The following is a 109,955-nucleotide window of genomic DNA, read 5'->3' as shown; positions in this document are numbered from 1 at the left end:
GAGCTGCTGCACGACGTCCACTCCCGGCTGACGCCGAAGGAGGCCGTCGTGCTGGCACGGGCGCTGGAGCCGTACCGGCTGTTCTTCCTGGAGGACGTGATCGCGCCGGAGCACTGGGACCGCCTCCCGGAGGTGCGCTCGCAGTCCCCGGTGCCGATCGCGGTGGGGGAGCTGGCGACCTCGCTGACCGACGCCGCACGGCTGATCACCGGGGGAGGCGTCGACTTCATCCGCGCCCACATCTCGGCCATCGGCGGCCTGACCCCGGCGAAGAAGCTGGCGACGCTGGCGGAGTTCTCCGGTGTGCGCACCGCTTGGCACGCGCCGGGCGACACCTCCCCGATCGGCGCGGCGGCGAACGTCGCGGTCGACGTGACCACGAGCGCGTTCGGCATCCAGGAAGGGCACGTGTACTCGGAGGCGGCGCGGGAAGTGTTCCCCGGGACGCTGGAGATCGTCGACGGCTGGCTGACGCCGAACGAGGCGCCGGGCTGGGGGATCGAGGTGGACGAGCGGGCGGCCGCGCGCTTCCCGGCGGGGCTGTCGGGGCACGACGAGTGGGCAGCGGGGGTGCGCGGGCTGGATGGCGGGCTCCACGCTCCGTGACCGGCGATCTCACCGAAGCGGCCCGCGCCTGGCTGGGCTCGGCGCCCGCGCTGCCGCCGCTGCCGGGCCGGTCCGAGGACATCGTGGGGACGTTCGCGCGGTTGCTCTACGGTCGCACCCCGGCGGGCGCGCGGCTGACCGGGGTCACCGAGCCGCAGCCTCCCGAGACCGTGCTCGACGGCGCCGCGGTGCGCCGGCGTCTGGTGGCGTCGATCGCGTGCCCGGAGGGGGTGCTCGCGCTCGACGTGCTCGTGCACGTCCCGACGGGCTCCCCGGGCCGGGCGCCCGTCGTCGTCGCGCTCAACTTCACGGGCAACCAGGACAGCATCGACGGCGACCAGTCCGACCGCTGGCCCTACGCCCGGATCGTGGCAGCCGGCTTTGCGGTGCTGACCGCCGATTACCGGCAGATCGAGCCGGACGAGCCCGCGCCGGCGACCCCGGGAGTCCGCGCCCTTTTCCCCACAGGCGACGCGCCGGCCTGGGGCGCGGTCGGCGCCTGGGCGTGGGGCCTGTCCCGCCTCCTCGACCTGGCCGGATGGGTCGGCGGCGTCGACTCCTCCCGCGCGATCGCGCTGGGCCACTCGCGACTCGGCAAAGCCGCACTGTGGGCCGCCGCCCAGGACCACCGATTCGCCGTCGCGGTCTCCAACGACTCCGGCTGTGCCGGGGCCTCGCTGTTCCGGCATCCCGGCGGGGAGGACATCGCCGCGATCACGACGGCGTTCCCGCACTGGTTCGTGCCCTCCTTCGCCGCGTACGCGCACCGCGAGGGCGACCTCCCGCTCGACCAGCACCAGCTCCTGGCGGCCATCGCCCCGCGTCGCGTGCTCGTCCTCAGCGCGCGCGACGACCACTGGGCCGACCCGGTCGGGGAGGCGGCGGCGGCGCTCGCCGCGGCCCCGGCGTTCCCCGCGGGCGGGCTCGCCCACCACGTGCGCGACGGCGGCCACGACCTCACACCGGAGGACTGGCTGCGCGCCCTCGACTTCTCGACCTTCCGGAAGGACACATGAACGCCCACCCGCCCATCGACTACCCCTTCGGCCCCTTCACGCCGTCGCCGGCGAACCCGGTGCTCCGCCCCGGCCCCGGGGCCTGGGAGTCCACCAATGTCTACAACCCCGCTGCGATCGTCCACGACGGCCGCGTGGTCATGCTGTACCGCGCGCACGCCGCCGACATCGTGTCGTCGGTCGGGTACGCCGTGAGCGACGACGGCCTCCGCTTCGAGCGCGACGCCGAGCCTGTGCTGTTCCCCGAGCACGACTACGAGCGCTACGGCTGCGAGGACCCGCGCGTCGTGAAGATCGGCGACACCTTCTACCTGACCTACACGGGCTGGGACCGCACCACCGCACGGCTCTGCCTGGCGACCTCCACCGACCTGCGGACGTGGACCAAGCACGGCCCGATGCTCCCGGGCGTCGACACCTTCCGCGGCACGCGGCAGCCGCCGGTGGAGGAGTGGAGCAAGGGCGGCGTCATCCTGGAGACCCCGGTCGACGGCCGCTACCTGATGTACGTCGGCGAGGGCAACGTGTACCTCGCGGAGTCGGCGGACCTCCTGCACTGGCGGCTGGCCGACCCGGAGCCGGTGCTGACCCCGCGGCCCGGCACCTTCATGAGCGGCCTGGTGGAGACGGGGCCGCAGCCGCTGCTGACCCGCACCGGCCACATCCTGCTGATGCACAACAGCGCGGTCCACCCGCCGGAGGGCGGCTTCTACTACTCCAGCGGCCAGGTGCTGTTCGAGCCGTCCCGCCCGACGGTGCCGGTCGCCGCGCTGCTGGAGCCGTGGCTGCGGCCGACCACCGACGAGGACAAGCACGGGATGTCCGAGAACGTGACCTTCGTGGAGGGCCTGGTGTGGTTCCGCGGGACCTGGTTCGCCTACTACGGGCAGAGCGACACGACCGTGGGGGTCGCGACATTCACGCCGGCAGGGTGATCAGCCGCCGTACGGGTACGACACGTACGCGAACCGGGTGGAGTCGGGCGACCAGCTGTTGACGTTGATCGTGCCCTGCCCGCCGGGGAGCGGGAGGCGCTCCAGCGGTGCAGTCCAGTCCGCGGTGTCGACCACGACGAGGGCGACATCGAGGTCTGCCGGGTGGCCTTCCGTGCCGGGAGGGAACTCGATGTAGACGGCCCGGCGCCCGTCGGGCGACAGGTGCGGGAACCAGTCGACGGTGTCGCTGACGACCAGCCGCTCCGGCTCGCCGCCGGCCTCGCGGATGCGCGCGAGCTGCGCGTGGCCGGGGCGGGAGGCCCAGTGCTCGCTGTTGAAGTAGATCCAGTCGCCGTCCGGCGACCACTCCGGTCCGTCGATGTGGCCGGCGCCGGTGTCCACGATGGTGGACGCTCCGCCGGTCGCGGGCAGCACGGCGAGCGTCCCCGGCTGGTCGAAGCTCGTGATCCGCACGTAGGCGAGGCGCCGGCCGTCCGGCGAGACCCCGTGCAGGAAGTGCCAGACGTCGTCGTCGGAGGTCACCCTCTCGACCGCGCCGCCGGCGAGCGGCGCCCGGTAGATGTGCCGGTCCATCGCGGAGACGTAGATCGCCTCGCCGCCGGGGTCGAGGACGTGGTCGTTGTTGAGGGCGGGGAGACCGTCGTGGACGATCTCCGCGGGCTGTGCGCCGGCCTCCGGGGCGAGCGACCAGAGCACTCCCGTGCCGTTCAGCAGCAGCCGGCTTCCGTCGAGCGACCAGTTGGGCGCCTCGAAGAGCACGTCGTCGCTCTCGTGGATGACGACGTCCTCCCCGGTGCGGGCGTCGTGGATGTGGATCCGCGCGGTCTGGCCGGGTTCGAGGGTGCGGTAGCTCATGGCGGTCTCCTTCGAGGGTTCGGGCGACGGCGTCACTGCTGCGTGCTTCCGGCTTGCACGGCGGCGAAGCCGTCGCGGACCGCGGCGACGAGGTGGCGCACGGCGGGGGAGGGCCGGCGGCGCGCGTCCTCCGCCGGCGTCGCGACGAGGATCGAGCGCACGAACGAGGGGTCGTCGACCGGGAGCAGGACGATGCCGGGGTGCGCGGCGGCCGTCGCGAGGCCCGGGATGATCCCGACCACCATCCGCGCCGCGGTCATGCCCAGGAGGACCTGGAAATCGTCGGTGCGGATCGCGACGTCCAGGACGTGCCCCTCCGCCGCGAACGCGTCGGCGACGACGCGGTCCATCGCGTCCTCCGCGGACGTGGCGAAGACCCAGCGCTCGTCGGAGAGCGAGAGCACTGCCGCGAGGTCGACCGACGTGCGCGACGCGAGCGGGTGGCCGACGGGCACCGCCAGCAGCAGGGGATCGCGGAACACCTCCATCGTCACCACGTTCGGCCGGAACGGCAGGTCGTAGCCGGGCACGGTGTAGACGAGGGCGGCGTCGAGCGCACCGCGGTTGATCCGGTCGACGAGCGCGGGGACCTCGTCGAACATGGCGTCGATCTCGATGCCGAGGTCGCCGACACTGCCGGCGACGAACGGCAGGATGCTCGCCGCCGCCGTCGCGAAGGTCCCGAACCGCAGCCGCACCCGGCCGAGCGCGCTGAATTCGCGCGCGTCCCCGATCGCCCGCTCGCTGAGCGTCAGGATCTCCTGCGCGCGTTCGAGGAGCAGCATGCCGACCGGCGTCAGCCTGCTGCCGCGTGGCGAGCGCACGAGCACGGGCGCCCCGACCAGGCGTTCGAGGTTCTTCAGGTGGTAGTCGACGGTCGGCTGGCCCCAGCCCAGGCGGCGCGCGGCGGCGGTGACCGAGCCCTCGGCGTGGACCGCGCGGAGCGCCTCGAACTGTCGCAGATCCGCCATCGGATGCCCTGTCTGGAGGTGGGTGAGTCACATACAGTCTATGTGGGCAGCGCGACGTTCGGGGGATTCTGGCCGAGGGACGCCGCCCGCACGATGGAGGAATGGCCCCCACCCGCTCCGCGACCGACCGCTTGCTGCCGACCTCCGCCGACCTCCGGCACTGGGAGACGCCGTACGCGGACGCGCTGGAACGCCACGCGGCACGCGCGCCCCTCCCGCTGATGGTCCCGGGCCACGGCGGCGACGAGCTCGGCCTCAGCGCGCGGCTGGCCGACTTCCTCGGTCCGCGGGCGCTGCAGCTCGACGTCCCGATGCTGGTGGACGACATCGACCTGGGCGAGGACTCGCCGCTCAGCCGCTCGCTCGAACTCGCGGCGGACGCCTGGGGCGCGCGCCGCACCTGGTTCCTGACCGGAGGCGCCTCGCAGGCCAACCGGATCGCGGCGCTGGCCGTACGCGGGCTCGGCCCGAACATCCTGTCGCAGCGCAGCGCGCACTCGAGCTTCAGCGACGGCGTGCTCTCCGCAGGGCTGGCGCCGTCGTTCGTGCTGCCCTCCATCGACGCCGGCCACGGCGTCGCGCACGGCGTCTCGCCCGACTCCCTCGACGCGGCGCTGACCGCGGCGGCGGAGGCCGGGCGGCCGGCGGACGCGGTCTACATCGTCTCGCCCAGCTACTTCGGCTCCGTCGCCGATGTCGCCGGGCTGGCGCGGGTCGCGCACGCGCACGGCGCTCCGCTCATCGTCGACGGCGCCTGGGGGCCGCACTTCGGCTTCCACCCGGACCTCCCGGAGTCGCCCGCCCGGCTCGGCGCGGACCTGGTCGTCTCCAGCACCCACAAGCTGGGCGGCTCGCTCACCCAGTCCGCCATGCTCCACCTCGGCCACGGCCCGTTCGCCGACACGCTCGAACCGCTGATCGAGCGCGCGGTATCGATCACCGCCTCCACCTCCACCTCGGCGCTGCTGCAGGCCTCGCTCGATATCGCGCGGCACTCGCTCGTCACCGGGGCCGAGCTGATCGGCCGCTCGATCGCGGTCGCCGACGCGTTCCGGGACGCGCTGCGCGACGACCCGCGATTCGGCGTGCTGAGCGACGGTTTCGGCGCGTTCGACGACATCGTCGCCGTGGACCCGCTGCGCGTCGCGATCGACGTCTCGCACACCGGGGTCAGCGGGCACTGGCTGCGCCAGCGGCTCATCGACACCGAGGGGATCTTCTTCGAGATGTCCACCGCGACCACGCTCGTCGCGCTGATCGGCGCCGGCAAGACGCCGGACCTCGTGCGGGCGCACCGGGCGCTCGTCGCGGCGGCGGACTCCGCGGAGGCCCGCGCCGAGCGCTCCACCGGCGGGGCCGACGAGTTCCCGGCCCTGCCCGCCTCCGGCCCGCTGCGCATGCTGCCGCGGGACGCGTTCTTCGCCGCCACCGAGCTCGTGGCCGCGGCCGACGCGGTCGGGCGCATCTCGGCCGACACCCTCGCCGCCTACCCGCCCGGGATCCCGAACCTCATCCCCGGCGAGGAGATCACGGAGCAGACCGTGGCCTTCCTGCGGGCGGTCGCCGCCTCCCCGTCCGGCTACGTGCGCGGAGCCGTCGACCCGCGGGTCGACCGGTTCCGGGTGACCGTCACCGGCTGAGCCGCCCGCCCCGATTCGCAACCCCACGCCAATCAAAGGAGACTGGTAGATATGCCCACAATCGCTCAGCAGCTGCTGCGCAGAAAGCCCACGACGCCTCCCGGAGCCGGTGAGGCGCATCTGAAACGCAGCATCGGCCTCTTCTCCCTGACCATGATCGGCGTCGGCGGCACGCTCGGGACGGGGATCTTCTTCATCCTGTCCCAGGCCGTCCCCGTCGCCGGCCCCGCCGTGATCTGGTCGTTCGTCATCGGCGGCGTGGTCGCCGGGCTCACCGCCCTCTGCTACGCCGAGATGGCGGGCGCAGTCCCCGCCTCCGGCTCGACCTACTCGTACGCGTACGCGACGCTCGGCGAGGGAACGGCCATGGCGGTCGGCGCCTGTCTGCTGCTGGAGTACGGCGTCTCGACCGCGGCCGTCGCGGTCGGCTGGTCCCAGTACGTCAACCAGCTGCTGCAGAACCTGTTCGGCTGGCAGCTCCCTGTGCAGCTCTCGCAGGCGCCGGAGCAGGGCGGCATCGTCAACATCCCCGCGGTGATCGTCATCGTGCTGTGCTCGCTGCTGCTGCTGCGCGGCGCCCGCGAGTCCACGACGGTCAACAGCATCATGGTGGTCGTCAAGATCGCCGTCGTGGTGTTCTTCTGCGCCGTCGCCTTCACCGGGTGGAACGCCGACCACTTCCACAACTTCGCCCCGGCCGGATTCGCCGGCATCGTCGGCGGCGCGGGGATCATCTTCTTCTCGTTCGTCGGTTTGGACGCCGTCTCGACTGCGGGCGAGGAGGCGAAGAACCCGAAGCGGAACCTGCCGCTCGCGATCATCTTCGCGCTGATCATCATCATCCTGCTGTACGTGGCCACCAGCGTCGCCGCGCTCGGCGCCCAGGCCCCGGGGAAGTTCGCGAACCAGGACGCCGGGCTCGCCGCGATCCTGCAGAACATCATCGGCTCCAGCTGGCCCGGCACCATCGTGGCGATCGGCGCGATCATCTCGATCTTCTCGGTGACGCTCGTGGTCCTCTACGGGCAGACCCGCATCCTGTTCGCCATGTCGCGGGACGGGATGATCCCGAAGGTTTTCGCGAAGGTCAACCCGCGCTCGATGACGCCGGTGCGCAACACCGTCATCGTCATGATCGCCACAAGCGTGCTCGCTGCCGTCGTCCCGATCGACTTCCTCGCGGAGATGACGAGCATCGGCACCCTGGTGGCCTTCATCGTGGTGTCGCTCGGCGTCATCATCCTGCGCGTGCGGGAGCCGGAGCTGGAGCGCGGCTTCCGCCTGCCGCTCGGCTGGACGATCCCCATCCTGTCGATCGCCGGCTGTATCGCGATCATCACCCAGCTGCGCCTGATCACGATCATCGTGTTCCTGATCTGGACGGCCGCGTTCCTCGTCTTCTACTGGTTCTACGGCCGGAAGCACTCGACGCTGCAGACCGGCTCGCCGGTCGCCGGCGCGGACGCCCCGTACACGAGCAACTTCGCGCAGCCGAGCAAGAGCGAGATCCGCGAGGCGGCCGAGCGCAGGAAGGCGGGCCGGAAGTGAGCATCGTCGTCGGGGTGGACCCCGCGCACCGCTCCGCCTCCGCGCTGCACCTGGCCGCGATGCTGGCCCGCTCCTCCGGCGCCGACCTCATCGTCGCCGCCGTGGTCCCGCCGGCGTGGCCGACGACGGCGGGAGGCGCGGACGCGGAGTGGCGCGGCTACACCCGGGAGAACGCGGACGGCGCCCTCGACCACGCCGCCGCCGTCCTCGGCGGCTCGGTCGCCGCGGAGTACCTGCTGCACGAGGCTCCGTCGGCCCGCCGCGGCCTCGTGGGGCTCGCGGAGCAGCGCGAGGCATCGCTCATCGTCGTCGGCTCGGCGACGGACGGGCAGCCGGGGCGGATCGCGCTCGGCTCCGCGAGCGACACCCTGCTGCACGCGTCCCCCGTCCCGGTCGCCATCGCACCACGCGGCTACCGCACGGCGGAGGATGCCCGCGTCAGCCGGGTCACCGCCGCCTACCGGGGCACCGGGGCGTCGACCGGTCTCGTCTTCGGCGCCGCGGGAGTTGCAACAGCGGTCGGCGCCGAGCTGCGGGTGGCCTCCTTCGCCGTCGTTCCCCCCGACTCCGGCACGTCGGGCGCCGGGCTCGACGCCGAGCTGCCGATCGCGGACGCCTGGGCGGCGGACGTCGAGAAGCACGCGGCCTCGCTGGTCCGCCAGGTGTCGGAGCTGCCGGACGCTCCGGAGGTCTCCGGCGTCGCCGTGGGCCTGGGCGAGACATGGGAGTCGGCCATGGCGGACGTCGGCTGGGAACCGGACGAGGTGCTGGTCGTCGGCTCGAGCACGCTCGGCCCGATCGCCCGCGTGTTCCTCGGCTCGCACGCCGCCAAGATCGTCCGCCACTCGCCCGTCCCGGTCGTCGTCGTCCCGCACGGCGTCGGCGGCCGCGAGCGGGACTGATGTCCCGCTGCCCGATCCGAACCGACTGAAAGAAACGATATGGCCCACCCCCTCCTCGACCTCTTCCCGCACGGGGCGGCCGTCGACCCCGACGGCACCCTGGTGATCGCCGGCTGCCGGGTGGACGACCTGGCGCGCGAGTTCGGCACGCCCGCGATCGTCGTGGATGAGGCCGCCCTGCGCGCACGGGCGCGGGAGTACCGCACCGCGCTCACCTCGCGCCGGACGAACGCGCGCGTCGTCTTCGCGTCGAAGGCGTTCCCGGCGACCGCCGTGCAACGGGTCATGGTGGAGGAGGGGCTCGGCCTGGATGTGGCGGGCGGCGGCGAGATCCTGAGCGCCCTGCGCGCGGGGGTGGACCCGGCGCTCGTCGTCATGCACGGCAACGCCAAGACGACGGAGGAGCTGCGGATCGCCGTGGAGGCCGGCATCGGGCTCGTCGTCGTGGACAACGCGGACGACGTGGACCGGCTGGAGCAGCTGGTCGCGCCCGGGAGCGTCCAGGCCGTCCTCGTCCGGATCGTCCCCGACGTCGTCTCGTCCACGCACCCCGCCGTGCAGACCGGGCAGGTGGGCTCCAAGTTCGGGCTGACGGCGGCTGCCGCGCGCCCCCTCATCGCCCGGATCGAGGCGAGCCCGCTGCTGGACATGCGCGGACTGCACGCCCACGTCGGCTCGCAGATCATGGACCCGGCTGAGCTCGCCGCGGCGGTCGCGCCGCTCGCGGCCCTCGGCACCTTCCCGGTCTACGACCTCGGCGGCGGCCTCGGCGCCCGCTACACGACGACCGACCGGCCGGCCTCCGTCGACGAGTACGTCGAAGCGCTGCTCGCGGCCGCCGATGAGCACCTGCCCGCCGACGCCGAGCTGATCATCGAGCCGGGCCGCAGCATGGTGAACGGGTCGGCCCTCACGCTCTACACGGTCACCACCGTCAAACGCGACGCACGCAACTTCGTCGCCGTGGACGGCGGCATGGGCGACAACCTGGAGGCCGCGCTGTTCCAGCAGCGCTACGAGGCCGTCCTCGCCGGCCGCCTGAACGACGAGGACACGGAGGAGGTCGTCGTCGTCGGCCGGCACTGCGAGTCGGGTGACGTGCTGATCGACCCGCTGCGGCTGCCCGCCGCCCGGGTCGGCGACCTGCTCGCCGTGCCGGCCACCGGCGCCTACACGCACACGATGGCGAACAACTACAACGGCTACCGCCGCCCGCCCGTGGTCTTCGCGCGTGACGGCCAGGCCAGGGCCGTCATCCGGCGGGAGACGTGGGAGGACCTGTTCGGCCGGGACGTCTGAGGGCTGTTTCATCGACCCGGCTCATGACTGGCAGAGAAAACAGTTGTTGGACTTCCGAATGCGGTCTTCGTAGCGTGGGAGGCGCGTCCCTTCCGGGCGTGCCTCCTCCGCTCTCCAGAAGGGATCACCCGTGAGAACGTTCACGCTGCCCGGCACCGAGATCACCGCGCCCAACGTGGTGCTCGGCCTTATGCGCATCCAGGACAAGTCCGACGAGGAGGTGCGCACGCTGGTGCGAACCGCCCGGGACGCCGGGATCAACTTCCTCGACCACGCCGACGTGTACGGCACCCCGCTGCACGGCTGCGAGCGCCGGTTCGCCGAGGCCATGAAGCTCACCTCCTCCGAGCGCGAGGAGTTCGTCATCCAGTCCAAGGCGGGCATCGTGCCCGACGGGCCGTACTTCGACTTCTCGGCCGAGCACATCCTGGAGTCGGTGAACGGCAGCCTGGAGGCGCTGGGCACGGACTACCTCGACATCCTGCTGCTGCACCGTCCGGACGCCCTGGTCGAGCCGGAGGAGGTCGCGCGCGCCTTCGACGAGCTCGCGTCTTCGGGCAAGGTGCGGGCGTTCGGCGTCTCGAACCACACCCCGGGCCAGATCGACCTGCTGCGCCGCTCCGTGACCCAGCCGCTCGTCGCCAACCAGCTGCAGCTGTCGATCACGCACGCGCCGATCATCGCCCAGGGCGTGGCCTCCAACATGCAGGCCCTCGACCAGTCGGTCAGCCGCGACTCCGGCATCCTCGACTACTGCCGCCTGAACGACATCACCGTGCAGGCCTGGTCGCCCTTCCAGGCGGGCTTCTTCGACGGGCCGTTCCTGGGCTCGGACCGCTATCCCGAGCTCAACGCGGTCGTGGACCGGCTGGCCGCGAAGTACGGCGTCCCCGCCGAGGCCATCGCCGTGGCGTGGATCACCCGGCACCCGGCCCGGATGCAGGTCGTGCTGGGCACGACGACGCCGTCGCGCGTGGCCGCCGCCGCGCTCGGCTCCGAGCTGCCGTTGACGCGGCCGGAGTGGTACGAGCTGTACCGGGCGGCTGGGTACCTGGTTCCGTAGGTCCGCCCTAGCGGCTCCCCGCCAGCAGGGGAGCCGCGGTCGCGGCCACGACGTCGGCAACGTCGACGCCCGGTGCGACCTCCACCAGCAGCAGGCCGTCCGGGGTCACGTCGATCACCGCGAGGTCCGTGATGATCCGGTCGACGACGCCGCGTCCGGTCAGCGGCAGCGTGCACTCGGGGACGATCTTGGGGGTGCCGTCCTTCGCGACGTGCTCCATCAGCACGATGACGCGGCCGGCGCCGTGGACGAGGTCCATCGCGCCGCCCGGTCCCTTGACCATCCGGCCCGGGATCATCCAGTTGGCGAGGTCGCCGCGCTGCGAGACCTGCATCCCGCCGAGCACAGCGACGTCGATCTTGCCGCCGCGGATCATGCCGAAGCTGAGCGCAGAGTCGAAGAACGCCGCTCCGGGGAGTGTGGTGACCGTCTCCTTGCCGGCGTTGATGAGGTCGGGGTCGACCGCGTCCGCGTCGGGATAGGGTCCCGTGCCGAGGATGCCGTTCTCCGACTGGAGCACGACCGACCGGCCGTCCGGGAGGTGGTTCGGGATGAGCGTCGGCAGCCCGATGCCCAGGTTGACGTAGGCGCCGTCCGGCAGCTCCCAGGCGGCGCGCGCGGCCAGCTGCTCGCGGGTGAGCGCCATCTCAGCCCTCCGTCCGTGCGACGGTGAACCGCTCGACGCGCTTCTCGACGTCCCCGACCTCCAGCAGGCGGTGGACGTAGACGCCGGGCAGGTGGATGTCGTCGGGAGCCAGCTCGCCCGGCTCGACCAGCCGTTCCACCTGGGCGACGCAGACCCGGCCGGCCATCGCCGCGACGGGGGAGAAGTTGCGCGCAGAGGCGTGGAAGCGCAGGTTCCCCGCTCGGTCGCCGACCTCGGCGTGCACGAGCGCGAAGTCGGTGCTGATCGCCTCCTCCAGCACGAACTCCTGGCGCACGCCGCCGACCTCGAACGTCTGCAGCTGCTTGGGCGGCGACGCCAGCGCGACCGAGCCGTCCGCGGCGTAGCGTCGCGGGAGGCCGCCCTCGGCCACCATCGTGCCGACGCCGGTGCGCGTGAAGAACGCGGCGATCCCGGAGCCGCCCGCCCGCAGCTTCTCGCCGAGCGTGCCCTGCGGGGTCAGCTCCAGTTCGAGCTCGCCGCTGAGGTACTGGCGCTCGAACTCGCGGTTCTCGCCCACGTAGGACGACGTCATCTTGCGGATCCGGCGCGCCGCGAGCAGGACGCCCAGCCCCCAGTCGTCGACACCGCAGTTGTTGCTGACCACCGCGAGGTCGCGGACCCCGCTCTCCAGCAGCGCGTCGATGAGCACCATCGGGATGCCGCACAGCCCGAAGCCGCCGACCGCGATGGACGCGCCGTCCGGGATGTCGGCGACGGCTTCTGCGGCCGAGCCGACCGTCTTGTCGAGACCGGTCATCGCGCGCTCCACCCGCCGTCCATGGTGTAACTCGCACCCGTGACCATCCCGGCGTCCGGCCCCGCCAGCCACAGCGCGAGGCTGGCGACCTCCTCGGGCTCGACCAGCCGCTTGACGGCTGATTCGGCGAGCAGCACGCGCGCCAGGACCTCGTCCTCGCCGATCCCGTTCAGCCGGGCCTGGTCGGCGATCTGCTTCTCCACCAGCGGCGAGCGCACGTAGCCCGGGTCGATGCAGTTGCTCGTCACGCCGTGCTCGCCGCCCTCCAGCGCCGTCACCTTCGACAGGCCCTCCAGGCCGTGCTTGGCGGAGACGTACGCCGCCTTGTACTTCGAGGCGCGCAGCCCGTGGACGCTGGAGAGGTTGATCACGCGCCCGAAGCCGCGCTCGTACATGCCGGGCAGCGCGGCGCGGATGAGCAGGAACGGCGCCTCCAGCATCAGCCGGAGGATCAGGGAGAACCGCGCCGGATCGAACTCCTCGATCGGGCTCACGTGCTGGATGCCCGCGTTGTTGACGAGGATGTCGGTGTCCAGCCGACGCTCGGCGAGGGCGCCCGTGTCGGCGAGGTCTACCCGCCAGCTCTCGCCGCCGATCTCGGCGGCGACGCGGGCAGCCGCGTCGCCGTCGATGTCGGCCACGGTCACGTGCGCGCCGCCTGCGGCGAACGCGCGGGCGCATGCGGCGCCGATCCCGCTCGCGCCGCCGGTGATGAGAGCGCGGCGTCCCTGGAACGAGGTCATGTGGTGCCTTTCGGTGCGGTGGTGGATCGTGTTCAGCGCGCGACGGACGGCGTGGCGCTCCGGGCGTCGCGGAGAGCGTCGGCCTGGTCGACGGCCTCCAGCGAGATGCCCTTCGTCTCGCGCAGCGAGACCACGGCGACCAGGGTCACGACGCAGGCGATCACGATGTAGACGGCCACCGGCAGCCAGCTGTGGTAGTCCTTCAGCCAGGCGGTCGCCAGGATCGGCGCGAGCGAGCCGGCGACGATGGAGACCACCTGCGAGCCGAGGGAGACGCCCGAGTAGCGCATCCGGGTCGGGAACAGCTCGGCCATGATGGCGGGCTGCGGAGCGTACATGAACGCGTGGAAGACGAGTCCGATGGTCACCGCCAGCACGATGAGCGGCGGGTTGAGGGTGTCGAACAGCGGGAAGGCGAAGAACGCCCAGGTGGCGGCGAGCACCGCGCCGATCAGGTAGACCGGCTTGCGTCCCACCCGGTCGCTGAGCCGTCCGATCTGCGGGATGACGAGGAAGTGGACGACGTGCGCGACCAGCAGGGCCAGCAGCAGCTGGGCGGTGTCGTAGTTGTGCACTTCCTTCAGGTAGACGATCGTGAAGCTCACCACGATGTAGTAGAAGATGTTCTCCGCGAAGCGCAGGCCCATCGCCTTCAGCACGCCGCCCGGGTAGCGCTTGAGCACTTGTCCGACGCCGTAGTCGGCGCGCTGCTCGCCCTCCGCCTGCGCCTTGGCCTCGATGAAGATCGGCGCCTCGCTGACCCGGGTGCGGATGTAGAAGCCCACGAGCACGATCACGGCGGAGAGCCAGAACGCGATGCGCCAGCCCCAGCTGAGGAACGCCTCCGGCGCCATCACCCAGGAGGACACCAGCAGCACGAGCGTCGCCAGGAGGTTGCCGACGGGCACGGCCGCCTGCGGCCAGCTCGCCCAGAACCCGCGGCTGCGGTCGGGGCTCTGCTCGGCCACGAGCAGCACGGCGCCGCCCCACTCGCCGCCGAGCGCGAAGCCCTGGATGAAGCGCAGCGCGACGAGGAGGGCGGGCGCCCAGTAGCCGACGCTGGCGAAACCGGGCAGGCAGCCCATCAGGAAGGTCGCCGCTCCGACGATGATGATCGTCGCCTGCAGGGTGGGCTTGCGGCCGAGCCGGTCGCCGATCTGGCCGAAGACGATGCCGCCGAGCGGGCGGGCGATGAACCCGACCGCGTAGGTGACGAAGGCGGCGATCACGCCGTCCAGCGGGCTCCCGGTGGCCGGGAAGAAGAACGCGCCGAAGACGAGGCTCGCGGCGGTGGCGTAGAGGAAGAACTCGTACCATTCGACGACGGTGCCGGCCATGGACGCGGCGACGATCGTCTTGAGGGTGCGGGGACTCGCGGTGGTTTCCATACTCTCTCCTTCGATGTCGACGGTGACATCCGCGGGCCAGTCTCCCGGGAGCCCGAGTGCGAATCAATGCCCAAGGTCGCGACGGCGCAGTGCAGAATTGCACACATGGAATCGTCGAGGAAGCCGAGATCCGATGACCTGCTGATGCTGCTCGCTGTGGCACGCGCCGGCCGCTACGCCCGCGCGGCCGAGCAGCTCGGCGTCGATCACACCACGGTGTCCCGCCGCATCGACGCCCTGGAGGAGGCGCTCGGCGGGCGCCTGCTCACGCAGGCGTCCGGCGGCTGGGAGCTCACCGCGCTCGGGAGCCGCGCCGTCGACGCGGCGGGTCGGATCGAGGCGGCCGTGTCGGCGCTCACCCGCCCGGAGGAGGAGGCCGATCCGATCGAGGGCGTCGTGCGGATGTCGGCGACCGACGGGTTCAGCGCGTACATCGCCGCGCCGGCGATCGCCGCACTACGACGGGAGCACCCGCGGCTCTCGGTCGAGATCCTCACCGTGACCCGTCAGGCCCTGCAGCACCGCTCCGGCCTGGACCTCGAGATCGTCGTGGGACCGCCTCAGACCAGGCGGGCGCACACCGTCGAGCTGGGCTCCTACACGCTCGGGATGTACGCGTCCCGCGCCTACCTGGAGCGGACGGGCGTGCCGCAGACCCGGGAGGATGTGTTCGCGCACCCGCTCGTCTACTTCGTCGAATCGATCCTGCAGGTGGACGACCTCGACCTCCCGCGCCGCCTCGCCCCGCAGATGCGCGACGCCCTCACCTCGACCAACGTCTTCGTACACGTGGAGGCCACCCGGGTGGGCGCCGGCATCGGCCTCCTGCCGTGCTTCATGGCCGACCGCCACGACGACCTCGTCCGGCTGCTGCCCGCGGAGTTCAGCGCGAGCCTGCCGTACTGGATGGTCATCCACCCCGACTCGCTGCGGCACCCCGCCGTCGCGGCCGTCGCGGACGCGCTCCGCGAGCAGGTGCGCCGCGCGGCGGACGCCCTGGCGGGCCGCGCCGCCCGCTGAGCCGTCCCTACCCCCGCAGCGTGTCGCCCGGGTTCTGCCCGTACTGGTCCCGGTAGTACGCCGAGAACCGCGGGATGTGGCCGAAGCCCCAGCGGTGGGCGATGTCCCCGACGGTGTGGCCGAGGGTCGGGTCCCCGTCGACGAGTTCGCGGTGGGCGGCCTCCAGCCGCGCCAGCCGCAGGTACTCCATCGGGGTCTTGCCGGTCTCGCGGCGGAACAGGTCCTGCAGCCCGCGCACCGACATCCTGGCCGCCGCCGCGATGTCCGAGACCTGGATGGGGAGGTGCCGGTTGTCGTCGACGAACTCCTTCGCGCGCCGCACGGCCGCCACGGAGTGGTTGGACGAGTTGGTCGGCTTGCGGTCGTCGAGCCACGTGGTCGGGAACGTCGTGAGGTAGGCGCCGACCAGCAGCTCCGACAGGGCGGCGCCGATCAGCGGCTCGTCCGCGGTGCCGTCGAGCATGCTGTGGTGGACGAAGTCGGCCACCGTGTGCCAGCGCTCCCCGGCCTCCACGGTGAGCGGGGCGGTGCCGATGTTGTGCAGGTCGATCCGGTCGGCGCCGAGGTCGACGCGGACGAACCGGAGGACGGCCTCCGTGTCGAGCTGGATGGCGCGGGCGTCGACGCTGGTCAGCACGGCGTCGAGTCCGTGGTGCGGGATCGCGACCGGCTGGGTGGTGTCGATGGGCTCCCGCCCGATCGTCATCCGGCCGTCCATCGGGCTCTCGCCGACCATGAACCCGGGCATCTCCGTGGTCATCTGGAGCTCGAGTCCCTCGATGGTGTAGTCCGTGAGGACGACGCCGCTCGCCGTGTGCGCCTCCAGCTCGAAGCGCAGCTCGTCGCTGCCGACCGCCCCGAACCGCACGTCCGGGAAGAACGGCGCGAGCGCTTCGATCGTGGCGTCGGTGGTCTCCGCTGCGGCGTAGGCGACTTTCATGCGATCCCCCTTGTGCTGGTCACCGTTCCAGGACGCGTCTCGGGCTGACGCCGTAGACGGTGCTGTAGAGCTTGGCGAATGCCGAGGCACCCGGGAACCCCCAGCGGTGTGCGATGGCGGTGACGGTGTCCCCGCGTCCCGGGTCGCCGTCGAGGAGGTCCTGGTGGGCGGCGGCCAGCCTCGTGCGGCGGAGGTGCTCCCCGACGAGGCGGCCGTCGGGCGAGTGGGCGGAGAAGATCGCGTCCAGTTCGGCCAGGCCCACGTCGGCGGCGTGGGCGATGTCCACGTCAGTGATCGGGAGCGACGCGTAGTCGTCGATGAACTGCGCCGCGGTGCGGTAGCGGCGCAGTCGCGCCTCGGCTCCGAGCGTGCGGGAGGTGCGGTCGCCCTTCAGGCGGAAACCCTCCAGCACGCTCACCGCGAGCAGCCGGTAGAGGGAGGCGCGAACGAGGTCCTGCTCGAAGGAGTCCGCCTCGGCGAACTCGCGCGCCAGCTTCACCATTTCGGTCAGGCTGCGCGCGTGGGCGCTGTCGACCGGCCGGGCGCCGTCGAAGACCAGCTCCAGCCGCTCGTCGCCGTACAGCGCGCAGGCGAAGTCCCGGAGCGTGCGTGCCGGAAGGAACACCGCGAGCTCGTCGACGGGCCCGAAGTGCGCGAAGGTCGCGGTGCCGGGAGCCTGCAGCCACGGCGACGGCCCGACCCCGGTCTCGTCGCCGACCTCCCAGTCGAGCCGTCCGCCGACCGCGACCGCGACGGTGACGACCTCGGACGGGTCCTCGGTGCCCCACAGGCGGCCGGAGAACTGCATCCGGGCCACGCTGAACCGGTCGTCGCCGTCGATCTCCAGCCGGTGCCGGAGGTCGGACGAACTGGCGATCTTCACGTTGGGGGAGATGAGCCGCAGGCTGTGCTCGGCCTGCCCCACGTCGGCAGCGTCGATGATCCGGTGGAACGTCGGCTTCTGCGCCAGGGGGTCGGTCACGACCCCAGTGTGAACCCGTTCGCGCAGAACGGATACCTGTTGCGCGAATTGCGGGATCGCTACCCGCCCAGCGCCGCCAGCAGGCCGGCGTAGTCGTCGCCGCAGGCCGCGCAGCGCGACAGGTGGAGGGCGACGCCGGGGTAGCGTGCGGCGGCGTCCCGGCCGGACAGCACGAGCTCGGCGTAGACGTGCAGGAGCGACATCGTCTCCGCGCAGCCGGCGTCGCGCGGGTCGGTGCTGAGGAAGTCCCCGATCCGGGATCGCGCGCTCATGTCACCTCCTCGCCGTCGTCGTCCAGATAGTGATTAGTGACAAGGTAGCGCCGTAACTTCCCTCTCGCGTCGAAGAGGACCTTGTAGAGCGCCCCGCGGGAGGTCTTCCGCGCCACCGCGAGGGCTTCGAGCGGGACGCCCTCCACCACGACGGCGAGCAGCACCTCGCGCTGCCGGCGGGTGAGGACGGTGTCGATTCCGCGCCGCAGCGCCGCGATCAGCTCGGCCGCCATGCCGGCCTCCTCCGGCGAGATGCCCAGCCGGTCAGGGAGGCGGTCCCAGCCGGCCGCGTCGAGGGAGAGCGTCCGGCGCTGCCAGTAGTGCCGGCCGATCTTGGTGGAGACCTCGAAGATCGCGAACGTGTAGACCCAGGTCGTGAAGCGGCTCTCGCCGCGGAACTCGTGCAGGCGGCGCAGGACGCCGACGACCGCGTCGGCCGCCGCCTGGTGCGCGATGTCGTCCAGCTCGGGACCGGCGAAGGGCAGCGACGCCGACCGCCGGCGGACCTCCCCGCGCGCCACGCGCAGGAGCAGTTCGTAGAGCCGGGCCTCTGCCGCGCGCTGGACGGCGCCACCGGCGGTGAGGGCCCGCCGCCACTCGTCCGTCTCCGCGCTGTCGTCGCCGGAGGGGCGCCAGCGTTCGCCCTCCGCGTCGACACCCATGCGTCGATCGTAGGGCGCGCGAGAAAGATCTCGCGAGCAGGTAAGCATCCCGGCCGGCCCGACACACACCTCTCGAGCGCGCCGTGCGCGCCGAACGGATGATCGAAGGAGAATCATGAGAACACCAACTCGTCTCGCCCTCGCGTCGGCGGTCGCCGTCGCCGCGACGGCCCTGTTCGCGGGGCCCGCCCTCGCCGCGACCCCTGGCGGCGCCCCGGACGGCGCCGCCCACGCCGGCTCGGCGGTCTTCGTGCAGACCGACGGTCTCGCCGGCAACGCCGTCGTCGCATACGACCGCGCGGCCGACGGCACGCTGCACCAGGCCGGCACCTACCCGACCGGCGGCCTCGGCGGCGCCCTGGACGGCTCGGTGGTGGACCACCTCGCGTCGCAGGGCTCGCTCGTGCTCGACCGCGGCCTCCTCTACGCGGTCAACGCCGGCAGCAACACGGTGACCGTCTTCGCCGTCCACGGCGACCAGCTCGTCCGGCGCGAGGTGATCGGCTCCGGCGGGACCTTCCCGGTCAGTGTGAGCGCGCACGGCGGCCTGGTCTATGTGCTGAACGCGCGTGCGGGAGGGGCGGTGCAGGGCTACGTCCGCGTGGCCGACTTCCTCATCCGCATCCCTGTCTGGAACCGCCCGCTCGGACTCGACCCGACGGCGACTCCCGAGTTCACGCACACGCCGGGTCAGGTCGCGTTCACCCCGGACGGATCGAAGCTGGTCGTCACCACCAAGGGCAACGGCAGCGCCATCGACGTGTTCGCGGTCGATCGGCTGGGCGGTCTCTCCGCGCACCCGGTGACGAACGTCGAGCCGGGGGCCGTGCCGTTCGCGGTGTCGTTCGACGCGGGAGGCCACCTGGTGGTCGCCGAGGCGGGCACGAACGCGGTCGGCACCTTCGCCATCGCGCCGAACGGCGTCGTCACCCCGATCGCGAACGCCGCGACCGGGCAGGCGGCGACGTGCTGGATCGCCCGCGCCGGCTCGGCGTTCTACGCCTCGAACGCCGGAAGCGGGACGCTGTCCGGCTACCTCGACCCGGGAACGGGCGGCCTGACGGCGCTCGGGACGACCGCGGCCGGCGCGGGAACGGTGGACGCGACGGTGACCGGCGACGGCGGCTATCTCTATGTCCAGACCGGTGCGGCAGGAGCGGTCTCCGGGTTCCGGGTCAACCCCGGCGGCGGCCTGACCAGTGTCGGGTCGGTGCTGGTCCCCGGCGCCGTCGGCGGAGAGGGGATCGCGGCGGAGTGAAGGCTGTGGCATGAGTGGCGTCGCCGCTGCCGCCTGGCTCAGTCCGCGGCAGCGGCGACGCCCGCTTCTTCGGCTTACGAAGCTCCCGAGCGTCGGCGCGATCGAGACCAGGTCCACCACAGCCTCCCCAGCACCGCGGCGATGAGACCGGCAGGAGCGAGCAGCCCGACGATCAAAGTCAGCAGAATAGTACCCGTCGCGTCGTTCCCCATCGGGCGAGGGTAGCGCCCCGGGTCCGATCCTCGGCCGCGGGCGGAAGCGGCCTTCGCCCGTGAGGAGGGCCGAGGTGAGCGACCCGCGGAGGCGAACATCGCCCGACCCATCATCCGGACATCGGATGTGAGCGACTCAATTGACAGAGCTTCGGTTGTGCAGGCGTACCGCTCCGGTCGGGCTTGTCCTCTCGATCCGCTCGACATAGAGCGGGTTCGCTCGGCTCCCACGCGAGTTGTACGGCTCCTGAGAGATGAGCCATCCGAGAGGAGAGAGGAAGTAGAGCGCGGCAAGAATCAACGTCATCGCGATGTTCGCGACCCGCTCCCACGCGGAGCCCGTCCATTCCGGTCTGTCCCAGCCCGATCGACGTGCGACGAGCGTCGCGAGCCAGGTGACCAGCGTGAGGCCCGCAAGACCCACGATCAGGGCGTTGAACATCGATGCGCCTTGACCCACTTCCGCCAGCATGACGATGGACAAGAGCGCGGTCGATCCGGAGCGGCTCTGCCAGTCACTGGCCGCTGCGAAGGCGAGGGCGACCATCAGGACAAGGGTGGCGACCACACCAACCACGGTCACCCGCTCAGCCACCCACTCCCCGACTGAAGCGAGCCAACCGGACGGGATCGCGAGATAGTCCAGGACGCCACCGAGCTGCGCGAGCGGAGTCGAGTTTCCCGCATATGCGGCAAGCGCAACGATGAACAACACGCTGCAGGCGAAACGGTACACGTTGTCGAGCGTCAGCTTGAAAAAGCGCTCCACGAAATCAAGCCCCATCAACGGCACCCCCGCGCGTGCCGCCAGCCACTCGTTGATGCAGTCGTACTGCCCCTACGTCCATACCGTGAACCGTATCTCGGGCCGCAGACCTCAGCTGCCGGTGCGGCGCCGCTGCTCCGCTACACCCGCGGCAGCAGCGGCGCCAGCATCTCCACCACGAGCTGGGCGGACGTGTTGAAGCGGTCGGTCGGGTCGTGTTCGAGCTCGCTGAGCTGGAGGCCGATCACGCGTTCGCCGGCGAGCGTCCGGGCGGTCGCCACGACGTTGTCGATGGTCAGGCCGTTCGCGATCTGGTAGTCGGTCAGGACGATGCCCGGCTGCAGGACGTCGGCGGAGAAGTGCACGAACACCTCGCGACCGGCGATCGTCGCCGCCAGCTCCTCCTGCATCCTCGGTCCGGCCGGGATGTTGCGGATGGGGGAGTTGGCGATGATGTGCTTCTCGGCCTGGTCGAGGTCGCGGGCGCCGAGCAGCACCACATTCGAGAGGGCGACGTCGCCGCCGTGGCCGGACTTCCACAGCCCGGTCGCCCCGCCGAGCGCCATCCCGCTGAGGTCGCCGGTGCGGGTGGTCGTCGGGGTGTGCAGGCACGGGTGGGCGCCCAGCCACACGATCGCGGCGTCCGGGTGGGCCCGGGCGACGGCGGGGAGGGTCGCGAGGGCCGCGGCGTTCCTGGTCAGGCAGAAGGCGCTGAACGCCGCGGTCCGCAGCGAGTGCTCCGCCCTCTCGGTGAGGGCGTCCAGCTCGGGCCGGGCCTGGTCGAGCGCGGCCCACCAGCCGAGGCTCTGCCCCTGCGACGCGCCTTCGCCGATCACGCCGACCTTCGCCTCCAGCCGCCGGCCCAGCGTCTTCGCGAGGGTGAGGGTGGCGTGGCGGGCGCGGTCGTTGTGGCCGGAGACGCCGTCCACGAACGCGGTGACGGTCGGCCCGGCGGTCTTCGCCTGGCCGGACTCGCGCGGCATCTGAGAGAGAGGGTTGGCCGGATCCTGGTCGACCACGGTGCTCATTTTTACAGACGCCCTTCGGGTAAGCGTGTGAGTGCGGCGAGAGTCACGATAGCAACAACTAGTTGCCACTCAGCAAGCACATGTGGACCGAGTCTTGAAATCGGTTTTCGACCGCGTGTTACCATGTTACCGTGGTAACAATCGAACGAATCCAGACCGGGATGCGCATCGAGCGCAGCACCCTCAAGGTGCTGAAGGCGCTCGCTGAATATCTGGACATGCCGTTGGGTGAGCTGGTCGAGGGGATCGTGCTGCACGCGTTCGAGGGCAAGACCGCTTTCGGCGCCGAGACGCTCGGGAAGATCGGCCAGCTCAAAGCCGTCTACGACCTCCACCTCGGCGCGGAGGACGCGCACACGCTCATCGAGGGATCGTGACCGGCGGGCGGCGTCTCATCGGCCGGCTCGGCGTCCCGCTCGCGCCGCCGGAAGCGTTCGACCTCTTCACGCCGGTCGGAGAACGCGAGTGGGTCCACGGTTGGGAGCCGCGATTCCCGCGCGGGATGCACGACGACACCGAGCCGGGCACGGTGTTCGAGACGGAGGGGCACGGGCGGCGGACGACCTGGGTCGTCGTCTCCCGCGACCGCCCGAGGAGCATCTCCTACGCGCGCGTCACGCCCGGCGACCGGGCGGGCACGGTGACGGTGCGGGTGGCGCCGGCCGCCGGGTTCGCGGAGGTCGAGGTCGAGTACGCTCTGACGGCGCTGGTGCCGGAGGCGGAGGCCGGGCTTGCGGAGTTCGCCGCGGGCTACGCGGAGTATCTGGGAGAGTGGGAGCAGGCGATCGCGGAGTGCGTGCGCCGTCGCGCCTAACCCCTGCTCAGCGCCCCTGCCTCCAGGCCCAGCGTCCACTCCACGACGTCCGCGACGAAGCGCACCTGCGCCGGGTTGCTGAGGTCGCCGGCGCTGTTGACGTAGGAGCCGCTTCCGTCGACCGCGATCAGGATGCGGATGCTCGCCCACTCGGGGTCGACCTCGGCGAACACGCCGGCGTCGACCCCTTCCTGCACGATGGCCCGCAGCCGGGAGCGGTCGAGGGCGTCCTGCTCCTGGAGCGTCGCCTCCAGCGAGGGTGTGAAGCGGGAGAGGTGGCGCGCGTTCAGCCACAAGCGGGCCAGCGGCCACGAGGCCCCGGAGTCGATGTGCTGCACGAAGTGCGCAAGGCGCTCCAGCGCCGGCCCCTCTGTCGGGAAGAAGCGCTCGCGCTCGATGGTCGCCGCGCGCGCGAAGGCCTCGTCGACGAGGTCCTCGGCGGCGGGGAAGTAGTGCGAGATCAGGCCGGGCCGCACTCCGAGGCGGGCGGCGACGGCGCGGAGCGTGATCCGCTCCAGGCCCTCCTCGATCGCGATCTCGGCCGCAGCGGCGAGGATCTCCTCGCGGCGCTCCTCGGCGGGCTTGCGCGAGCGGGGCCGGCTCGTGGCCGGGTCCTGCTCGCGAACACTTTCGGACGTCGCTCTTGACTCCATGTCTCCCATGCTATTGAATGACTGACCAATAGCCAATTGGGCACATGACCAATAGCAATGGAGCTGAGTCAGAGAGGAACGCCATGACCCGAGAACGGATCGGCGCCGAAGAATTCGTGGATGTGTCCACCCAACCCGAGACCCGCGGGATCGAGGTCATCGGCGACGCCGACCGGCACGGCCGGGCCCGCGATCTGTTCTTCGTCTGGGCGGCGCCGGGGGTGAGCATCCTCAACTTCACCATCGGCGCGACGCTCATCCTGCTCGGACTGGAGATCTGGCAGGCCGTCCTGGTGATTCTGGCCGCGTCGCTGCTCTGGGTGTTCCCCGGGATCATCGCCGCGAGCGGCCCCGCCTCCGGCACCTCGGGCTCGGTGGTCACCCGCGCCATGTACGGGATCATCGGCAACAAGCTGTTCGTCGCGTTCGTCGGCTGGTTCATCGGCGCGGTCTTCCTCGCGCTGACCTGGCTGGCGTCCTCCTTCATGGGCGCCGACCTGCTGCGGAGGGTCGGGCTGAGCGACCCGGTCTGGGTGCCCATCGGCGTGACGATCGTGGTCTCGGCGGTGACCATCGCGGTCGCGATCTTCGGGCACGCGCTCATCCTGCGCATCTACCCGGTCATGGCGGTGCTGCTGTTCGTGATCTTCGTCGGCGTCGCGCTCTTCATCCTGCCGACGGTGGACTGGGGCTACACGGCCGCGCACCCGCTGAGCGGCATCGCGCTGTGGTCGGCGATCACGGTCGGCTTCACGATCCTGGCCTCCTCGCCGCTGTCATTCATCAACAGCCCGGACCTCGCCCGCTACCTGCCGCGCTCGACCAAACCGTCGCACATCGCCGCGGCGACCGCCCTCGGCGGGGCCGTCCCGTTCGTCGTGTTCACCATCGTCGGCGTCCTGCTGGCGACCGGGCTGAAGTCGGGCGCCTTCGACGCCGGCATCGACGTGGCGCTGTTCGATCTGCTGCCGGGCTGGATGGGACCGCTGCTGGTCATCGGCGTCGTCGTCAACACCATCGCGCTCAACGCGATGACGGCCTACTCGTCGAGCATGTCGCTGCAGGCGATCGGCTTCAAGCTCAAGCGCATCCCGGCCGCGATCATCGTCGGCGTCGTCGGGACGGCGCTCACGATCTACCTGGTGCTGTCGTCCAGCCTCCTGGAGGCCGCCAACCTGCTGCTGCAGTTCCTGGTCGTGGTCTCCGGACCGGCCATGGCGATCTTCGTGGTCGACGTGATCCGCCGCCGCAACGTCTACGACGGTCTCGACCTGTTCGACGACCGGAGGGGAGGCCGGTTCTGGTACACCGGCGGCTGGAGCGTCCCGGGCATCACCGCCCTGGTGGTCGGCGGCGTCGCGACGGCGCTGTGCCTGTCGACCGATGTCTGGACCGGAGCCATCTCGGGCGCGATCGGCCACATCGACCTGTCCGTGCCGGTCGGGATGACCGTGAGCGCGACGATCTACGCACTGTTGGGCCGCACCCGGCTCGGAGAGGAGGGCCGGCTGTGACCGACCAGACCCTGACCACGCTCTACCGCAACGGCCGCGTCTTCACGGCGGACGCGGACCCCGCCACGGCCTGGGCGGAAGCCTTCGTCGTGACCGGCGACACGATCAGCTGGGTGGGACCGGAGGAGGCCGCGCCCTCCGCCGACCGCGCCGTCGACCTCCAGGGCCGCCTGGTCCTCCCCGGGATCACCGACGCGCACACCCACCTGCTGATGATGGGCGCCGCGCTCGGCCAGGTCTACCTGACCGACGCGCGCGATCTCGGCGGCATCCTCCGGCTGCTCGTGGAGGCGCGCGAGGCTCAGCCCGGCGCGCCGGTGCTGCGCGGGCGCGGCTGGCTGTTCGACGCCGTCCCGGACGGCGCGCCGACCGCGGCGATGATCGACGCGGTCCTCCCGGACATCCCCGTCTACCTGGACGCCAACGACTACCACTCCTGCTGGGTGAACACCGCGGCGCTGGCCGAGCTCGGCATCACGCGCGACACCCCCGACCCGATCGGCGGCGAGATCGTGCGCGACGCGGACGGCGAGCCGACCGGCCTCCTGCTGGAGACCGCGGCGACGCAGTACGCGTGGACGCAGCGCGACGAGGCCACCACCGACGCCGACCGGGACGAGCACGTCGAGCGCACGATCGACGCCTACCTCGCGACCGGGGTCGCCGGCGTGGTCGACATGGCGTTCGACGAGTTCGGGCTCGCTGCGCTGAGGCGCGCGCAGGACCGGCGCGGGGGAGAGCTCCCGCTCCGCGTCGCCGCGCACTGGCTGATCACCAACACCGGCGACGATGCGGCCAATCTCGCGCAGGTCGAGCGGGCGGCGCAGCTCGCCGCCGAGCCGGCCACGCCGTGGCTGCGGGTCGTCGGCATCAAGCTCATCCTGGACGGCGTGATCGACGCCTGCACGGCGGCGATGCGGCAGCCGTACGCGGACGGCAGCAACGCCGACCCGATCTGGCCGCTGGAGCGGCTAGCGCCGGTCGTCGCCGCGGCGGACGCTGCCGGCCTCCAGATCGCGCAGCACGCGATCGGCGACTACGCGAGCCAGCTCGCCCTCGACGCGCTGGAGCAGGCGGTCGCGGCCAACGGCGACCGGCCGCGCCGGCACCGCATCGAGCACCTCGAGTACGCGGCGCCGGGGACGGCCGAGCGGATGGCGCGCCTCGGCGTGACCGCGTCGATGCAGCCGGTGCACTCCGATCCGGCGATCTTCGAGAACTGGGCGGAGATGCTGGGCGACGAGCGCGTCGACCGGGCGTTCCCGTGGCCGGAGTACGAGGACGCGGGCGCGCTGCTGGCGTTCTCGACCGACTCGCCGACCGCTCCGCACCAGGCGCTCGCCAACCTGTACGTGGCCTCCACCCGCGCGTCCGCGCTCGACCCGTCGGTGCCCGCTGTGCACCCGCAGTACGCGCTGCCGCTGGAGCGGGCCGTGGCCCACGCGACCAGGGATGCGGCCGCCTCGGTGGGCGACGGCGACTGGCGCGGCCGGATCGCGCCGGGGTACGCGGCCGACCTCGCGGTGCTCGACGCCGACGTCTTCGCGGAAGGCGCGTCGTCGCTGCTGCGGGCGCGCGTGGTCGAGACGATCGTGGCCGGGCGGACAGTGTTCGCGGGGTAGCAGGCCGGTTGTTCGGCGGACGTTAACTTGCCTTTTGCGCTCCCGGGCGGACAATCGCGCCATGACGAGCGAACACGACAAGCGCACCCAGGGCGCCGGCCTCCAGGACGAGACCGTGGCTCTCGAGCACGCGGCCGAGCGGCTCAGCGACCGGTTCCCCGAGGTGCCGAAGGAGGAGATCGACCAGCTGGTCGAGGAGCACTACGAGCAGTACGACGACGCGCCCGTGCGCGACTTCGTGCCCGTGCTCGTCGAGCACGAGGTCCGCGCGGAGCTCGACGGCGAGACCGGCGAAGCCGAGTAGCGGTCGGCTCTTGCCGCGCGCGGTGAGGGAGTCTCAGGATGGCGGCATCCAGCTCACTCACTGACACGAAGGAAGAGCCATGGCTTCGCAACGCACGATCGTCCTCGTTCACGGTGCCTTCGCCGACGCGTCCGGATTCGCGGGCCTGATCGGCGACCTGGAGGCATTCGGCTACGCGGTGGTCGCACCGCCGAACCCGCTCCGCAGCCTCCTCACCGACGCCGACACGATCGCCAAGGTCGTCGGCGCGATCGACGGGCCGGTCGTGCTCGCCGGCCACTCCTACGGCGGCGCCGTGATCACGCAGGCGTCGGCCGGGCTGAGCAACGTGGAGGCCCTCGTCTACCTGGCCGCCTTCGGCCTCGACGTCGGCGAGAGCTGCGTGAGCGCGCAGGAGCCGTTCCCGGCCCCGCTGCTCGCGACCGAGAACCAGCCGACCCCGTACGACGCGGTCGGCTCGCCCGGCGGCCCGGAGCTCTACGTGAAGAAGGAGCGCTTCCGCGAGGTCTTCTGCGGAGACTCCTCGGAGGAGGCCGCCGCCGTGATGTACGCCACGCAGCGCCCGCTCGCCGTCGCCTCCCTCACCCAGAACGCGACCGCAGCCGGCTGGAAGAACATCCCGAGCTGGTTCGTGGTGTCCGACCACGACAACTCCATCTCGCCGAAGGCCGAGGAGTTCTACGCCGAGCGGATGAAGGCGACGACCTCCCACGTCGACGGCTCGCACACGGCGTTCATCCCGAGGCACGCGGAGATCGCGGAGGTGATCCGCGCCGCGGCGGAGAGCTGATCGCGATCCGCTCTCCGTGCGCGGGTCCCACGCTACGATCGTCAGGGCGGTCGAGCGGCGCGAGTGGGGGTGGATCCAGTGGTCACGATCCGGGACGTCGCCGAGCGTGCGGGGGTCGCCCTCGGCACCGCGTCGCGGGTGCTCAGCGGGAGCGCCCACACCTCGCCGGAGTCGCGCGCCCGGGTGCTCGCGGCGGCCGCGGAGCTGCGCTACGTCACGCACGCTCCCGCGCGGTCGCTGCGCCGCGCGAAGACCGACGTGCTGGGCCTGCTGGTCTCCGACATCCGGAACCCGTTCTTCTCCGAGCTCGCGCACGCCGCGGAGCAGGCGGCGCGGCAGGCCGGCTACACCGTGCTGCTCGCCAACGCCAACGAGGACGAGCGTCAGGCCGACGAGTACCTGCGCACCTTCGCGTCGCAGCGTGTGGACGGGCTCCTGCTCGCGCCGCAGAGCGGACTGTCGGCCGAGGTCGCGTCGGTCGTGGCCTCCGGCATGCCGCTCGTTCTGCTGAACCGCACCATCGAGGGCCTCGACGCTCCGATGTACGGCACGGACAACGCCGGCGGCGTGCGGCAGGTGCTGGACTGGCTGCAGAAGCGCGGCCACAGCGAGGTCGCCTTCGTCGGCGGCCCCTCGGCATTCTCGACCGGCGCCGAGCGGCTGGCCGCCTACCGGGAGGGGCGCGAGGCGCACGGGATCAGCACGGACGAGGCGCTCATCGACATCGGCGACTTCCGCGCGGAGGGCGGTGAGTCCGCGATGCTGCGGATCCTGGACAGAGGCCTGACCCCGACGGCGGTCTTCGGCGCGAACGGGCGCACCACCCTGGGCATCGTCCGCGCGCTGCACCGGCGCCTCGGCGAGGAGGGGTCGCACCAGGTGGAGGTCGTGTCGTTCGACGACCTGGAGTGGTTCGAGTTCGCGACGCCGCAGATCAGCGCGGTGCGGAACAACGCGGCCGAGATCGGCCGGCTCGGCGTGCGTGGGCTCCTCGACCTCATCGAGGGACGCGAGGCGGAGTCGCAGCGCGTCGCGACGACCTTCATCGACCGGTCGGGCGAAGCGGCCTGACGGCGAACACCCGCCGCCCGGCCGACGGGCCGGACGACGGGCGAGCCGTCTGCGTGCGAGGGCGTCAGGCGACGGGCACCGTCTCCGTCGTCCGCGCCTCCTCGACGAGCTGCTGCACGCGGGCACGCTCGGCGCGGCCGAACGTCTCGCGGGTGACCAGGATGGCGACGAGGCCGATGACAGCGGCGAGCAGGTACAGGGCGGCGGCGCCCGGCCAGCCGAGCCACCCCGTCGCCGCCGTGGCGAGGAACGGCGCGAAGCCGCCCAGCGCCGCCGCGATCTGGTAGCCGAGGGAGGCGCCCGAGGTGCGCGTCGCGGTCCCGAACTGCTCGGTCAGCAGCGAGCCCTGGACGCCGGTCAGCGACGCGTGGATGATGCCGATCCCGAACACGAACACGAACACGACCAGCGCAGGGACGCCGTCGTTCGTCAGCAGGTACATCGGGAAGGCGAACAGGATCGCGACGCAGCAGGCGACGATGTAGATCGGGCGCCGGCCGATCCGGTCGGTGAGCGACCCGGCCGCGAACGTGATCACGATCGCGGTGATGCTGGCCGCGGTGATCGCCCCGAGCGCCAGCGGCCGGATGTCCGGGTGCTTCTGGGTGAGGTAGCTGAGCAGGAACGTCGCCGTCAGGTAGTACGCGAACGACTCGACGATGCGCAGGCCGATGACCTTGAGGATGTTCCGCCAGTCCTTGCGGAGCGTCGTCAGGAACGGGTTCTTCACGGTGTCGCCCGAGGCCTTGGCCTCCGCGAACTCCGGCGACTCGGAGAGCCGGGAGCGCACGATGAGTCCCACGACGATCAGCACCGCGCTGAACAGGAACGGCAGCCGCCAGCGCCAGTCGCCGTCCAGGTTGGCGGAGAGCAGGAACATCCCGCTGGCCAGTGCGATCCCGAACGGGTTGCCGGCCTGGGGGATCGCGGCGAACATCCCGCGGCGGTTCCACGGCGCGTGCTCGTACGCCATGGTCACCGCGCCGCCCCACTCGGCGCCGAACGCGAGGCCCTGCACCATGCGGATCACGATCAGCAGCACGGGCGCGAGCGCGCCGACCTGCGCGTAGCCCGGCAGTAGCCCGATCACGAACGTCGCGCCGCCCATCACGAGCATGGCGCCGACCATGACCGGCTTGCGGCCGAACCGGTCGGCCAGGTAGCCGCCGACGGCGCCGCCGAGGGGCCGCATCAAGAAGCCGACGGCGAGCGTCGCGAAGGCGAGCAGGGTGCCGACGAACGCGTCCGTCCCGGGGAAGAACACGGCGCCGAAGTACAGCGCCGACGCGGTCCCGTAGGCGATGAAGTCATAGTTCTCGACGCTGGTACCGAGCGCCGCGGCGATCGCGGTCTTGACGCGGTCCGTGGTTCCGAGGGGTGAGGGGTGTGCGTGTGTCATCGGTGATCTCCTTCGATCGTGCCAGTGGCGGGAGGGGATGGGTATTGCGTCCGGTGTGGGTCAGGGGGTGAGCAGGTCGAGGTCGTTGAGCTTCGCGACGCGGCGGCGGGTGTCCTCGTCGTCGTCGAACACGGCGTCCAGGAAGTTGCCGACGACCTCGTCCACGAACGCGTGCGGGATGAGCCACGCGCCGATCGCGATCGCGTTCGCGTCGTCGTGCTCGACGGCCTGGTGCGCGGAGTACGGCTCGTTCGCGAGCCCGCAGCGGATGCCCGGGATCTTGTTCGCGGCCATCACCGCGCCGGCGCCGGTGCCGCAGACGAGGATCGCCCGATCGGCGGCGTCCGTGAGCACCGGAGTGCAGGTCGCACGCGTGATGTCGGGGAAGTCGACGGGCGCGGTGCTGTCCGTTCCGCAGTCGACGACGCTGTGGCCGCGGCGCTCGATCGCGTCGATCACCGCCGCTTTCAGCGGGAATCCGGCGTGGTCGGCGCCGACGGCGACTCTCATGAGGTGGTCCTTCCTGTGGGGGCGCCGGCGAGGATCGCGTCGACCTCGTGCCGGCGGGGGACCGCCGCGGCGGCCCCGCGACGGGTGACGGTGATGGCGCCGGCGGCTGCGGCGCGGGCGGTAGCCGTTTCGAGCGAGACGGCGGCCGACATCGCGAGGCCGGCAGCGAGGTAGCCGACGACGGTGTCGCCGGCTCCCGTGGTGTCGACGGCGTCGACGCGCGGGGCCCCGACCTCGCCGCGGGTGTCGCCGTCGATCCAGAGCGCCCCGCGCGCGCCGAGGGTGCACACGATCGCGCAACCGAGGGCCGCGGCGACGGCGGACGCGGTGTCGGACACGCTCGCGCCCGCCGCGCTCGTGGTGGGAGCGCCGAGGAGCTGTGCGATGTCATGGAGCTCGGTCTCGTTCACGATCAGCAGGTCGACGTCGTCGATGAGCTCGGCGCGCGATCGCGGCGCCGGGGCGGCATTCCACAGCACGCGGACGCCGGCGCGACGGGCGAGGGCCGCCGCGTGCCGGCCCAGGGCGGCGGGGATCTCGTTCTGGAGCACGAGGACGTCATCGGGCCCACTCGCCGCGAGCGTCGCCTCGATCCGCTCCCGCGAACCGGAGGCGTTGGCTCCGGGGGAGATGACGATCGAGTTCTCGCCCGCGTCGTCGACCAGCACGATCGCGGTTCCGGTCGGGGTGCCGGGTGCGCGGATCGCACCGGCGACATCCACCCCGAGCGCGGCGAGCTCGGCGAGGAGGTCGTCCCCGTCCGGGCCGACGGCTCCCACGAACACGGTCGCGGCTCCGGCGGCAGCGGCGGCGACGGCCTGGTTGGCGCCCTTGCCGCCGAGGCCGGACGCGGTGGCGGATGCCGTGCTGGTCTCGCCGGGACGCGGCAGCGCGACGACGTCCAGGCGGATGTCCCGGTTGATGCTGCCGACGACGATGACGGTCATGTCTGCCTTTCATGGAACCGTTTCCAACATGTCGTGGAACCGTTTCCACGACGCGCGATCTGGAACAGTATGCACGGCTGGGCGTGCGAACTCAACTTCGCGACGAGGCGAGGACGTGGCGCCCCTGCGATGTCGCCCGTGCGGCGCACGTGTCGGCGCCTCCGCGAGGTCCGACCCCGCGGAGGCGCCCACGGGATCACTCCCCGTCGCCCGCCGCGAACACCTCCTTGGCCATAGCCATCGCCGACATCGCCTTCGGCCAGCCCGCGTAGAAGGCCAGGTGCGTGATCGCCTCGATCAGTTCCTGCTCTGTCGCGCCGTTGTCGCGGGCGAAGGCGAGGTGGAAGCGCAGCTGTTCGATGTTGCCGCCGGCGAGGAGGGCGGCGACCGTGATCAGGCTGCGGTCGCGCTTGGCGAGGCCGGGGCGCTCCCACACCTCGTCGAAGAGCACGCGGTCGGTGTAGTGGGCGAGGCCAGGGGCGAAGTCGCCGAAGGCGCGCTGCCCGCCGGTCCAGCCGCCCGTGCCTGTCCCCGAATCCTGCTGGTCGTTCATGCCGCCTCCGTCTCCAGGAGCACCTTGATCGCGCGGCGCTCGTCCATCGCCCGGTAGCCCTCCGCCGCGTCCGCGAGCGGGAGGGTGAGGTCGAACACCGCTCCGGCGTCGATCTCGTCGTTCATGATCAGCCCGATCAGCTCGGGGAGGAAGCGCCGGACGGGGGCCGGGCCGCCGTGCAGGTGCACGCCGGAGAAGAACAGCTCCAGACCGGGCAGCTCGACGTCGTGCGAGACGCCCACGTAGCCGACGTGGCCGCCGGGGCGGGTGGCGCGGATGGCCTGCATCATGGACTCCTGGGTGCCGACGGCCTCGATGACCGAGTGCGCGCCGAGGCCGCCCGTGAGTTCCTTGATCGCCGCCACGCCCGCGTCACCGCGCTCCTCGACGATGTCGGTCGCGCCGAACCGGCGGGCGAGCGCCTGACGGTCGGCGTGGCGGCTCATGACGATGATCCGCTCCGCGCCGAGCTGCTTCGCGGCGAGGATGCCGAGCAGCCCCACCGCGCCGTCGCCGACGACCGCGACGGTCTTGCCGGGGCCGGCCTCTGCGGCGACGGCGGCGAACCAGCCGGTGCCGAGCACGTCCGAGGCGGCGAGGAGGCCGCGCACCTGCTGCGGCGTCGGCGTCCCCGGGACGGCGACGAGGGTCCCGTCGGCCAGCGGCACGCGCAGCCTCTCGGCCTGCGTGCCGAGCGAGCCCATCGGCACGGCGTGGACGCAGCGGGACTGGTAGCCGGCCCCGCAGATCTCGCAGGTGTTGTCGGAAGCGAAGAACGAACCCACGACGAAGTCGCCGACCTTCACGTTCGCGACCTCGGCGCCGACCTCCTCCACGACCCCGACGTATTCGTGACCCATCGGAGTCGGCTCGGTGACGGCGTCTGTGCCGCGGTACGGCCAGAGGTCCGACCCGCAGATGCAGGCCGCCGACACGCGGATGATCGCGTCCGTCGGCTCGAGGATGGCCGGGTCGGCGCGCTCTTCGACGCGGACGTCCCGGGGTGCGTACATGACTACTCCACGCATGTGGATGCTCCTTCTGTTGCGAGGGGGAGGGGGCCGGCCGGTGCGGTCTGAGCGACCGGACGGAGGAGGAGGGCAGCGACGACGGCCGCCGCGGCGATCGAGAAGGTGGTGACGAGTCCCAGCGGCAGGATGCTGAGCGAGCCCGCGACCCCGACGAGCGGAGCCGCGACGCCGCCGAACGCGAAGCGCGCGGCGCCGAGGAGGGAGGAGGCGGTGCCTGCGATCTGCGGGTAATCGGCCAGGGCGAGCGCGGTGGACGGCGGGCTCGTGATCGCGGCGCCGGCCGCAAGCAGGAAGAGCGACACGATCACGACGGCCAGCGGCACGTGCGTGAGGCCGGCGAGCAGCAGTCCGGCGGCGCCGGCACCCGACACCGCGAGCCCGGCACCGAGTGTGCGACCCGCGCCCCAGCGCTCGCCGAGCCGGCCGGCGAGGTAGCCGCAGGCCATGTACCCGGCGGAGTTGAGCCCGAACGCGAGCGCGTAGCCCTGCGGCGTCAGGCCGTAGACGCCCTGCAGCACGAAGGTCGCGCCGCTCAGGTACGCGAACAGCGCCGCGTAGACGAAGCCCTGGGCGACCACGGCGCCGACGAAGCGGCGATCGGAGAGCAGCAGGCGCACGTCCCGGCGGACGACCGCGAATCCGGCTGCCGTCCGCGCCTCCCGTGCCAGCGTCTCCGGGAGCCCGAACGCCACCCAGCCGAGGATGACCGTGCCGACGACCGAGAGGACCAGAAAGAGCCCGCGCCAGTCGAGCACGGCGGTGAGCGCGCCGCCCAGCAGCGGGCCCACAATGGCGGCGAAACCGCCCGTCACCGTCAGTCTCCCGTAGAACCGGATGAGCCGGCCGCCCTCGTACACGTCTCGGCCCGCCGCCTGCGCGATCACGATTCCGACGCCGCCGGCGAGCCCCTGGACCAGCCGGGCGCCGATCAGCGCCTCCACCGTCGGGGTGAGGGCGCAGAGGGCGGAGACGAGCACGTAGGCGGTCACGCCGATCAGCGCAGGCGCGCGGCGACCGAACCTGTCGGAGAGCGGACCAGCGATGAGCTGCCCCGCGGCCAGCCCGATCAGGCAGGCGGTCACGGTCAGCTGCGCCGTGGAGGTCGCTGCTCCCAGCTCCGTCGTGAGAGACGGCAGGGCGGGCAGGTAGAAGTCCATCGAGATGGGACCGAACACGGTCAGGACGAGCAGGAGCGTCGCCAGCGGACGGCCGGCGCGCACCCGGGGGACGGCGGCGAGGGAATCTGTCACGACATCGAGTGAAACGCGATCCCGCCGCCCCAGGGAGTCACTGTCGAGACGTGCACTGACAGGGCACCCCACGCTGCGTGCCGGAGACCTACCCTCGAAGGATGGATAACCGAGCAGAGGTCCGCGAGTTCCTGATGTCGCGGCGCGCCAGGCTGACGCCCGAGCAGGTCGGCCTCCCCGCCGGCTCCGGACGCCGGGTGGCCGGACTGCGGCGCTCGGAGGTCGCGATGCTCGCCGACGTCAGCGTCGAGTACTACTCGCGGCTGGAGCGCGGGGCGATCTCCGGGGTGTCGGCGTCGGTGCTTGACTCGGTGTCCACCGCCCTCCGGCTCGACGACACCGAGCGCGCCCACCTGGCGGACCTCGCCCGCGCGGCGGACGGCATCCCCGCCTCCGCCCGCGCCCGCCGCCGCGCGACCAGGGACCCCGCCACGCGGCCCAGCCTGCACTGGGCGCTGGAGGCGTTCACCGATGGCGTCGCGGTGGTGAGGAACGCGCAGTCCGACGTGATCGCGTTCAACGCGCTGGGCCGCGCCTTCTACTCGCCCCTGATCGGCGACGGCGGCCGCACGCCGAACTTCGCGCGTTTCCAGTTCCTGGACCCGGTCTCCCGGGACTTCTACCCGGACTGGAACCTGTTCGCCGACATGTGCGTCGCGATGATGCGCGCCGAAGCCGGCCGCGACCCGCACAACCGCGCGCTGCAGGACCTGGTCGGAGAGCTGTCCACGCAGAGCGAGGTGTTCCGTCGGCTGTGGGGCGCCCACAACGTGCGCACGCACGGCGCGGGGACGAAGCGCTTCCACCATCCCGTCGTCGGCGACCTCACGCTCGCCTACGAGGAGTTCGCGATCACCGCGGAGCCCGGCCACATCCTGCTCGTCTACACGGCGGAGCCCGGCTCGCCGTCGGCGGAGGGTCTGCGACTCCTCGCCTCGTGGGCGGCGGAACGCACGCCGGCGCCACACCCCGTCACGGAGGACTCATGACCACCAGCGTGCGGGTGGACCCGCGCTGAGCGCGGGGCTCAGATCTCCACGTCGCTCCCCATCGTGACCGTCCGCAGCGCAGGCAGCCCGAACCGGGCCGCCGGGTTCGCCGCGTTGTGGGCGAGCGCGACGAACAGCGAGCGGCGCCACGGGACCATGCTGTCCTTCCGGGTGATCCGGATCGCGCCGCGGGATATGAAGTACGACGCCTGTTTGAAGTTCGCCGAGTCGAGCGGGAGGACGCCCTCCCGGACCGCGGCGCGCAGGGCGCGCGGGATGTCAGGGTCGTCCGAGAAGCCGAACGTGATGTGCAGGAACTCGATGCCGTCGTCGGCGTAGCCGAGGGGGTCGTATTCGAAGGCGTCCGAAGCCGGCACGTGCGGCACCTGGGCGGTGCTCACCCCGACGATGATCACGTGCTCGTGGAGGACGTGGTTGTGCTTGACGTTGGCCCGTAGCGCCAGCGGGGTGGTGGACTTGTTCGGGTGCGGGAAGATCGCGATGCCCGGAACCCGCGGCAGCCTCTTCTTGCGGATCTCCTCGACGAAGTCCGCCATCGAGCCTTCCTTCTTCAGCCGGTCGGCCTGCACGAGCTGGCGTCCGCGCCGCCAGGTCGTCATGACGAGGATGACGACGCCGGCGATCAGCAGCGGCACCCAGCCGCCGTTGATGATCTTGGAGAGGTTGCCGGCCAGGAAGCTGAGCTCGAGCCCGCCAAACGCGACGGCGGCCAGCACGATCTTCCACGGCGCCCAATGCCAGAGCGGCCGCGCGACCAGCAGCAGCAGGACCGTGTCCACGACGAGCGCGCCGGTCACAGAGATGCCGTACGCCGTCGACAGCCGGTCGGACGAGCCGAACGAGAGCATGACCGCCATGACGCCGATGAACAGCAGGAGGTTGACGGCCGGCAGGTAGACCTGGCCGCCCTCGTGCTGCGAGGTCTGCTTGACGGTGAGCGGCGGCAGCAGGCCGAGCTGCACGGCCTGGCGGGAGAGCGAGTACGCGCCGGAGATGACCGCCTGGCTCGCGATCACCGTCGCCGCGGTCGCCAGGATCACGACGGGGAGCCGGCCCCACTCCGGGATGAGGAGGAAGAACGGGTTCGCCCGCGCCGCCGGGTTGTGCAGGACGAGGGCGGCCTGGCCGAGGTAATTGAGCACCAGCGCCGGGAACACCAGGAAGAACCACGCCCGGCTGATCGGCGCCCGGCCGAAGTGGCCCATGTCGGCGTAGAGGGCCTCCGCTCCGGTGATGACGAGGACCACCGCGCCGAGTGCGACGAACGCGACGAGCGGCTTGCTGACCAGGAAGGCGATGGCGTAGGTCGGCGAGAGACCGAGCAGCACGGCCGGGAATTGCACGACCATCACCAGACCGGCCACCCCGATGACGACGAACCACAGGACCATGACCGGTCCGAACAGCACCCCGACCCGCCCGGTGCCGAACCGCTGCACGGCGAACAGGGCGATCAGGATGACGGCGGCGATCGGGATGACCAGGTGCGAGATCGCCGGCACGGTGACGTGGAGGCCCTCCACCGCGGACAGCACCGAGATCGCGGGGGTGATGATGGAGTCCCCGTAGAAGAGGGAGACGCCGACGATGCCGACCACGAGGAGGGTGCCTGCCTTGCCGGCCTTGCTCGCGTAGAGCCGCTGGGCGAGCGCGGCCAGGGCCATGACGCCGCCCTCGCCGTCGTTGTCGGCGCGCATCAGGATCCCGATGTATTTGATCGAGACGATGATCGTCACGCTCCAGAAGATGAGCGAGATGACGCCGAACACGTCGTCCTGCTGCGCGCGTACCGCGCCGTTGTCGAGCAGGAAGACCGTCTTCAGCGCGTAGAGCGGGCTGGTGCCGATGTCGCCGAAGACGACACCGAGGGCTGCGAGCGCCGCCCCGAAGACCAGACGCTGCCGATGGTCGGACCTCCCGGGCGACGGACTCCGCTCGGCGACCTTCTGCGCTGAATGCTCGTGGTTCTGGTGCACGCGGGTCACGCTACCCCCCTTGTCGCGCGCCGTGGCCAGCCGACTCGCTGAGGGTTCGGGATGCCCTGCGGCCGCGATCCTGTGAGAGTCCGCAGGGAGCGTTCACCGACCGGTCGGCGACGGTTCACCGGCGCGACGCCTGCCGCTTCGAGGCTCACACCTGTCCGGGGGTCGACTCACCAGTTCCAGGAGGATCTCGATGCGTTCCAGAACACGCAAGCTCACATTGATCGCCGCCGGCGTCGTCGCCGCGACGTTCCTCGGCACGGCCGCGGCCGTCGCCGCTCCGGCCATCGACAACGGCTGGCCGTACGACTCGGCCGTCAAGGCGCAGAACGACAAGACCTTCACGCTCGCCGCCGTCGGCGACATCGCGTGCGAGCCGAACGACAGCGAAAACGCGGCCAACCCGTCGTCGCTGAAGTGCGGCAGCCCGAGCCTCGGCGGCTACGACGCCGAGTTCGCGACCGCGAAGCAGGCGGACGCGATGAAGCCGGACGCCGTGGCACTGCTCGGCGACGAGCAGTACCAGGTCGGCAAGCTGAGCGACTTCGAGGGCTCCTTCGAGCAGGCCTGGGGCGGCCTGAAGTTCCTGGAGAAGCCGGCGCCCGGCAACCACGAGTACTACTCGTACACGAAAAAGGGCGACAACGAGGCCGGCCAGAACGGCAACGGCTACTTCGCCTACTTCAACGGCCACGACCAGTCCGGCACCCCGAACACGTCGGGCCAGGCCGGCGACGACACCAGCGCGAACCAGGGCTGGTACTCCTACAACCTCGGCAACTGGCACATCGTCTCGTTGAACGTCGAATGCAACTCGGCTGCCTTCAACAACGACTGCTCGACCACGGACGGCGGCCTCCTCGCGCAGGAGACCACCTGGCTGGCGAACGATCTGAAGAGCAACCAGCAGCAGTGCACGATCGCCTACTGGCACCAGCCGACGTTCAGCGCGACCACGGCCTCCACCGCCACGGTCGGCGCAGGGGACCCGGGCGCGGGAGGCCAGGAGGGCCAGGTCGCTGACGCGTGGTGGAAGCTGCTCTACGCCAACCACGCCACGCTGGTGCTGAACGGCCACGAGCACGCCTACGCGCACCTGAAGCCGATGAACCCGGCCGGCCAGTACGACCCGAAGCGTGGCATCCCGGAGTTCATCATCGGCACCGGCGGCGAAGCGCTGGACACGCTGGCGAAGAACGCGGACGGCAGCTACGCGAACGCGAACGTGCTGACGGGCTTCGACCAGGGCTACGGCACGATGAAGTTCACGCTGAAGCAGCACAGCTACTCGTACTCGTACACGCCGGCCCTCGCGGGCGCGGGGCAGCCGGCGTCGGTGCTGAACTACTCCGACAGCGGGTCGGGGGAGTGCAACTAGCCTCCGCACATTCGTGCCGAATGTCGCCTCTCGCCGCGCGGAAGTCGACATTCGGCACGAATTCCTGATGCATTCGTGCGTTTCTGAGAAGACCCTCAGACAACCCGTTCTATCCCTGCGTGCGGGGTGCGGCATAGTGTGCATTCCGGGCCGCCGCGACGGAGCGGCGGCGGGACAAGGGAGCACCATGAAACGTTCGTCTTTCGTCTCACTCGGCCTTGCCGTCGCCGGAGCCGCAGCGCTCGCGGTCGCGGTGACGGCACCGGCGTCCGCGGCCACACCCAGCGCCGCGACCCCCGACACAAGCGGCGTCTACAGCGTCCATCCGATCGTCGAGAAGGCGGGATTCTCCACCAGCGCCGTCACCCCGTCGCTGACACCGGCGCAGTGCTTGGCGCAGACCGCCGGCCGCGTGGCCTGCCAGACCCCGGACAGCATCCGGGCGGCGTACGACATCCCGGCCACGATCAACGGCGTCCCTGCGGGCACCGGGCAGACCGTCGTCATCGTGGACGCGTTCGGCAGCCCGACGGTGCAGTCCGACCTCGCGACCTTCTCCGGCGCGTTCGGGCTCCCGACGCCCAACCTGACGGTCTACTACCCGGGCGGCAAGCCCACCTGGACCGGCAAGAAGACGCAGCTGGGCTGGGCCGAGGAGACTTCGCTGGACGTCCAGTGGGCGCACGCGGTCGCTCCGGGCGCGAACATCGCGCTCGTCGTCGCGGCGAACGACCGTGGGGCCACGATCGACAACGCGATCAAGTACGCGGTGGACAACAAGCTCGGCAACGTGCTGTCGATGAGCTTCGGCGAGGCGGACAACCTCATCTCGTCGCCGAACGCCAACAACGGCCAGACCAGCCAGGGCGAGAAGTCGTTCGTGAAGGGCGCCGCGCAGGGGATGTCGCTGTTCGCGTCCTCCGGCGACGAGGGCTCCGACAACGGCGCCGGCTTCGCGAACTACGCGTTCCCGGCCTCCGACCCGAACGTCACGTCGGTCGGCGGCACCAACCTCTGGGCCGGCAGCGGGCTGAACCAGCCGCGCGAGACGGTCTGGGGGGACTACGCGAACTGCCCGCTGACCTGCGCGTTCGGCGTGGTCGGCGAGACCGGGGGCGCGCCGAGCCTGTTCACGGCGAAGGGCGGCTCGGACGTCGCGTACAACGCCAGCGTCTACACCGGAGTGCTCACGTACCTCGGCTTCCTGGGCGGCGACAACAACGGCCTCTACTTCTTCGGAGGCACGTCGGCCGGGTCCCCGCAGTGGGCGGCGCTGACGGCGGACACCATCCAGGCGGTCGGCCACACGGTCGGCAACGTCGGCCAGCAGGCGCAGAGCTGGGCGTCGAAGGGCCTGCTGTACGACGTGACGGTCGGCAGCAACACGACCCCGACCTTCAGCGGCGGCTACTCCGCGACGGCCGGCTGGGACCGCCCGACCGGATGGGGCACGCCGGACGTGAACGGGATCATCGCAGCGCTGAAGTGAGGCGCGACGGGCGCGTGGCGCGTGACGGCGGCCCCGGTGTCCAGAGGATGCCGGGGTCGTCGTGTGTTCGCAGACCCCCTCAATCCCCACGCACGATCCGCCCCATGACCTCCTCCGCGACCTCCGCCTCCCGACCCTGGATGGCCGCAGCCACCTCGGCGTGCAGCCGCGCGTCCGCCGGCGCGTCCCGCCAGCGCACCGGCGCGTGCGGGGTCCGCTCGCGCAGCGCCTCCCGCAGCACCGCCTGAAGCCGCACGAACATCCGGTTGCCGCTCGCCGCGATCACCTGGCTGTGGAACGACGCGTCCGCCTCGAAGAAGGCGGCGGCGTCCCGGCGCGCGGCTGCGTCGGCCAACTCGCGGGCGGCCGCGGCCAGCGCCGCGGCCTGCTCCAGGGTGCGCCGGGTCGCCGCTGCCCGCGCCGCGGCGGGCTCGACCGCGAGCCTCAGATCGAGGAGTTCCGCGATCTGCGCGTCGTGGTCCGCCGAGTCGAGGCGCCAGCGGACGACGTCGCCGTCGAGGGCGTCCCACGCGTCGCTCGCGGTCACGGTCAGGCCGACCCGCTGGCGGGCGACCAGGAGGCCGAGCGACACGAGCACGCGGGTCGCCTCGCGCACCACGCTGCGGGAGGCGCCGGTGCGCTCCATCGCCCATTCGACGTTCACCACGCGGCCGGCCGGGAGGTCGCCCGCGATGATCGACCGGCCGAGCTGGTCGAGGACGCGCCGATACGCCCGGCCGCCGTCGGGGGAGGGCGCAGACGCAGCAGCCGCGCTCACGTCTGCGACACCGGCGACACCACCAGCTCGTCGAACCGCACGTGCGCCGGGGCCTCCAGCACGAACCGGATGCTGCGGGCCACGTCCGCAGGCTGCAGCATCACCGCGCGCGCGTCGTCCGACGGCACCTGCGGGCGGTGGCCGAGGAAGTCCGTGTTCACGTCGCCGGGGCAGAGGTGGCACGACCGCACGCCGGCCACGGCCTCCTGCGCGTTGAGGGTGCGGCTCAACGCCGACAGCCCGGCCTTGCTCGCGCTGTAGGCGACGCCCGCGATCGGGTTGAACGCCCAGGCGGAGTACGACGACACGAACACGACGACGCCGCCGGAGGCGCGCAGCAGCGGCAGCGCTTCCGTCACCAGGTGCGCCGGGCCCGTCAGATTCACGCGCACGATCTCGTCGAAGGTCGGGAGGTCGTGGTCGGCCCAGCGGCGCTCCGGCGCGTTCAGGCCGGCGGCGAGCACGAGCGCGTCCAGGCGGCCCCAGGTCGCGTCGATCCGTTCGAGGGAGGCGCGCACAACCGGATCGGAGGTCGCGTCGCCGGGCAGCACCAGCGCGGAGCCGCCCGCCTCCCGCACGGCGTCCGCGGTCGCCTCCAGCGCCGCCTCCCTGCGCCCGGTCAGCGCCACCCGCCAGCCGGCCGCCGCCGCCTCGATGGCCGCGGCCCGGCCGATCCCGCTGCCCGCGCCGGTGATCCACACCACGCGCCCGTCCGCGGAAGAACCCATCGCAGACCTCCTCCCACCTCGCTACGATGTCGTCAATAGTATGACTATTGGAGGTCACATGCTCATCGATTTCGCCGGGCAGGTCGTCATCGTCAGCGGGGGAGGCCGCGGCATCGGGCGCGGGCTGGTGGAGCGGTTCGTCGCCGAGAACGCCACCGTCGTCGCCCTCGACCTCGCGTTCGACGACCAGGACGACGACGGCGCGCTCGCGGGCGTGCGCAAGCTTCAGTGCGACGTCACCGACACCGCCTCCGTTCGCGCCGCGATCGACGCCGTCGAGAGCGAGTTCGGCCGCATCGACGTCCTCGTGAACAACGCGGGCATCAACGTGGAGGGCGAGGTCGAGTCGCTCGACCCTGCGCGCTGGCGGGCCTGTTTCGACGTCAACGTGTTCGGGGTGTTCGCCCTCTCGCAGGCCGTGATCCCGGCCATGAAGCGGGCCGGGCGCGGACGGATCGTCAACGCGGCCTCCTTCGCGGCGATCATCCCGAGCGTCGGCGCGGCTGCCTACGGCGCGTCCAAGGCGGCGGTCGTGCAGTTCACGCGCGTGCTCGCCTCCGAGCTCGGCCCCTGGAACATCACGGTCAACGCCTATGCGCCCGGCATGATCCCGACCGCGATGAACGGCTTCGCCGACCTCCCGGAGGCCCGTCAGAACCGCCTGCTCGACACCCTGTCGCTGCGCCGCTGGGAGCGTCCGGAGGACGTCGCCGACCTGGTCTGCTTCCTCGCGAGCGACTACGCCGGCTACCTCACCGGCGCGCTGATCGACGTGTCCGGCGGCAAGTTCGCCACCCAGATGCCGAACGTCGCGCACGAGCGGGCCGCGCTGTGACCGGGCCGGCGATCCTGCAGGCAGAGGTCGCCGTGGAGGCCGCTGCCGAGCACGCCGAGGGACCGCTCTGGGACGACCGCGACGGCACGCTGCTCTGGGTCGACCAGTACCGCGGGATCGTCCGCCGCGCGAAGCCGACGGACGGCGCCCTCGTGGAGGAGTCGCCCTTCGACCTCGGAATGGCGGTCGGCGCGATCGTGCCCGACCGCGCGAGCACCGACGACGGCTGGCTGGTCGCCGCCGGCGCCGGCTTCCACCGCCTCGACCGGCGCGGCCTCCTCACCCCGATCGCGGACGTCCTCCCCGCCGACGGCCTGCGCCGGCGCATGAACGACGGCAAGCTCGACCCCCTGGGCCGGTTCTGGGCGGGCACGATGGCGTACGACAAGACCCCGGGCGCGGGTGCGCTCTACCGCCTGGACGGCGACACGCCCCGCCTCATGCTCGACGGCGTGACCATCTCCAACGGCCTCGCCTGGACGCCCGACGGCGGCGCCCTCTTCTACATCGACACCCCCACGCGGACGGTCCGCCGCTTCACGGTCGACGGGGACACCCTCCGCGACGGCGAGGTGGTCGTCCGCATCCCGCCCGAGCAGGGCGCCCCCGACGGGATGTGCGTCGACGCCGACGGCTGCCTCTGGGTCGCGCTCTGGGGCGGCGGCGCCGTGCACCGTTACGACACCGCCGGCCGGCTGCTCGCGCGCGTGGAGGTCGCCGCCGCGCAGGTGTCGAGCTGCTGCTTCGGCGGCCCGGACGGCGCGACGCTCTACATCACGACCTCGGCCGAGGACTACGACACCGCTGACCTCGCGCGCGACCCGAACGCCGGGAGGATCTTCAGTGCGACTCCCACCGGAACCACCGGATCCCGATGAAGGTGAACACCACCACGTAGCCGACGCAGGCCAGAAGCGCGTTCGTGTCCTGCCCGCTCCACGCCGCCGCGCTCACGACGTCCGAGAACAGGATCATCAGCGCGCCGACCGGCGTCCAGTCCGCGATCGACTGCATGGTGTCGCCGAGCACGCCGCTGCCGCCGAGCAGCCCCGTGAGCAGCAGGACGATGAACAGGATGCGGCCGATCGCGTTGATCGCGCCGGTCGTCCGGACCAGCGCGACGAGCGCCTGCCCCAGCGCCAGGAACACCGCGGCGCCGAGCACCGCGGTCGCGAGCAGCAGCACGTACTGCAATGGGCTGAGGCTGAGGTGGTGCAGGATCGCGCCGACGATGATGACCGCGAGCGACCCGACGAGGTTCGCGGCGACCTGGATGGTCAGCCGGCTGGTCATGATCGTCCAGGTGGGCGCCGGGCTGACCCGCAGCCGCTGCAGCACACCGACCTCCCGGTCGCGGGCGAGGGTGAGGCTGTAGCCGAGCAGGCACGAGGTGATCAGGCCGATGCTCAGGGCGAGGCCGATGATCTCGCCCGAGCCGCCCAGCCGGGTCTGTGCCTTTCCGAAGGTGGTGAACACGATGATGATGATCGGCAGCAGGATGCTGAGGATCGCGGACACGCGGCTGCGCAGCAGCACGAGCAGGTCGGCGCGCAGCAGCGAGCCGAGCGCGAGCCCGACCGGCGGGCGGAACGCGGCGGTGGTCGGTGCGGGTGCGTCAGTCACGGATCTCACTCCCGGTCAGGCCGATGAAGACGTCCTCCAGCGTGACGTCGCCGTGGGCGACCTCCCGCACGCGCGGGTCGTCCCGGTGCTTGGCGATCAGGTCGGCCGGCGTCCCGACCGTGAGCAGCGCGCCGTGGTCGATGATCGCGACCCGGTCGCACACGGCCTGGGCCTCCTCCATCGAGTGCGTGGTGAGCAGGATGCTGCTGCCCGCCGCGCGCAACGCCTCGATGCGCCGCCAGAGCGCCCGCCGCGACTGCGGGTCGAGCCCGGCGGTCGGCTCGTCCAGCAGCAGGAGCAGCGGGTCGTGGATGGTCGCGACGTAGAGCGCGAGCCGCTGCTGCTGGCCGCCGGAGAGCTGCTTGAACCGCTTGCCCGACTCCTCATCCAGCCCGATCGCGCGCAGGTCGTCCGCGATCCGCTCGCGCGTGAGCCGGACGCCGTACAGGCCGCCGAAGAGCCGCGCCAGCTGCTCGATGCTCAACTCCGGCTGGAAGCTGGAGGACTGCAGCTGCACGCCGAGCCGCGCCTTCGCTTCCAGGGGGTCCTGCCGGGCATCGACGCCGTCCACCAGCACCCGGCCGGAGCGCGGGACCAGGAGCCCCTCGATCGCGCTCAGCGTGCTCGTCTTGCCAGCGCCGTTCGGCCCGAGCAGCCCGAAGATCTCGCCGCGCTCGATGCGGAGCCGGATGCCCGCGACCGCGGTGCGGCTGCCGTAGGCGACCACCAGGTCGTCCACGCTCAAGGCCGGCGGCGCCGCCGGCACGTCTGAATCGCTCATCATCGCCAGTATCCGGTATCGGCCCCGACGGCCAGGGGCCGTGTCGCGAAGCTGAAGGGATTGGCAGGATGGTTGCGGTCGTGCAGCCGGTGGAAAGGTTGGCCCGTTAGCGTCCTGTCGTGCCCGACCAGTCCCTGACCGAGTCGCCACGCTCGACGCGGGCGCGGCTGGAGTCCGTCATCGTCTGGGTGGTGTTCGGCCTGTACCTGGTGTTCCTGCTGAAGCTGCTGCTGTTCTCCCGCGTGCCGGGCTCGGAGCGGTCGGTCAACCTGATCCCGTTCGCGAGCATCGCGGACTACCTCGGCGGCCCGGCGAGCGTGCGACGGTTCGCGTTCGCCAACGTCGCCGGGAACATCCTCGTGTTCGTGCCGCTGGGCGCGTATCTGGCGTTCCTGCGGCGCAGGGTACGGATCTGGTCGAACGTGCTGATCGTCGCGGGCGCGAGCGTGGCGGTCGAGATCCTCCAGGGGGTCCTCGCCGTCGGGGCGTCGGACATCGACGACGTCATCCTGAACAGCCTGGGCGGCCTGCTCGGGGTGCTCGCCGTCGTGGCGCTCCGGAGGAAGGCACGGCCCGACCGCGTCCGCACGGTGATCGCGGTCGCGTCGGTCGTCGCGGTGCCGGTGCTGCTCTTCCTCACGGTCGTGGTCAGACTGCGGATCTGAGCGGCACTCCTACTCCTCGTCCAGCGCCCGCACCTCCACGGCCATCTCCCAGTCGCCGCGGTGTACCGCCAGGAATCGCTTCGCCCACTCCGTCGCCTCACCGATCGACTCTGCGCGCACCAGGCAGTACCCGCCGACGAACTCCTTCGTCTCGGTGTAGGGGCCGTCGCGGACCGTGAGGGCCGCGCCGGAGAGGCGCACGCGCACGCCCTCCTCCGGCGGGCGGAGGCCGGCCGTGTCGATCAGCGCGCCGGCCTCGGCCAGCTCGTCGATCAACTCAGCGAGGGCGGCGCCGAGCGCGGCGTCCGGCTCGGGCTGCGGCCGGTCCGCCGGGTTCTGGATGAGCAGCAGGAATCGCATCGCCCTCCCCTTCGTCCGAGGAGACTACGACACCCGGTAGCGCGTGTACACCGCACCGCTCGGGAAGGCCCGCGACTCAGCGAGGTCGAGCGTGAGCCGCGTCGTCGGCGGGATCAGCGGTGTGCCGCCGCCCAGGGTGAGCGGGTGGATGAGCAGCCGCAGCTCGTCGATCAGGCCGGCCTCCAGGAAGGAGTGCACGAGCGTGGGGCTCGCGTAGATCGCGATCGTCCCGCCGTCGCGCCGCTTCAGGTCGGCCACCGCGGACGGGAGGTCGTCCCGCACCAGCGTGCTGTTGTTCCAGTCGGCCGCCGGCAGCGTGCGCGAGAAGACCACCTTGGTCACGGCGTCCACCCACACGGCGTGGCTGCGCTCGGTGGGGGAGGCGTGCGGATCGGTCAGCATGGGCCCCCAGAACCCCTGCATCCCCAGGTAGGTGGTGCGCCCGTACACCGCCGTGTCGACGTCGGCGCGGACGTGCTCGTTCGAGAACCGGTCCACCTCGTCGTCATAGGCGCGGGCGGTCCATTCGAAGCCCAGGCCTTCGCGGGAGTCGGCGTAGCCGTCCAGCGAGATGTTCTCGATCGCGACCACAGTGCGCATGGGAGTCTCCTTCCGTCAGGTGCGGGCCGGTGCGGCCCGTCACTGAGGACATCGCTCCGTGATCGGTGGAATCGACTAATCCGATCGGGGCGGGCGGTCAGCCGGCCGCGTGGGCGACCGTCGACCGCCGGACGACGAGCTCCGGCTCGACCACGAAGTGCCCCGGCACCTCGGCGGCCTCCGTGATCCGGGCGTGCAGGAGCTCGAACGTCCGGGCGCCGAGTGTGCGGAAGTCGAGCCGGACCGTCGTCAGCGCAGGCAGGAAGTATGCCGCCGACGGCATGTCGTCGACGCCGACGATGGAGAAGTCGGCCGGCGCGTGCCGGCCGCGCTCGTCCATCGCGTTCAGGAAGCCGAGCGCCAGCTCGTCGTTGGCGCAGAACACCGCGGTGAAGTCCGTGGGGTCGGCGAACCGCCCGGCGCGGTGACCCGAGGCGGCCGTCCAGTCCGTCGCCTCGTGCAGCACGGCCGGCTCGAGCCCCGCCGACGCCATCGCGTCGCGGTAGCCGCGTTCGCGCTCGGACGCCTCGTTCCTCGTCGCGGGTCCGGCGACGTGCAGGATCGCGGTGTGACCGAGCTCCAGGAGATGAGTGGTCGCCTGGACTCCGGCCGCATACGAGTTCGTCCCGGCCGTCGCGATCGCGGTCCTGGGCCGTTCGGAGATCGTGATCACCGGGATGGCCCGCGCCCAGTCGGTCAGAAGCTCGTCGGCGCCGAGCACCGGTGTGGACAGGACGATGCCGTCCACCGGGATGGAGAGCAGGCGGCCGACCGCCTTCGTGGTCTCCTCCTTCCAGCCGGGCGTCTCGAAGTCGAGGTCGAGCTGGATGATCGAGAGCGCGAACGACGCCTCGCGCGCCGCCTGGCTCAGCCCGGTCAGCAGCTCGGCGCTGCCGTAGTTGAGCGGGCCCATCGAGAGCACGCCGACGGTGTTCGTCCGCTGCGACCGGAGGCTGCGCGCCGACTGGTTCGGGCGGTAGCCGAGCTGCTCGATGGCGGAGGCGATGCGCTGACGTGCGGCGTCGCTCACGTAGCCCGTGCCGGTGAAGTAGCGGGAGACGGTCATGGTCGACACGTCCGACAGGCGCGCGACATCGGCCATGCTCGGCCGTGAGCCGGCGGCTGACCTCGGCATCGGTCCCCCTTTCGCAGACCGATTCTAGCGGCCTGGGTTGGCGTCACTCCGTTTGTAATCTATAGTCGGTCTTGCATTTCTATCCAGCAAAGGGGAACAACGTGGTCGCACCTCGGATGCGCGTCATCATCGACAACGACTTCTCGGGAGATCCGGACGACCTGTTCCAGCTCGTCCACCACGTCCTCTCGCCGTCGGTGGAGATCCCGTTCGTCATCGGCTCGCACCTCTCTCCGACCGACCCGTTCGACTCGTCGGACGTGCAGGCCGAGAACGCCGTGCGGATCGCGCGCGAGACGCTGGCGCTCCTCGGGCGCGAGGACGACTACCCCGTCCTGCTCGGCTCGAACGTCGCGCTCACGAGCCTCGACACCCCGATCCGCTCGGAGGCCGCCGAGGCCATCGTCGCCGAGGCGATGCGCGACGACACCGACCTGCCGCTCTATGTGGCGCTCGGCGCGGGCTTCACCGAGCTCGCCAGCGCGTTCCTGATCGAGCCGCGCATCGCCGACCGCCTCACGGCGATCTGGATCGGCGGCAACGAGCACGAGGGCCTCGCCGAGCCCCCGTCCGGCGCCGACCAGGTCGAGTACAACCTCAACATCGACATCCTCGCCGGGCAGGTGGTCTTCAACCACTCGTCGATCCCGGTCTGGCAGGTGCCGCGGAACATGTACCGCCAGTGCCTGGTTTCGTACGCCGAGCTGGAGGAGCGGGTGCGTCCGATGGGCCGCATCGGCGCGTACATGGTGGAGGCCATCGAGCGCGTCACCGGCATGGCCGGCCGTCACGGCTTCGAGATGGGCGAGACCTATGCCCTGGGCGACAGCCCGCTCGTGCTGCTGACCGCGCTCCAGTCGGCCTTCCAGCCCGACTCGTCGTCGAGCTTCCACGTGACCGTCCCGACCCCGACGGTGGAGCTCGACGGCTCGTACACGCCGAACGCGTCCGGTCGCCCGCTGCGTGTCTACACGCAGGTCGACGTGCGGCTGATGTTCGAGGACCTCTTCCTCAAGCTCGCGGCCTTCCACCGGGCGAACCCGGCGCTCTGAGCCTGCGGCCGGCGGGGTTCAGGCCGACGCGAGCAGGAAGTCCGCGGTCTCCTCGTCGGTGACCAGCACGTTGACCCATTTGCCGCGCACCGCGGCGAGGATCGCCTCGTGCTTGCGGCTGCCCCCCGCGACGCCGATGCGGCGCGGCGTGCGCCGCAGCTGGTCGGTGGTGATGCCGATGACGCGCGCGTCGAGCTCGTTGGCGATCGGCTCGCCCGCTGCGTCGAAGAACCGGAGGCAGACATCGCCCACGGCCCCGCTGGCGCGGAGCGCCGACTCGTCGGCGGGGGAGATCGCGTTGCCCGACGATCGCAGCAGCTCGGAGGGGTGGAGGCTGCCGATGCCGACCAGGGCCACGGTGAGCTTGTTCCACAGCGCGGGCGCGTCGCCCGTGTAGGAGTCGTCGAGCAGGACGCGGACGACGGACGGGTCCGCGACGATTCCCGGCAGCGGGAGGTATACCGCCTCGCCCCCGGTGACGCGGGCCAGGCCGTCCGCGAGGTGGGTCGCCTTCACCTGCGCCGCCGGGTTGCCGACGCCGCCGAGGATCTGCACGACCTGCCGGGCCATCCGCGTCGTCCGCGGCGCCATCGCGTTGAGCACCGCGAGCAGGGACGACGACCACGACGAGATCCCGATGCGGTCGTCGGCCCCGAGAGAGGCCTCCAGGTATCCGGCGCCGCCGCTCCCGAGCGCGGCCAGCAGCGACTCCTCGTCGCCTTCGGCGGGGGAGTCGACCACGACCACGTCGCGCAGCCCGAAAGCGGAGCGCAGCCGGTCCTCGAGGTCGGTGTGCACGCCGGCGGGCGCGACGACGATCGTCCGGACGACGCCGATGTCGACGGCCTCCTTCAGCAGCCGGGAGACCCGGGACTGGGACAGGTTGAGCTGCTCGGCGATCTCCGGCTGCCGCAGTCCTCGCTCGTGGTACATCCGCGCGACCTTCGTCAGGAGGGAGAGCTTGTCGGCGGCCAGCGGGCGCGTTCCGAGGGGTCGCTGGACGTTGGTCATGGATGCCAGCGTACTGCATAGACATGCGTCGACTGCGGTGGAGTGCGCATGGATGCAGTGCTTAGAAATGCATTTCTGCCCGCCATTGACGAAAAATGCAGAAATAGGTTATCGTTAGCACGCAACAGTCACCCACCCACACGCATCAAAGGAGATCTCATGCGGGGACGCACACTGGCTGCGGTCGCAGCAGCAGTCACTGCCGCAGTCGCAGTCGCCCTGTCCGGTTGTTCCGCGAGCGGAAGCTCGGACGGCACGGTGACCCTGAACTACTGGACGACGACGCAGCAGACCAACACGGAGGCCGCGCTCAAGTCGATGATCGCCGACTACGAGAAGGCGAACCCCAAGGTCAAGATCGTCGTGACCGAGAAGAGCACGGACAACCTGAAGACCGCGCTCCGTCAGGCCGCCGGCACCTCGGCGATGCCCGACATCTTCTTCCAGTGGTCGGGCCTCGGCCTCGGCGGCACCTACGTCAAACAGGGCGTCACGCTCGACCTGACCAAGTACTACGACAAGTACGGCTGGAAGAGCCGGTTCACGAACTCCGCCCTCGGCTCCGTCACCCAGTACGGCGGCTATCAGGGTGTCCCGTACAGCGCAGACACCGAGGGCATCGTCTACAACAAGACGCTGTTCCAGAAGGCCGGCATCACCGCCACCCCCACGACGTACGACGACCTGATGGCCGACAACGAGAAGCTCAAGGCCGCCGGCATCACCCCGATCGAGTTCGGCGGCTCCGTCAACTGGTACGTCATGCGCCTGCTCGACAACCAGCTCGAGACCAAGTGCGGCGCCACCCTGAACGACAAGCTCACCGGTCTCAAGGCCGACTGGTCCAAGCAGTCCTGCGTGACGGCCGCGTTCACCGACCTGAAGAAGTGGGCCACGGACTACTTCAACCCGGGCTGGACCAGCATGAGCGACTCCCAGGCGCAGACGGTGTTCTACCAGAAGAAGGCGGCGATGGCGCTGGAGGGCGACTGGTTCAACCAGTTCCTGGCGACGAACAAGTACGACCCGACCTCCGAGCTCGGCCTGTTCGCCTTCCCGACCGGCACGGACCGCATCTACGGCCTCCAGACCGCGAACTACGTCAGCAAGACCACCAAGAACCCGGACGCCGCGGCGAAGTTCCTGGACTACTGGTCGAGCCCGGCCGTGCAGCAGAAGTACTCCGGCACCTTCTCCACCATCCCGGTGGTCAAGGGCGTGACGGTCACCGAGTCCGGTGCGGGACTGGCGAAGGACTTCGTGTCGCTCGCGACGGACGCCAAGGGCCAGTTCCAGAACAACGACCAGACCTTCCCGCTCGACGTCACCACCGAGTACTGGCGCATCTTGAACGGCGTCGCCGGCGGCTCGATCGCTCCGGCCGACGCCGGCAAGCAGATGCAGACGTTCATCAAGAACCGCTGATCATGTCCACTGTCGGTATCAAGTCCACGGGCCGGCGCCCCGCGCGCCGGCCCGGAAGGGCCTCGGCGCAGTGGCGGGCGTTCCTGTTCGTCGTCCCGGCCGTCGTGCTCTTCGCGACGTTCCTCATCTATCCGATGGTCTCGACCGTCGTGATGAGCTTCTTCAAGTGGGACGGGTTCCAGACGTCCTCGCCGACCTGGGTCGGCATCCAGAACTACGTCCGGATCTTCACGCAGGACCCGGTGTTCTGGCGGGCGTTCAGCAACACGATCGTCTGGCTCGTCCTCTCCCTGATCGTGCCGACCACGCTGGGGCTGCTCCTGGCCCTCGGCCTCAACCACAAGCTGTTCGGCCGCAACCTGCTCCGCTCCGCCTTCTACATCCCGGCGGTGCTCGCCTCGATCGCCGTCGCGACGATGTGGCTCTGGCTCTACAACCCGCAGTCCGGACTCATCAACGAGGTGCTGCACGCGGTCGGCCTCGGCGCCCTCGCCGGCGACTACCTCGGCAACCCGAACCTGGCGCTCTACGCGATCTTCATCGCGTTCGTCTGGCAGACCACCGGCTTCAACATGATCCTGTTCCTCGCCGGGCTGCAGAACGTGCCGGAGGAACTGGTCGACGCGGCGAAGGTGGACGGCGCAGGACGCTTCCAGACCTTCCGCGCGGTCACGATGCCCGCCCTGCGGCCCACGACCGTGATCGTGTTCGTGCTGACCATGATCAGCTCGCTCAAGGTCTTCGACCTCATCGTCGGCATGACCCAGGGCGGCCCCGCCCAGTCCACCCAGGTGCTGGCGCTCTGGTCGTACACCCAGTCCTTCAGCAACCACGTCTTCGGACTCGGCAACGCGATCGCCACCGTGCTGTTCGTCGTCAGCCTGGTCCTGGTCGTCCCGTACATGATCTGGAACCTGCGAGAGAGGGACGCACGATGAGCTCCGCGATCGAAGCCGTGCCCGCCATCACCGAGAGCCGGACCGACCGGCCGGAGACGACGACGGCGCGCGAGGGCGGCAGGCGCCGCCGGACGCAGTGGGGCCTCGTCGGCCTCTGGATCGGACTGGTGATCTCCGCGATCGTCTGGATCGTCCCGTTCCTGTTCATGTTCGTCACGTCGGTGAAGTCCGCGCCGGACATCGCCAACAACGCGGCCTGGTCGCTCCCCACCGTGTGGGACTGGCAGAACTACATCGACGCCGCCAACATCGGCCAGCTCTGGACGAGCGGCCTGAACAGCCTCATCATCACGGTCATCAAGGTGCCGCTCGGCCTCCTCATCTCGGCGTTCGCCGCGTTCGCGATGTCCCGGCTGAAGTTCAAGTGGCAGAAGGCGCTGCTCGGCGTCATCGCGCTCGGCTCGCTGATCCCGGTGCAGGTCGCGCTCGGCCCGCTGTTCTCGACGATGCTGAACCTCGGCCTGCTGAACACCAAGGTCGGGCTGATCCTGCCGTACCTCGCGTTCGGCATCCCGTACCAGATCTTCATCCTCTACGGCTTCTTCAAGGCCATCCCCGAGGAGCTGGACGAGGCGGCGCGGATCGACGGTGCGAGCAACTGGCGGCTGTTCTGGCAGGTCATCCTTCCGTTGGCGAAGCCTGCGCTCGCCGCGCTGTTCATCCTCGACTTCGTCGCCACCTGGAACGAGTACCCGATGGCGCTGACGCTGCTGCAGACCCAGGACCAGTTCACGATCCCGCTCGGCATCACGAACTTCCAGACCCAGTACGGGTCGAACTACGGGCAGCTCAACGCCTACATCATCATGTCGATCCTGCCCGTGCTGATCGTCTACCTCATGTTCCAGCGCTACTTCGTCCGCGGCGCACTCGCGGGCGCGGTCAAGGGCTGAACCTCCACCACCCGACAAGGAACGGACACATCATGCTGCAGGCCGACCTGGCTCAGATCGACGAGTGGCGGCGCACCCGGTCGCGCGTCGAGACGTCGTCGCCGGAGGAACGCGACGCGCTGCTCGCGGCGCAGGCGCTGTGGACCCGCCGCTCGATCCTCGCCATGATCGCGAAGGCGAAGCAGGGCCACATCGGCGGGGACTTCTCGGTCACCGACATCCTCACGACGCTGTTCTTCGCCGTGCTGCGGGTCGACCCGGCGCGGCCCGACTGGCCGGAGCGCGACCGCTTCATCCTCAGCAAGGGGCACTGTGCGGCGGCGCTGTACTCGACCCTGGCGGCGAGCGGGTTCTTCCCGACGAGCGAGCTCGGCACCTTCATGGAGCCGCTGTCGGCGCTCAACGGCCACCCGAATCGCAACAAGATCCCCGGCGTGGAGACCAACACGGGCCCGCTCGGCCACGGCCTCCCGGTCGGGGTCGGCACCGCGATCGCCGCGAAGCTCGCCGGCCGCGACGCACGCACGTACGTGGTGCTCGGCGACGGCGAGATGCAGGAGGGCTCCAACTGGGAGGCCCTCATGGCGGGCGCCCACCACCGGCTCGACAACCTGACGATCGTGGTCGACCGCAACCGGCTCCAGCAGGGCGCGCGCACCGAGGAGACCAACCGCCTCGACCCCCTGGACGACAAGCTCGCGAGCTTCGGCTGGGAGGTCCGGATCATCGACGGCCACGACTACGAGCAACTGCTCGCGGCGTTCGCGCCCTCCACCACCGGGCGCCCGGTCGCCGTGATCGCCAACACGATCAAGGGCAAGGGCGTCTCGTTCATCGAAGACCGCGTCGAGTGGCACCACAAGGTGCCGTCGGCGGAGCAGGTCGACATCGCACTGAAGGAACTGGCATGAGCATCGAGACCGTCTCCCCGTCCACGACCGAGACCTTCGACAACCGCGTCGCGTTCGCGGACGAGCTGATCCGGCTGGCCGAGGCCGACGAACGGGTCGTCGCAGTCTGCAACGACTCGGTCGGCTCGAGCAACCTGGTCGAGTTCCGCAACCGGTTCCCCGACCGGCTCATCAACGTGGGCATCGCCGAGCAGGACCTCGTGGGCGTCGGCGCCGGACTCGCGAACGCGGGCATGGTCCCGTTCGTCTGCGGCGCCTCCCCCTTCCTCACCGGCCGCTCGCTGGAGCAGATCAAGGCGGACGTCGCCTACAGCCAGCTCCCGGTCATCCTCTGCGGGATGAGCCCGGGGATGGCCTACGGCGAGCTCGGCCCGACGCACCACTCGGTGGAGGACCTGTCGTGGCTGCGCGCGCTGCCCGGGCTCGACATCGTGGTGCCGGCCGACGAGCGGCAGACCCGGCAGGCCGTCCGGAACGCGGTCGCCGAGCCGCGGCCCACGTTCATCCGGGTCGGCCGGTTCAAGGTCCCCGAGGTGAGCGAGGCGGGCTCGACGCTCGATCGCGGCCGGATCCAGACGGTGCGGGAGGGCGCGGACGTGACCCTCGTCGGGACGGGGACCACGGTCTCCCGGGCGCTGTGGGCCGCCGACCTCCTGGCCGCAGACGGTGTGAGCGCCCGCGTGCTCAACGCGGCCTACCTCGCGCCGTTCGACGCCGAGTCCATCCGGCGCGCCGCCCGGGAGACGGGCGCGATCGTCACGGCCGAGGAGGCCAATGTGTCGGGCGGGCTCGGCGCGGCGGTGACCGCGGTCGTCGCCGGGCTCGAGCGCGACGCCCGCGTGCCCGTCGAGGTGCTCGGTCTGCACGAGTTCGCACCCACTGGTTCGACATCGTTCCTGCTCGGCTACTTTGGGCTGGATGAAGGGTCGATCGCCGACGCCGCCCGCAACGCCCTCAGCCGTGCCTGAGAAGCGCTCCCTCACGATCGCCGTCGATCAGGGGACCAGCTCCACGAAAGGCGTCGTCGTGGACGACCGCGGCCGGATCGTCGCCGTGCGGTCGGTCGCGGTCAGCCAGTCCCATCCCCGTCCGGGCTGGGTCGAGCAGGACGCGCGGGAGATCCTCGACTCGGTCACCGGCCTGCTCCGCGACCTCGGCGGCGAGTACGGCGACGCGACCGCCGGCCTCGGACTGTCCACCCAGCGGGAGTCCGCCCTGGTGTGGGACCGTGCGACCGGACGGTCGCTCGGTCCGATGCTCGGCTGGCAGGACCGCAGGACCACCGACCGCGCCCGCGAGCTGATCGCGGAAGGGACCGCCGACGACGTCCGCCGGCGCACCGGCCTCCCGCTCGACCCGATGTTCTCGGCCCTCAAACTGCAGTGGCTGCTCGACGAGGTCGACCCCGACCGCCGCCGGTCGAAGGCCGGTGAGCTCGCGGTCGGCACCGTCGACTCGTGGCTGCTGTTCCACCTCACGGGAGCCCACCGCATCGAGGCGGGGAACGCGAGCCGCACCCAGCTCCTGAACGTGGCGACGACCGCCTGGGACCCGGACCTGCTCACGCTCTTCGGCATCCCGGAGGCCGTGCTGCCCGAGGTCGTGGACTCCGACGATCCGATCGGGGTGCGCGGCGCTTTCGGCCTCGCCGCCGCGCTTCCCGTGGCGGCCGTGCTGGCGGACTCGCACGCCGCCCTGTACGGCCACGGTGTGCGCGCACCAGGCTCGGTGAAGGCCACCTACGGCACCGGCTCCTCGATCATGGGGCTCGCGCCCTCCGGCGCGGACGCGCCATCCGGCCTCGCGACGACGATCGCCTGGCGTCTCTCCGGGCGGACCGTGCACGCCTTCGAGGGCAACATCCTCTCGACCGGGGCCACCCTGGTCTGGCTGGCCGGCATCCTCGGTGTGGAGGTCGGCGAGCTCACCGCACTGGCCGAGACGGTCGGACCGCTGCACGGCGTCGACCTGGTGCCGGCCTTCGCCGGCCTCGCCGCGCCGTGGTGGAAGGAGGACGCCGAGGCGGTGATCCGCGGTTTCACCCTCGGCACCACGCGAGCTGAGCTCGCCCGCGCCGCGACCGACTCCGTGGTGCTGCAGGTCGAGGATGTCCTGGCCACCATCGAGCAGGCCGGTGCGCCGGTCGCCGAGGTTCTGGTGGACGGCGGCCCGAGCGCCAACGACTGGCTGGTGCAGGAGCAGGCCGACCTGAGCCAGCGGAGCGTCCGCCGGTCGAACGTTCCGGAGCTGTCGGCCTACGGCGTCGCCCTCCTCGCCGCCGAGACGCTCGGCATCGATCGCGTCGAGCCCGCAGACGGCGATACGTTCTCTCCCCGGCTGGATGCGGCGACCGCCGCCGAGCGCCGAGCCCGCTGGCACCGCGCCGTCGCGTCGGCGCTCGCCGAGACCTCCTCGTCCAACTACTCACTTGCTTCCAGCCACGCACTCGCATCCACCCATGCAAAGGAGCACACGAATGTCCGGTAACCAGAAGTTCGGCGCGGGGATCTGGCACTTCGCCACCTATGTCGATCGCTACGCCACCGACGGCTACGGCGACCCCCGCACGATCATCGACGCGATCGACCTGGCCGGGAAGGTGCGCGATCTGTCGGTGGTGGACCTGAACTGGCCGTTCTTCGGCGGCGACTTCAGCAACGAGCAGGTGCAGGAGGCGCTGGACCGCAACAGCCTCGGCGTCATCGGCATCACGCCGGAGATCTACACGCGCGAGTTCGCCAAGGGCGCCTTCACCAACCCCGACCCCGGCGTGCGCCGCGCCGCGCACGAGCTGATCACCCAGGCCGCCGACGTCGTGCGGTTCTTCGGCGCCGACTACGTGAAGCTGTGGCCGGGGCAGGACGGCTGGGACTACCCGTTCCAGGTCGACTACGGCACCCTCTGGAAGAACTCGATCGACGGCGTCGGGCAGCTGGCGGCGGAGAACCCGGACGTGAAGTTCGTCATCGAGTACAAGCCGCGCGAGCCGCGTGTGCACATGTCCTACGACTCGGTCGCGCGCACCCTGCTCGGCATCGAGAAGATCGGCCTGCCGAACGTCGGCATCCTGCTCGACTTCGGCCACGCCCTGTTCGGCGGGGAGAACCCGGCCGACTCCGCCCAGCTCGCCATCGACCACGGCCGGCTGTTCGGGATGGACGTCAACGACAACCTGCGGAGCTGGGACGACGACATGGTCGCCGGCACCATCCACCCGATCGAGCTGTTCGAGTTCTTCGTCACGCTGCGCAAGAACGGCTGGGAGGGCGTCTGGCAGCTCGACCAGTTCCCGTTCCGTGAGGACAGCATCGCCGCGGCCGACCACGCGATCGACTTCCTCAAGGCCGCCGACCGCGCCCTCGACGTGCTCGACTGGGACGCGCTCCGCGCGGCGCAGGACAAGCACGACGCCATCGCGGCGCTCGCCATCGCGCAGAAGGCGCTGTTCGGGTCGTACTGAGCGGGAACGAACGAGAGGCCCCGGAGTCCGCCTGGACTCCGGGGCCTCTCCGTGGTTGGCGGTCGATCAGCCCACCAGCGCCCAGGCGCTCTTCTTCCCCGCCCCCGGCGCCTCGCCGGCCGTGTACCACTTGGCCTGGAACACCTGCCCCTGGTACGTCACCTTCTCCCCGCCGTAGTACACCGTCGCCGCGCTCCAGGCCGGGATGCCGCCCGGCTGCGCGGGGGCGACGATCTCGCTCCACGGGCCGCCGACGCCGCCTGGAGTCGTGCCGCGGGTGTACCAGAGGGCCTTGAACGTGCGGCCCTGGTAGACGACGACGTCACCGGTGGTGAACGGGCGGGTCGCCGTCCAGAGTGTGGATCCGTCCGCGGCGATCGCGAGCTCCGACCAGGCGCCGTTCTTCGCGGAGCCCGGCGTCTCGCCCGAGGTGTACCAGAGCGCCTGGAACACCGAGCCGTTGTAGCTGACCTTGTCGCCGTTGAAATAGACCTTCGTCTTGCTCCAGGCGTCCGGCTTCGGCACGCCCTGGCCGCCGAGGTGGAGGTCGCAGTTCACCCGGCCGCTGTAGAGCGCGTGGCCTTCGGTGGCGCTGCCCGGGCCGGCGCCGTAGACGCCGTCATCCGACCAGACGGCCTCCTTCGTGCCGTCGACGCACGTCGAGTTCGGCGCCAGTGCGAAGCCCTCGAGGTTGTTCACCGGGAGGGCGGCCGGCTTGCTGTAGGCGACATCCGGGACGATCGCGCCCGTCGAGCCGACCTTCAGCAGGGTGGAGGTCACGCCGCAGGTGTTGTCGCAGAGCGCCCAGATCCGCTGCGTGTCCGCGTCGAACGCGACGTCCATGACATGGCCCATGCCGGTGTCGACGACGGCCACCCGGTGGAAGCTGTGGTCGGCGTTCAGAGCGTAGGCGTAGAGCTTGCCGTCGTTCTCGAGCGCCGCGAAGTACAGGCCGGTGCCGTGCTGCGGGTAGTCGATCGGACGGTAGGCCTTGCCGGTCGACTGGTCGACGAAGCCGTTGCCGGTCAGATACGCGTCCGGCACGAAGGTCACGCCCTCGAAGCCGAGGTTGGCCTCCGTCTTGTTGCCGGCGTGCAGCTCGGGGAACTCGGCGGTCAGGTCCCACTGGTCGGTCGCGACGAGCTGCGTGCCCGACTGGGTCGGGTCGAAGCGCAGGATCGAGTTGAGCGGGATGGTGTTGGCCGCGTTGTTGCGCTCGGTGGTGACGTAGAGCGCGCCGTCCGGTCCGACGGTCAGGCCCTCGGAGTCGGGCTGGTTGGTCGCGACGTCGGTGCTGCCGGGGAAGAAGATCTCCTTGCCGTTCGCCCAGCCGTTCGCGGTGTCGGAGACCCAGAGGCCGTCCTGCTTCACCATGCGGAAGACCCAGCTCTTGTTCTTGACGCTGTAGAGCACGTTCGCGTTGCTCGGGTCGAAGACCAGGCCGCTGACGTCGCGTCCCTCCGGACCGGTGGAGGTCGTCCACGCGCACTGCTTGTCCGAGACGGCCACGTCGGCGCTGCCGGGCCACGCGGCAGGGGTGAGCGCTCCGGCCGGGAGGGCGCCGGTGCCGGACGGGGCCTCCGGCTGGCAGTTCAGGGTCGGGCCGCCGCCGGTGCCGCCGTCCGCCGGGTTGGTCAGCACGGTCTTGCACGCGTCGGCGTTGGAGGCGCCGAAGCTCTTGTCCTTCACCGAGACGAACGCGCCGCTGCCGTCCGGGCAGCGTGCGAACGCGCCGGCGCCGAAGTCGTTGCCCTCGTCGGTGCCCGCCTCGCCCGCGGTGTACTCCACCGAGTCCACCAGGGTGCCCGCCGTGCCGTTGGGGCCGTCCGGGAGGTAGAGCTTCACGCCGTCCCCGCCGCTGCCGAGCCCCTTCGTGGAGGAGAAGTACACATAGCCGTGCGCCGGGACGACCGTGGTCGCCGTGCCGTCCGCGAGCTTGGGCGCGAAGGCCGTCGCCGCGGTGGCCGCGCCGCTGTCGATCTGCAGCCAGCCCGCCACGCTGACGTCGGTCGAGCCGCTGTTGTAGAACTCGACGGCGTCGCCGACCGGGGTGGCGGTGTTGTCGGAGGAGACCTCGTTGATGCGGACCTTCGCCCAGTCCGGCGTGGAGCCGGCCGGCGCGAAGCGGCTCATCCCCGGCGAGCCGATGTCGCCGGCGGTCGACGCCCAGGAGGACTCTGCGTCGCCGGCCGCGGAGAGCTGCCACTGCGACGCGTCGTTCGCGCCGAGCGCGGCCGCCGTCTTCGGGATGCCGGAGACGCCCTGCGTGCGCGGGCCCTTCACCGTGCCTGCGCCCTGGTCGTTGTAGGTGAGCCGGTCCACCAGGTTCGCCACCGCGTCCGGGCCGTCGAAGACGTTGATCTCGTCCGCGCGGCCGAGGTTGGTCGTGTTGCCGGCGAGGATCTTCACATCCGCGCCCAGCTTCCACTCGCTGCGGAAGGTCGCGTCGGCCGATTCGGTCACGATCGCCGACTGCCCGACGGCGAGCGTGCCGAGGCTGTCGAGCGGCACCGTCCCCGGCGTCCGGCTGTCGTCGTCGAACGACCAGCTGGCGAGGCTCACCGGCGACGAGCCGAGGTTGGTCAGCTCGAAGTACTCGCCGGAGGACAGCGCCGGGTTGTACATCCACTCGGTGATCCGCACGCTGGGCGCGTCCGCGGCGGAGGCCGCGGTCGGCAGCGCGACCGCGAGGGCGGCGCCGGCGGTGGCGACCGCCGCGAGCGCGGCGACGGAGCGGTTCATGTGAAGTCTCATAGGAACGGAACGTACTGATTTCTGCGGTACGCGGGCCGAACTCCCGGTGAACGGCGGACGAACGCGTGGCGCTCGCGCCGGACCGCGACTTCCGCGCCGGCCGCGGACGGCGATACGGTCGCAGCGGGAGGCAGGGAATGAGCGGTCACGTCGTCCTCGGCGGCAACGGCGTCGCGGGAAAGGAGACGGTGCGCGCCCTCGTCCGCGCCGGCCGGTCGCCCGTCTCGGTCGGCCGCCGCCCGTCCACCGTCGACGGCGCGACCTCCGCCACCGCCGACCTCCTCGATCCCGCCGCGGTCGCTCGCGTGCTGGACGGCGCGGAGGTCGCCTACCTGGTCGCCGGCCTCCCGTACTCGACGCGGGTGTGGGCGCAGCAGTGGCCCGTCATCACGCGGAACGTGGTCGACGCCGCGCTCGCCCGGGGCGTGCGGCTGGTGTTCCTCGACAACGTCTACGCCTACGGCGCGCTGCGCGGCCCGATGACCGAACAGACCGCCGTGCGCCCGAACAGCCGCAAGGGCGCGATCCGCGCGGACGTCCTGCGCGCACTGGACGACGCGGCCGCCCGCGGCCTGGACGTCACGATCGGCCGCAGCGCCGACTTCTACGGCCCGGGAGCCGCCACGAGCGCGTTCAACATGTTCGGCCTCGCCCCGATCGCCCGCGGCAAGCCCGGCACCTGGCTGGTGGACGCCGACCAGCCGCACTCGCTCACCTACACACCCGACCTCGGGGAGGCGCTCGCCGTGCTCGGGACGGACCCGGCGGCGCGCGGCCGCACCTGGCACCTGCCGACGGCGCCGCCGCTGACCGGCCGCGAATACCTCCGCATCGCCGGGGGGCCGTCCGCGCGCGTGAAGGTGATGGGCCGCGGGACCCTCCGGATCGGGGCGCTCTTCAGCACCCCGGCCCGCGAGACGCTGGAGATGGCGTACCAGTACGAGGCGCCGTACGTGTTCGAGTCGGGCGCCTTCGAGCGGGCGTTCGGGTGACGGCTACGGCGGTGGATGAGGGGATTGCGGCGACTTTGCGGGCGCTGCGGGGGGAGTAGGGCCCCTCAACGTTCCTTGAAGTACCGGAAGAGGTGTTTCTCGCGGACGGTGAGCATCCCGACTGCAGTGCCGAGGACTCCGCCGACGAATGCAAGAGCGGGTCCTGCGGCGACGACACCGAGCACGTGGACGGCCGCAGAGTCCGCCGGGAATTCGATGGTCGACGCCAGCGCGATGGCGCCGAACGCTATCAGCGCGCCGACGCCTTGCCAGGCGACCGCCTCCAGAAGGGCTACCGCCGTGATGGTCGGTTTCGATGCACCGGTGTGCAGGGCGGCGGCGTATTCGAGTCGTCGGCGTACGACGGCGAAGAATGCGAGCGCTGCGCCGGCCACGGCCGCGCCCCATGAAGCGAATCGGGTCATGCGCTGCTGGAACGCCTCGGCGGGAGCAAGGCCGCTCCCGGCCGAGGAGTTGAGCACGCCGTCGGTCACGCGTGTTGACGCGTCTGTTGCGACGACGGATGTGCGGATGAGGTCGTTGCGTTGTTGCGATGTGGGCCAGACGATCGCCCAGCATTCGTCTGCTCGCTCGCCCGGTGTCGTTGAGGCGATGGCGGCATACTCCAGCCGGGGATCGCGTCCGTCGCTCGGGTAGTCGAAGACGCCCGCGACCACGGTGCGGCCATGCGAGGTCTCGACGCGGGCACCGGTGTTGAGTCCGGTCTTGTCTGCGACCTGTCCTGAGAGCCAGAGGCCGGTGTGCGCGTTTTCGGGCAGCCCGAGCACTCGTGCGAATCCGGGTGAGGCTGTGTAGAGCGGAATGGGATTGTCTGGCATTGCCAGGAGGGTCACCGGGTCGCCCTGGCTGAGCGATCCGGCACCCTCGATGCCGCTGACGTTGGCAAGCTGCTCGCAGGTGGCGCTGTCGATGTTGCCAGGTGAGCCGACTGTCCGGATGGTTCCTCCGGCGGAGATGTAGGCGTGGGTCTGCCACTGGAGTGCGATGATGCTTCGCGCGTCGAGAACTCCGAGTGCGCCGACGATGAGGCCGAATCCCGCTGCCAGCACCGCGAAGCGGCTCGTCCCCGACAGCACGTTGCGGAGGGCTTCGGAGAGGATCGCGCCGATCTTCAATGGTCGTCCGTCGCTACGACTTCCGGGTGCACGAAGTCGTCGTGAGCCAGGTCGAGGACGCGGGTGCACGCCCGCCTGGTGTCGGCGTCGTGCGTTGCGATGACGACGATCACACCATCGTCGGCGATCCCCGACAGCGTCGCGTTCACGGTCGACGCGGTAGCTCGGTCGAGTTGCGCGGTGGGCTCGTCGACCAGCAGAAGGTCGGGTGCTGTGCAGTAGGCGCGGGCGAGCATGAGCCGTTGGGCTTCGCCGCCGGACAGTTGGTGAAACTTCCTCTCGGCCACGTGATCCAGAGCAAAGCGTCCGAGTGCTTCCCGTGCTCGGGGCTCGGCGAGCCGGCGTGTGAAGCCTTTCGCCAGCAGCGGGAAGACGACGTGATCCAGAGCGGTCCTTCTGGGCACTCCGTGCGGGTTCTGGAACACCCACCCTCTTCGGCTGATGCGATCGAAGGAGATGCTGCCCTCAGCGGGAGCCAGCCAGCCAGCCAGAATCGACAGCAGAGTCGACTTCCCGGATCCTGACGGCCCGCAGACGCCGATGATCTCGCCCGGGATCAGCGTGAACGACAGCTCTCGGAACAAGCGGGACGCGCCGAACGAATGACCGAGCCGGTCGGCGACCACGCGAGCGGTCGGCATCTCAGCGGCACCTCTCGGTCGTGATCGCCGTCCCGATCTTCGCTGAGGTCAGGCGCCGCTCGCTCGTGAAGCTGGTCACGCCCAGCGCGGACCCGACGATCGAGACGGGGATCGCGTCATCGCCGGATTGAACGCAGCCGTTCTGGCCGTCGACGCCGAAGATCGCGGATGGCGACACCCGGTAGACATTCACCGGCGTCACGAGCTCGCTGGTCCCGGTTTGGATGTGCTCCTGGCTGGACTTGGCGAGGCTCATCTTGTATTCGCTGGACTCGGCAACCGCCTGCAGGAAGTCGGGGTCGCTCACGGCACCTTCGGAGTCGATCGGCCCGGCGGCGCCGAACAAGGTGAGCTGTCGCGCGCCCGGCATCTGTTTCATCGACGAGGCGTCCTGTCCGACCCGGACGTTCGAGAGGCCCCCGGCGATCGTGGCGAACGACTCGGTGGGGTCGATCGTGTCGCCCACTACGCCGTCGCAGGAGTTCGCGATCACGGAGGTCTCCGGAAGCCAGGCGATCTCCGAACGACTCAGCGAGCCGTCGGGATCGGTGAAGCCGACGCGTTTCTGGAGCGAGGTCACCGCCTTTTCGACGGCTCTCGAATAGGGCCCCGTCGGGTCCACCTCGAATCCCAGGCGAGCCAGCTCGTGGCGGAGCGCGTCGACGTCGGTGCCTTCATCGCCGGCGGTAAGGTCGCGGAACAGCGGCACCGACGTCGAGAGGGCGAGGATCGGTCGTTCGTCGACTCGGGCGGCGACGCTTCCGGACGCGAGCGCCCCGCCGGGGACGCACGTCGAGAAGGTCAAGGTCCCCGACCCGCCGAGTTGCACAGTCCTCTCCTGTGTCGTCATGAACGCGACAGCGACGGTGCGGGGGTCCGCGAACGTCCCGGTGGACACGGGCACGGATTGAAGAGCCCGAGCCTGCTTGAACTCGGACGGCGTCGTGTCAGGTCGCAGAAGTAGGGCTACCAAGACTCCGGCGGACACGGCGGCGACCACCGAGATCGCCCAGAGGGCCGCAACGTTCTTCTTCACGCTGCGCTACTCGACGCCGAAGGCGTACCCGGCCCCGTGGAGGCAGCTCTTCACGTCGGGATTGTCGAGGTCGAAGGGGAACGAGTCGCGACCGCCCCGCTCTCTGATGAGCTTCTCGAATCGGTCTCGTGTGTAATCCGGGGGGAGGTGTCCGCTGCGGATCAGGCACGACACCGCGACTTGGGCTCCGTCACTCAACAGGTCGGGATTGGTCTGCTGGGCCCCGTAGAGCGTCTCGATCACCTTGATCGTGCCCTCCGAGCATTGGCCATACTCGTCCACCCACTTGTCGATTTCGGTGCCTTTCAGCGAGTCCGGCGCGCTGACCTGATACAGCCCGTTGTTCAGCTTTGAGACTGGGAGAGTCAATGATCGAGTCGCCATGCAGCGACGCAAGTGGTTGTACGCCTCCTCGTAGTCGGCTGCCTCGAGCCGGCCGGTTTTCTCCGTGCGTTCGAGGACCTCTTTTTCGAAGGCGCTGAGCTTGTCGTCCTTGAGAAACTGGCGCACGAGATCGGTGAGACTTTCGGCAACACGGGGGCTATCCGTTTCCATTACGGTCGGCCCGGAGGAACAACCGGCGAGCAGGAGAGCCGTAAGGGTGATCAGCATCCACGGGCCGAGGCCGCGAATTCGCATATCGGGGTTCCTTCAGTACGGAGTGATCGGGAAGTGGGCCGGGTGCCCGGCCGCGATTCGACCGGGCACCCGAGCACGCAGCGCTGCTCTCAGTACTTGTTGTAGGCCTCGCCGTCCCACGTCCACATACCGTTCTGCGCCCACGCCTCCGAGTACAGCCCCCAGCCGCTGAGAAAACTCCGGTTGCCGTGACGCGCGTACGACCGATGCAGGAGGTTTCCTTTGATGGTGCTCGCCCAGGCCTCCGCGCGATCCAGTTGGACGTTCTTGAACTCGTACACGACGGTGCCCGGATCGGCCATCGCTGGCGCGGCACCGCCGAGCACGAGGCCGGCGGCGAGGGCGGATGTGGCGGCAGCGGCCGCGAGACGGGACTTCTTGGTCTTCAGCAACATTGATGATTCCGTTCGTTCTTCGGCTCGTCCGGCGCTGGATCGAACGATGCGCGTCCGGCTGAACCTCGTTTCAGGGCTCCGCATCGCGGTGGCCCACTGTGTCACCCGTCAAACGATAGAAGGTCCCATTGAAATGCGCAACGATACATTGAAATGCAAACAGTGGAAGCTTCTGCTTGCTTTGCGAATCAGCCCGCGCACGGTTTCGTCGCGCCCGCCGAGCGGAGTACCCTCCGACGCACAGAGGGGAGCCGTGACACCATGACATTCCACGACCTCGAAGCCTTCCGCGCGCTCCACCACGGCGACCAGCCGCTCCTGCTGCCGAACGCCTGGGACGCCGGCTCCGCCATCGCGTTCGCCGCCGCGGGCTTCCCGGCCGTCGGCACCACCAGTTTCGGCGTGAACGCTTCCGCGGGACGCCCTGACGCGGGCAGCGCGAGCCGGGAGGCCACGGTCGCGCTCGTTCGTCGGATCGCGACCCTCGACATCCACCTCACGGCCGACGTCGAGGACGGCTACAGCGAGGACCCGGGGGAGGTGGCGGCCTTCGTCGCAGCGCTCGCCGCGGACGGCGTGGTCGGCGTGAACCTGGAGGACTCCGCCGCCGGCCGGCTGGTCGACCCGGCCATCCCCTCAGCCAAGATCGCGGCCGTCAAGCGGGGGGCGCCCGGCGTCTTCGTCAACGCGCGGGTCGACTCCTACTGGTTCCACGAGGACGACACCGTGGAGGCCGTCGCCGACCGCGCCCGCGCCTACGCCGACGCCGGCGCCGACGGGATCTTCGTCCCCGGCGTCACCGACCCGTCGACGATCGAACGGCTCGCCGCGACGATCGCGCTGCCGCTGAACGTTCTGGTGGTGCCTGGCCTCGGCCTCGACGACCTCCAGGTGCTCGGCGTCCGCCGGGTCAGCACAGGGTCGCTGCCGTACCGGGTGGCGATCGACGCGGCGGTGGACTCCGCCGAGGCGGTGCGCGACGGGCGCGACGTGCCGGTCGCGACCTCCTACGCGGAGTCGCAGCAGCGGCTGATCGCGTTCGCTCAGCGCGCGGACGCCGCCCCCGGCCGCCCCTCCAGCGCCGCCCGGTAACGCAGATACCGCGGCCGCCCGACCCAGCGCCACAGCAGCACGACCGGCCCAGGCAGGTTCTTCTTCATCCAGACATCGCCGCCGTCCGGCTGCGCCGCCAGGATCGCGCCGAGCATGTTCCACTGCTGGCCCTTCGGCGTGCTCTTGCGGCCGTGGTCGGCGAACCACTTCTCCTCGTCCTTCGTGACCACGTGCTCCATGACAGGGACGATGTTCGCCTCCTCGTCGGGCAGGTGCTCGGCGAGCGCGGCGTTGATGCCGGCGAGGGCCGTCCGTACCGGCTCGACGGTCGCGGCGCCGGGAGCCGTCCGCCAGGTCGGCAGCGCCGCGTCGAGTGCGGTCAGGTGGACCAGCATCTGCGCGTGCTGCGCCTTCATCCGCTCGACGTGGAGGGCGCACGACGGCGCGCGCTCGTCGATCGCCGGCCAGAGCTTCAGGTCCTCGCCCTCGTGGTGGGCGTGCAGGGAGGTCGAGATGAGGGCGAGCTGGGACGCGACCACGTCGGCGTGCGCGCTGTCGCCGTCCTTCACGCCGTCCACGAGCCCGCCGGCCTCGCCGAAGGAGTGCCGGTAGAGCCGGTGGATGTCGATCATCCCGCTGGCGTCGCAGGTGAGGGGGCCGTCGAGCGGGGGCTCGCCGGACGAGGGGAGAGGGGTCGCAGCCATGGGAGGAATCTACGGACTCCGGACCGCCGCGGGCACCCCCCACCTGTCACCCCCTCCTGTACCGCGTCAGGCTGGCCGGCCCGACCTGCTCCGACGACGTCAGCGTCAGCAGCGCCCCGTCGGGGAACAGCCGCCGCCCCGCGCCGACCGCGGTCGGGAAGGTCAGCAGCCGGTACTCGTCCACCCGGTCCGCGGCGGCGAGCCGCCCGAGCAGTGAGCCGCTGCCGATGACGACCACGTCGCTCTCGGGGAGGGTCCCGTCCAGCCAGTCCTCCAGCGTGCCGGGCACCTGGCGCGTGTTCGACCAGCGCGCGACGTCCACCGGGCCGTTGCTCACCACCGCCTTGCTCGCGCGGTTCATCGACTGCGAGAAGTCGTCGTCGCGCGCAGGCCAGAGCGTGCTGAAGTGCTCCCAAGTGCGGCGGCCGAACAGCAGCGTCCCGGTCTCCAGGATCGTGCCGAGCCGGAACTTGTCCCCGGCGACGCCCTGCGGCCCGAAGCGCATCGCCCAGCCGCCGAACGGCGCGCCGCCGGAGCCGTCCGGGTCCTCGACCACACCGTCCAGCGTGATGAACTGCACGACGATCAGCTCGCCCATGATGTCCTCCTCCCGACACCGCGTCTCGGTGTCACAAGTGGATACGGATGGGACGCCGCGAAATCATCGCGACCGGTCAGCGGACTCCGGCAGCCTCCTCGAACAGCGCGAACAGCCGGGGATGCTGATACACGAGCACGTGCCCGATCGCCCCGCCGGCGTCCCCGTCGAACAGCTGGACCGTGTGCGGCTCGCGCGCCTCCCCGACGCCCCGGTACAGCAGGAACCCCGGCTGCCCGCCCGTCGAGATCGGCGCCGTGGACCACTCCACGCCGCGCCAGGAGAACAGGCGCTCCATGAACGCCCGGTACGACGCGACGCCGATCGACCAGTCCGGCACCGGCGGCATCTCGAACACCAGGTCGTCGGCGACGAGGGAGGCCAGCGCCGCCACGTCGGCGCGCTCGATCGCCCGCGCATATCCTTCGACGGCTCCGGGCGCGGGCGGGTGGGCACGCTCCACGCCGGCGGCGATGGCGGCGCGCGCCCGCTGCAGGGCGGAGTTCGCCGACGCCACAGACACCTCCAGCACGGCGGCGGTCTCGGCGGCGCTGAGCCCGATCACGTCTCGGAGGACGAACGCACCGCGCTGCGCCGGGGACAGGTACTGGAGCATCGCGGTCACAGCGAACCGCACCTCCTCGCGCCGCTCGGCACGGCCCTCCACCTCGGAGACGGCCGCCCAGCCGGTCGGGGCCGGCAGCAGCCACGGCACGTCGAGCGCCGGCACCAGCGGGGCGCCGGCCTCCAGCCCCGGGTCCTGGAGGTCGCGCGGCAGCGGCCGCCGCGGCGCCTCGCGCAGCCGGTCGAGGCAGACGTTCCTGGCGATCCGGTAGCACCAGGTCGACAGCGACCCCTTGGCCGGGTCGAACGAGTCGCGGGCGCGCCAGCTGCGCTCCAGCGCGTCCTGCACCGCGTCCTCCGCCTCGAACGGCGACCCGAGGAACTGGTAGCAGAACGCCGTAAGCCCGCGGCGGAGCCCGTCGAGCTCTGCCTCGTCGAATGCGGTCATGCGCCGATCCTAGGGCGGCGACCGGCGACGGGGTCCACCGTCGCGAATGTCTGAGATCGCAGACAGAACCTGCCGGCCCAGCGCCCGGCGCTCGGATCCTTTCCGCTTGGATGGCGAAACGCGCTTGGATGGCGAAACGCTCGATGACGAGCACGGACGAAGGAGTTTCTATGACGAAATCCGACGAGGCGGTGACGCCGGTCGCCGACGTCGCGCCATCGCTGGTGGAGCGCCGCACGATCGACATGGTCCCGGAGGCCGAGCGGCACGGGAAGCCGACGAGCCAGTTCACCCTGTGGTTCGGCGCGAACATGCAGATCACCGCCGTGGTGACGGGTGCGCTCGCCGTCGTCCTGGGTGCCGGCGGCTGGACGGCCGTGATCGGTCTCCTGATCGGAAACGTGTTCGGCGGGGTGTTCATGGCGCTGCACTCGGCGCAGGGGCCGCGGCTCGGCCTGCCGCAGATGATCTCCAGCCGGGTGCAGTTCGGCGTGCGCGGCGCCTCGCTGCCGCTCGTGCTCGTCATCCTGATGTACCTCGGCTTCGCCTCCACCGGTGCGGTCCTCGCCGGGCAGGCGGTCGACCTGCTGCTCGGCACCTCCACTCCCGTGATCGGGATCGCGATCTTCGGCGTGCTGACGATGATCGTCGCGATCATCGGCTACCGGCTCATCCACCTGGTCGGCCGGATCGCGACCGTCGCCGGGATCATCGGCTTCGGCTACCTGGCCGTCCGGCTCTTCCTGACCGAGGACGTCGGGCACGCGTTCGGCGCAGGCGGTTTCGGCATCGTGCCGTTCATCACGGCCGTCACGCTGAGCGCCGGCTGGCAGATGACCTACGCGCCCTACGTCGCCGACTACTCGCGGTACCTCCCGAGCTCGACGCCCGTGCGCTCCACGTTCTGGTGGACCTTCGGCGGCAGCGTGATCGGCACCCAGATCGCGATGACCTTCGGGGTCCTCGTGGCGCTGGTCGGCGGGGAGGCCTTCCTCGCCAACCAGGTCGGCTACCTCGGCAAGCTCGCCGGCGGCCCGGTCGCCGCGGCCTGCATCGCCCTGGTGATCATCGTCGGCAAGCTCACCGTCAACTGCCTGAACGCGTACGGCGGGTTCATGTCGATCCTGACCACCGTGACCGGCTTCGACAACCGGCGCAGCATCTCGCCGCGCGCTCGCAGTCTGACGATCATCGGCTTCGTCCTGCTCTCGCTGGTCATCGCGACGGCGGCGACCGCCGACTTCCTCGGCTTCTTCAAGAACTTCGTGCTGCTGCTGCTCGCCGTGTTCATCCCGTGGAGCGTCGTCAACCTGGTCGACTACTACCTGATCTCCAAGGAGCGGGTGGACATCCCGGCCCTGTACGACCCGCGCGGCCGGTACGGCTCGGTTAACACCGTCGCGATCGTCAGCTACGTCGTCGGCATCCTCGTGCAGATCCCGTTCCTGTCGCAGACGCTCTACACGGGCCCGATCGCGAAGGCGATGGGCGGGGCCGACATCTCCTGGATCGTCTCCCTCGTCATCACCTTCGCGATCTACTACCCCTGGGCGCGCCGCACCATGCGGGTCCCCGAGCGGATGATCTACCCGGCGCCGCTGGAGGCCGCGCGGTGACGGCGGTGATCCCGGTGCGGCACGGCATCCTCGACATCCCGCGCTACCGGGCGGGCGCCGCGCCTGCCGCGCCGCCCGGGGTCCGGCCGCACAAGCTGTCTTCGAACGAGCACTTCCTCGACCCGCTGCCGGAGGTGCTGGCGGCGCTGGCGGGCAGCACCGGGGTGAACCGCTATCCGGACGCGACGGCCCGGCCGTTGCGAGAAGCAGTGGCCGAGGCGTTCGGCGTCTCCGCCGACGCGGTGCTCCCGGGCGCGGGCAGCCTCGAGGTCCTCAGCCGGATCCTGCAGGCGTACACCGGGGGCGGAGCCGATGGAGAGGCGGACGAGGTCGTGTTCGCCTGGCGGTCGTTCGAGGCCTACCCGATCGCGATCGCGGCCGTCGGCGCGACGCCTCGTCCGGTGGCGCTCACTCCGCAGGGCGAGCACGACCTGGACGCGATGCGCGCCGCCGTCGGCCCGCGGACGCGCGTGGTCATCCTGTGCAGCCCGAACAACCCCACCGGCCCGGCGCTGGATCACGCGGAGACGGCGGACTTCGTCCGCGCGCTGCCCGCGGACGTGCTCGTGGTGGTGGACGAGGCCTACGGCGAGTTCGTCCGCCGCCCGGACGCGCTCGACACGCTCGCCCTCGCCCGCCGGCACCGCAACGTCGTGGTGGTCCGCACGCTCTCCAAGGCGCACGGACTGGCCGCGCTCCGGGTCGGCTACGCCATCGGCGATCCGGACGTGTTCGACCCGGTCTGGCGGGTCGTGCTGCCGTTCCCGGTCTCGGCGTCCGCCGAGGTCGCCGCGGTCGCCTCGCTGCGTGCCCTGCCGCGCGTGCTCGAGCGCGCGGAGGCCGTTGTGCGCGAGCGCGAGCTGCTGGTCGACGGCCTCCGGGAGCGGGGGATCGGGCATCCGGACGCGCACGGCAACTTCGTCTGGCTGCCGGTCGGCGACCGCGCGGCGGAGCTCGCCGACGCCGCAGGCCGGGCGGGCCTGTCGGTGCGCGCGTTCGCCGGCGACGGTGTGCGCGTCAGCGTCGGAGAGCGCGACGCGACCGAGCGCACGCTCGCGGTGCTCGACGCGTTCAGCCGGTCGTGAGCGCGGAGGCCGCGGCCGCAGCCGCGGCCCGCTGCCTCCGGACGCGCCGAACGACGAACAGCCAGGTGAGCCCGCTCGCCAGCACGAACACGAGCGACAGGAGCAGGGTGAGGAGGCCGGTCGCCGGCCCGAACGCGCGTGCGCTCGCCGCCCACTGCAGCGCATCGAAGAGGCCGTGGGCGACGGCCACGCCCAGGTAGGCGGCGACGACGCCGAAGGTGATCCGGAACCGCCCGCCCCGGGCGGCGCCGAACACGGCCGCCCCGAGCAGGGCGGAGAAGACCGGGTGCAGGAACGGCCCGCTGATCTCGCGGCCCGCGGTCGTGGTGAGGAAGAGCCCGATCCCGGCGCCGTCCGCGTGCCCGAGCACGAACGACTGCTGCAGATAGCTCAGGTTCTCCACGACGCTGAAGCCGAGCCCGACCGCTCCTCCCACGAACAGGCCGATGCGGGCGTTCTTGACGGGCAGGCGCAGGCAGAGCAGCACTGCGCAGAGCATCTTGACGAGCTCCTCCACGAACCCGGCGGTGGCGAGCACGGCGAGGCTGGGATGCAGCGCCGTCCCACCCGCGGCGATGTCGATGAAGCCTTCGACGGGCAGCACGAGGAGCGTCGCCGTCGTGCCGCCGAGCAGCGCGACCGCGACCAGTCGCGGGACGCTGAGCCGGTCCTCCGGCCGCAGCTTGTACGCCATCGTGTAGAAGATCGCAGCGGCCGCGGTGCCGCTCCCGGTCACCAGCAGGTACGGCGAGAGCACGGCAGGCGCGCCGTCGTGCGCGTGCGGCGCCACGGCCGAGATCAGGAGGCTGAGGCCGAACAGCCACAGCCAGATCAGCGCGCTGCCCGCGACGATCAGCCAGCCGCCCCAGCGGCCCAGCCACTTGGTGCGCCGCGGCGAGCCCGCGGAGGTCGCAGCGTACGGCTGCGCGACGCCCGCGGTCTGCGCCCCGGCCGGCCCCTGCGCCGCACCGGCGGCCTGCGCTCCGCCCGGCCAGGTGTACGCCGTCCACGACCCGCCACTCCACCACCGGTACGACGGCGCGGGGGTCGGATCGGGGTACCAGCCCGGCGGCGGGGGAGGCGGCAGGACGCTCATCCGATCAGGATAGGGACGAGCGCCCTTCGATCGCGGCTTTGAGCTGCGGGAGCCGCCCGACTTCGGCGCGCATGGTCTTCTCGATCATCCCGTTCATGAGCTTCTTCAGGCCGGTCGGGGTGTAGTCGAGCACGAAGAGCACCCGGGTGCCCGTCCCGTCCGGCGTGAGCGTGTACGCGCCCTCGGGCCGCGCCGGGCCGGAGATGACCGCGAAGCGCAGCTCCTGCCCTGGCACGGCGGACGTGATCCGGTAGTCTCCCGCGATCGGGCGCCCTCCCGGCCCGGTGAGTGTCTGCGCGTACACGGCGTCCCGTTCGCCGGCCGAGCCGCTGCGCAGCGAGATCTCCTTCACCCCTTCCCGCCAGCGCGGGTTGTTCGTGCCGTCGGCCAGGAACGCGTAGACCTCCGTCGCGGGCCGGTCGATGGTGATGGTGTCCTCTGCGTGAGCCATGGTGCTCCTTCGTCGAGCCGTCCCGTCGACGGCGTGCGAAGCCAAGAGTATGCCGCCGGGAATTCTTCCGCCGCCGCGTAACCTTTCCGCCCTCCCGGCGATTAAGTCACTGAGGGGTGTCGGGCCTGAGGGCTCCGGCCCCCGTGATTCTCCCCGGAATTGAGGAAGGACCGATGCCCCTCACGACCCCCGTCCCCACCTCCGCCGTCTCCGCCGCCCCCGCGAAGCCGGCACGAGGGACGGGTGCCATCGCGGCGTGCTGTGCGACTTCGGTCGCCCCCGTGAAGTCCGCCGCCCATCGTCCCGTCACCACCGCTCCGACCGGCGACCGCTTCGCGGGAGTCCCGGCCGGGCTGGAGGGATCCGCCGCGCCAACCCCCCGGGGCGCGCGGATCCCGACCGGCCCGGCCGGGGCGTCGGCGGGCCGGAAGGCGTAGGCGATGGACCACTGCCTGCCGCGAGCTCGGGTTTTCGCGGCGGGCGGTGGTGATGGTGGCCTCGCCCTGGCCGCTGGAGGTTTCCTCCCGCCGGAGTGGCTGATCCCGCTAGAGTGGCCGCGTGAGGCCCGGCCCGTGAAGGAGCGCGCGCACCGCGACACCAGCGGAACCGCGGAGCTGTTCACCGACGCCTACCGCACGCACGCCGCGTCCCTCCTGGCCTACCTCCGCTCGCAGGGGGTGGACGATCCTGAGGCCGTGACGCAGGACGTGTTCGTCGCCCTCTACCCACGGCTGGAGTCGCTGTCCGGCGGCCAGGACGGCCTCAGAGCGCTGCTCTTCACGATCGCGCACGCGCGCGTGGTCGACCATCACCGCAGGCGTTCACGCGTCCCCGCCGCCGTCGCCTACGACCCGATCGCCGACACGCGCAGCACACCGTCCGCCGAGGACGATGTCGTGCGGGGCGCGACCGGCGTCGCCGAGCTGCTCGGCCGGTTGACCCCCGAGTACCGCGAGGTCATCGCCCTCCGCATCCTGGCCGAGCTCACTATCGAGGAGGTCGCCCAGATCATGGGCAGGACCCCCGGGGCGATCAAGCAGCTCCAGCGCCGCGCCCTGATCGCCCTGCGCCGGGAGGTCGCAGGCGACGAGGAGAGGGCCGCGGTGGCCGGCGCGCCCATCCATGAACGGGAGGGGGCGCGATGACCGGGACGCCCGACGACGCCGTCCTCCGACTTCTGGACGAGGCCGGACTCGCCGACGACGCCGTGCTCGCCGGCCTCCTGGGCGAGCTTACGGCGACCACGCCCGCCGACGCGCCCCAGCCATCGCGCGACGTGGCCCGGTTGATGTCCGGGAGGCGTCCGGCCCGCTCGTCGTGGTTCGCGCGGCGCGGGACGCGCACGACGACGATGGTGCTCCTGGCCGCAGCGCTGGTGGGAGGCGCCTCCGCCGCAGCGGCGGCGAGCCCGTCGTTCCACTCGGTCGCCGGCGACGCCTTCTCCAGTCTGGCGAAGCTCGTCGGTCCGCCGACGCATCCCGAGCCCGCCGCGCCGGCCGCCCCCGGGCCGGCCGCGCAGCAGGACGCGGCCGCGGACGGATCACCGCTTCCGCGGCAGGCAGGAGGCGCACAGGGTCCGCAGGATTCGTCGCTCGGAGCAGGCTCGGCGGAGACCGGCGACGCTGCGGTCGGCCGGGCCTCGGTCGACGACGGTGGCCCACAGGCCGCACAGGCCGCACAGGCCGCGCAGGACGCCTCCGGCGTCGGCAACAGCACGGCGGTGACCGCGACGGGCGACGACAGCTCGGGCGACAACGGCACGAACGCGGGCAGCGGAGCCGGTGCGAGCAACGGCCGGGGAGCGGGCGATGGCTCGACCGCGCAGAAGCCCGAGCCCGCACGCGTGAAGACGGGCCCGGCGCCGGTGCGATCGCCCGCGCCCCCGACGAGTGGCTCCGCAGGCTCTCTGGAGGGCTCCCAGGGCGGTTCGCTGAGCCGTTCGCAGAGCCGTTCGCAGAGCCGTTCGGCCGGCGGGTCATCCGGCGACTCCTCCGGGTCCGGCGGCCAGGACTCCGGCCACTGATCTCCCTCCGGCCGCCCCCTCCGCGGCCGGCGCTCGCCGGGCTAGGGTGTGCGGTGACGAGCGAGGAGGGCGGATGCGTGCGGCGAACTGGCTGAAGCGCCACGACCCCGATTTCGCGGCGCTGCGCCGTGCCGGACGTGCCGCGATCGTCATGCCGCTGCTGTTCGCGTTCGGCAGCATCGTCCTCCACGACGGGCAGGTCGCGACCTTCGCGGCGTTCGGCTCGTTCGCGATGCTGCTGCTCGTCGACTTCAGCGGGCCGCTGGTCGACCGGGTCCAGGCCCAGCTCGCGCTCGCGCTGGCGGGCGCCGTGCTCGTCTGCCTCGGGACCCTCGCGTCGCGGCCGGTCTGGCTCTCCGCCGTCGCCATGGCCGTCGTCGCCTTCGCCGTGCTGTTCGCCGGCTCGGTGAGCTCCGTCACGGCGTCGGCCAGCACCTCGCTGCTTCTCGCGTTCATCCTGCCGGTCACGCTTCCCGGGACGGTCGCCGCCATCGGCCCGCGCCTGCTCGGCTGGGGGATCGCATCGGTCGTCGCCGTGGTCGCGATCGTCGCGCTCTGGCCCGCGCCCGCACGGGAGCCGTTGCGCGCACCCGCGGTGGACGCCTGCCGGGCACTCGCGGCTCGCCTGCGCGCAGAGGCCGCGGCGATGCTCCGCGCGGGCAGCCCCGATCTCGCCGCCGAGCGTGACCGGGCCATCGCGGAGGCCGACGCAGCGGTCGACGCGCTTCACACGGCGTTCCTCCGCACGCCCTACCGGCCGACCGGCCTCAGCACGTCGGCACGGACCATCGTGCGGCTGGTCGACGAGCTGAACTGGCTGAACTCGGTGATCGCGCAGTTCGACCACGTCAAGATCACCGCGGCCACCCCCGGTCCGGTGCACGTCGCGGCGTTCGAGGTGAAGAGCACTTCCGCTGCGGTGCTGGAGGAGGGCGCCACCCTGCTCGCGCAGCACGGCGGCGACCCGGCAGCGCTGGACACCGCTCTCACCCTGCTGGTGGAGGCCCGTACGGGAGTCGAAGCGGCCACCATGGCCCTCCCCGCCGGACCCGACCCGGATGGCGGACGGCGCGGCGCCGCCGAGGTGGTGACCGCGCTCGACCCTGGCTTCCGAGCGCAGGAGCTCGCCCAGGCGGTGGAGACCGTGGCCGGGAACATCGCGCTCACCGCGCGGGCGGAGCGCCGCAGCTGGTGGCAGCGCCTCCTGGGGCGACAGCCCGGCGACCTGGCCGGCCCGGTCGCCGCGGCGGCGGAGCGCGCGAGCGGCTTCATCGGCTGGAACTCGGTGTGGCTGCGCAACAGCATCCGCGGTGCGATCGCGCTCGGGCTCGCCGTGCTGCTCGCCAACCTCACCGGCGTGCAGCACTCCTTCTGGGTCGTGCTCGGCACTCTCTCCGTGCTCCGCTCCAACGCCCTGAGCACCGGCCAGACCGTGGTGCGCGGCGTGGTCGGCACCGCCGTCGGCGTGCTGCTCGGCGCCCTGGCGATGCTCGCGATCGGCGACAACCGCGTCGTGATCTGGGTGCTGCTCCCGATCGCCATCCTGGTGGCCGGCATCGCGCCGGCCGCGATCTCGTTCGCCGCGGGGCAGGCCGCCTTCACCATCCTGCTGGTGCTGCTGTTCAACCTGATCGCGCCGTCCGGCTGGACCGTCGGCCTGATCCGCATCGAGGACATCGCGCTCGGCTGCGCGGTCAGCCTGGTCGTCGGGCTGCTGTTCTGGCCGCGCGGCGCGGCGGCGTCGCTGCGGCAGGCGCTGGCGGAGGCCTACCGGGAGAGCGTGCGCTATCTCGGAGCGACCGTCGCCTTCGGTCTCGGGCGCTGCGACGCGAACGCGGCGGCCGAGCATCCCGAGCCGCGGCAGCAGGCGCTCCGGGCCGCGGCGGCCGCGCGCCGGCTGGACGACGCGTTCCGCACCTACCTGGGCGAGCGCGGCAGCAAGCAGCGGCCGCTCGCCGAGGTCTCGGCGTCGGTCGGCGGCGTCGCCGGGGTGCGGCTGGCGAGCGACGCCATCCTCGACCTCTGGCGCAGGCAGGAGGCCGCGGGCGACGAGCCCGAGGGCGCCCGCCGGTCGCTGGGAGACTCCGTCGAGCGGCTGGACGGCTGGTACGAGCAGCTCGCGACGAGCCTCGTGGCGCGCGAGCCGCTGCCCGCGCCCGTGCCGGCGGACCCGGAGGACCGGGACCGGCTGGCGGATGTCGTCGCGGACGACCTCGGCGACGGCTCCGGCCACATCGTCGCGCGCGCCGTCCGGATCATCTGGACGGGCGACTACCTCGACGTGGTGCGCCGGCTGGAGTCGGTCATCGTGGGGCCGGTCGACGCGCTGGGCGATGACCTCGTGGCCGGCCGGCGCGGCCCTGGCTCACGGATGCGGTGACTTGGTGTGCCCCGGAGCCGAGCCGCTCTTCCCGGGCGTGGACGGCTGCGCGGGAGCGGGCGCCGGCGCCTGAGCCCCCGTGGCGGGTTGCGGCGCGGTCGGCGCCGGACTTCCGGCATCCACCGGCGGCACGGCGACCGCGGGGTCCGGCCGGACGATCGTCGCCGCAGGAGCGGGCACCGGATCCGGACTCGGCCGCGACGAGGTGCCGGTCCGCGTGGGAGGCTCCGCCGGAACGTGGACGCTCTGGTGCGGCGTGCTCAGCAGGGCGAGCACGTCGACGTGCGGGCCGGACGCGAACAGCGTGAGCCCGAGACCGACGCTCAGGGTGAGCGCCCCGACGACGATCCCGCCGTTCGCTCGTGACCGCCGGCGCCTGCGGCGGACCGGCACGGCGTTCGGGTCGGCCGAGTGCCGTCCCTTGGTCTCGCTCACGCCTCCACCTGCACGGTCACGCAGTTTAGACGACGAGGCTAAACAGGCTCCGGGACCCCGACGACCCGGCCATCCACGACGGTGACCAGCTCGTCCAGCGCGGGCGAGTGCACGAGGTCGTGCGTCACGAGCAGCGTGGCGGTCCCGCGCTCGTGCGTGAGCCGGGCGATCAGGTCCATCACGGCCGCGCCGCTCTCCTGGTCGAGCGCGCTCGTCGGCTCGTCCACGAGCAGCACCTGCGGGCTGCGGACGAGCGCCCGGGCGAGGGCGACGCGCTGGCGCTGGCCTCCCGACAGCTGCGCCGGGCGCTTGTCCGCGTGGGCGCTCAGGCCGACCGCGTCGAGCAGTCCGTCGGCACGCTCGCGCACGCGCGTCCTGGCGCTCCGGCGCTGCGATCCGCCGAGCTCGCCCATGACCTGGAGTTGTTCGCGCGCAGTGAGCGAGGCCAGCAGGTTGGACTGCTGGAACACGATCCCGATGCGCTCGCGGCGCAGGCTCGTCGCCTCGTCCGCCGTCAGCGCCGCCGCGTCCTCCCCGCCGATCAGCACGCTGCCCGAGTCGGGGCGGATGAGCGTGGCGGCGAGAGCGAGGATGCTGGACTTGCCCGAGCCGGACGGCCCGGTGATCCCGGTGACCACTCCGGCGCGGCCGTGCAGGGTGACGTGGTCGACCGCGGTGACGCGGGACGATCCGTCGGGGAAGGTGAGGGTGACGTCGTCGAGGGTGATCATCGGTTGCTCCCGAGTGCGGTGAGGGGGTCGGCGGTGGTGACGGTGCGGAGGGCGACGGCCGCGCCGGCGAGACCCAGCAGGGTCATCGCGACGGCGGGGACGACGGTCGTGAGCGGCGCGACCAGGAACGGCAGCGCGCCGGAGGCGAGGGCTCCGAGACCGAGCACGACGAGCATGCCGGCCCCGATCCCGGCGACGAGCACGACGAGCGCCTGCCCGAGCGCGTCGGCCACGAGCGAGCGCTGCGTGGCGCCGAGCGCCTTGAGCACGGCGATGTCGCCCGAGCGCTGCATCGTCCACACCGTGAAGAACGCGCCGACCACCAGGGCGGAGATCCCGAACAGCATGGCGACCATGAGGCCGAGCGAGCCGATCTCGCTCTTGAACGTCTCCAGCGCGGTCAGGCTGAGCAGGGCGGGCTGCGCGGAGGTCCCTGTGCGGTTCGCGACGGCGTCCCAGTCCGGACTGCCCGACACGGCGAGGACGGTCGCCCTCCCGTCGCCGCCCATCCGCTTGTCGGCCGCCGCCCACGCATCCGGGGTCAGCGCGATCACCGGCGTGTGGCTGTACCAGGCGTCGCCGCCGACGGTCGCGACCCGGAAGTCGGCCCCGAGGATGGCGACGGTGTCGCCGACCGACGCGTGCAGTTCCTTCGCGGCGCCGGCGGACAGGCCGACCTCGGCGTCGTCGGACGGCGCGAGGCGGGTGAGCGCGGTGTCGCCGGCGTCGGCGGGGAGCCCGAACAGCGCGACTCCTGTGGACGTGCCGTCCTGCATCGCGCGCGTCTGAGCGATCCCGACGGGGACGGCGTCCCGGACACCGTCGGCCTGCTGCCACGCCGCGACGGCCGACGCGGGCAGCGACGACTCGCTGAAGCTCGCGCTCCCGTCCGCCGGCTTCTGGAGCACGAGCCGGTCGCCGGGCAGGTCGAGCACGGCGGAGACGTTCTGAGCGGCGAGGCCGCCGGTCAGGCCGGCGAGGAAGCCCACCAGCACGGTGATGAGGGCGACGACGCCGCCGATCAGGATGAACCGGCCGCGGGCGTGCCGGAGGTCGCGCCAGGCGACGAACACGAGGAGTCCTTTCTGCGGGGCGGAGCGGTTCCGCCCTGGTCCCTCCAGCCTTCCCGCGACGCCCGCGCGCCACATCGTCGATGCGGTCGAACCTCCTCTCCGACTTTCCATTGATGACGGCGCCGGTGCGCTCTTCGTAGGCTGGGCGTGTCATGTCCCACAGTGCCCTCACCCCGGTCTTCGTCGGGCTGCGCGTCGGGCTGCACGTGCTCATCGCCGGACTGCTCGTCCTGGTGCTCGTGCGGCTCCCCGCGCTGCCGCCTCCCGCCGCCGCGGCCGGGCTGGCGCTGGTCGTCGTGTTCGCCGCCGTGTACGTCTCGAGCGCGTTCGTGCGGAGGGTTCCGGAGGGGTGGCGCCGGCTCGCGGCGACCGTCTGGGTGACCGTGCTGGCGCTCGTCTGGGTCGGCCTCGTGATCCTCGTGCCGGAGGCCGCCTACCTGGCCTTCCCGCTGTTCTTCCTCCTGCTCCACCTGCTCCCGCGGTGGCTCGGCCCGGTCGCCGTCGTCGTCACGACCGCGATCGCGATCCTCGCCCTCGGCCTCCACCAGGGCTTCTCGGTGGGCGCCGTCATCGGGCCGCTGATCGGCGCGGGCGTCGCCATCCTGCTCGGCCTCGGCTATCGCGCCCTGGCCCAGGAGGCCGCCGAGCGGGAGGCGCTGCTCGCCGAACTGCTCTCCACCCGCGACCGCCTCGCCGAGACGGAGCGCGAGCAAGGTGCGCTCGCCGAGCGCGCCCGGCTCGCCCGCGAGATCCACGACACCGTCGCGCAGGGTCTCTCCAGCATCCAGCTGCTGCTGCACGCGGCGGAGCGCGCCGACCCGGACCGCCCGGGCATCGAGCACGTCCGCCTGGCGCGGGACACCGCCGCCGACAGCCTGGCCGAGACCCGGGCTTTCATCCGCGAGCTGACCCCGCCGGCGCTCGACGCCGGTCTGGGCGAGGCGCTGCGGCGGCTGGGGGAGGCGCAGTCGACGCCGGGCGGCCTCCGCGTCGAGGTCGAGACGCCCCCGTCGCTCGACCTGCCGATGGACCTGCAGACCGCCCTGCTGCGGATCGCCCAGGGCGCGATCGCGAACGTCCGGAAGCACGCGCGCGCCGACCGGGCGACGCTCACGGTGCGGAAGGACGGGGACTCGACCGTGCTGGTCGTCGCGGACGACGGCGTGGGCTTCGATCCGGGAGCGGTCGCGGCCGGCCCGGGCGGCGCGGACTCGTTCGGCCTCCGCGCGATCGCCGAGCGCGTCGCCCAGCTGGACGGGACGCTCGACGTCGACAGCGCGCCAGGGCGCGGCACCCGGCTGACCGTGACCGTGCCCGCTCGGGCGGACGGAGGCGTCGCATGATCCGCATCGTCATCGCCGACGACCACCCGGTCGTTCGCGCGGGCGTCCGAGCCCTGCTGGACGCCGAGGACGACCTGGAGGTGATCCGGGAGGCCGCCACCGCCGACGACGCCGTCCGCCTCGCCGAGGAGCTCGCACCGGACCTGGTGCTCATGGACCTCCAGTTCGCCGACGGCCCGCGCGGCGCCGAGGCCACCCGGCGCATCCGCGCGCTGGACGACCCGCCGCACGTGCTCGTCCTGACCAACTACGACACCGACGCCGACATCCTCAACGCCATCGAGGCCGGCGCGAGCGGCTACCTGCTGAAGGACGCCCCGCCCGACGAGCTGGTCGCCGCCGTGCGCGCCGCCGCGGCCGGGGAGAGCGCGCTCGCCCCGGTGATCGCCGGCCGGCTCATGGCCCGGATGCGCGCGCCGCTGACCAGCCTCTCTGCGCGCGAGCTGGAGGTGCTGGAACTGGTCGCCGCCGGCGCGTCGAACACCGATATCGCGGGTCGCCTCCACATCACGGAGGCCACGGTGAAGTCGCACCTCGTGCACATCTTCACGAAGCTCGACGTCGGCTCGCGCACCGCGGCCGTGAGCGCGGCCCGCAGGCTCGGGCTGCTGCGCTGACGCGCGTATAGCCGAGTCGGGGCGCGCGGAGTTACATTGTGCGCGACGTCGACCGGCCTGGTCGCGCGGGAGTGCGGAAGGTGGTCGTCATGAGCACCAAGGATCGGGTCCGGCCGACGTTCGGCGGGCTGAGCGCGCCGGCGCGGCTCACCGTGGAGGGGGCCGCGATCGTCGTGGGCGCCGCGACGTTCGTGCTCGCCGGGGTCGTGGCGCTCATCGTGTTCTGGGGGCATAGCCTCCCGATCGCCGGCCCGGACTCGGTGGGCCAGTTCGTCGCGATCGCGGCCGGGGTGATCGCGTTCCTCGCCTACCTCGTCGGGCGGCTCTGGCGGCGGCAGGGGCTCACACCGTTCCAGCTGCCTGCCGGCTCCGGCGGGCAGCCGCACCGGGCGACGGGCGTCGACATCTTCGACACCGTGGCGATCGCGCTGGCCCACGGCATCCTCGCTCTGCTCGGCTGGCTCGTGCTGGGCGCCGTGCTCGCGAACGGCTTCCAGGACGCCACCGTCTACTTCCTCTCGGCGACCGTCCTGGCGGGTGCGGCGACCGGCGTGACCGCCTACGCCGTGTTCCTGTCGGCCGCCGGGATGGATCTGATGCGGCTCTCCACCGTGCTGGCCGCGTTCGCCGTGGTCGGCATCCTCGCCTCGATGCTGAGCGCGCCCGATCCGCACTGGTGGATGAAGCACCTCAGTGCGCTGGGGATGTCCCAGAGCGTGTCGTCGCTCACCTTCAACCTCACGCTGATCGTGACGGGCGTCATCGTGACCGCGATCGCCCGGTACGCGACCGACGCACGCGGCGTCGTCGACCCGAAGCAGCGGTCGGCCGTGCTGCGCGTGCGGGTCGGGCTGATCCTGATCGGCGTGCTGCTCGCCTGTGTCGGCATCTTCACGCTGAACATCTCGATCCTGCTCCACAACGTCTCCGCCGTCGGGATGGTCCTCGTCTTCGCGCTCGTCGTGTTCTGGGTGCGCGCAGCGCTTCCGACCGCGCCGGCCTCGTTCTTCGTGCTCGGCTATGTCTTCTTCGCCACGATCGTCGCGGTCCTGGTGCTCTTCGTCGTGGGCTACTACGTGCTGACCGCCGCGGAGCTCGTCGCCGGGGTCCTGGTCTTCAGCTGGCTCATCGTCTACCTGCGAGTTACCGGCGCGGCGGCGGCGGAGGCGCGCGCCGAACAGAACGTACACGTCGTCGAGGAGTGACCCGTCACTTCGACACCGTGTACACGATTCTGGGTGGCGTGCCCGCCTAGCATCCTCGTGAACCCCGATGGAGGAGTGATAGCCATGAACAGCATCGAACGTGACGTCGTCATCGTCGGCGCTGGAGCCTCCGGCCTCACGGCCGCGACGGAACTGAAGAAGGCCGGCCTGAGCGTCGCCGTGCTGGAGGCCCGCGACCGCGTGGGCGGCCGGCTCTGGACGAACGACATCGACGGCGCCACCCTGGAGATCGGCGGCCAGTGGGTCTCGCCCGACCAGGACGCGCTGATCGGAACCCTGGAAGAGCTGGGGCTGGAGACCTACTCCCGCTACCGCCAGGGCATCAACATCTACCTCGGCGAGAACGGCGCCCGCCGCACGTTCGAGGGCGAGATCTTCCCGGTCGCCCCGGCGACCGAGCAGGAGATCGTCGGCCTGATCGAGCGCCTGGACGCGCTCGTCGCCGAGATCGACCCCGACCGGCCGTGGGAGCACCCGCAGGCCAAGGAGCTGGACGAGATCTCGTTCCGCCGCTGGCTGGAGACCCAGACCGACGACGAAGAGGCCCGCCTCAACATCGGCATGTTCATCGCCGGCGCCATGCTCACCAAGCCCGCGCACGCCTTCTCCGCGCTGCAGGCCCTGCTCATGGCCGCCAGCGCCGGCAGCTTCAGCAACCTGGTGGACGCCGACTTCATCCTCGACAAGCGGGTGAAGGGCGGCCTCCAGCAGGTGCCGCTGCTGCTCGCCGAGCGGCTGGGCGACGACGTCCACCTGGACTCCCCGGTGCGCACCCTGCGCTGGGACGCCGAGGGCACCGGCTCCGGGGTCACCGCGATCACCGACGACCTCCAGGTGCACGCCCGCTTCGCGATCCTGGCCGTGCCCCCGGTCCTGATCAGCCGGATCTCCTACGACCCCCCGCTGCCGCGCCGCCAGCAGCAGCTGCACCAGCACCTCTCGATGGGCTTCGTCATCAAGGTGCACGCCGTCTACGAGACGCCGTTCTGGCGCGACCTCGGTTACAGCGGCACCGCCTTCAGCCCGTACGAGCTCGTGCACGAGGCGTACGACAACAGCTACGACGGCGACCCGCGCGGCACCCTGGTCGGCTTCGTCTCCGACGAGTCGGCGGACGATGTGTTCCGGCTGAGCCCGGAGGAGCGCAAGGCGCGCATCCTCGAGTCGCTGTCGCACTACTACGGCGTGCAGGCGCTGAGCCCCGTCGTGTACTACGAGAGCGACTGGGGCAGCGAGGAGTGGACCCGCGGCGCCTACGCGGCGAGCTTCGACATGGGCGGCCTGGCGCGCTACGGCGCGGACCTGCGCACGCCGGTCGGTCCGATCCACTTCTCCTGCAGCGACATGGCGGGCAAGGGCTACCAGCACGTGGACGGCGCGATCCGCGTCGGCCGCGAGACCGCGGCGGCGATCGTCGCAGCCCTCCAGCCGGCGGGCTAGCCGGCGGGCTGTCCGCAGCCCCTCAGACCGCGCGCGGCCAGTCGTGGATGGCCGCGCGCACCACTCCGGCCGGCCGGGACGCGCACCGTCGTGGGATGCGCGCCCCGGCCGCCGGGACATTCCGCAAATGCATGCATAGCATCGCGGAAGCTGTGAAATCTCTCATGGAGCATGTATCGTCTAAACACGAGCACCGTGAAGCATCCGGTGGCTCGGTGGTGGACGGAACGCTTGAACGGGTACTTGCCTCCGTCATGACGCCACGCTGCTCCTAGTGCAGCCATTCGATGCCCCCGGTCGGGTCGGGTTCCGCTGGGGGCATCGCCCGTTTCCAGGTGAATCGCCCGGGAGGGCACTCCGGGTCGGGCGGAAGAATGTGCTGGCGCTTGCGGAATCGGGCGTGAGCGGGCAGAGTCGCTGCGATGAGGTGTCGATGACGAGCCGACCGGCGGGAGTATCACGCGCGACGCTGAGCTGGGGCGGCGCGGCGCTTGCCGTGTCGGCGGTCGTGCCGACTCTCGGGGAAGCGTTCTTCCTCCTGCCGCCGCCGGGAACGTCGTGGCTGTACACCCTCGAGTCGCCGTTCTTCGGGACGGCGTCCGCCGCGCTGCTGCTGATCGCGTACGTTCTGCTGGCCTTCGGCGTCCGTGGTGAGACCGGTGTCGCCGGTGCCTCCCGGAGCGCGCGGACCGTCTTCGTCGTCTTGGCCCTGACCACCACTCTGACGGCCGGCTATGTCCCGCTGCCGGCCGTCACGATCGGCGTCTCCACGCCGGTGCTCGCACTGGCGGGCGTCCTCCTCGCCGTGTTCCAGATCGTGCACGTGCTCGCCCTGGCCGTCGTCGCGGTCCTCGTCGTCCGGGCGGGCGTCGTCACCGGGCTCGCGCGCTGGGCGTTCCCTGCGCTCGCCGTACTGACCATCCTCGTGATGGTGGCGAGCCGGATACCGCTTCCCGCCGCGATCGGCGTCTGGGGCGCGGGGCTGGTCGCCATCCCGCTCGTCATGCTGCTGACCGGCGTCCTCTTCCTCGTCCAGGGACTGCGCTCTCCGCGCGCGATCGAGGAGCCTGCCGTCTCCGCCGGTTAGAGCGCCCGGATCGTCCATCCCGCCGCGGCCGACTCCCCGGGCTCCAGCACGATCAGGTCCGTGCCCGAGTTGTACGCGTCGGGCGGGCACGTCATGGGCTCGACGGCGAGCCCGAGGCGGTTCAGCTCGGGGATGTCGCGGTCCGCGGTGTGCACCTGCACCCACGGGCACGCCGCGTCCCACGTCATCGCGACGCCGGTGCCCTCCGTGGTGGTCAGAGCGACCGTCGCGGTGCCGTCGGCGTCGCGGCGGAGTCCCGTGAAGGCGTGGTCGATGAACGTGTCGGCGATCGGGCGTGCCGCGCGGAAGTCGAAGGGGCCGCCCTGCACGTCGGAGAGGCCGACCGGGATCAGCCGGTCCTCGGTCACCGTGAGCACGCGGTCGGCCGGGAGGGCGAGCGTCCAGTCGTCCACGCGGCCGTCGCCCGCCACCAGGTACGGGTGCGGCCCCGTGCCCCACGGCGCGGGCGACGTGCCCGTGTTGGTTCCGGTGACGGTGGTGTGCAGGCCGTCCTCGTCCAGCACGAACGCGACCGCGACCTCCACGCGATGCGGGTAGCCGTCCTGCGCCTCGATGGTCGCGGACAGAGTCACGCTGCTGGCGGAGCGGTCGATGGCGGTGAAATCGAGCCAGGTGGCGAGGCCGTGCAGAGCGTGGCCTCGGGCAGGCTCGGTGAGCGGGAGCTGCTGCTCGGTCCCGTCGAAGGTGTACCGGCCGTCCACGACCCGGTTCGGCCACGGCGCCAGGGTCGCGCCCCGGAACGCCGGCCGCACCTCGTCGGCGCTGAACGGCACGACGAGGGGCCGTCCGTCGAACTCCAGCGTGCGCAGGGAGGCGCCGACGGACGCGATGGTCGCGTGGTAGTCGCCCGCGGTGAGGCCGAAGTGGGTGCCGGAGATCGGAATGCTCATCCGCCCATTCTGGCGGCAAAACCGGATCGCCCGGGACCGCGCGGGTTGTGATGTGGGCGAAACGTGGCGAAATCTGCGGGTAACCGGCGCTCGCTAACGTCCTGCCATGGGCGATCTGTTCGGCGGGTACGGCACGCAGGCCGTGCGGCGCCGGCGCGGCCGCACCGCGCCGTTCGACGAGATGTTCTCCGATTCCCGCGGCGCCACCGCCGAACGCACCCGCCCCGCCTACCGCGAACTGTTCGCGGCGCTGGCCGCGCTGACCCAGGAGGAGCTCCGCGGCCGCACTGACGCGCTGGCCAGCTCCTACCTCGCACAGGGCGTCACGTTCGACTTCGCGGGCGAGGAGCGGCCGTTCCCGCTCGACGCGGTCCCGCGGGTGATCGAGCAGTCCGAGTGGGCGCCGATCGAGAGCGGGGTCAAGCAGCGGGTCCGGGCGCTGGAGGCCTTCCTCAGCGACGTCTACGGCGCGCAGAACGCGGTCCGCGACGGCGTCATCCCGGCCGGCCTGATCACCTCGTCGGCGCACTTCCACCGCGCCGCGGCCGGCGTGGAGAGCGCGAACGGAGTGCGCGTCCACGTCTCCGGCATCGACCTGATCCGCGACGAGCGGGGCGGCTGGCGGGTGCTGGAGGACAACGTCCGGGTGCCGAGCGGCGTCTCGTACGTCATCTCCAACCGCCGGGTGATGGCGCAGACCCTCCCCGAGCTCTTCACTTCGATGCGCGTGCGCCCGGTCGGCGACTACCCGTACCGGCTGCTGCAGGCGCTGAAGGCGAGCGCGCCGGGCGGCATGGAGAACCCGAACGTGGTGGTCCTCACCCCGGGCGTCTACAACTCCGCGTACTTCGAGCACACCCTCCTCGCCCGGCTGATGGGGGTGGAGCTGGTGGAGGGCCGCGACCTGTTCTGCTCCGGCGGCACGGTGTGGATGCGCACCACCTCGGGCCCGCAGCGCGTCGACGTGATCTACCGCCGCATCGACGACGACTTCCTCGACCCGCTGCAGTTCCGGGTCGACTCGGTGCTCGGCACGCCCGGGCTGATGCTGGCCGCCCGGCTCGGCACCGTGACGATCGCCAACGCGGTCGGCAACGGCGTCGCCGACGACAAGCTCGTCTACACCTACCTCCCGGACCTGATCCGCTACTACCTGGCCGAGGACCCGATCCTCCCGAACGTCGACACCTGGCGCCTGGAGGAGCCAGACGCGCTCGCCGAGGTGCTCGACCGGCTGGACGAGCTGGTGGTCAAACCGGTCGACGGCTCGGGCGGGAAGGGGCTCGTGATCGGGCCGGACGCCGACCGCAAGGAGCTGGCCCGGCTGCGCGCGCAGCTGGTCGCGGACCCGCGCGGCTGGATCGCGCAGCCGGTGGTGCAGCTCTCCACCATCCCGACGCTCGTGGACGACGGGATGCGGCCGCGGCACGTCGACCTGCGGCCGTTCGCCGTGAACGACGGGCGGGACGTGTGGGTGCTGCCGGGAGGCCTGACCCGGGTGGCGCTCGCGGAGGGCCAGCTCGTCGTCAACAGCAGCCAGGGCGGCGGCTCGAAGGACACCTGGGTGGTGGGGCTGCCGGACGGGCCGGCAGAGCGGGTGGAGCAGAGGAACGTCTCGGGCCTCGTCGCGGACCAGGCCGCAGCGCCGCCGCTGCCCGCCCCCGACCACTCGCGGGAGGACGCCCCGCGCACCGACCAGCAGCAACAGCAGCAGCAGTTGGCGGCGTCCGACCGGGACGAGGCTCCGCGATGCTGAGCCGGATCGCCTCGTCCCTGTTCTGGATCGGCCGCTACGTCGAGCGCAGCGACGGCACCGCGCGCATCCTCGACGTCCACCTCCAGCTGCTGCTGGAGGACCCGTGGATCGACGAGGACACCGCCTGCCGGTCGCTGCTCGGCGTGATGGGCTCCGCCGCCGTCCCCGGTCCGCTCGCGCGCGAGGACGTCCTGCGCCTCCTCGCCGTCGACCGCGGCACTCCGGCCTCCATCGCCTACTCGCTCGCCGCCGCGCGGGAGAACGCGCGGCGCGCCAGGGAGATCGTCTCGACCGAGCTGTGGGAGTGCCTGAACACCACGGCCGCGCGGGTGCCACGGCGGGTGACCAGCGACAAGGTGCACGAGTTCTTCACCTGGGTGCGCGATCGTACGGCGCTCGCCGTCGGGATCATGGACTCCGGCGCGAGCCGCGACGAGGCCTGGCACTTCTTCACGCTGGGCCGCAGCCTGGAGCGCGCGGACATGACCGCCCGGCTGCTCGCGACCCGCTCGCTCACGGAGGCCAGCGGCCCGAGCTGGACGACCATCCTGCGCTCCTGCGGGGCCTACGAGGCCTACCTGCGCACCTACCGCGGCGTGCCCTCCGCCCGGAACGCCGCCGAGTTCCTGCTGCACGACCGGCTGTTCCCGCGGTCGATCCTCTACGCGATCACGTGCGCCGTGGCGAGCCTGCGCGACATCGAGCCGCGGCACGAGCGCGCGGGGGTATCCGACCGGGGCGCGCGCCTGCTCGGCCAGGTGCAGAGCGAGCTGGAGTTCCGGCCGGTCGCGGAGGTGCTCGACGACCTCCCGGCGCACATGGCGGCGATCCAGGAGGCGACCAGCGCGGCGACGTCCGCGATCACCCGGCGCTACTTCCCGGAGAGCACGGCGCCGAGCTGGACGGGGGAGCGCGGATGAAGCGGCTGCGGGTGACCCACTCGACCGGTTACCGGTACGGCGCGGAGGTGTCGGCCTCCTACAACGAGGCGCGGATGCTGCCGGTGTCCGGCGAGCGGCAGCTGGTGCTGCACAGCGCGGTCGACGTGCAGCCGGTGTCGTCGCACCACCAGTACACCGACTACTGGGGCACGCGCGTTCTGGCCTTCGACGTGCTGAACGCGCACCGCGAGCTGACGATCACGGCGACCAGCCTGGTGGAGGTCCTGGACCCGGAGCACGCGCCGGACCCGCTCGGCTGGGAGGCGCTGAACGCCGCCGTCGCGCGATCGGGCGAGTGCGCGCAGCAGCTCCGGCAGACGCCGCTCACCGAGCCTCCCGCGTCGCTGGTCGCGCTGGCGGCGTCGGCGGCTTCCGCGGCGGACGGTCCGTGCTCCGCCGCGAGCGCGATCGCGGTCGCGGTGGGCGCGGCGATGAGCTACGAGAGCGGCGTCACCGGCGTGCGCACCACGGCGCAGGAGGCGTGGGAGTCGCGCAGCGGCGTCTGCCAGGACATCGCGCACGTCGCGCTCGGGGCCTTGCGCTCGGCCGGCATCCCCGCCCGGTACGTGTCCGGCTATCTGCACCCGAAGGCCGACGCGGCGGTCGGGGAGACGGTGGTCGGCGAGTCGCACGCCTGGGTCGAGTGGTTCTGCGGCGGCTGGCACGGCTACGACCCGACGAACGGCATCGCGATCGGCGACCGGCACGTGCGGGTCGGCCACGGCCGCGACTACGCGGATGTGGCGCCCCTGCGCGGCGTGTACTCGGGCGCGGCCGGCTCCGAGCTGTTCGTCTCGGTCTCCATCACCCGCGAGGGGTGACCCGGCCGCGGCCGGCCCGGGGTACCGTGGCGGGATGCGGATCGCAGTGCTGTTCGGCGGCTCCTCCGAGGAGCGGGATGTCTCGATCGCGAGCGCGGCGCCGGTGGTGCGCGCGCTCCGCGGGCTCGGCCACGAGGTGCTGGCCGTCGACACGGCCTCCGGCGCCCTCGACGCGGCGGCCGAGGCGGGCGTCCTGACCGGGGCGGTCGGCGTCGCCCCGCCCGAGTCGACGGCGCTGGCGCGGCTGGCCGGCGCCGGGAGCGCGCTCCGGCTGCCCGCGGAGGTCGCGGGCGTCGACCTGGTCTTCCTCGCCCTGCACGGCGGGTCGGGTGAGAACGGCGAACTGCAGGCCCTGTTGCAGCTGGCCGGAATCCCGTACACCGGGTCCGGGCCGCTCGGCAGCGGGCTCGCGATGGACAAGGAGCTCACCAAGCGCGTCCTCCTCCAGGCCGGGGTGCGCACGCCGGACTGGTTCCTCGACCCGCTGGAGCCCGGCGCCGCGGCCGCGGAGCTCGGCCTTCCGGTCGTCGTGAAGCCGAACGCGCAGGGCTCCACGGTGGGGCTGAGCATCGTGCGCGACCCCGACGAACTGGAGGCAGCGGTCGACCGCGCCGCCGTGTTCGGGCAGGTGCTTCTGGAGCGCTTCGTGCCCGGCCGCGAGCTGACCGTCGGCGTGCTCGGCGACGAGGCGCTCGCCGTGGGGGAGATCGCGGTCGACCCCGACGGCGCGTTCACTTACGGCGACAAGTACCAGCCAGGCGCGGTGTCGGAGACGTTCCCCGCGGATGTCCCCGCCGAGATCGCGGCGGAGGCCAGGGCGGCGGCGCTCACCGCCCACAGGGCGCTCCGCCTCTCCGGCTACAGCCGCACCGACTTCCGCCTCGACCGCGACGGCGTGCTCTGGACGATCGAGGTCAACTCGCTGCCCGGCCTCACCGCGACCAGCCTCCTCCCGCAGTCGGCGGCGGCCGTCGGGATCGGCTACGGCGAGCTCTGCCGGCGGATCTGCGACCTGGCGCTGCGCTGACGCCGCGCGACGGCCGTTACCTGAACGACCGGTAACGATCGGCACGGCGGGGTTGCCCGACGCATCCCGTGGGTTTGAATGGGAACATGCGCAGTGTCGGTTGGTCGTTGTTCGGGTTCGCGTTCGTCGTGGCGGCGGTCGCGCTCGGCGCCCTGACCACCCCGGCCGTCGACCACGGCCTCGCGACAGTGGCCGTCGGGCACCACATGGGCTTCACCCGCCGCCAGTGGGTCGACCTGGCGATCGCGGCGCTGTTCTTCATCGCAGCGGCCGCGGCTGCCGGCGCACTCATCGTGACCCGCCTCCGCGCGGCCTCGACCGTCGCCACCGACGCCGTGCTGGCCCCGGATGCGCTGGCTCCGGACGCTCTGGTGCCGGTCGACCGCTAGGCGCTACTCTGCCGCCCGCAGCGCCGCATACAGGTCAGCCCGCGCCGCGAACCCGCCGAGGTCGCGCCCGAGCAGCCGTTCCGCGTCCGCGACCCGCGCACGCAGCGTGTGCCGGTGCATCCCGAGTCGCCGCGCCGCCACGTCGTAGACCCCGTCGGCGTCCAGCCAGGTGCGGAGGATGCCCGGCAGCGCCGGGTCCGCCTCCGCCAGCGGCGCCAGCGCTGTCGCGGCCACCGCGCGCGCGTCCGGCGTCTGCAGCAGCGCGAGCATCCCCGCCGCCGCCACGTCGTCGAACGACGGCACCCGGTCCTCCCGTGTCGACCGGCGCGCCGCCACTCCGGCCTGGGTCACACCCGACGCGAGCGCCGCGAACGTCACCGGCGCGGACGAGCCGCCGCGCAGCTCGAAGCGGTCCGCCAGCTCCACGATCGCGTCAGGGGAAGCGCCGAGCACCACCAGATCCTGCCCGTCGCGGGCGAAGAACGCGTCGCCTCCCGCCTCCAACCAGTCCGCCGCCGCGGCGCCCGCCGCTCCGTGCAGCACCGTCACCCGTGCCGGCTGGTCCGGCAGCGCCCCGAGCACGGGCTCCGCCACCGCCTCCGCCAGCGCCGCATCCCCGGCCAGCAGCGCCCGCCACACCGCGGTGCGGAGCCGCGCCCGCGCCGCGTCGGTCGCCCGGCTCTGCTCCAGCGCCAGCCCGGCGAGCGCGACGACACCGGTCACCACCTGCTGCGCCGCCTGGTCGAGCCCCTCCGACCCGATCGCGAGCACGCCGCGCAGCCGGCCGGCCGCGCCCAGGGTCTGCAGCGAGAACGGCCCGGCGTCCGTCACGGCCGTCCCCGCCGCACGGCGCCGGCTGCGCAGCAGGGGCTCGGCCGCTCCGGTCAGCACCGCCCGCGCGGCCGCGTCCAGGGCTCCGGCGGGCGCGAGCCTGTCGAGCGTCCCGTCCGCCCCGATCAGCGCGACCGGCCGGTCGATCTGGCGCGCCAGCTCTGCGAGCACCGCGCCGAGCGCGTCCGGCCGAAGCGCCGCCAGCGAGATCGCGCGGGAGGCTCGCAGCGCCCAGGTGTTGCGCGCGTACGCGTCCGCGGCGACCCGGTCGGCGACGAACCGCGCGACCGCGATGAACGGCGTCCGGTACGGCACCTCGAACAGCGGGAGGCCGTGCCGCGTGCACGCCTCGACCAGCGGCTCCGGGGTGTCGCGCAGCACCTCCGTGCCGAATCCCAGCCCGGCGATCCCGTGCTCCACCAGCCGGGACACGTACGGGTCGACATCTTCCGGCGTCCCCGTCACGAGCAGCACCTGGCCAGGCGACAGGAACGGCGTCGGATCGGGGAGGTCGGAGCTGTGCGCCCACGACAGCGGGGTGTCGAGCTCACCGACCTCGCCCGCGGTGAGCAGGCGGAGGCCGAGCTCGGGCCGGGCGAGCAGTTGGGCGAGGGTCGCGGGCATCGGAAGCACTCCATCTGCCAGGATGTCGATTCCTGACGCTCGAATTGTACGGGCCGTCCAGGCGCAGGTCACGTCCGGCTCCCTACGATGCCGCCATGACCATCGTTTCCCCCGCCTCCGCAACTCTCGTCGGCGGACCCTCGCTCCCGCAGGAGCGCCGGCTCGTCACCCCCATCCCCGGCCCCGAGTCGCGCAAGCGCGCCGAGCGCAAGGCGCAGGCCGTCGCGGCCGGCGTCGGCGCCACCATCCCCGTGTACACCGTCGCAGCGGGCGGGGGTGTGCTCGTCGACGTCGACGGCAACTCCCTGATCGACTTCGGCTCCGGCATCGCCGTCACGGGTGTGGGCAACGCCGCCCCGCGCATCGTCGAGGCCGTGACCGCCCAGGTCGCCGCCTTCACGCACACCTGCTTCACCGTCGCGCCGTACGACTCCTACGTGGACGTCGCCGAGGCCCTCAACCGCCTCACGCCGGGCGACCACGTCAAGCGCAGCGCCCTGTTCAACTCCGGTGCGGAGGCCGTCGAGAACGCGGTCAAGATCGCCCGCCACTACACGGGCAAGCAGGCCGTCGTCGCGTTCGACCACGCCTATCACGGCCGCACGAACCTCACGATGGGCCTCACCGCCAAGAACCAGCCGTACAAGAACGGCTTCGGCCCGTTCGCGCCCGAGATCTACCGCGCCCCGCTCAGCTACCCGCTGCGCGACGGCGGCCTCAGCGGCGCCGAGGCGGCCAAGCGTGCCATCACGATGATCGAGAAGCAGATCGGCGCGTCCAACCTGGCCGCCGTCATCATCGAGCCCATCCAGGGCGAGGGCGGCTTCATCGTCCCGGCCGACGGCTTCCTCCCCGCGCTCCAGACCTGGGCGAACGAGAACGGCGTCGTCTTCATCGCCGACGAGGTGCAGACCGGCTTCGCCCGCACCGGCACCATGTTCGCCTCCGAGCAGTTCGACATCGTGCCCGACCTGATCGTCACCGCCAAGGGCATCGCCGGCGGCCTCCCGCTGTCCGCGGTCACCGGTCGCGCCGAGATCATGGACGCGCCGCAGATCGGCGGCCTCGGCGGCACCTACGGCGGCAACCCGCTCGCCTGCGTCGCCGCTCTCGCCGCGATCGAGACCTACGAGCAGGAGGACCTGGCCGGGCGCGCCCGCGCCATCGGCGAGATCCTGTTCGAGAAGCTCGGCGCCCTCCGCGCCGCCGACCCGCGCGTCGCCGAGGTGCGCGGCCGCGGCGCCATGGTCGCGATCGAGCTGGTGGACCCCGAGACCGGCGAGCCGGACGCCGCGCTCACCGGCAAGGTCGCCGCCGCCGCGCACGCCGCCGGCGTCGTGCTGCTCACCTGCGGCACCTACGGCAACGTGATCCGCTTCCTCCCGCCGCTGAGCATCCCCGACCACCTCCTCATCGAGGGGCTGGACGTCGTCGCGGAGGCGGTGGCCAACGCATGAGCGCCGTCGACACCACCACCACCACCGAGTTCACTGCGGCCGAGGCCGACCTCCTCTCCCGCGTCCCCGACGGCTTCTTCATCGGCGGCGTCTGGGAGCAGGGCACCCGCCCGCAGATCCAGGTCCAGGACCCGGCCACCGGCCGCGTCATCAAGCGCATCGCCAACGCGACCCCCGAGGACGGCATCCGCGCCCTCGACGCCGCGGTGGCCGCGCAGGACGCCTGGGCCGCCACCCCGCCGCGCACGCGCGCCGAGATCCTGCGCCGTGCGTTCGACCTGCTGCAGGAGCGCCGCGACGACTTCGCACTGCTCATGACGCTGGAGATGGGCAAGCCGCTGGCCGAGGCCAACGGCGAGGTCACCTACGGCGGCGAGTTCCTGCGCTGGTTCTCCGAGGAGGCCGTGCGCATCGCCGGCCGCTACGGGCAGAACCCGGAGGGCACCGGCACGATGGTCGTCTCGCAGCGACCGGTCGGGCCGAGCTTCTTCATCACGCCGTGGAACTTCCCGCTCGCGATGGCCACCCGCAAGATCGCTCCGGCTCTCGCCGCGGGCTGCACCGTGGTCGTCAAGCCGGCCGAGCTGACCCCGCTGACCACGCTGTTCCTCGCGCAGCTGCTCGCCGACGCCGGCGTCCCCGCCGGTGTCGTGAACGTCGTCCAGACCAACACCTCCGGTGCGGTCTCGGCCCCGATCATCGCGGACCCGCGCCTCCGCAAGCTGTCGTTCACCGGCTCCACGCCGGTCGGCCGCGCCCTGCTCGCGCAGGCCGGTCAGAACGTGCTGCGCACCTCCATGGAGCTCGGCGGCAACGCCCCGTTCGTCGTCTTCGAGGACGCCGATCTGGACAAGGCGGTCGAGGGCGCGATGCTCGCGAAGTTCCGCAACATCGGCCAGGCCTGCACCGCCGCCAACCGCTTCATCGTCCACGAGGATGTCGCCGGCGAGTTCGCCCGCCGCGTCACCGAGAAGGTCGACGCCATGAAGCTCGGCCCCGGCACCGAGGCGGGCGTCACCATCGGCCCGCTGATCGACGACCGCGCGGTGGCCTCCATGACGGCGCTCGTGGACGACGCGGTCTCCCGCGGCGCCCGCGTCCTCAGCGGCGGAAAGGCCCCGGAGGGCGACGGCTTCTTCTTCGAGCCGACCGTGCTCGTGGACGTGCAGCCGGGAAGCGAGATCCTCCGCGAGGAGATCTTCGGCCCGATCCTGGCGATCACGACGTTCTCCACCGAGGAGGAGGCCGTGGCACGCGCCAACGAGACCGAGTACGGTCTGGTCGGCTACGTGTTCACCCAGGACCTCGCGCGCGGCCAGCGCATGATCGACGCGGTGGACACCGGGATGATGGGCCTCAACACCGGCCTCGTCTCCAACGCCGCAGCACCGTTCGGCGGCGTCAAGCAGTCGGGCCTCGGCCGCGAGGGCGGGCTCGAGGGCATCCACGAGTACCTGAGCACGAAGTACACACTCATCCCCGCCTGACCCGGCGGCACGGGCGGCCCGCACGACACGGCGGGCCGCCCACCCCAACCTCCGCACCACCCGAGCCGGAAGAAGCAAACCATGACCACCACTCAGCGCATCCTCGTCGGATACGAGGCGACACCGGCCGGAGAGGACGCCCTCGCCGCCGGCGCCGCGCTGGCAGTCTCCTTCGGAGCGGACCTCGACGTGGTCCTGGTCATGCCGGACACCTCCCGGCGCGGAAACGTGCCGAACGACCCGGCGTACGACGCCCTCCTGCGCGACACCGCGGAGGGCTGGCTGGCGGACGCGCGCACTCGCGTCCCGTCGTCGGCCGCCTTCAGCGGGCGGGTCGTCTTCGGCGACTCGCTCGCCGAGGGCCTGCTCACCACGGCGGAGGAGCTCGGCTCGACGCTGATCGTGGTCGGCGCCGCGCGCGGCGGCCTCCTGGGCCGCTTCACCGTCGGCTCGGTCGCGGGCGCCCTGCTGCACGCCTCGCCGATCCCCGTGCTCCTCGCGCCGGAGGGTTGGCGCGACCACGCGCCGCAGCTCACCCGTGTGACCAGCATGGTCGGCACCCGCGCCGGCGCGACGGACGTCCTGGCGACCGGCGAGCGCCTCTCGGTCGCGGCCGGCGTCCCGCTCCGGCTGGTCTCGCTGCTCGCCCTCGACCTCCCCGGCGACGCCGCGGCCCCCAAGCAGAGCATCGGCGAGCACCACGCCGCCACGGTGCTGGAGGAGGCCAGCGCGGCGACGGGCGTCGTCGCGACGGCGGTGGTCGCGAAGGGCGACAACATCCAGAACGCGGTGTCCCGCCTCGACTGGGAGCCCGGCGAGATCGTCGTGGTCGGCTCCAGCCGCCTCGCGCAGCCGAGCCGGCTCTTCCTCGGCTCCACCGCGGCCGCGATGCTGCGGGAGCTGCCGGTGCCGATGGTCGTGGTGCCGCGGAACGAGTGAGGCCGTGGGCTCCGCTAGCGGAAGACGGTGCTGAGGATCAGGCTACGTCCGTCCGCCACAAGGTAGACCTTGCTCACAAACTGTCCGTCTGAGAACCGCTCATTCAGTTCGCTGGAGGTGAGCAATGGTCCGCTGGGGATCGCATCCCGCAACACCGGTGAGAAGTCCTCTGGCAGAGGATTCTCCGTCGCCGACACGGCCCTCAGAATCTCGGCGTGCTCCGCTTCCGAAAGCTCGACGATCGCATCGATCCAGTACGTGCTTGGTCCAGGCGCGCGAGAATCACCCAGCGTGCCTGACATCCACGACGCTGATTCCGCAGTGACAAGCTGCGGAAACCTCGTGGTGACGGGCTCGAGCGTGTGCTGCACCTTTCCGGTGCCGGATTTCCGGGCCGATTGCACGGTGTGTCCTCCTCGTTCGTTCGCATCGCCCGAGGGCTGTGCAGTGCAGGCACTCAGGAGGAGCGCCAAGATGAGGCCCGGCGCTCCCAGCAGCCGATGACCGGAGAAGCCTGTGTTCACTGTGCTCCTCGCTTTCAGCGTTTGATGTGTTGTTCGGATGGAATAGTCGCCTTTGCTGAAGAGAGATCGCCTGCTGTCCACGTTACGGTCCGGACGACCTCACCCGTCGTCTCGAAAGGTCGGGCCCAGCCGACTTCGGTGAATCTGCCGTTCTCGTCGTCGGACTCTCCCGACGCGATGTCTGACTGCCCCCGGTTGAAGTTGTAGTAATCCTCGGCATGAACAACCACGGTCATCGTGACCTGGTCGCCGCTCACCGCTACGTCTGCGCTCGTCCACTGTTGGTAGGCGCCGATGGCTTTCTGCCTCGGTGCTCGGGTACCCTCCCGCGGGCCCCGCTCTCCCGGTGATGGAGAAGGACGCTCGGCCCTCAGCGGCGAAACTGTCGGCCGAGATTTGTGCAATGCGAATGGCTTCATCGACGTTCCCGGCGATCACTGGGTCGTCGCCATACGCCTTCTGGAAATCGATGACGAAGGGATCGCCCGTATTCGACCAGTAGTGCTGGTAGGCGGCGAGTGCATCGGCGAGGTCACCGGCTCTGAGCAACTGCGCGCCTCTCAGCATGGCCATCCACTTCACGGAGTTCGCGTGATCTTGAAACGTCGGAGTGTCAGAGTTGTAGATGAAGTCTTCGTCCCATGTGATGCTGGGTCGCCTGGGCGGACCGAGCGAGAAGCCGTGCCCGTCCGCATCGGCCGGTCCCCCCTGAACCTTCTTGGCCGCCGCTACCATCGACACCGACGCCGCCGACACGATCGCACTCTGTTGGAAGATGCCGCCGGTGGCCGCGTCGAATTCGCGTAGTGCGAGGAGCCGGTCTTCCAGGCCGCGAATCGTGCGATCCATCTGGTCGACGACCATTTCGAGTTGACGATTCAGCATGCGCAGCGAATCGCCGAGCAGGGGCACCGGAGAAATCGCTCCGGCAACGGCGGTGTTGATCTCGATCAGGTTCTCGGTTTCGGCCTTCATCGCCTGACTCGCTCGCAACTGCACGTTGAGCTCGTCTTCGTGCAGCACCGCGTACGGGCTGACCTTTGCATCCTGCCGCACGTACGTATCGAGGTCTCGCTGAATGGAGTCGAAAAGCTCTTGATGCTCCGCGATCGCCGACCCCACCTGCTCCTCGAACAGCACTCGTGCCGCTGCGTAAGCCTTGCCCGAAAGATCCCCGCCATCCAGAGAACCAAGCGCCGCGATGTTCGCACTGCGAAGCTGCGCCAATACCGACTGACCGTGCTCGAGGTTCTTCGCGAGCGCAGCGATCACGTTGCTGGAGTCAACCGAACGATAGATCAATCCCACGGCAGGCCGCCCTGCTCGTTCCTCAGCCGCGCGATCGCATCCTCACCATCGGCGCGGATGGTGCGTGATGCCTCCGCCCGCAATTCGTTCTGCTCCTCGGCGAGCTTCCTTATGTACGCATCGACCTCTCTCAGGGCTGCAAGGTCGTGGTGCACGCGAGGATCGTCGGTCCCGACCGTGTGACCGGCTTCCTCGAAGCGTGCGACGTTCTCACGTATCGCACGCCGAAAGGTCTCCCACTGTTCGTCTAGGAGGTGGAGCGTCTGCAGATCGTCATCGACCCGGCTCTCAAGCGTCCTGATCCTCCGGTCGAACTCTGCCCGCATGCTGGCACTCGGATCGCTCATTCTTCCCACGTCCAGGTCCCCGCATCCTGTGAATCGCGTTGCTCGAGCGCCGGCGCCAGGTCGGTGACTCTTTCGGCGTGTGATTGCAGAGAAGACACCAGGCCGGAGAGGGCGATCAAGAGGTGGTTCGCAACCGCCGCGCCGGATTCCAGGCTTCCGATGTTGCTCGAACCGGTGTTCGTGGGCTGCCCCGGCGCTTCGACGCGCACTCCCGAAAACCCCGAAATCGCCTCCTGCGCAGCGTCGACACTCGAAGAAATCCTCACTGAACCACCCCACCACCGGACTACCGACATCGCAACGACACTAGCCTAATGGAATTATACGTATGAATTTCAGTGAGGGGGGCGTTTGCGTTCCTTCCTGCGACTCCTCACAGTTGATTCTTTGTAAGGGGAGGCTTACCTTACAATCGAATCCGGCCGGAGCCCGCCGGTTCGATGTCAACAGCCTCCACGAAGGATCTTCATGTCTCCCTTGGGTGTCGCCGCACTCGGCGCCGTCGCCGGTCTCACGATCTTCCTCGGCCTCCCGATCGGCCGTCTCCGCTCGAACGCCGTCGGACTGAAAGCCGCGCTGAACGCGCTCGCCACTGGAATCCTGATCTTCCTGCTCTGGGACGTGCTCTCGCAGGCGTGGGATCCCGTGGACAAGGCGCTGTCGTCGCACCAGATCGGCCCGGCGCTCGGGCAGGGGCTGCTGATGGCCGCGTGCATCGGCCTCGGGCTGCTCAGCCTCACCTACGTCGACCGGTACATGAAGCGGCGTGCGCTGGCGCTCGCGTCGCCGATCCGGCCTCCCGCGGGGCCGGACGGCGCCGCCGGGACCCACGGCGGCCCGCACGCCGGAACCCACGGAGCGCACCCGGCCCACGGCACCCAGCCCGCCCCGCACGGCGCGCCCGCCGTCGGCACCGCCACCGGCGTCGCGATCGTCGCCGCCACCGAGGTCGAGTCGCGCGCCGGCGCCCGCCGCCTCGCGCTCACCATCGCGATCGGCATCGGCCTCCACAACTTCGCCGAGGGCCTCGCGATCGGAACCGCGGCCGCGCAGGGCGAGCTCGCCTTCGCCATCCTGCTCATCGTCGGCTTCGGCCTCCACAACGCCACAGAGGGCTTCGGGATCGTCGCCCCGCTGAGCGGGACGCGCCCGTCCTGGGGCTACCTGGCGCTGCTCGGCCTGATCGGCGGCGGCCCGACCTTCCTGGGCACCGTCATCGGCCAGTCGTTCAGCAGCGACATCGTCTCCATCGCGTTCCTCGGCCTGGCCGCCGGGTCCATCCTGTACGTCGTCATCGAACTGCTCGCCGTCGCCCGCCGCACCGGGATGAAGACGCTGGTCGCATGGTGCATCTTCGCCGGGATCGTCGCCGGCTTCGCGACCGACGCCATCGTCACCGCGGGCGGGGCCTGACCCCGGACGGCCGATTCAGTAGGCTCGGGACAGAACCGAGCGAGGAGGGCCGCATGCGCCAGGTCGTCGATTTCGTGAACGTGTCAACGGAGGGTCTGGAGTCCAGCCCCGTCGCGCCGGCCCTCGCCGGGCTGCGCGCGAACGAGTCCCGCTACTTCAAGAACAAGTACGACATCGACTTCGCCACCGCGCCGGCCGCCGAGGAGCGGGAGGCGCTCGACTGGATCAGCCGCATCCTCGCCGACGAGCGCGGCATCGTGATCGCCTCGCCGGCCCTCGAGGTCACCTCGTTCGAGGTGGACGGCATCCGGATGGCCTACGTCTTCTACGAGTCCGGCCTGTCGATCAACGTCATGAACACGATCGACGACGCGGGCAAGCGCGCGGTCGGCTTCAAACTGTCCGACGGCATGGAGGTCCCGGCGGAGCTCGCCGACTTCAAGTTCGCTCGCCAGAAGTCCAAGCTCGCGGGGACGATCCGCGGCTCCTACTTCGTCATCAAGGGCGAGTACTGAGACTCGCCCTGTCGTTCCACTCTCACGCCAGCGGCTGGACCTCCGCGATCAGCTCGCGCTTGACGTCGTGCTCGATGAGGACCGGGATGAAGTCGCGCACGGGCGCGCCGGTGTAGTCGACGTGGCGCTGGTGCACCAGGTCGACGATGCGGTCCCGGGGGACCGTCGGGAATCGTTCCGCGAGCCGGTCGACGGCGTGGCCGATGGCGACCTCTTCGTCGTTGGAGGCGGCGGGGGTGGGGGCCTCGTCACTCATGGCGGGATTATGCCGCGCATGCCAGGGTGGAGGCTATGGATGAAATCGAGGTAGTGGTCGTCCGCGTCTTCACCGACGAGCGCGGCGCGAACGGCAACGAGCTGGGAATCGTCACCAGCTCGCCGGCGACGGCAGGGCGGGAGCAGGACATCGCGGCGGCGCTCGGCTTCAGCGAGACGGTCTTCGTCGACGCGCTGGACGAGTCGGGCGGCATCGCGACGATCCGCATCTTCACCCCCGCGTCGGAGCTCCCGTTCGCCGGTCACCCGAGCGTCGGGACCGCGTGGTGGCTCGCGCACGAGCGCACGCCGGTCGGCGCCCTCGCCGAGAAGGCCGGGGACGTCGCGGTCTCGGTCGACCTCGACGGCGACTGGGCCGCGATCGACGCCCGCGCCGCCTGGACCCCCGATTTCACCTGGCTGCCGCTGGACTCCCCGGAGGCGGTCGAGGCGCTCGACGCGTTCGCGTTCACCGAAGGCCAGCACTACGCCTACGCGTGGATCGACGAGGAGGCCGGCACGCTGCGCGCCCGCATGTTCGCCCCGGCGATGGGCATCGTGGAGGACGAGGCCACCGGCGCCGCCGCCGTCGCCCTTACCGCCAAGCTCGGCCGCGCACTGCGCATCGTGCAGGGGGAGGGCTCCGAGCTGGCCACCGAACCGCTCGACGGCGGCCTGGTCCGTGTGGGCGGGACCGTGGTGTACGACCGCACCATCGACGCGACGCTGTGAGCGGAGAGCCGCTGGAGGTCATCCCGGTCGGCGAGCCAGGGGAGGGACCCTACGGCATCGCCGTGACCGACGACGGCGCCGTGTGGTTCACTCTCGTGCACGGCGCAGCGATCGGGCGGCTCGCCCCGGACGGGACGCTGACCCGCCTCGACCTCGGCGCGGGCGCACAGCCGTCCGTGGTCGCCGCCGCGAACGCCTCGGATGTCTGGGTGAGCGACACGACCGGAGGCCGCCTGCTGCTGGTGGGACCCGGCCCGCGCCTCCTGGCCGAGGCGGCCGTGCCGACGACCGGCGCCCAGCCGTTCGGCGTCACCGCGCTCTACGACGGAACGACCTGGTTCACCGAGCTGGCCGCGGACGCGCTCGGCCGCGTCGGCGTGCTCGGCCAGGTGGACGAGTTCCCGGTCGGCCGCGAGGGCACGATGCCCTCGATGATCGCGGCCTCGGGCGACTCGCTCTGGTTCACGATGAACGCCATCGACGCTCTCGGCCACGTCCGCGGCGGCGACGCCGCGGTCGCGGTCACCGAGCTGCCCGCCGGCTCCGGCCCCGTCGGCATCGCCGTCGCGGAGGACGGCGCGGTCTGGTCCGCCCTGATCGGCGCCGACGCCCTCGCCCGCGTCGGCCGCGACGGCACGCTCACCCTCCACCCCCTCGGCGCGGGCGCGAAGCCCCACGCGGTCGCCGCCGACGCGACGGGCGGAGTGTGGGTCTCCCTGTGGGGAGCGGACGCGCTGGCGCACGTCACCGCCGGCGGCGAGACCGCCCGCGTGCCGCTGCCCGCGGCCTCCGAGCCGCACGGCATCGCCGTCGCCGCCGACGGCACGGTGTGGTCCGCTCTGGAGTCCGGCGCCCTGGCCCGCCTCCGGCCCTGATCGGTCCCCACCGTTCCGGCCCCGCCACGCACGCAGCCAACGGAGGACATCCCCGCAGCCCCGCAACGCGCAGCGAACGGAGGACATCCCCTCCCAATCCGCCCGAATCTCCTCCGCTACCCGTCATCCAGCCCGCCCTCTGGCCCGATCTCCTCCGTTAGCGACCGCGCAGCCAACGGAGGGCATCCACTCCGACCCGGCCTCCTCGTCCTCCGCTGCCCGCCTGGCCCACACGACCAACGGAGGACTTCCGCCTCCTGACCCCCCCGGAAACGCAGCGAACGGAGGAGTCCACGGCCATTCCGGCCGTGGACTCCGTTCGCGTCAGCGCGGCCTCGGGCCTACTCGCCGACTCCCACGTACTCCGCCGCCTCGTCCGGGTCGGCCACGTCCGACTCCAGCCGCGCCCGCAGCGCCGCGCCCAGTCCGGCGTCGACGTTCGTCCAGTACTGGATCGCCCGCTCGCGGATGTCGTCCCGCGTCACCCCGCCGACCGCTCCCGCGATCGTGTCGAGGAACCGCTCGCGTGCCGCCTCGTCGTAGACCTCGCGGTAGAGCGTCCCGGCCTGGCCGAAGTCGTCGTCCTCCGCGTGCAGCGTCGCCGCCGCGCGCACGAGGGCGCCGTCCGACTCCCACGAGCCCTCGCCCGCGGCAGCCGGGTCGGCGACCGGTCCGCCGAACGAGTTCGGCGCGTACACCGGCGCGCCGGCAGCCTTGAAGCCGTGGCGGCCCGCGCCGTCCTGCGAGTAGTTGTGCACCGGGGCGACCGGCGCGTTGACCGGCAGCTCGTTGTAGTTGGTGCCAACGCGGTAGCGCTGGGCGTCCGGGTAGGAGAACACGCGCGCCATCAGCATCTTGTCCGGGCTGATGTCGATGCCCGGGACCGTGTTGGCCGGGGAGAACGCCGCCTGCTCGATCTGCGCGAAGAAGTTCTCCGGGTTCTCGTTCAGCGTGTGGACGCCGACCTCGATCAGCGGGTAGTCGCTGTGCGGCCACACCTTCGTCAGGTCGAACGGATTGAACCGGTACGTCTTCGCGTCCTCGTAGGGCATCACCTGCACGCTCACCTTCCACGCCGGGAAGTCGCCGCGCTCGATCGCCTCGTACAGGTCGCGGCGGTAGTAATCCGCGTCCTCACCCGCGATCCGCTCGGCCTCCGCGCCGCGCATCTCCTCGTTGCCCTGCAGGGCGTGGAAGTGGTACTTCACCCAGAACCGCTCGCCCGCCGCGTTGATCCACTGGTAGGTGTGCGAGCCGTAGCCGGGCATGGTCCGCCACGAGCGGGGGAGGCCGCGGTCGCCCATCAGGTACGTCACCTGGTGCGCGGACTCCGGCGACAGCGTCCAGAAGTCCCACTGCATGTCCGCGTCGCGCAGGCCGGAGCCAGGGAGGCGCTTCTGCGAGTGGATGAAGTCGGGGAACTTGATGCCGTCGCGGATGAAGAACACCGGGGTGTTGTTGCCGACGATGTCGTAGTTGCCCTCGGTCGTGTAGAACTTCACCGAGAAGCCGCGGACGTCGCGCCAGGTGTCGGGGGAGCCCTGCTCGCCGGCGACCGACGAGAAGCGCTGCACGGTGCGCGTGGTCGCGCCGGGCTGGAAGACCGCTGCCTTCGTGTAGGCGGTCACGTCGCCGGTGACGACGAACTCGCCGAACGCCCCGCCGCCCTTGGCGTGCACGATCCGCTCCGGGATGCGCTCGCGGTTGAACTGGGCGAGCTTCTCGACGAGGTACCGGTCGTGGAGCGCGGTCGCCCCGTCCCGTCCGGACGTCAGCGAGTGAGCGTCGCTGCCGACCGGGCTGCCGGTCTGGGTGGTCGTGTGGTTCTCCGTCATGGTTCTCCTAACCTCATTCGGCGTGCGACGGGGCTTTCGCCGCGCGCTCCTGACAGGACGGGCACAGCCCCCAGAAGGTGACCTCCGCGGTGTCCACCACGAACCCGGCCGCCCCCGAAGGGTGAAGGCAGGGCGCGTGGCCGACGACGCACTCCACGTCCGCCACCGCGCCGCACGAGGTGCACACGACGTGGTGGTGGTTGTCGCCGACGCGCCGCTCGTACAGCGCGGGCGAGTGCGCCGGCTCGATCCGCCGCAGCAGACCGGCGGCGGTGAGGTCGCCGAGGACGTTGTGGACGTTCTGGATCGAGGTGCCGGGCAGCGCGGGGAGCACCGCCCGGTAGACCGAGTCCGCGTCCACGTGGGGATGCGCGTCGAGCGCGTTCAGGACGGCGAGCCGCCCCTGCGTCACGCGCAGTCCCGCGGCGCGGAGGGCGCCTTCGAGCTGTGCGATGTCCATGCCTGCCACGCTACCGGTTTTCTTTTGAGCAATTCAAAACAAGGCGCATCCCGGGAGTGGCGCGAGGGGTCGTCCTCTAATCTTGCATGAGAAGTTTCAAGCCGAGGGGTGGATCAGGGTGACGGGTGAGTTCCAGGTGAACGCCCTCGGCGCGCGCTTGCGTGTGGCCGTGCAGGGGATGCCGGAGTCCGACGTCGACGCGCTGCGCGGCCAGTGGTCGCGGCTGGCGTCCGAGGGGGACCCGACGGGCGTCGTGACGGTGGGCGGAACGGGGGACTCGGCGGACGTGTCGGGCCGCGACCTCGACGAGGTGGGGATCGCCCTCCGCCGCGCGATCAACCAGCGGGCCATCCTGGCGCGACGCGGCGAGCTGGTGACGTTCCACGCGGCGGGCCTCGCCGACCCGGCGACGGGTGGCGTGATCGCCCTCATCGGACCCTCGGGCGCCGGCAAGTCGACGGCCGCCGCGGCGCTCGGCGCGGCCCTGGGGTATGTGTCGGATGAAACGGTCGCGGTCGCGTCCTCAGGTGAGGTGATCGCCTTCCCTCAGCCGCTCGCGTTCAAGCGGTCGGCGGCGCGCGGCAAGCACGTCGTCGGCCCAGACGAGCTCGGGCTCGTGCGGCCGGGGCCGCGGCTCCGGCTGACGCGGATCGCCCTCCTCGACCGCACCGACGACGGGACCACGCCGACGGTCGAGACGGTCGGGCTGGGGGAGGTCCTCGGCGACCTGGTCGAGCAGATCAACTACTTCAGCGCCCTGCCGGCGCCCCTGACGCTGCTCGACCGCCTCGTCCGCCGCTGCGGGGGCGTGCAGGTGATCGGCTACCGCGAGGCGGCCGACCTCGTGGGGCCGGTCCGCGAGCTGCTGCGGACGGCCGCCGAGGGCGCGATGTACAGCCGCGCGGAGGTGGACGACTGGGTGGACCTCGACGGCGAGGCGGTCGTGCACGCGCGGGACACGATCACCCGTCTGACGCCGGTTTCCTCCCTGGTGTGGAGGCTGCTCGACGTCCCGCTGACCCTGCCGCGGCTGGTCGCGGAGGCCGAACGGGAGTTCGGGCCGGCGCCCGGGGGGAGCAGTGAGGACGCGGTCCGCGGCGTGCTCCGCGAGCTGGGCGACGCCGGCCTCGTGCGGTCGAGCCGCGGGCGTCACCGCGCGCGGGACTGAGGCGGCGTGCCGGCGTCGAGCCGCGTGCGCGTCCAGCCGCCCCTCACCGCGCCCGCGACTGCAGCCGCGTCTCCTCGATGTCGAGCATGGACTGCGCCTCGCTGAGGATGCGCGACGGGTAGGCGCCGCGCGCCCGCTCCACGTGCAGGCGGTCGCGTTCGGCGTCCACCACCGCGAGCCGCAGCGTGCGGTACACGTGGTGCGGACGGCCCTCCGGCGGGGTGTCGTAGAGCACGATGCGCTCCCAGGCGGCCTCCGCGCGCAGGTACGTCGTCTGGCGCACCCGCTCCACGAGCTCCGGGTCCACCGGGGCCGTGGCACCCGCGGCGGTCTCCGGGTCGTCCAGCACGGCGAGACCGGCCTCGCTGAGGTCGTCGAGGAGCTGCGCGAGCAGCCTCCTGTCGTCCTTGACGTCGATGCCCTGCAGCCCCAGCGCCCGGATCAGCCAGGGGAGGGTGCCGCCCTGCACGACCAGGCTGACGAACGCGACGGTGAACGCGATCAGGATGAGCTGCGGGCGGTACGGGATGTCGGCCGGCAGCGACTGGGCCGCCGCGAGGGTGACGACGCCGCGCATCCCCGACCAGCCGAGGACGACCCCGCCCTTCCAGTCGATGGCCTCCTGGCGGAACTCCTCCAAGTCGCTGCGGTGCCGCTCGTAGCGCGCCTCGGCGCGCTGCTTGCGCTGGGCCTGCCAGCGGTAGCGCACGGGATGGTCGCGGAAGTAGCTGATCAGCAGCCACTCCCGCAGCACTTGCTTCTCCGCCCGTTCGCCGCGTCTTCGGAGCGAGTAGATGAGCGGGCCGATCAGGATGTACCGGATGACGACGAGGGAGGCCATGGCGATGAGTCCGATGCCGACCGCGTCCCAGACGCTCAGGATCTCAGGATGCTCGACATCGGCGATGAGCGTGCGCAGCTCCAGCCCGATGAGCAGGAACACGCCGTTCTCGAGCAGGAACTGGATGGTGCGCCAGTTGATCTGGTCGCTGATCCTGGCCTGGGCGCTGAACTGCCGGGGCGCGGCGTGGCCGGTGTAGAGCCCGGTGACGACGACCGCGAGCACGCCGGAGCCGTGCAGCGCCTCCGTCGGGGCGAATGCGGCGAACGGCACGACGACCGAGAGCGCGGTGTCGAGGACGGGGTCGCTCAACTTGGAGCGCACCCACACCGTGACGAAGCCGACCACGAGCCCGATCACGAGGGCGATGATGACCGCGGAGAAGAAGTCCAGCACGCCGGCGAGCGGCGTCGCGAGGGTGCCGACCGCCGCGGCGAGTGCGGTGCGCAGCAGCACCAGCGCGGTCGCGTCGTTGACCAGGCCCTCGCCCTCCAGCACCGTCAGCAGTCGGGGCGGAAGGCCGAGCTTGCGGCCGATGGAGGTCGCCGCGACCGCGTCAGGCGGGCTGATGATCGCGCCGAGGGCGATGGCCGCGGCCAGGTTGAGGTCGGGCAGCATCGTGTAGAGCACGAAGCCGGACGCGAACGCCGTGACGACGACGAGGAAGATCGAGAGGCCGGCGATCGGCGCGAGGTTGCGGCGGAAGTCGGTGAGCGGGACGCTGATGGCCGCCGCGTACAGGATCGGCGGGAGCAGCCCGTCGAGGATGATCTCGGGCGGCACCTCGATGTCCGGCACCCCGGGCAGCACCGAGAGGGTGACGCCGACGATCACGAGGATGATGGGCGCGGCGACGCCGAGTTTGCGGGCGAAGGCGGCTACGCCGACGATCACCGCGACGGCGATCACCGCATAGACACCGAGCTCCATGTCTTCCAGCCTACGGAAGATTTCAGACGTCTGAGAACACTCTCAGGTCGAATGAGCGCCCGGTGGGCGTCGCGCGTCGTGGCTCAGCGGGCGCGGAGGCCGTCGATCGCCATGGCGATGACGCGGTCGCGCTGCTCGTCGTCGTCGAACGCGACGCCCGCGATGCCGGACACCATCCGGATGACGTCGCCGATGGAGGCGTCAGGGCGCAGTTCGCCGGCCTCCTGGGCGCGGCGCACGAGCGGCTCGCCCGCATCGTACAGGGAGGTGCGGCAGCTGAGGAGCACGGGGGAGTCCTTGTTGAGGCCCTCCAGCAGGGCCTTCTTGGTGCCGACGTAGAGGAGGAAGCGGCGCAGCCAGGCCTGCACGGCCTCCCACGGCTCCAGCGAGGCGGCGTCGTCGGCGGCGCGGACGACGGCCTCCACCTCCTCGACGTACACGGTCTCGACCAGCGCGTCGCGGGTGGGGAAGTTGCGGTACAGCGTGCCGATGCCGACCCCGGCGCGGCGGGCGATGTCCTCGAGGGAGGCCCCGGCGCCGTCCTCCGCGAACGCGTCGCGGGCGGCGGCGAGCAGGGCGTCGAAGTTGCGGCGGGCGTCCGCCCGCTGCGGGCGCGCGATCAGGGGGCGCGCGGTGTCGGCTACGTCTGTGTCGGCTACATCTGTGCCGGTCACGGCTCGGTCCTTCCGGGTTGGCGAAACTGAGGGTTGCGAAACGGAGGCACCCTCCGGTATCGTATTCGATGTAACCGGAGGCACCCTCCGAACGGAGCCTCCCTCCAATTGTAACTCCTCTTCAGCAGAGATTCACCTGCTCGACCACACGTCGAGCTCCCTTCGAGAAACGGAAGACCGTACCCCATGTCTCGATCCCGTCCATCCGCCACCTTCGCCGTCCTGGCGTTGAGCGTGGCCTCCTTCGCGACGCTCCAGTCGCTCGTCGTCCCGGTCCTGCCGGTCATCCAGCAGGACCTCCACACCACCACCGCCGGCGTCACCTGGACCATGACCGCCTGGCTGATCGCCGCCGCCGTCGCCACGCCCCTGCTCGGCCGCGTCGGCGACCTGGTCGGCAAGCGCCGCATCTTCGTGCTCGCCCTCCTGGCCGTGGCGCTCGGCAGCGTGATCGCCGCCGTCGCGCCGTCCATCGGCGTCCTCATCGCCGGCCGCGTCGTCCAGGGTCTCGGCGGGGCGATGTTCCCGCTCGCGTTCGGCATCATCCGCGACGAGTTCCCGCCGCACCGCCTCCCGTCGGCCATCGGCGCGATCGCCTCGATCATCGCGATCGGCAGCGGCCTCGGCACCGTGCTCGCGGGTCCCCTCGCCGCGGCGCTGAGCTGGCGCGGGCTCTTCCTGGTCCCGGTCGCACTGACCGTCACCGCCGCCGTGCTCGCCCTCGTGATCATCCCCGAGTCGCCCACTCGCGCGACCGGAGGCGTCAACCCGTGGTCGGCCGCGCTGCTCTCGGGCTGGCTGATCGCCCTCCTGCTGCCGCTCAGCACGGGCGCGCAGTGGGGCTGGTCGTCGCCGGTCGTGATCGGGCTGTTCGCGCTCGCTGCGGTGCTGCTCGCCGCCTGGGTGGTCGTGGAGCTGCGCTCTCGTCACCCGCTGGTCGACATGCGCCTCATGCGCGAGCCCGGCGTCTGGTCGATGAACGCCGCCGCGATCTTCATCGGCGCAGCCATGTTCGCGGTGTTCGCCTTCTTCCCGCGCTTCGTGCAGACCCCGGTCTCCACGGGCTACGGCCTGGGCGCGACCGTCGCGGAGTCCGGCCTCCTGATGCTGCCGATGCTCGTGACAATGGCCGTGACCGGCTTCCTCAGCGGACCGCTGGAGCGCTGGCTCGGCTTCCGCACCCAGATCGTGATCGCGGCGACCGTCATGGCCGGATCGAGCCTGTCGCTGGCGTTCCTGCACGGCTCGCTGGCCGCGGTCGCCACCGCCTCCGGAGTGTTCGGGATCGGCCTGGGCCTGATCTACGCGGCGATCACGAGCGTGGTCGTGCAGAGCGTCCCGGCGACGCAGACCGGTGTCGCCAGCGGGATGAACGCCAACCTCCGCACTGTGGGCTCGGCGATCGGCGCGGCGGTGATGACTGCGCTGGTCACCGGGACGCTCGGCGCGGGCGGCCTGCCGGCGGAGACCGGCTACACCGAGGGCTTCGCGACGGCGGGGGTGCTGGCGTTCGGGGCGGCGGTGGTCACGGTGGTCGCGGCGGTGGTGATGCGGTCGCGGACGGCCCGTGCGGCGGCGGACGCTGCGGTCGCGGCCGAGCTGGCCGCGGTGGCCGGGCTGGCGCGGCTGGAAGGCGAGGCCGCCGAGTCGGAGCCGAGCCGCGCTGCGGGGGAGCCGAGCCGGGCTGCGGTGGAGCCGGTTCGCGCTGCCGAGCCGGCCGTCGTGGCCGCGGCGCAGGCGCCCAACTTCTCGGCCGCGGAGCCCGTGATCCCACTCGCCATCGCAGCCGCGGCGGAAGCCGCGGAGATGGCGCGGCTCGTGGAGAAGGTCGAGGCAGACCGCCCGGCCGAACCCGCCGCCTCCGCGGCGTAGGCCGGCAACTCCGGAGAACCTGCCTCCGCAACCGGGAAATCGATCGTAACTACGGAGACCCGCGCCCGCATGGCGCGGGTCTCCGGAGTTGCGGCGCGCCCAGCCTCCGTCACCAACTCCGGAGTACCGGCCGCCACGGCCGCGGATCCCCGTTCGAACGGACACCCTCGCGCCGCGTCGCGCCGACACTCCGGAGTACCGGACGTCGCCAACGGAGGAGATCGGGTGGTTTCGGGCACCGAAACGCGGCCAACGGAGGACATCCACGCGCACCTGGTGCGGATCTCCTCCGCTGGCTGTCCGGGAGCGGCGTGTCGTCGCCGGGCTCCTCCGTTGGCGCCGCCTCAGGCGCGGGCGGCCGCCTCGCTGCGCCAGC

The 109,955-nt window shown here is 71.5% G+C and carries 112 protein-coding genes (2 of these 112 running past the window's edge); 58 read left to right on the top strand and 54 right to left on the bottom strand.

Features of this window, described 5'->3' with window-relative positions; genetic code table 11:
* The 3 genes in view from F1C12_RS10770 to F1C12_RS10760 are tightly spaced (each overlapping or abutting the next) and all read left to right on the top strand, a layout consistent with a single transcriptional unit that may run on beyond the window.
* Positions 1 to 606: the 3' portion of an enolase C-terminal domain-like protein gene (locus tag F1C12_RS10770; protein WP_185275027.1), read on the top strand. It extends 666 nt beyond the left edge of the window; only the last 606 of its 1,272 coding nucleotides appear in the window; its start codon lies off the left edge, out of view; it ends in the stop codon at positions 604 to 606.
* On the top strand, positions 603 to 1,622 hold the full coding sequence (locus F1C12_RS10765; RefSeq protein WP_185275026.1) for an alpha/beta hydrolase family protein: 1,020 nt from the start codon (positions 603 to 605) through the stop codon (positions 1,620 to 1,622). The genes F1C12_RS10770 and F1C12_RS10765 overlap by 4 nt, the downstream gene beginning before the upstream one ends.
* Positions 1,619 to 2,557: a glycoside hydrolase family 130 protein gene (locus tag F1C12_RS10760; RefSeq protein ID WP_185275025.1), complete on the top strand. Its 939-nt coding sequence runs from the start codon at positions 1,619 to 1,621 to the stop codon at positions 2,555 to 2,557. The genes F1C12_RS10765 and F1C12_RS10760 overlap by 4 nt, the downstream gene beginning before the upstream one ends.
* Here the strand turns inward: F1C12_RS10760 and F1C12_RS10755 are convergent, their stop codons facing one another.
* The gene (locus tag F1C12_RS10755; RefSeq protein ID WP_185275024.1) at positions 2,558 to 3,433 is read right to left on the bottom strand and encodes a TolB family protein; all 876 of its coding nucleotides are present in this window, start codon (positions 3,431 to 3,433) and stop codon (positions 2,558 to 2,560) included.
* Positions 3,434 to 3,465: 32 nt separating this feature from the next.
* Positions 3,466 to 4,404 carry a LysR family transcriptional regulator gene (locus tag F1C12_RS10750; RefSeq protein WP_185275023.1) on the bottom strand — a complete coding sequence of 313 codons (939 nt, stop codon included), beginning with the start codon at positions 4,402 to 4,404 and terminating at the stop codon, positions 3,466 to 3,468.
* Between the two features lie 101 nt (positions 4,405 to 4,505).
* On the opposite strand from F1C12_RS10750, the gene F1C12_RS10745 reads away from it, so the two are divergent.
* The 5 genes from F1C12_RS10745 (at position 4,506) to F1C12_RS10725 (ending at position 10,856) form a co-directional block, all read left to right on the top strand.
* Entirely contained in the window at positions 4,506 to 6,044 is a 1,539-nt protein-coding gene (locus F1C12_RS10745) for an aminotransferase class I/II-fold pyridoxal phosphate-dependent enzyme (RefSeq protein ID WP_185275022.1), read from the top strand.
* Positions 6,045 to 6,095: 51 nt separating this feature from the next.
* On the top strand, positions 6,096 to 7,592 hold the full coding sequence (locus F1C12_RS10740; RefSeq protein WP_185275021.1) for an amino acid permease: 1,497 nt from the start codon (positions 6,096 to 6,098) through the stop codon (positions 7,590 to 7,592).
* Positions 7,589 to 8,494, top strand: a complete 906-nt coding sequence (locus F1C12_RS10735; protein ID WP_258045840.1) for a universal stress protein — start codon at positions 7,589 to 7,591, stop codon at positions 8,492 to 8,494. The genes F1C12_RS10740 and F1C12_RS10735 overlap by 4 nt, the downstream gene beginning before the upstream one ends.
* A gap of 39 nt (positions 8,495 to 8,533) precedes the next feature.
* Complete coding sequence (gene lysA, locus F1C12_RS10730) at positions 8,534 to 9,793, top strand: diaminopimelate decarboxylase (RefSeq protein WP_185275020.1); 1,260 nt, start codon at positions 8,534 to 8,536, stop codon at positions 9,791 to 9,793.
* A gap of 130 nt (positions 9,794 to 9,923) precedes the next feature.
* Entirely contained in the window at positions 9,924 to 10,856 is a 933-nt protein-coding gene (locus tag F1C12_RS10725; RefSeq protein WP_185275019.1) for an aldo/keto reductase, read from the top strand.
* A gap of 7 nt (positions 10,857 to 10,863) precedes the next feature.
* On the opposite strand, the gene F1C12_RS10720 is transcribed toward F1C12_RS10725, so the two are convergent.
* Genes F1C12_RS10720 through F1C12_RS10705 form a run of 4 tightly spaced genes read right to left on the bottom strand, consistent with a single transcriptional unit; the run spans position 10,864 to position 14,411 of the window.
* Positions 10,864 to 11,502: a 3-oxoacid CoA-transferase subunit B gene (locus tag F1C12_RS10720; RefSeq protein ID WP_185275018.1), complete on the bottom strand. Its 639-nt coding sequence runs from the start codon at positions 11,500 to 11,502 to the stop codon at positions 10,864 to 10,866.
* A gap of 1 nt (position 11,503) precedes the next feature.
* The gene (locus F1C12_RS10715) at positions 11,504 to 12,280 is read right to left on the bottom strand and encodes a CoA transferase subunit A (protein WP_185275017.1); all 777 of its coding nucleotides are present in this window, start codon (positions 12,278 to 12,280) and stop codon (positions 11,504 to 11,506) included.
* Entirely contained in the window at positions 12,277 to 13,023 is a 747-nt protein-coding gene (locus F1C12_RS10710; RefSeq protein WP_185275016.1) for a 3-hydroxybutyrate dehydrogenase, read from the bottom strand. The genes F1C12_RS10715 and F1C12_RS10710 overlap by 4 nt, the downstream gene beginning before the upstream one ends.
* 32 nt (positions 13,024 to 13,055) lie before the next feature.
* A complete protein-coding gene (locus tag F1C12_RS10705) occupies positions 13,056 to 14,411 on the bottom strand; it encodes an MFS transporter (RefSeq protein WP_185275015.1) in 1,356 nt (451 codons plus the stop codon).
* Positions 14,412 to 14,516: 105 nt separating this feature from the next.
* Between F1C12_RS10705 and F1C12_RS10700 the strand changes: the two genes are divergently transcribed.
* Positions 14,517 to 15,431 carry a LysR family transcriptional regulator gene (locus F1C12_RS10700; protein WP_258045839.1) on the top strand — a complete coding sequence of 305 codons (915 nt, stop codon included), beginning with the start codon at positions 14,517 to 14,519 and terminating at the stop codon, positions 15,429 to 15,431.
* A gap of 7 nt (positions 15,432 to 15,438) precedes the next feature.
* Here the strand turns inward: F1C12_RS10700 and F1C12_RS10695 are convergent, their stop codons facing one another.
* From F1C12_RS10695 to F1C12_RS10680, 4 genes are read right to left on the bottom strand one after another with little or no spacing between them, the layout of a single operon-like run.
* The gene (locus F1C12_RS10695) at positions 15,439 to 16,371 is read right to left on the bottom strand and encodes a helix-turn-helix transcriptional regulator (RefSeq protein ID WP_185275013.1); all 933 of its coding nucleotides are present in this window, start codon (positions 16,369 to 16,371) and stop codon (positions 15,439 to 15,441) included.
* Between the two features lie 19 nt (positions 16,372 to 16,390).
* Positions 16,391 to 17,353, bottom strand: a complete 963-nt coding sequence (locus F1C12_RS10690; protein ID WP_185275012.1) for a helix-turn-helix domain-containing protein — start codon at positions 17,351 to 17,353, stop codon at positions 16,391 to 16,393.
* Positions 17,354 to 17,412: 59 nt separating this feature from the next.
* Positions 17,413 to 17,625: a hypothetical protein gene (locus tag F1C12_RS10685; RefSeq protein WP_185275011.1), complete on the bottom strand. Its 213-nt coding sequence runs from the start codon at positions 17,623 to 17,625 to the stop codon at positions 17,413 to 17,415.
* Positions 17,622 to 18,287, bottom strand: a complete 666-nt coding sequence (locus F1C12_RS10680; RefSeq protein WP_185275010.1) for a sigma-70 family RNA polymerase sigma factor — start codon at positions 18,285 to 18,287, stop codon at positions 17,622 to 17,624. Before F1C12_RS10680 ends, F1C12_RS10685 begins: the two co-directional genes overlap by 4 nt.
* Before the next feature lie 115 nt (positions 18,288 to 18,402).
* Between F1C12_RS10680 and F1C12_RS10675 the strand changes: the two genes are divergently transcribed.
* Positions 18,403 to 19,545 carry a lactonase family protein gene (locus tag F1C12_RS10675; protein WP_185275009.1) on the top strand — a complete coding sequence of 381 codons (1,143 nt, stop codon included), beginning with the start codon at positions 18,403 to 18,405 and terminating at the stop codon, positions 19,543 to 19,545.
* Between the two features lie 348 nt (positions 19,546 to 19,893).
* Here the strand turns inward: F1C12_RS10675 and F1C12_RS10670 are convergent, their stop codons facing one another.
* Both F1C12_RS10670 and F1C12_RS10665 read right to left on the bottom strand, forming a co-directional pair.
* Positions 19,894 to 20,541, bottom strand: coding sequence for a hypothetical protein (locus F1C12_RS10670; protein ID WP_185275008.1), 648 nt, complete (start codon positions 20,539 to 20,541; stop codon positions 19,894 to 19,896).
* A 122-nt stretch (positions 20,542 to 20,663) separates the two neighbouring features.
* Positions 20,664 to 21,551 carry an arginase family protein gene (locus F1C12_RS10665; RefSeq protein ID WP_185275007.1) on the bottom strand — a complete coding sequence of 296 codons (888 nt, stop codon included), beginning with the start codon at positions 21,549 to 21,551 and terminating at the stop codon, positions 20,664 to 20,666.
* A gap of 131 nt (positions 21,552 to 21,682) precedes the next feature.
* On the opposite strand from F1C12_RS10665, the gene F1C12_RS10660 reads away from it, so the two are divergent.
* Both F1C12_RS10660 and F1C12_RS10655 read left to right on the top strand, forming a co-directional pair.
* A complete protein-coding gene (locus F1C12_RS10660; RefSeq protein WP_219732601.1) occupies positions 21,683 to 21,928 on the top strand; it encodes a hypothetical protein in 246 nt (81 codons plus the stop codon).
* Positions 21,925 to 22,365, top strand: a complete 441-nt coding sequence (locus tag F1C12_RS10655) for an SRPBCC family protein (protein WP_185275006.1) — start codon at positions 21,925 to 21,927, stop codon at positions 22,363 to 22,365. The genes F1C12_RS10660 and F1C12_RS10655 overlap by 4 nt, the downstream gene beginning before the upstream one ends.
* On the opposite strand, the gene F1C12_RS10650 is transcribed toward F1C12_RS10655, so the two are convergent.
* Positions 22,362 to 23,018, bottom strand: coding sequence for a TetR/AcrR family transcriptional regulator (locus tag F1C12_RS10650; RefSeq protein WP_258045838.1), 657 nt, complete (start codon positions 23,016 to 23,018; stop codon positions 22,362 to 22,364). The two genes, F1C12_RS10655 and F1C12_RS10650, sit on opposite strands and share 4 nt — an antisense overlap.
* An 83-nt stretch (positions 23,019 to 23,101) precedes the next feature.
* Between F1C12_RS10650 and F1C12_RS10645 the strand changes: the two genes are divergently transcribed.
* The 5 genes from F1C12_RS10645 to F1C12_RS10625 all read left to right on the top strand — a co-directional run bounded on the left by F1C12_RS10645 (position 23,102) and on the right by F1C12_RS10625 (position 28,319).
* Positions 23,102 to 24,532 (top strand): purine-cytosine permease family protein, encoded by a 1,431-nt coding sequence (locus tag F1C12_RS10645; protein WP_185275004.1) that lies wholly within the window; start codon positions 23,102 to 23,104, stop codon positions 24,530 to 24,532.
* On the top strand, positions 24,529 to 26,154 hold the full coding sequence (locus F1C12_RS10640; protein WP_258045837.1) for an amidohydrolase: 1,626 nt from the start codon (positions 24,529 to 24,531) through the stop codon (positions 26,152 to 26,154). Before F1C12_RS10645 ends, F1C12_RS10640 begins: the two co-directional genes overlap by 4 nt.
* Before the next feature lie 61 nt (positions 26,155 to 26,215).
* A complete protein-coding gene (locus tag F1C12_RS10635) occupies positions 26,216 to 26,458 on the top strand; it encodes a three-helix bundle dimerization domain-containing protein (protein ID WP_185275003.1) in 243 nt (80 codons plus the stop codon).
* 79 nt (positions 26,459 to 26,537) lie between these two features.
* Positions 26,538 to 27,248, top strand: coding sequence for an alpha/beta hydrolase (locus tag F1C12_RS10630; RefSeq protein WP_185275002.1), 711 nt, complete (start codon positions 26,538 to 26,540; stop codon positions 27,246 to 27,248).
* 78 nt (positions 27,249 to 27,326) lie between these two features.
* The gene (locus tag F1C12_RS10625) at positions 27,327 to 28,319 is read left to right on the top strand and encodes a LacI family DNA-binding transcriptional regulator (protein WP_185275001.1); all 993 of its coding nucleotides are present in this window, start codon (positions 27,327 to 27,329) and stop codon (positions 28,317 to 28,319) included.
* Positions 28,320 to 28,383: 64 nt separating this feature from the next.
* Here the strand turns inward: F1C12_RS10625 and F1C12_RS10620 are convergent, their stop codons facing one another.
* From F1C12_RS10620 to F1C12_RS10595, 6 genes are all read right to left on the bottom strand, one after another.
* Positions 28,384 to 29,718 (bottom strand): MFS transporter, encoded by a 1,335-nt coding sequence (locus F1C12_RS10620; RefSeq protein WP_185275000.1) that lies wholly within the window; start codon positions 29,716 to 29,718, stop codon positions 28,384 to 28,386.
* A gap of 60 nt (positions 29,719 to 29,778) precedes the next feature.
* The gene (locus F1C12_RS10615) at positions 29,779 to 30,228 is read right to left on the bottom strand and encodes an RpiB/LacA/LacB family sugar-phosphate isomerase (protein ID WP_185274999.1); all 450 of its coding nucleotides are present in this window, start codon (positions 30,226 to 30,228) and stop codon (positions 29,779 to 29,781) included.
* Positions 30,225 to 31,175, bottom strand: coding sequence for a ribokinase (locus F1C12_RS10610; RefSeq protein WP_185274998.1), 951 nt, complete (start codon positions 31,173 to 31,175; stop codon positions 30,225 to 30,227). Before F1C12_RS10610 ends, F1C12_RS10615 begins: the two co-directional genes overlap by 4 nt.
* A gap of 196 nt (positions 31,176 to 31,371) precedes the next feature.
* On the bottom strand, positions 31,372 to 31,728 hold the full coding sequence (locus F1C12_RS10605) for a carboxymuconolactone decarboxylase family protein (RefSeq protein ID WP_185274997.1): 357 nt from the start codon (positions 31,726 to 31,728) through the stop codon (positions 31,372 to 31,374).
* Positions 31,725 to 32,756 (bottom strand): zinc-dependent alcohol dehydrogenase family protein, encoded by a 1,032-nt coding sequence (locus tag F1C12_RS10600; protein WP_185274996.1) that lies wholly within the window; start codon positions 32,754 to 32,756, stop codon positions 31,725 to 31,727. The genes F1C12_RS10605 and F1C12_RS10600 overlap by 4 nt, the downstream gene beginning before the upstream one ends.
* Positions 32,744 to 34,009 carry a multidrug effflux MFS transporter gene (locus tag F1C12_RS10595; protein ID WP_185278688.1) on the bottom strand — a complete coding sequence of 422 codons (1,266 nt, stop codon included), beginning with the start codon at positions 34,007 to 34,009 and terminating at the stop codon, positions 32,744 to 32,746. Before F1C12_RS10595 ends, F1C12_RS10600 begins: the two co-directional genes overlap by 13 nt.
* A gap of 101 nt (positions 34,010 to 34,110) precedes the next feature.
* On the opposite strand from F1C12_RS10595, the gene F1C12_RS10590 reads away from it, so the two are divergent.
* Entirely contained in the window at positions 34,111 to 34,998 is an 888-nt protein-coding gene (locus F1C12_RS10590; RefSeq protein ID WP_185278687.1) for a helix-turn-helix transcriptional regulator, read from the top strand.
* A gap of 38 nt (positions 34,999 to 35,036) precedes the next feature.
* Here the strand turns inward: F1C12_RS10590 and F1C12_RS10585 are convergent, their stop codons facing one another.
* Positions 35,037 to 37,004 carry a potassium transporter Kup gene (locus F1C12_RS10585; protein ID WP_258046222.1) on the bottom strand — a complete coding sequence of 656 codons (1,968 nt, stop codon included), beginning with the start codon at positions 37,002 to 37,004 and terminating at the stop codon, positions 35,037 to 35,039.
* 190 nt (positions 37,005 to 37,194) lie between these two features.
* Between F1C12_RS10585 and F1C12_RS10580 the strand changes: the two genes are divergently transcribed.
* On the top strand, positions 37,195 to 38,379 hold the full coding sequence (locus tag F1C12_RS10580) for a metallophosphoesterase family protein (protein WP_185278686.1): 1,185 nt from the start codon (positions 37,195 to 37,197) through the stop codon (positions 38,377 to 38,379).
* Positions 38,380 to 38,566: 187 nt separating this feature from the next.
* The gene (locus F1C12_RS10575) at positions 38,567 to 39,868 is read left to right on the top strand and encodes a S53 family peptidase (protein WP_185278685.1); all 1,302 of its coding nucleotides are present in this window, start codon (positions 38,567 to 38,569) and stop codon (positions 39,866 to 39,868) included.
* Positions 39,869 to 39,947: 79 nt separating this feature from the next.
* Here the strand turns inward: F1C12_RS10575 and F1C12_RS10570 are convergent, their stop codons facing one another.
* Both F1C12_RS10570 and F1C12_RS10565 read right to left on the bottom strand, forming a co-directional pair.
* The gene (locus F1C12_RS10570) at positions 39,948 to 40,646 is read right to left on the bottom strand and encodes a FadR/GntR family transcriptional regulator (protein WP_185278684.1); all 699 of its coding nucleotides are present in this window, start codon (positions 40,644 to 40,646) and stop codon (positions 39,948 to 39,950) included.
* Positions 40,643 to 41,374: an SDR family oxidoreductase gene (locus F1C12_RS10565; protein ID WP_185278683.1), complete on the bottom strand. Its 732-nt coding sequence runs from the start codon at positions 41,372 to 41,374 to the stop codon at positions 40,643 to 40,645. Before F1C12_RS10565 ends, F1C12_RS10570 begins: the two co-directional genes overlap by 4 nt.
* 58 nt (positions 41,375 to 41,432) lie before the next feature.
* Here F1C12_RS10565 and F1C12_RS10560 point away from each other — a divergent pair, with 58 nt between their 5' ends.
* Positions 41,433 to 42,209: an SDR family NAD(P)-dependent oxidoreductase gene (locus F1C12_RS10560; protein ID WP_185278682.1), complete on the top strand. Its 777-nt coding sequence runs from the start codon at positions 41,433 to 41,435 to the stop codon at positions 42,207 to 42,209.
* Positions 42,206 to 43,087, top strand: coding sequence for an SMP-30/gluconolactonase/LRE family protein (locus F1C12_RS10555; protein WP_258046221.1), 882 nt, complete (start codon positions 42,206 to 42,208; stop codon positions 43,085 to 43,087). The genes F1C12_RS10560 and F1C12_RS10555 overlap by 4 nt, the downstream gene beginning before the upstream one ends.
* Here the strand turns inward: F1C12_RS10555 and F1C12_RS10550 are convergent.
* Positions 43,050 to 43,832 carry an ABC transporter permease gene (locus F1C12_RS10550; protein ID WP_185278681.1) on the bottom strand — a complete coding sequence of 261 codons (783 nt, stop codon included), beginning with the start codon at positions 43,830 to 43,832 and terminating at the stop codon, positions 43,050 to 43,052. The two genes, F1C12_RS10555 and F1C12_RS10550, sit on opposite strands and share 38 nt — an antisense overlap.
* Positions 43,825 to 44,613: an ABC transporter ATP-binding protein gene (locus F1C12_RS10545; protein ID WP_185278680.1), complete on the bottom strand. Its 789-nt coding sequence runs from the start codon at positions 44,611 to 44,613 to the stop codon at positions 43,825 to 43,827. Before F1C12_RS10545 ends, F1C12_RS10550 begins: the two co-directional genes overlap by 8 nt.
* Positions 44,614 to 44,732: 119 nt before the next feature.
* Between F1C12_RS10545 and F1C12_RS10540 the strand changes: the two genes are divergently transcribed.
* The gene (locus F1C12_RS10540; protein ID WP_185278679.1) at positions 44,733 to 45,278 is read left to right on the top strand and encodes a VanZ family protein; all 546 of its coding nucleotides are present in this window, start codon (positions 44,733 to 44,735) and stop codon (positions 45,276 to 45,278) included.
* 9 nt (positions 45,279 to 45,287) lie between these two features.
* On the opposite strand, the gene F1C12_RS10535 is transcribed toward F1C12_RS10540, so the two are convergent.
* The 3 genes from F1C12_RS10535 to F1C12_RS10525 form a co-directional block, all read right to left on the bottom strand.
* Entirely contained in the window at positions 45,288 to 45,638 is a 351-nt protein-coding gene (locus tag F1C12_RS10535; protein ID WP_185278678.1) for a YciI family protein, read from the bottom strand.
* Between the two features lie 24 nt (positions 45,639 to 45,662).
* The gene (locus tag F1C12_RS10530) at positions 45,663 to 46,238 is read right to left on the bottom strand and encodes a dihydrofolate reductase family protein (protein ID WP_185278677.1); all 576 of its coding nucleotides are present in this window, start codon (positions 46,236 to 46,238) and stop codon (positions 45,663 to 45,665) included.
* Positions 46,239 to 46,335: 97 nt separating this feature from the next.
* Positions 46,336 to 47,373, bottom strand: coding sequence for a LacI family DNA-binding transcriptional regulator (locus F1C12_RS10525; RefSeq protein ID WP_185278676.1), 1,038 nt, complete (start codon positions 47,371 to 47,373; stop codon positions 46,336 to 46,338).
* A gap of 101 nt (positions 47,374 to 47,474) precedes the next feature.
* Between F1C12_RS10525 and F1C12_RS10520 the strand changes: the two genes are divergently transcribed.
* Positions 47,475 to 48,425, top strand: coding sequence for a nucleoside hydrolase (locus F1C12_RS10520; RefSeq protein WP_185278675.1), 951 nt, complete (start codon positions 47,475 to 47,477; stop codon positions 48,423 to 48,425).
* Between the two features lie 18 nt (positions 48,426 to 48,443).
* Here F1C12_RS10520 and F1C12_RS10515 read toward each other — a convergent pair whose 3' ends face one another.
* Positions 48,444 to 49,436 carry a sugar-binding transcriptional regulator gene (locus tag F1C12_RS10515; RefSeq protein WP_185278674.1) on the bottom strand — a complete coding sequence of 331 codons (993 nt, stop codon included), beginning with the start codon at positions 49,434 to 49,436 and terminating at the stop codon, positions 48,444 to 48,446.
* 159 nt (positions 49,437 to 49,595) lie between these two features.
* On the opposite strand from F1C12_RS10515, the gene F1C12_RS10510 reads away from it, so the two are divergent.
* From F1C12_RS10510 to F1C12_RS10480, 7 genes are read left to right on the top strand one after another with little or no spacing between them, the layout of a single operon-like run.
* Positions 49,596 to 50,861: an ABC transporter substrate-binding protein gene (locus tag F1C12_RS10510; protein ID WP_185278673.1), complete on the top strand. Its 1,266-nt coding sequence runs from the start codon at positions 49,596 to 49,598 to the stop codon at positions 50,859 to 50,861.
* A 2-nt stretch (positions 50,862 to 50,863) separates the two neighbouring features.
* Positions 50,864 to 51,799 carry a carbohydrate ABC transporter permease gene (locus F1C12_RS10505; RefSeq protein WP_185278672.1) on the top strand — a complete coding sequence of 312 codons (936 nt, stop codon included), beginning with the start codon at positions 50,864 to 50,866 and terminating at the stop codon, positions 51,797 to 51,799.
* Complete coding sequence (locus F1C12_RS10500; RefSeq protein WP_185278671.1) at positions 51,796 to 52,713, top strand: carbohydrate ABC transporter permease; 918 nt, start codon at positions 51,796 to 51,798, stop codon at positions 52,711 to 52,713. The genes F1C12_RS10505 and F1C12_RS10500 overlap by 4 nt, the downstream gene beginning before the upstream one ends.
* Positions 52,714 to 52,745: 32 nt before the next feature.
* Positions 52,746 to 53,624 (top strand): transketolase, encoded by an 879-nt coding sequence (locus F1C12_RS10495; RefSeq protein WP_185278670.1) that lies wholly within the window; start codon positions 52,746 to 52,748, stop codon positions 53,622 to 53,624.
* Positions 53,621 to 54,592: a transketolase family protein gene (locus F1C12_RS10490; protein WP_185278669.1), complete on the top strand. Its 972-nt coding sequence runs from the start codon at positions 53,621 to 53,623 to the stop codon at positions 54,590 to 54,592. The genes F1C12_RS10495 and F1C12_RS10490 overlap by 4 nt, the downstream gene beginning before the upstream one ends.
* Complete coding sequence (locus F1C12_RS10485; protein ID WP_219732705.1) at positions 54,585 to 56,111, top strand: FGGY family carbohydrate kinase; 1,527 nt, start codon at positions 54,585 to 54,587, stop codon at positions 56,109 to 56,111. The genes F1C12_RS10490 and F1C12_RS10485 overlap by 8 nt, the downstream gene beginning before the upstream one ends.
* Positions 56,101 to 57,084 carry a sugar phosphate isomerase/epimerase family protein gene (locus F1C12_RS10480; RefSeq protein WP_185278667.1) on the top strand — a complete coding sequence of 328 codons (984 nt, stop codon included), beginning with the start codon at positions 56,101 to 56,103 and terminating at the stop codon, positions 57,082 to 57,084. Before F1C12_RS10485 ends, F1C12_RS10480 begins: the two co-directional genes overlap by 11 nt.
* Before the next feature lie 66 nt (positions 57,085 to 57,150).
* Here F1C12_RS10480 and F1C12_RS10475 read toward each other — a convergent pair whose 3' ends face one another.
* On the bottom strand, positions 57,151 to 59,826 hold the full coding sequence (locus F1C12_RS10475) for a lamin tail domain-containing protein (RefSeq protein ID WP_258046220.1): 2,676 nt from the start codon (positions 59,824 to 59,826) through the stop codon (positions 57,151 to 57,153).
* A gap of 149 nt (positions 59,827 to 59,975) precedes the next feature.
* On the opposite strand from F1C12_RS10475, the gene F1C12_RS10470 reads away from it, so the two are divergent.
* Entirely contained in the window at positions 59,976 to 60,830 is an 855-nt protein-coding gene (locus F1C12_RS10470) for an NAD-dependent epimerase/dehydratase family protein (RefSeq protein ID WP_185278666.1), read from the top strand.
* Between the two features lie 65 nt (positions 60,831 to 60,895).
* On the opposite strand, the gene F1C12_RS10465 is transcribed toward F1C12_RS10470, so the two are convergent.
* The 5 genes from F1C12_RS10465 to F1C12_RS10445 form a co-directional block, all read right to left on the bottom strand.
* Positions 60,896 to 61,966, bottom strand: coding sequence for a hypothetical protein (locus F1C12_RS10465; protein WP_185278665.1), 1,071 nt, complete (start codon positions 61,964 to 61,966; stop codon positions 60,896 to 60,898).
* Positions 61,963 to 62,592 (bottom strand): ABC transporter ATP-binding protein, encoded by a 630-nt coding sequence (locus F1C12_RS10460; RefSeq protein ID WP_258046219.1) that lies wholly within the window; start codon positions 62,590 to 62,592, stop codon positions 61,963 to 61,965. Before F1C12_RS10460 ends, F1C12_RS10465 begins: the two co-directional genes overlap by 4 nt.
* 16 nt (positions 62,593 to 62,608) lie before the next feature.
* The gene (locus F1C12_RS10455; RefSeq protein ID WP_185278663.1) at positions 62,609 to 63,607 is read right to left on the bottom strand and encodes a peptidoglycan-binding domain-containing protein; all 999 of its coding nucleotides are present in this window, start codon (positions 63,605 to 63,607) and stop codon (positions 62,609 to 62,611) included.
* Between the two features lie 42 nt (positions 63,608 to 63,649).
* Positions 63,650 to 64,282: a hypothetical protein gene (locus F1C12_RS10450; RefSeq protein WP_185278662.1), complete on the bottom strand. Its 633-nt coding sequence runs from the start codon at positions 64,280 to 64,282 to the stop codon at positions 63,650 to 63,652.
* A gap of 89 nt (positions 64,283 to 64,371) precedes the next feature.
* Positions 64,372 to 64,677: a hypothetical protein gene (locus F1C12_RS10445; protein WP_185278661.1), complete on the bottom strand. Its 306-nt coding sequence runs from the start codon at positions 64,675 to 64,677 to the stop codon at positions 64,372 to 64,374.
* A gap of 261 nt (positions 64,678 to 64,938) precedes the next feature.
* Here F1C12_RS10445 and F1C12_RS10440 point away from each other — a divergent pair, with 261 nt between their 5' ends.
* The gene (locus F1C12_RS10440) at positions 64,939 to 65,769 is read left to right on the top strand and encodes an isocitrate lyase/PEP mutase family protein (RefSeq protein ID WP_185278660.1); all 831 of its coding nucleotides are present in this window, start codon (positions 64,939 to 64,941) and stop codon (positions 65,767 to 65,769) included.
* Here F1C12_RS10440 and F1C12_RS10435 read toward each other — a convergent pair.
* The 3 genes from F1C12_RS10435 to F1C12_RS10425 all read right to left on the bottom strand — a co-directional run bounded on the left by F1C12_RS10435 (position 65,721) and on the right by F1C12_RS10425 (position 68,044).
* Positions 65,721 to 66,434, bottom strand: a complete 714-nt coding sequence (locus F1C12_RS10435; protein WP_185278659.1) for a hemerythrin domain-containing protein — start codon at positions 66,432 to 66,434, stop codon at positions 65,721 to 65,723. The two genes, F1C12_RS10440 and F1C12_RS10435, sit on opposite strands and share 49 nt — an antisense overlap.
* A 46-nt stretch (positions 66,435 to 66,480) precedes the next feature.
* The gene (locus tag F1C12_RS10430) at positions 66,481 to 67,032 is read right to left on the bottom strand and encodes a dihydrofolate reductase family protein (RefSeq protein ID WP_185278658.1); all 552 of its coding nucleotides are present in this window, start codon (positions 67,030 to 67,032) and stop codon (positions 66,481 to 66,483) included.
* A 76-nt stretch (positions 67,033 to 67,108) separates the two neighbouring features.
* Positions 67,109 to 68,044: an RNA polymerase subunit sigma-70 gene (locus F1C12_RS10425; RefSeq protein ID WP_185278657.1), complete on the bottom strand. Its 936-nt coding sequence runs from the start codon at positions 68,042 to 68,044 to the stop codon at positions 67,109 to 67,111.
* A gap of 170 nt (positions 68,045 to 68,214) precedes the next feature.
* Between F1C12_RS10425 and F1C12_RS10420 the strand changes: the two genes are divergently transcribed.
* Together F1C12_RS10420 and F1C12_RS10415 are read left to right on the top strand one after the other, a co-directional pair.
* Positions 68,215 to 69,660 (top strand): purine-cytosine permease family protein, encoded by a 1,446-nt coding sequence (locus F1C12_RS10420; protein WP_185278656.1) that lies wholly within the window; start codon positions 68,215 to 68,217, stop codon positions 69,658 to 69,660.
* On the top strand, positions 69,657 to 70,745 hold the full coding sequence (locus F1C12_RS10415) for a histidinol-phosphate transaminase (RefSeq protein ID WP_258046218.1): 1,089 nt from the start codon (positions 69,657 to 69,659) through the stop codon (positions 70,743 to 70,745). The genes F1C12_RS10420 and F1C12_RS10415 overlap by 4 nt, the downstream gene beginning before the upstream one ends.
* Here F1C12_RS10415 and F1C12_RS10410 read toward each other — a convergent pair.
* Together F1C12_RS10410 and F1C12_RS10405 are read right to left on the bottom strand one after the other, a co-directional pair.
* The gene (locus F1C12_RS10410) at positions 70,732 to 71,841 is read right to left on the bottom strand and encodes a PrsW family glutamic-type intramembrane protease (protein WP_185278655.1); all 1,110 of its coding nucleotides are present in this window, start codon (positions 71,839 to 71,841) and stop codon (positions 70,732 to 70,734) included. The two genes, F1C12_RS10415 and F1C12_RS10410, sit on opposite strands and share 14 nt — an antisense overlap.
* A 4-nt stretch (positions 71,842 to 71,845) precedes the next feature.
* Positions 71,846 to 72,292 carry an SRPBCC family protein gene (locus F1C12_RS10405; RefSeq protein ID WP_185278654.1) on the bottom strand — a complete coding sequence of 149 codons (447 nt, stop codon included), beginning with the start codon at positions 72,290 to 72,292 and terminating at the stop codon, positions 71,846 to 71,848.
* A gap of 173 nt (positions 72,293 to 72,465) precedes the next feature.
* Here F1C12_RS10405 and F1C12_RS10400 point away from each other — a divergent pair, with 173 nt between their 5' ends.
* The 4 genes from F1C12_RS10400 to F1C12_RS10385 all read left to right on the top strand — a co-directional run bounded on the left by F1C12_RS10400 (position 72,466) and on the right by F1C12_RS10385 (position 76,695).
* Positions 72,466 to 72,729: a hypothetical protein gene (locus tag F1C12_RS10400; protein ID WP_185278653.1), complete on the top strand. Its 264-nt coding sequence runs from the start codon at positions 72,466 to 72,468 to the stop codon at positions 72,727 to 72,729.
* Positions 72,730 to 72,864: 135 nt separating this feature from the next.
* Positions 72,865 to 73,437: an RNA polymerase sigma factor gene (locus tag F1C12_RS10395; protein WP_258046217.1), complete on the top strand. Its 573-nt coding sequence runs from the start codon at positions 72,865 to 72,867 to the stop codon at positions 73,435 to 73,437.
* Positions 73,434 to 74,315 carry a hypothetical protein gene (locus F1C12_RS10390; protein WP_185278651.1) on the top strand — a complete coding sequence of 294 codons (882 nt, stop codon included), beginning with the start codon at positions 73,434 to 73,436 and terminating at the stop codon, positions 74,313 to 74,315. Before F1C12_RS10395 ends, F1C12_RS10390 begins: the two co-directional genes overlap by 4 nt.
* A 73-nt stretch (positions 74,316 to 74,388) precedes the next feature.
* Positions 74,389 to 76,695, top strand: coding sequence for an FUSC family protein (locus tag F1C12_RS10385; protein WP_185278650.1), 2,307 nt, complete (start codon positions 74,389 to 74,391; stop codon positions 76,693 to 76,695).
* Here F1C12_RS10385 and F1C12_RS10380 read toward each other — a convergent pair.
* Genes F1C12_RS10380 through F1C12_RS10370 form a run of 3 tightly spaced genes read right to left on the bottom strand, consistent with a single transcriptional unit; the run spans position 76,681 to position 78,934 of the window.
* On the bottom strand, positions 76,681 to 77,130 hold the full coding sequence (locus F1C12_RS10380; protein ID WP_185278649.1) for a hypothetical protein: 450 nt from the start codon (positions 77,128 to 77,130) through the stop codon (positions 76,681 to 76,683). The genes F1C12_RS10385 and F1C12_RS10380 overlap by 15 nt on opposite strands.
* A gap of 38 nt (positions 77,131 to 77,168) precedes the next feature.
* Positions 77,169 to 77,861 carry an ABC transporter ATP-binding protein gene (locus F1C12_RS10375; protein ID WP_185278648.1) on the bottom strand — a complete coding sequence of 231 codons (693 nt, stop codon included), beginning with the start codon at positions 77,859 to 77,861 and terminating at the stop codon, positions 77,169 to 77,171.
* A complete protein-coding gene (locus F1C12_RS10370) occupies positions 77,858 to 78,934 on the bottom strand; it encodes an ABC transporter permease (RefSeq protein WP_185278647.1) in 1,077 nt (358 codons plus the stop codon). Before F1C12_RS10370 ends, F1C12_RS10375 begins: the two co-directional genes overlap by 4 nt.
* A 152-nt stretch (positions 78,935 to 79,086) precedes the next feature.
* Between F1C12_RS10370 and F1C12_RS10365 the strand changes: the two genes are divergently transcribed.
* The 5 genes from F1C12_RS10365 (at position 79,087) to F1C12_RS10345 (ending at position 84,647) form a co-directional block, all read left to right on the top strand.
* On the top strand, positions 79,087 to 80,277 hold the full coding sequence (locus F1C12_RS10365) for a sensor histidine kinase (RefSeq protein ID WP_185278646.1): 1,191 nt from the start codon (positions 79,087 to 79,089) through the stop codon (positions 80,275 to 80,277).
* Positions 80,274 to 80,894 (top strand): response regulator, encoded by a 621-nt coding sequence (locus F1C12_RS10360; protein ID WP_185278645.1) that lies wholly within the window; start codon positions 80,274 to 80,276, stop codon positions 80,892 to 80,894. The genes F1C12_RS10365 and F1C12_RS10360 overlap by 4 nt, the downstream gene beginning before the upstream one ends.
* An 89-nt stretch (positions 80,895 to 80,983) precedes the next feature.
* Entirely contained in the window at positions 80,984 to 82,099 is a 1,116-nt protein-coding gene (locus F1C12_RS10355; protein ID WP_258046216.1) for a hypothetical protein, read from the top strand.
* Between the two features lie 84 nt (positions 82,100 to 82,183).
* The gene (locus F1C12_RS10350) at positions 82,184 to 83,560 is read left to right on the top strand and encodes a flavin monoamine oxidase family protein (protein WP_185278644.1); all 1,377 of its coding nucleotides are present in this window, start codon (positions 82,184 to 82,186) and stop codon (positions 83,558 to 83,560) included.
* Between the two features lie 433 nt (positions 83,561 to 83,993).
* Entirely contained in the window at positions 83,994 to 84,647 is a 654-nt protein-coding gene (locus tag F1C12_RS10345; RefSeq protein ID WP_185278643.1) for a hypothetical protein, read from the top strand.
* Here F1C12_RS10345 and F1C12_RS10340 read toward each other — a convergent pair.
* The gene (locus F1C12_RS10340) at positions 84,644 to 85,558 is read right to left on the bottom strand and encodes an aldose 1-epimerase family protein (RefSeq protein WP_185278642.1); all 915 of its coding nucleotides are present in this window, start codon (positions 85,556 to 85,558) and stop codon (positions 84,644 to 84,646) included. The two genes, F1C12_RS10345 and F1C12_RS10340, sit on opposite strands and share 4 nt — an antisense overlap.
* Before the next feature lie 106 nt (positions 85,559 to 85,664).
* Between F1C12_RS10340 and F1C12_RS10335 the strand changes: the two genes are divergently transcribed.
* The 5 genes from F1C12_RS10335 to F1C12_RS10315 all read left to right on the top strand — a co-directional run bounded on the left by F1C12_RS10335 (position 85,665) and on the right by F1C12_RS10315 (position 90,492).
* Positions 85,665 to 87,314, top strand: coding sequence for a circularly permuted type 2 ATP-grasp protein (locus F1C12_RS10335; RefSeq protein ID WP_185278641.1), 1,650 nt, complete (start codon positions 85,665 to 85,667; stop codon positions 87,312 to 87,314).
* Positions 87,308 to 88,234, top strand: a complete 927-nt coding sequence (locus tag F1C12_RS10330; RefSeq protein WP_185278640.1) for an alpha-E domain-containing protein — start codon at positions 87,308 to 87,310, stop codon at positions 88,232 to 88,234. Before F1C12_RS10335 ends, F1C12_RS10330 begins: the two co-directional genes overlap by 7 nt.
* Complete coding sequence (locus tag F1C12_RS10325) at positions 88,231 to 89,076, top strand: transglutaminase family protein (RefSeq protein WP_185278639.1); 846 nt, start codon at positions 88,231 to 88,233, stop codon at positions 89,074 to 89,076. Before F1C12_RS10330 ends, F1C12_RS10325 begins: the two co-directional genes overlap by 4 nt.
* Positions 89,077 to 89,110: 34 nt before the next feature.
* Complete coding sequence (locus F1C12_RS10320; RefSeq protein ID WP_185278638.1) at positions 89,111 to 90,103, top strand: D-alanine--D-alanine ligase family protein; 993 nt, start codon at positions 89,111 to 89,113, stop codon at positions 90,101 to 90,103.
* A gap of 86 nt (positions 90,104 to 90,189) precedes the next feature.
* Positions 90,190 to 90,492, top strand: a complete 303-nt coding sequence (locus F1C12_RS10315; protein WP_185278637.1) for a hypothetical protein — start codon at positions 90,190 to 90,192, stop codon at positions 90,490 to 90,492.
* Positions 90,493 to 90,495: 3 nt separating this feature from the next.
* Here F1C12_RS10315 and F1C12_RS10310 read toward each other — a convergent pair whose 3' ends face one another.
* The gene (locus F1C12_RS10310) at positions 90,496 to 91,947 is read right to left on the bottom strand and encodes a PucR family transcriptional regulator (RefSeq protein ID WP_185278636.1); all 1,452 of its coding nucleotides are present in this window, start codon (positions 91,945 to 91,947) and stop codon (positions 90,496 to 90,498) included.
* 95 nt (positions 91,948 to 92,042) lie between these two features.
* Between F1C12_RS10310 and gabT the strand changes: the two genes are divergently transcribed.
* From gabT to F1C12_RS10295, 3 genes are all read left to right on the top strand, one after another.
* Entirely contained in the window at positions 92,043 to 93,404 is a 1,362-nt protein-coding gene (gabT, locus tag F1C12_RS10305) for a 4-aminobutyrate--2-oxoglutarate transaminase (protein ID WP_185278635.1), read from the top strand.
* Entirely contained in the window at positions 93,401 to 94,891 is a 1,491-nt protein-coding gene (locus F1C12_RS10300; RefSeq protein WP_185278634.1) for an NAD-dependent succinate-semialdehyde dehydrogenase, read from the top strand. Before gabT ends, F1C12_RS10300 begins: the two co-directional genes overlap by 4 nt.
* A gap of 81 nt (positions 94,892 to 94,972) precedes the next feature.
* Positions 94,973 to 95,830 (top strand): universal stress protein, encoded by an 858-nt coding sequence (locus F1C12_RS10295; protein ID WP_185278633.1) that lies wholly within the window; start codon positions 94,973 to 94,975, stop codon positions 95,828 to 95,830.
* A 14-nt stretch (positions 95,831 to 95,844) separates the two neighbouring features.
* Here the strand turns inward: F1C12_RS10295 and F1C12_RS10290 are convergent, their stop codons facing one another.
* From F1C12_RS10290 to F1C12_RS10275, 4 genes are all read right to left on the bottom strand, one after another.
* Positions 95,845 to 96,354, bottom strand: coding sequence for a hypothetical protein (locus F1C12_RS10290; protein ID WP_185278632.1), 510 nt, complete (start codon positions 96,352 to 96,354; stop codon positions 95,845 to 95,847).
* Positions 96,355 to 96,453: 99 nt separating this feature from the next.
* Positions 96,454 to 97,662 (bottom strand): hypothetical protein, encoded by a 1,209-nt coding sequence (locus tag F1C12_RS10285; protein ID WP_185278631.1) that lies wholly within the window; start codon positions 97,660 to 97,662, stop codon positions 96,454 to 96,456.
* Positions 97,653 to 98,009, bottom strand: a complete 357-nt coding sequence (locus tag F1C12_RS10280) for a hypothetical protein (protein ID WP_185278630.1) — start codon at positions 98,007 to 98,009, stop codon at positions 97,653 to 97,655. Before F1C12_RS10280 ends, F1C12_RS10285 begins: the two co-directional genes overlap by 10 nt.
* On the bottom strand, positions 98,006 to 98,305 hold the full coding sequence (locus F1C12_RS10275; protein WP_185278629.1) for a hypothetical protein: 300 nt from the start codon (positions 98,303 to 98,305) through the stop codon (positions 98,006 to 98,008). Before F1C12_RS10275 ends, F1C12_RS10280 begins: the two co-directional genes overlap by 4 nt.
* 172 nt (positions 98,306 to 98,477) lie before the next feature.
* Between F1C12_RS10275 and F1C12_RS10270 the strand changes: the two genes are divergently transcribed.
* Positions 98,478 to 99,422, top strand: a complete 945-nt coding sequence (locus tag F1C12_RS10270) for a ZIP family metal transporter (protein WP_185278628.1) — start codon at positions 98,478 to 98,480, stop codon at positions 99,420 to 99,422.
* A 53-nt stretch (positions 99,423 to 99,475) separates the two neighbouring features.
* Complete coding sequence (locus F1C12_RS10265; protein ID WP_185278627.1) at positions 99,476 to 99,937, top strand: phage tail protein; 462 nt, start codon at positions 99,476 to 99,478, stop codon at positions 99,935 to 99,937.
* Between the two features lie 22 nt (positions 99,938 to 99,959).
* Here the strand turns inward: F1C12_RS10265 and F1C12_RS10260 are convergent, their stop codons facing one another.
* Positions 99,960 to 100,193: a three-helix bundle dimerization domain-containing protein gene (locus tag F1C12_RS10260; protein ID WP_185278626.1), complete on the bottom strand. Its 234-nt coding sequence runs from the start codon at positions 100,191 to 100,193 to the stop codon at positions 99,960 to 99,962.
* 35 nt (positions 100,194 to 100,228) lie between these two features.
* Here F1C12_RS10260 and F1C12_RS10255 point away from each other — a divergent pair, with 35 nt between their 5' ends.
* Positions 100,229 to 100,924: a PhzF family phenazine biosynthesis protein gene (locus F1C12_RS10255; protein ID WP_185278625.1), complete on the top strand. Its 696-nt coding sequence runs from the start codon at positions 100,229 to 100,231 to the stop codon at positions 100,922 to 100,924.
* Complete coding sequence (locus F1C12_RS10250) at positions 100,921 to 101,799, top strand: Vgb family protein (protein ID WP_185278624.1); 879 nt, start codon at positions 100,921 to 100,923, stop codon at positions 101,797 to 101,799. Before F1C12_RS10255 ends, F1C12_RS10250 begins: the two co-directional genes overlap by 4 nt.
* A 341-nt stretch (positions 101,800 to 102,140) precedes the next feature.
* On the opposite strand, the gene F1C12_RS10245 is transcribed toward F1C12_RS10250, so the two are convergent.
* A complete protein-coding gene (locus F1C12_RS10245) occupies positions 102,141 to 103,634 on the bottom strand; it encodes a catalase (RefSeq protein ID WP_185278623.1) in 1,494 nt (497 codons plus the stop codon).
* Between the two features lie 13 nt (positions 103,635 to 103,647).
* The gene (locus tag F1C12_RS10240) at positions 103,648 to 104,094 is read right to left on the bottom strand and encodes a Fur family transcriptional regulator (protein WP_185278622.1); all 447 of its coding nucleotides are present in this window, start codon (positions 104,092 to 104,094) and stop codon (positions 103,648 to 103,650) included.
* Positions 104,095 to 104,212: 118 nt separating this feature from the next.
* On the opposite strand from F1C12_RS10240, the gene F1C12_RS10235 reads away from it, so the two are divergent.
* Positions 104,213 to 105,262: a hypothetical protein gene (locus F1C12_RS10235; RefSeq protein WP_185278621.1), complete on the top strand. Its 1,050-nt coding sequence runs from the start codon at positions 104,213 to 104,215 to the stop codon at positions 105,260 to 105,262.
* Positions 105,263 to 105,305: 43 nt separating this feature from the next.
* On the opposite strand, the gene F1C12_RS10230 is transcribed toward F1C12_RS10235, so the two are convergent.
* On the bottom strand, positions 105,306 to 107,033 hold the full coding sequence (locus F1C12_RS10230; protein ID WP_185278620.1) for a cation:proton antiporter: 1,728 nt from the start codon (positions 107,031 to 107,033) through the stop codon (positions 105,306 to 105,308).
* Between the two features lie 83 nt (positions 107,034 to 107,116).
* Positions 107,117 to 107,707, bottom strand: a complete 591-nt coding sequence (locus F1C12_RS10225) for a TetR/AcrR family transcriptional regulator (RefSeq protein ID WP_258046215.1) — start codon at positions 107,705 to 107,707, stop codon at positions 107,117 to 107,119.
* Between the two features lie 186 nt (positions 107,708 to 107,893).
* Here F1C12_RS10225 and F1C12_RS10220 point away from each other — a divergent pair, with 186 nt between their 5' ends.
* Positions 107,894 to 109,579, top strand: coding sequence for an MFS transporter (locus F1C12_RS10220; protein ID WP_258046214.1), 1,686 nt, complete (start codon positions 107,894 to 107,896; stop codon positions 109,577 to 109,579).
* A 344-nt stretch (positions 109,580 to 109,923) separates the two neighbouring features.
* Here the strand turns inward: F1C12_RS10220 and F1C12_RS10215 are convergent, their stop codons facing one another.
* Positions 109,924 to 109,955, bottom strand: the 3' end of a protein-coding gene (locus F1C12_RS10215; protein ID WP_185278619.1) for a GIY-YIG nuclease family protein. The gene runs 508 nt beyond the window's last position; only the last 32 of its 540 coding nucleotides appear in the window; its start codon lies off the right edge, out of view; the stop codon is at positions 109,924 to 109,926.

Origin of the sequence: Leifsonia shinshuensis, assembly GCF_014217625.1 — a bacterium.
Lineage (GTDB): Bacteria > Actinomycetota > Actinomycetes > Actinomycetales > Microbacteriaceae > Leifsonia > Leifsonia shinshuensis_A.
Note: the sequence above shows the minus strand (reverse complement) of the source record. Positions and strands in the feature narration are given on the sequence as shown.

Bases quoted from the DNA above. Each gene is read 5' to 3' on its own strand.
- F1C12_RS10760 (WP_185275025.1), top strand. From the start codon at position 1,619: ATGAACGCCCACCCGCCCATCGACTACCCCTTCGGCCCCTTCACGCCG.
- F1C12_RS10755 (WP_185275024.1), bottom strand. From the start codon at position 3,433: ATGAGCTACCGCACCCTCGAACCCGGCCAGACCGCGCGGATCCACATC.
- F1C12_RS10750 (WP_185275023.1), bottom strand. From the start codon at position 4,404: ATGGCGGATCTGCGACAGTTCGAGGCGCTCCGCGCGGTCCACGCCGAG.
- F1C12_RS10745 (WP_185275022.1), top strand. From the start codon at position 4,506: ATGGCCCCCACCCGCTCCGCGACCGACCGCTTGCTGCCGACCTCCGCC.
- F1C12_RS10740 (WP_185275021.1), top strand. From the start codon at position 6,096: ATGCCCACAATCGCTCAGCAGCTGCTGCGCAGAAAGCCCACGACGCCT.
- lysA (WP_185275020.1), top strand. From the start codon at position 8,534: ATGGCCCACCCCCTCCTCGACCTCTTCCCGCACGGGGCGGCCGTCGAC.
- F1C12_RS10720 (WP_185275018.1), bottom strand. From the start codon at position 11,502: ATGGCGCTCACCCGCGAGCAGCTGGCCGCGCGCGCCGCCTGGGAGCTG.
- F1C12_RS10715 (WP_185275017.1), bottom strand. From the start codon at position 12,280: ATGACCGGTCTCGACAAGACGGTCGGCTCGGCCGCAGAAGCCGTCGCC.
- F1C12_RS10710 (WP_185275016.1), bottom strand. From the start codon at position 13,023: ATGACCTCGTTCCAGGGACGCCGCGCTCTCATCACCGGCGGCGCGAGC.
- F1C12_RS10705 (WP_185275015.1), bottom strand. From the start codon at position 14,411: ATGGAAACCACCGCGAGTCCCCGCACCCTCAAGACGATCGTCGCCGCG.
- F1C12_RS10700 (WP_258045839.1), top strand. From the start codon at position 14,517: ATGGAATCGTCGAGGAAGCCGAGATCCGATGACCTGCTGATGCTGCTC.
- F1C12_RS10695 (WP_185275013.1), bottom strand. From the start codon at position 16,371: ATGAAAGTCGCCTACGCCGCAGCGGAGACCACCGACGCCACGATCGAA.
- F1C12_RS10685 (WP_185275011.1), bottom strand. From the start codon at position 17,625: ATGAGCGCGCGATCCCGGATCGGGGACTTCCTCAGCACCGACCCGCGC.
- F1C12_RS10680 (WP_185275010.1), bottom strand. From the start codon at position 18,287: ATGGGTGTCGACGCGGAGGGCGAACGCTGGCGCCCCTCCGGCGACGAC.
- F1C12_RS10675 (WP_185275009.1), top strand. From the start codon at position 18,403: ATGAGAACACCAACTCGTCTCGCCCTCGCGTCGGCGGTCGCCGTCGCC.
- F1C12_RS10670 (WP_185275008.1), bottom strand. From the start codon at position 20,541: ATGGGGCTTGATTTCGTGGAGCGCTTTTTCAAGCTGACGCTCGACAAC.
- F1C12_RS10665 (WP_185275007.1), bottom strand. From the start codon at position 21,551: ATGAGCACCGTGGTCGACCAGGATCCGGCCAACCCTCTCTCTCAGATG.
- F1C12_RS10650 (WP_258045838.1), bottom strand. From the start codon at position 23,018: ATGGAGTCAAGAGCGACGTCCGAAAGTGTTCGCGAGCAGGACCCGGCC.
- F1C12_RS10645 (WP_185275004.1), top strand. From the start codon at position 23,102: ATGACCCGAGAACGGATCGGCGCCGAAGAATTCGTGGATGTGTCCACC.
- F1C12_RS10635 (WP_185275003.1), top strand. From the start codon at position 26,216: ATGACGAGCGAACACGACAAGCGCACCCAGGGCGCCGGCCTCCAGGAC.
- F1C12_RS10630 (WP_185275002.1), top strand. From the start codon at position 26,538: ATGGCTTCGCAACGCACGATCGTCCTCGTTCACGGTGCCTTCGCCGAC.
- F1C12_RS10620 (WP_185275000.1), bottom strand. From the start codon at position 29,718: ATGACACACGCACACCCCTCACCCCTCGGAACCACGGACCGCGTCAAG.
- F1C12_RS10615 (WP_185274999.1), bottom strand. From the start codon at position 30,228: ATGAGAGTCGCCGTCGGCGCCGACCACGCCGGATTCCCGCTGAAAGCG.
- F1C12_RS10610 (WP_185274998.1), bottom strand. From the start codon at position 31,175: ATGACCGTCATCGTCGTCGGCAGCATCAACCGGGACATCCGCCTGGAC.
- F1C12_RS10605 (WP_185274997.1), bottom strand. From the start codon at position 31,728: ATGAACGACCAGCAGGATTCGGGGACAGGCACGGGCGGCTGGACCGGC.
- F1C12_RS10600 (WP_185274996.1), bottom strand. From the start codon at position 32,756: ATGCGTGGAGTAGTCATGTACGCACCCCGGGACGTCCGCGTCGAAGAG.
- F1C12_RS10590 (WP_185278687.1), top strand. From the start codon at position 34,111: ATGGATAACCGAGCAGAGGTCCGCGAGTTCCTGATGTCGCGGCGCGCC.
- F1C12_RS10580 (WP_185278686.1), top strand. From the start codon at position 37,195: ATGCGTTCCAGAACACGCAAGCTCACATTGATCGCCGCCGGCGTCGTC.
- F1C12_RS10575 (WP_185278685.1), top strand. From the start codon at position 38,567: ATGAAACGTTCGTCTTTCGTCTCACTCGGCCTTGCCGTCGCCGGAGCC.
- F1C12_RS10565 (WP_185278683.1), bottom strand. From the start codon at position 41,374: ATGGGTTCTTCCGCGGACGGGCGCGTGGTGTGGATCACCGGCGCGGGC.
- F1C12_RS10560 (WP_185278682.1), top strand. From the start codon at position 41,433: ATGCTCATCGATTTCGCCGGGCAGGTCGTCATCGTCAGCGGGGGAGGC.
- F1C12_RS10545 (WP_185278680.1), bottom strand. From the start codon at position 44,613: ATGAGCGATTCAGACGTGCCGGCGGCGCCGCCGGCCTTGAGCGTGGAC.
- F1C12_RS10535 (WP_185278678.1), bottom strand. From the start codon at position 45,638: ATGCGATTCCTGCTGCTCATCCAGAACCCGGCGGACCGGCCGCAGCCC.
- F1C12_RS10530 (WP_185278677.1), bottom strand. From the start codon at position 46,238: ATGCGCACTGTGGTCGCGATCGAGAACATCTCGCTGGACGGCTACGCC.
- F1C12_RS10525 (WP_185278676.1), bottom strand. From the start codon at position 47,373: ATGCCGAGGTCAGCCGCCGGCTCACGGCCGAGCATGGCCGATGTCGCG.
- F1C12_RS10515 (WP_185278674.1), bottom strand. From the start codon at position 49,436: ATGACCAACGTCCAGCGACCCCTCGGAACGCGCCCGCTGGCCGCCGAC.
- F1C12_RS10510 (WP_185278673.1), top strand. From the start codon at position 49,596: ATGCGGGGACGCACACTGGCTGCGGTCGCAGCAGCAGTCACTGCCGCA.
- F1C12_RS10505 (WP_185278672.1), top strand. From the start codon at position 50,864: ATGTCCACTGTCGGTATCAAGTCCACGGGCCGGCGCCCCGCGCGCCGG.
- F1C12_RS10500 (WP_185278671.1), top strand. From the start codon at position 51,796: ATGAGCTCCGCGATCGAAGCCGTGCCCGCCATCACCGAGAGCCGGACC.
- F1C12_RS10495 (WP_185278670.1), top strand. From the start codon at position 52,746: ATGCTGCAGGCCGACCTGGCTCAGATCGACGAGTGGCGGCGCACCCGG.
- F1C12_RS10490 (WP_185278669.1), top strand. From the start codon at position 53,621: ATGAGCATCGAGACCGTCTCCCCGTCCACGACCGAGACCTTCGACAAC.
- F1C12_RS10480 (WP_185278667.1), top strand. From the start codon at position 56,101: ATGTCCGGTAACCAGAAGTTCGGCGCGGGGATCTGGCACTTCGCCACC.
- F1C12_RS10475 (WP_258046220.1), bottom strand. From the start codon at position 59,826: ATGAACCGCTCCGTCGCCGCGCTCGCGGCGGTCGCCACCGCCGGCGCC.
- F1C12_RS10470 (WP_185278666.1), top strand. From the start codon at position 59,976: ATGAGCGGTCACGTCGTCCTCGGCGGCAACGGCGTCGCGGGAAAGGAG.
- F1C12_RS10450 (WP_185278662.1), bottom strand. From the start codon at position 64,282: ATGCGAATTCGCGGCCTCGGCCCGTGGATGCTGATCACCCTTACGGCT.
- F1C12_RS10445 (WP_185278661.1), bottom strand. From the start codon at position 64,677: ATGTTGCTGAAGACCAAGAAGTCCCGTCTCGCGGCCGCTGCCGCCACA.
- F1C12_RS10440 (WP_185278660.1), top strand. From the start codon at position 64,939: ATGACATTCCACGACCTCGAAGCCTTCCGCGCGCTCCACCACGGCGAC.
- F1C12_RS10435 (WP_185278659.1), bottom strand. From the start codon at position 66,434: ATGGCTGCGACCCCTCTCCCCTCGTCCGGCGAGCCCCCGCTCGACGGC.
- F1C12_RS10430 (WP_185278658.1), bottom strand. From the start codon at position 67,032: ATGGGCGAGCTGATCGTCGTGCAGTTCATCACGCTGGACGGTGTGGTC.
- F1C12_RS10425 (WP_185278657.1), bottom strand. From the start codon at position 68,044: ATGACCGCATTCGACGAGGCAGAGCTCGACGGGCTCCGCCGCGGGCTT.
- F1C12_RS10420 (WP_185278656.1), top strand. From the start codon at position 68,215: ATGACGAAATCCGACGAGGCGGTGACGCCGGTCGCCGACGTCGCGCCA.
- F1C12_RS10410 (WP_185278655.1), bottom strand. From the start codon at position 71,841: ATGAGCGTCCTGCCGCCTCCCCCGCCGCCGGGCTGGTACCCCGATCCG.
- F1C12_RS10405 (WP_185278654.1), bottom strand. From the start codon at position 72,292: ATGGCTCACGCAGAGGACACCATCACCATCGACCGGCCCGCGACGGAG.
- F1C12_RS10400 (WP_185278653.1), top strand. From the start codon at position 72,466: ATGCCCCTCACGACCCCCGTCCCCACCTCCGCCGTCTCCGCCGCCCCC.
- F1C12_RS10390 (WP_185278651.1), top strand. From the start codon at position 73,434: ATGACCGGGACGCCCGACGACGCCGTCCTCCGACTTCTGGACGAGGCC.
- F1C12_RS10385 (WP_185278650.1), top strand. From the start codon at position 74,389: ATGCGTGCGGCGAACTGGCTGAAGCGCCACGACCCCGATTTCGCGGCG.
- F1C12_RS10375 (WP_185278648.1), bottom strand. From the start codon at position 77,861: ATGATCACCCTCGACGACGTCACCCTCACCTTCCCCGACGGATCGTCC.
- F1C12_RS10365 (WP_185278646.1), top strand. From the start codon at position 79,087: ATGTCCCACAGTGCCCTCACCCCGGTCTTCGTCGGGCTGCGCGTCGGG.
- F1C12_RS10360 (WP_185278645.1), top strand. From the start codon at position 80,274: ATGATCCGCATCGTCATCGCCGACGACCACCCGGTCGTTCGCGCGGGC.
- F1C12_RS10355 (WP_258046216.1), top strand. From the start codon at position 80,984: ATGAGCACCAAGGATCGGGTCCGGCCGACGTTCGGCGGGCTGAGCGCG.
- F1C12_RS10350 (WP_185278644.1), top strand. From the start codon at position 82,184: ATGAACAGCATCGAACGTGACGTCGTCATCGTCGGCGCTGGAGCCTCC.
- F1C12_RS10345 (WP_185278643.1), top strand. From the start codon at position 83,994: ATGACGAGCCGACCGGCGGGAGTATCACGCGCGACGCTGAGCTGGGGC.
- F1C12_RS10340 (WP_185278642.1), bottom strand. From the start codon at position 85,558: ATGAGCATTCCGATCTCCGGCACCCACTTCGGCCTCACCGCGGGCGAC.
- F1C12_RS10335 (WP_185278641.1), top strand. From the start codon at position 85,665: ATGGGCGATCTGTTCGGCGGGTACGGCACGCAGGCCGTGCGGCGCCGG.
- F1C12_RS10330 (WP_185278640.1), top strand. From the start codon at position 87,308: ATGCTGAGCCGGATCGCCTCGTCCCTGTTCTGGATCGGCCGCTACGTC.
- F1C12_RS10325 (WP_185278639.1), top strand. From the start codon at position 88,231: ATGAAGCGGCTGCGGGTGACCCACTCGACCGGTTACCGGTACGGCGCG.
- F1C12_RS10320 (WP_185278638.1), top strand. From the start codon at position 89,111: ATGCGGATCGCAGTGCTGTTCGGCGGCTCCTCCGAGGAGCGGGATGTC.
- F1C12_RS10315 (WP_185278637.1), top strand. From the start codon at position 90,190: ATGCGCAGTGTCGGTTGGTCGTTGTTCGGGTTCGCGTTCGTCGTGGCG.
- F1C12_RS10310 (WP_185278636.1), bottom strand. From the start codon at position 91,947: ATGCCCGCGACCCTCGCCCAACTGCTCGCCCGGCCCGAGCTCGGCCTC.
- gabT (WP_185278635.1), top strand. From the start codon at position 92,043: ATGACCATCGTTTCCCCCGCCTCCGCAACTCTCGTCGGCGGACCCTCG.
- F1C12_RS10300 (WP_185278634.1), top strand. From the start codon at position 93,401: ATGAGCGCCGTCGACACCACCACCACCACCGAGTTCACTGCGGCCGAG.
- F1C12_RS10295 (WP_185278633.1), top strand. From the start codon at position 94,973: ATGACCACCACTCAGCGCATCCTCGTCGGATACGAGGCGACACCGGCC.
- F1C12_RS10280 (WP_185278630.1), bottom strand. From the start codon at position 98,009: ATGAGCGATCCGAGTGCCAGCATGCGGGCAGAGTTCGACCGGAGGATC.
- F1C12_RS10275 (WP_185278629.1), bottom strand. From the start codon at position 98,305: ATGTCGGTAGTCCGGTGGTGGGGTGGTTCAGTGAGGATTTCTTCGAGT.
- F1C12_RS10270 (WP_185278628.1), top strand. From the start codon at position 98,478: ATGTCTCCCTTGGGTGTCGCCGCACTCGGCGCCGTCGCCGGTCTCACG.
- F1C12_RS10265 (WP_185278627.1), top strand. From the start codon at position 99,476: ATGCGCCAGGTCGTCGATTTCGTGAACGTGTCAACGGAGGGTCTGGAG.
- F1C12_RS10260 (WP_185278626.1), bottom strand. From the start codon at position 100,193: ATGAGTGACGAGGCCCCCACCCCCGCCGCCTCCAACGACGAAGAGGTC.
- F1C12_RS10255 (WP_185278625.1), top strand. From the start codon at position 100,229: ATGGATGAAATCGAGGTAGTGGTCGTCCGCGTCTTCACCGACGAGCGC.
- F1C12_RS10245 (WP_185278623.1), bottom strand. From the start codon at position 103,634: ATGACGGAGAACCACACGACCACCCAGACCGGCAGCCCGGTCGGCAGC.
- F1C12_RS10240 (WP_185278622.1), bottom strand. From the start codon at position 104,094: ATGGACATCGCACAGCTCGAAGGCGCCCTCCGCGCCGCGGGACTGCGC.
- F1C12_RS10230 (WP_185278620.1), bottom strand. From the start codon at position 107,033: ATGGAGCTCGGTGTCTATGCGGTGATCGCCGTCGCGGTGATCGTCGGC.
- F1C12_RS10220 (WP_258046214.1), top strand. From the start codon at position 107,894: ATGTCTCGATCCCGTCCATCCGCCACCTTCGCCGTCCTGGCGTTGAGC.